Below are 112,224 nucleotides of genomic sequence, written 5' to 3' on the forward strand. Positions count from 1 at the left end.
TAGACCACCATGTAGGGAATGCCCACCTGACGGCCCAGAAGGATATGCTCGCGCGTCTGCGGCATCGGGCCGTCGGCCGCGTTCACCACCAGGATTGCGCCGTCCATCTGCGCCGCACCGGTGATCATGTTCTTCACATAGTCGGCGTGGCCCGGGCAGTCGACATGCGCATAGTGCCGCGCCTCGGTCTCATACTCCACATGCGCCGTCGAGATCGTGATCCCGCGGGCCTTCTCCTCGGGCGCGCCGTCGATCTGGTCATAGGCACGGAACTCGCCGAAATACTTCGTGATCGCCGCCGTCAGCGTCGTCTTGCCGTGGTCAACGTGGCCGATCGTGCCGATGTTCACATGCGGCTTGTTACGTGCAAACTTTTCCTTTGCCATCTCTCGGGGCACCTTGTCAGTTGGGGGGCCGCCCGGCCCGGTTCTTGCTTCGCGCGCCGTTTAGGGGGTTACGGCGGGAAAATCAAGCGCGTCTTGGCGCACTCATGTGCCGGGGGTGACCTCGGTTGCCGCCACCTCCGCCGCCACCTCCGCCGCCGCCTCGGGCCGCCCCGAAATCAGCCCGATCTTTTCATTCGCAGGCCGCCCGTCATCCTCGAACCAGCCGAACTCGTCGTTCTGCCGGTTGAGCCAGGTCTCGATCAGCTTGGCCGCGTTGCGGCTGAGGTTCGCCATCTGAACCTCCTTGCTCTGGGTCAGCCCCGAGCCGAAAATCGTGTTGCCGGAAATGGTCTCCATCACCGTGACGAGGTGCGGCTTGTCGTTGAGCTTCTTGCCCGCGGCATCGTCCCAGGCCGTCACGTTGAGAATGAGCGCCGATTTGGGCGAGGCCACCAGCGGCACGCCGGGAATCGCCAGCACATAGCCCTCGACGCTCACCCCCAGATGATAGAGCCTGGTGCCCTCGTGCCGCCCCATCCGGTCGGTGATGGCCTGCGTCATGGCCTCGATCCACTCTTCCTTGGTGGCCGCGCGCGAGGCGGGCCCCTTGGTCAGGTTGGGGGCCACCACGACGTTATGCCCAAGCTGGAAATTGCCCATGTAAGGCACTTCCTTGTCCAGATCGTTCGACCCGGCACAGTTGGCCAGAAACAGCCCCCCCAGAAGGGCGAAGAGACGGATCATGCAGTTCATCCCTGTCACAAACTCGCGCCGCAATATCCCAGCCGCGCCCCGAGCGCAATGATTTGCCCCGCCCACGTCCGAAGCCTATATGCCCCCTATCCGGAAGGGGAACGACATGACCGCGACAGACACAGCCCCGACGCCCGTGCGTGTGCCGCTCGTCACGGAACCGCTCGGCATTCTTGGCTCGCTGCGCGCGGCGCGCGAAAACGTGCTTTCGATCATTCCCGACATCGCCACGCGACAGCCCATGGTCTCTGGCCGCACCGGCAAGCGCTGGCATATGGTGACGGATCCGGGCGCAATCCGGCGGATGCTGCTCGAAGAGCTGGACAATTACCCCAAGTCGCTGGTCACCAAGAACCTCTTGCGCCCCGCGATAGGCGAGTCGCTCTTCATTGCCGAAGGCGCGCATTGGCGTTGGCAGCGGCGCGCGGCGGCGCCGGTGTTTTCGCATCGCAACGTGATGAACCTCGCCCCCGTGATGACGGCGGCGGCCGAGCAAAGCGCCGCGCGCATCACAGGCGCGGGGCCGCGCGCGGTGGACATGGCCGCCGAGATGGTGCGCACCACCTTCGACGTGATCGCCGATGTGACCTTTTCGGGGGATGGCAGCTTTGACGCCGAGGGCGTGCATCGCGGCATCGACGCTTATATCGCGGAGGCCGGGCGCATCTCGCTGTTCGACATTCTGGGCCTGCCCGACTGGGTGCCGCGTCCGGGGCGGATCATGGCGGGCGGCTCGGTGGCCGAGATGAAGCGCGTGGCCGATGCGGCGGTCGAGGCGCGCCGCGCGCGGGGGGCGCAGCCCGGCGTGCCCGACCTGCTCGACCTCTTGCTCGACGGCGAGGACCCCGAGACCAAACGCCGGATGAGCACGCCCGAATTGCGCGACAACCTCTTGACCTTCATCGTTGCGGGCCACGAGACGACCGCGCTCGCGCTTGGCTGGTCGCTTTATCTCTGCGCCTTTGATCAGGGTGTCCAGGACCGCGCGCGCGCCGAGGCGCAGGACCTCTTGCAGGGCCGTGCCGCCACCGGCGAGGATGTGGCACGTCTGCCCTATATTCGCCAGATCATCGACGAAGCGCTGCGCCTCTACCCGCCTGCGGGCATCGTCTCGCGCACGGCACTGAAATGCGATACACTCTGCGGGCGCGAGATCCGGCCCAATGACACCGTGATCATACCGATCTATGCGCTGCACCGGCATCACAGGCTGTGGCAGGATCCCGACGCCTTTCGCCCCGACCGTTTCGCGGATCGCAAGGCCATCGAGCGCTACAGCTACCTGCCGTTCGGAGACGGGCCGCGCATCTGCATCGGGGCCAGCTTTGCGCTGCAAGAGGCGGTGATCATCCTCGCCACGCTTTTGTCGCGCTTCCGCTTCACGCCCGTGCCGGGACGCGACCCCGACCCGGTGATGATCCTCACGCTGCGCCCTCAGGGTGGCGTGTGGCTGATGGCCGAGGCGGTGTGAGGCGGGAGTGCAACGGTCGCTCGACACCGCGACCTTGAAGCCCCTTGTCCGGGATCAGCGCCAAGGAAGTTGAAAACTTTCTTGATCGGAATTTTTTCAAAATTCCGCGTCGCCACTTCGGCGCCGGGGGCCTGCCGTCGTCAGCGCGTCGGCACCGGCTCCTCGCCGCGATAGTCGTAGAAACCCCGCCCGCTCTTGCGCCCGAGCCAGCCCGCCTCGACATATTTCGTGAGCAGCGGACAGGGCCGGTATTTGGTATCCGCCAACCCGTCATGCAGCACGTTCATGATCGCAAGGCAGGTATCGAGCCCGATGAAATCCGCCAGTTCCAGCGGCCCCATCGGGTGATTGGCCCCAAGTTTCAGCGATTGGTCGATGGAGCGCACATTCCCCACCCCCTCATAAAGCGTATAGACCGCCTCGTTGATCATCGGCATGAGGATGCGGTTGACGATGAAGGCCGGGAAATCCTCGGAAGAGGCCGACGTCTTGCCCAGCTTCTCGACCACGCCAAGGCAGGTGTCAAAAGTCGGCTTGTCGGTGGCGATGCCCCGGATCAGTTCGACCAGCTGCATCACCGGCACCGGGTTCATGAAATGAAACCCCATGAATTTCTCGGGCCGGTCGGTGCGGCTTGCCAGACGGGTGATCGAAATCGACGAGGTGTTCGAGGTCAGGATCGTGTGCGGCGCGAGATGCGGCAGCAGCGCGTCGAAAATCTTCTGCTTGATGTCCTCGCGCTCGGTCGCGCTCTCGATGATCAGGTCGGTCTGGCCGAGTGCGGGAAGATCCACCGTCGTGGTGATCCGCGCAAGCGTGGCCTCCATCTCGTCGGCGGTGATCCTCTCGCGGCTCACCTGCCGCTCGAGGTTCTTGCGGATGATCGCCACGGCCTTCTCCAGCGCCTCCGCGCTGATATCGTTGAGCAGCACGTCATAGCCCGCAAGCGCCATCACATGCGCGATGCCGTTGCCCATCTGCCCCGCGCCCACAACGCCCACCGTCCGGATATCCATGGCCCGCCCCTTCCTCGACTGTCCCGCGCAGCATAGGCCCCGGCGGGGATGCGCCGCAAGGGCCGGGTTCCGCGAAAATACGCCTCAAATACGCGCTTTAGCGGATTGGTAAGACGAATCGGCGAGGCTTGTTTCCGGGTGACAGAAAAAGGGTGGGAACCATGGCGTTTGAACGCTTGGGGCGGCGGCCCCTTGACTATCGGCCTGTGCGCTATCGCGGCGTGCGGCTGTCCTTTCGCGGCCCGGCACGCGATCTGCGACGGGGCTATGTGGCCTGCCTGGGCGGGACCGAAACATACGGCACCTTTGTCGAGCGGCCCTGGCCTGCGCTGCTGGACTCAATCGACGGTCCGGCCTGCCTCAATCTCGGGGTGCCCAATGCCGGACCGGATCTCTGGCTTGCGTCCGGCGGGCCGCTGCCGCTTGTGCAAAGCGCCCGCGCCGTCGTGCTGCAAATCCCCTGCGGGATGAACCTCAGCAATCCGTTCTATGCCGTGCATCCACGCCGCAACGACCGTTTCCTGCGTGCGACACCACCGCTTGAGCGGCTCTACCCCGAGGTGGATTTCACCGAATTCCACTTCACGCGCCACATGATGCGCCGCCTCCATGCGCTCTCGCCCCAGCGTTTCGCGCAGATGCGCGCGGCCGTTCAGGCGGCGTGGGTCAGGCGCATGGCGCAGCTTCTGGACCGGATCGGGCCGCCCGTGATCCTGCTGTGGCTCTCGAACCATGCGCCGGGTTCAGGCGCGGATTGCGGCGGCATCGACACCGACCCGGCCTTTGTCAGCCGCGCCATGCTCGACACGATCGCACCACGCGCGCAGCGCGTCGTGACCTCGGTCATTTCCCACACGGCCCGCGCACAGGGCACGCGCGGGATGTATTTCGACCTGATGGAGGAAAGCGTCGCCACAGCCCTGCCCGGACCGCTCGCCCATCGGGAGGTGGCCGAGGCGCTGCGCCCGACGCTTACGGCGATGCTCAACGAAAAAGGGCCCGCGCCGCGCGCAGGCCCTTCGTGAAATTCCTGATAAATCAGAGCTTTTCGACCAGCTCCGGCACAGCGGTGAAGAGGTCCGCCACAAGGCCGAAATCGGCCACCTGGAAAATCGGGGCCTCCTCGTCCTTGTTGATGGCAACGATGATCTTGCTGTCCTTCATCCCCGCAAGGTGCTGGATCGCGCCCGAGATACCCACCGCGACATAGAGATCGGGTGCCACCACCTTGCCGGTCTGCCCCACCTGCCAATCATTCGGCGCATAGCCCGAATCGACCGCCGCGCGGCTGGCACCAACAGCGGCCCCAAGCTTGTCGGCAAGGCTCTCGATCAGGGCGAAATCGTCCTTCGACCCCACGCCGCGCCCGCCCGAGACCACGACGCCCGCCGAGGTGAGTTCGGGCCGGTCAGACGCCGCAACCTTGTCCTCGACCCACTCGCTGAGGCCCGGATTGGACGCCGCGCCGATGCTTTCAATGGCGCAGGCCGCCTGCTCGCCCGCCGCGTCAAAGGTCGAGGTGCGAAAGCTCACGACCTTCTTGGCATCGCGCGATTTCACCGTCTGGATCGCGTTGCCCGCGTAGATCGGCCGCTCGAACGTGTCCGCGTCAACCACGCCCGACACATCCGAAATCACCATCGCATCCAGCAGCGCCGCCACCCGCGGCAGAACGTTCTTGGCATCCGTGGTGGCCGGGGCGACGATATGCGAATAATCGCCCGCGAGGCTTACGATCAGCGCCGCCGTGGGTTCCGCCAGACGGTGCCCGAGCGTGGCATCCTCGGCCACCAGCACCTTTGTCACGCCCGCGATCTTCGCGGCCGCAGCCCCCGCCGCCGCCGCAGAGGCCCCGGCACAAAGCGCCGTCACGTCGCCCAGTTTTGCCGCCGCCGTCACCGCCTTGGCGGTCGCGTCCACATTGAGCTGACCATCGGTCACCTCGGCCAGAAGAAGAACCGCCATCACACCACCCCCGCTTCTTTCAGTTTCGCCACCAGCTCATCGACCGAACCGACGATGACACCGGCCTTGCGCGTCTCGGGCTCGGTGGTTTTCACGATCTCGAGGCGCGGGCTCACATCGACGCCGTAATCGGCCGCCGTCTTTTCATCGAGCGGCTTTTTCTTGGCCTTCATGATGTTGGGCAGGCTCGCATAGCGCGGCTCGTTGAGCCGCAGATCGACCGTCACGATGGCGGGCATCGCCACCTTGATGGTCTGCAACCCGCCATCGACCTCACGTGTCACCAAGGCGCTGTCGCCCTCGACCTCGAGCTTGGAGGCAAAGGTCGCCTGGCTCCAGCCCAGGAGCGCCGACAGCATCTGCCCGGTGGCGTTCATGTCGTTGTCGATCGCCTGCTTGCCGCAGAGCACGAGGCCGGGGGCCTCTTCCTCGACGATTTTCGCAAGGATCTTGGCCACGCTGAGAGGTTCGATGTCCTGATGCACGTCATCGGCGGCAACGACCAGAATCGCCCGGTCCGCCCCCATCGCCAGCGCCGTGCGCAGCGTCTCCTGCGCCTGCTTCACGCCGATGGAGACCGCGATCACCTCGCTGGCCTTGCCCGCCTCCTTCAGACGGATCGCCTCTTCCACGGCAATCTCGTCGAACGGGTTCATCGACATCTTCACATTCGCAAGATCGACCCCGCTGCCATCCGCCTTGACACGGACTTTCACGTTATAATCGATCACGCGCTTGACAGGCACGAGCACCTTCATCGGCACGGTCTCCCTTACAGTGATGGGGGACGGCGACGCCCCCCGGCTTGGCTCTTCCGCGCGTTGATACCGGCTTGGGCGCGGGGAAAACAGGGCAAAATCGTCACGTCATGATCCGGGGACGCCACGTTTTCGCGGTTTCTGCCCCCGCACCGTTACAGAAATGTGTCAGCGGTTCGCGCCGGGTATCCAGAGCACATCTGCCTTGCCGCCGTCATTGGCCATTCTTGCGGCCACGAACATCCAGTCGCTGAGCCGGTTGAGATAGCGGATTGCCGCCTCGTTGACCTGCTCGAGCGCGGCCAGCTCCACCACCAGACGCTCGGCGCGCCGCGACACGGTCCGGCAGAGATGAAGATGCGCGGCAAGCGGGCTGCCGCCCGGCAGGACGAAGCTGCGCAGCGGCTCCAGATGCGCGTTCATCGCGTCGATCTCGGCCTCGAGCCGGTCCACCTGCGCCGCCACCATGCGCAAGGGCGTGTATTCGGCCTCGGCGTCCTTTTCCATGTCCGGCAGGCACAGATCGGCCCCCAGATCGAACAGGTCGTTCTGGATCCGCGCCAGCGCCGCGTCGGTCTCGCCCGTCGCATGAAGCCGCGCCAGCCCAAGCGTCGCGTTGACCTCGTCCACCGTGCCATAGGCGGTGACGCGCGCGGAGTGTTTCGCCACCCGCGCACCGTTGCCAAGCGCGGTCTCGCCCGCATCGCCCGTGCGCGTGTAAATCTTGTTGAGCACCACCATGGTCTTAGCCTCCCTGCCTGCGGACATAGACGAACAGCAGGATCAGCAGCACGGCCACGAATTGTGCGATGATCCGCCACCACATGTATTTGTTGGCGCGCTTGGCGTTTTCGACCCCCTCCTTGCCGAAGGTCGAGATGCCCCGGATAAGGATCAGCGCCGTCACCACACAGGCCGCAGCCACGAGAAGAAAGAATGGATCGCTGAGCATGTCGTCTCCCGTCCTCATCGCGCCCGAGGCCGATATCTAGGCCAGCGCGCGGCAAAAGCGAACCGTAAAATCCGCGACCGTCCCGCTCACCCTTTGGAGATCACCCAATCCAGCGCCCGCGTCGGCAAAATCCGCCTCAGAACCCCCATGAGATAGGTCGGCGTCGTGACATAATAGCGCGCCTTCGGGCGCGCCGACTCGAGCGCATGGATCAGCTTCGTCGTCACCGCCGAAGGCGGCAGTTCGAACCGGTCGCGGCTGTAGTCGCCATAAAGCCGGGGCCGCAGTTTCGTGCGATACTCCTCGGCCCGCGCCGCGCCCTCCCAGTCGATCCACCGCTCGAAGGGCGCGCGCGCATTCTCGCGGATTCTCGTCGTGACCGGTCCCGGCTCGATCAGGCTGACCTCGATGCCGGTGCCGCGCATCTCGATGCGCAGCGCGTCCGAAAGCCCCTCAAGCGCGAATTTCGTGCTCACATAGGCGCCGCGCCAGCCGATCGCGACCAGACCCAGCACCGACGAGCATTGCACGATCCGCCCCTGCCCCTGCGCCCGCATTGCGGGGATCACCTGCCGCGTGAGGTCGTGCCAGCCAAAGACATTGGCCTCGAATATCTCGCGCAGCGCGCCGCGCGGCAGATCCTCGACCAGCGCCGGACAGGCATAGGCCCCATTGTTGAAAAGCGCGTCGATCCGCCCGCCCGTGGCGTCCAGCATCTCCGCCACCGTCGCGTTGATGCTGACCTCGTCGGCATAATCAAGGCGTGGGCTTTCGAACCCCTCGGCGCGCAGCCGGTCGCAATCGGCCTGCTTGCGGCAGGTCGCAAAAACCCGCCAGCCGCGCGCGCGCAAGGTCCGCGCCGCGTCAAGGCCGATTCCCGACGAACAGCCGGTGATGAGGATTGATTTGTGATCCATGCCCGCCTTCTTGGCGCGGGCGGGCGCGGGTTGCAAGGCTCAGTTCGCCGCGACCAGAAGCTGCGCCGCCATCCAGCCGATGCGCCCTGTCTCGATCACCCGCAGCTTGACCCAGCCCGCGCCATCGTCGCGCAGCACGATCACCTCTGTGTCGCGCGCAAGGCTCCCGACACGTCCGAAATTCTTGCCCGGCCCGCTGCGCAGATTGACCGAACGGCCCACGACGCGCCGCCGATCCTCGGCCCGCTCAGGCTCGTCGGCGACGGCGGGGGCGACGGCAGGGGTGGGCGTCGCCACCTCGACCGGCACGCCCCGGCGCGCAACCGTTGTCGGCACGACGATGCGCGGATCGACTGCGGGCACCTCCGCCGAGGCAAGCACAACCCGCGCGCGCCCCGTGCCAACCTCTTCGAGCGATGTGGCCGCGCGGCTCACCCCTGCCGGGGCCTGTGCGATCTGGATCACGTTCTCGCGCAGCGGCCGCGCCTTGGGGCGGTGCTCCGCCAACAGCGCCCGCGCCTGAATGGAGTTCGGCGCGGGCACATACTCGGCCCCGCCGCTAATCTCGTAAAACGCCCATCCCATGAATACGAAAGAAATCAACACAAAGCGCCACATCGCGCATCCCCCACATCACCACACGGTAAATAATCAGCTTGGCAGCTATCCCGACAATACCCGATTCGTCCGTCCCCGTGAGGGGAAATACGCATGCCGGACAGCATCCCCGCGCCTCTGTGCTTTACGCGCCCGCCCCCCGGCGGTATCACAACATCCATGAGTGATTTGCTGAACGACCCCAACATGCGGCCCGAAGCGGTGGCCGAACCGCTCCGCCGTGCCATCGGCGAGCGGTATCTGACATATGCGCTCTCGACCATCATGCACCGCGCCCTGCCCGATGCGCGCGACGGGCTCAAACCGGTGCATCGCCGCATCCTCTATGCCATGCGCGAACTCCGGCTCTCCTCCACCGGGGGGTTTCGCAAATCGGCCAAGATCTCGGGCGATGTCATGGGCAACTACCACCCCCATGGCGATGCCGCGATCTATGACGCCATGGCGCGCCTCGCGCAGGATTTTGCGGTGCGCTATCCGCTGGTCGACGGGCAGGGCAATTTCGGCAATATCGACGGCGACAACCCCGCCGCCGCGCGCTATACCGAGGCCCGCCTCACGGTCTTCGCCGAGGCGCTGCTTGACGGGCTGGCCGAGGATGCCGTCGATTACCGCGACAATTACGACGGCACCCTGCGCGAACCGGTCGTGCTGCCCGCGTCCTTTCCCAACCTTCTGGCCAACGGATCGTCGGGGATCGCGGTCGGCATGGCCACCAACATCCCGCCGCACAATATCGCCGAGCTGATCGACGCCTGCCTGCACCTGATCAAATCCCCCGAGGCCCGCGACGAGACTTTGCTGGGCCATATCCCCGGCCCCGATTTTCCCACCGGCGGCGTCATCGTCGAGCCGCGCGAGAGCATCGCGCAGGCCTACCTGACCGGGCGCGGCAGTTTCCGGCTCCGCGCGCGCTGGCATATCGAGGATCTGGGGCGCGGCGGATGGCAGATCGTCATCACCGAGATCCCCTATCAGGTCCAGAAATCGCGCCTGATCGAGCGCATCGCCGAACTCATTCAGACCCGCAAGGTGCCGATCCTCGCCGATGTCCGCGACGAGAGCGCCGAGGATATCCGCCTTGTTCTCGAACCGCGTTCGCGCAATGTCGATGCGGACATGCTCATGGGGATGATGTTCCGCAATTCCGATCTCGAGGTGCGGTTCTCGCTCAACATGAACGTGCTGATCGACGGGGTGACGCCGCGCGTCTGCTCGCTGCGCGAGGTGCTGCGCGCCTTCCTCGATTTCCGGCAAGAGGTGCTCTTGCGCCGGTCGCGGCACCGGATGGACAAGATCGACCACCGGCTCGAGGTGCTCGAAGGGCTGATCGTGGCCTTTCTCAACCTCGACCGCGTGATCGACATCATCCGCTATGACGACGAACCCAAAGCCGCGCTGATGCGCGAGGACTGGGGCCGCAGCTTCGTGCGCGCCACCTCCGAGGCCGATTACGTGCCCCCCGCCCCCGAGGGCGAGGACGGGCTTTCGGAGGTGCAGGCCGAGGCCATCCTCAACATGCGCCTGCGCAGCCTGCGCCGTCTCGAGGAAATGGAGCTGCGCGCCGAGCGCGACGCGCTGATGGCCGAGCGCGCCGGGCTCGAGGATCTGCTCGACGATGCCGGCCTGCAATGGGCCGCCATCGCCGATCAACTGCGCGAGGTGAAAAAGACCTTCGGCAAGAGCCACGCCATCGGCGCCCGCCGCACCACCTTCGCCGAGGCGGGCAGCAATGAGGAGGTGCCGCTCGAAGCGATGATCGAACGCGAGCCGATCACGGTGGTCTGTTCCCGCATGGGCTGGATCCGCGCCATGACCGGCCATATCGACCTCAATCGCGAGTTGAAATTCAAGGATGGCGACGGCCCGCGCTTCCTTTTCCATGCCGAGACCACCGACCGGCTGCTTGTCTTCGGCTCGAACGGGCGCTTCTATACCCTCTCGGCCGCGAACCTGCCCGGCGGGCGCGGCATGGGCGAGCCCTTGCGCCTGATGGTCGATCTGCCCAACGAGGCCGAGATCGTGACGCTTTTCATCCACCGTCCGGGCGGCAGGCTTCTGGTGGCGTCCTCCACCGGCGATGGCTTTGTCGTCCCCGAAGAGGAGGTGCTGGCCCAGACCCGCGCGGGCAAGCAGGTTCTCAACCTTCGCGCGCCCTCCCGCGCGCAGGTCTGTCGCCCCGTCACCGGCGATCACGTCGCCTGCGTCGGCGAAAACCGCAAGGTGCTGGTTTTCCCGCTTGCCGACCTGCCCGAACTGGGCCGGGGCAAGGGCGTGCGGCTCCAGAAATTCAAGGATGGCGGCCTGTCGGACGCCACCACCTTCGCGCTTGCCGAGGGCCTGAGCTGGCGCGATCCGGCAGGGCGCACCCGCACCGAGACGGACCTCACCGAATGGCTGGCGAAGCGCGCAAGTTCGGGCCGCATGGCCCCGCGCGGCTTTCCCCGTGACAACCGGTTCAACTGACACCACGGGCGATCATGGCCCGGATCAGCTGATTCACGCCGGAATTTTCAAAAAATTCCGGCCAGGAAAGTTGTGAACTTTCCTGGCGCGTGGCCCGGCATGAGAGATCAGGGCACGCGGCGTCCGACCACTGCGTCAGCGCAACCCGTCAGCCCCGCCGCTCTCCCAGCGAGAGCGTATGCGCGCGCAGCCATTGCATGAAGCCGCGCGGATCGCTTTCGAGCATCGCCATGCGCTCGGGCGGGATCGGCGCGCCGACCACCGGCTTTTGCGGGTGGTTGCAGCTCTTGACCACCTCGTGCAGCAAAAGCCCCTGACGCATCGTCGCCGAAATCCGGTTGGCCATCTGATACAGGCGCGAATTCGATCCCGGAAAATAGATCGGCACCACCTGCGCACCCGAGCGCCGGATCATCTGCGCGGTGAACACGTTCCACTCGCGCTCGATCACCGGACCGAACAGCGTGTCCGACGACGCCACGACACCGGAGGGAAACACGCTGATGACACCCCCATCCTTGAGATGCGCCATCGCTTGCGCGCGCATATCGACCGATTTGCGCTGCGCGTCGGGCTCATGCGGAAACGGCACCGAAATCATGTAGGAGGCCGCCACCTCGTCGATGCCGGTCAGCAGCGCGCGCGTCAGGATCTTGTAATCGGTGCGCCGCCGCCCGATCAGATCGGCCAGGATCATCCCGTCCACAAGCCCGTGCGGATGGTTCGCCACCACCACGACCGGCCCGTCGAGCGGAATATTGGCCACCTCGTCATCAGGCGTGAGCAGCGGAATCCCCATCGTGTCGAGCGCCGCGCGCCAGAACGCCTGCCCCGTGGGCGCGCCGCGTTTCTCGAAGGCGCGGATCATGCGGATGATGGTCAGCTTGCCGGTAAACCACTCCATCGTGCGGATGATCGTCGCGGTGACCGGGCTGTCGAAACTGTTGGCATAGGTCAGGCTGCGGCGGTCATACTTGGTGAAGAGGATCTCACCGCCCGCCTCCTCGCCGGCCTGTGGCTGCGCCTTGATGCTCACTCGGTCCGTCCCGTTCCGTTCTGTCAGGGGCCGCGTGGCCTACATTTCCTCGCCGAAACGGTCGGCGATCAGCACCGCCAAAGCCTCGGCCAGCGGTTCTGCATCGGCCCCCGCGATTTCGACGTCAATAGTGCTTCCCCGCGCCGCTGCCAACATCAAAAGCCCCATGATGCTGTCGCCCGAGGCCGATAGGCCGCCATGACGCACCTCGACCGTTGCGTCAAAGCCCTCGACCACCTCGACAAACTTGGCGGCCGCGCGCGCGTGAAGCCCCTTTTCATTGACGATCTCGAGGGCCCGCCGCGTGCTCTCACCCATGTTGCATTCCTTCATTCGACCGAGACATTGTGGCTGTCGATATACTTGCGCCCCGCCTCGAGCGCAGCCCTGACCGCATCGGGCACCGGCATGTGGCGGCTTTTGGCCAGTTTGATCAACATCGGCAGATTCGCCCCGTAAAGGATCCGCCGGTTGTCAGGGCGGCAGGCGCGCAGCGACAGGTTCGAGGGCGAGCCGCCGAACATATCCGTGACGATCACCACCCCGCCCCCTGTATCGACCGCATCGGCGGCGGCGCAAATCTCGTCCTGCTTGCCCGCGCGGTCATGATCGCCCTCGACGCTCACGGCCACAACACTCCCCTGCGCGCCGACCACATGTTCGACCGCCCTCAGGTATTCGCGGGCCAGCCCGCCATGTGCCACGATCACGATTCCGATCATGACCGCCCGCTCCCCGGCTCACGCCGCTCTATTTCCCTGTGTCTTATTGACACCGGCCAGCCTTGCTCTGCAAGCCTTGCCGTCAGCATTTCGGCCACGGCAACACTGCGGTGTTGTCCCCCGGTGCAGCCGAACCCGATGGCCAGATAGGCCTTGCCCTCGGCCTCATGCGCCGGCAGCACCAGATCGAGAAGCGCGCAAAGGCGCTCGAAGAACTCCGCGAAACGCGGATCGCCCGTCACATGGGCGCGGACATCGGCGCTGCGTCCGTCAAGGGCGCGCAAGGCCTCGTGCCAGTGCGGGTTTCTGAGAAACCGGCAGTCGAACACAAGATCGAGGCCGCGCGGCATCCCGCGCTTGTAGGAAAACGACTGCACCGAGATCGCCAGCCGTCCGGCACCTTGGGGTGCGAACCAGCGGGCAAGCTCCGCGCGCAGATCATGCGGCGACATCTCGGAGGTGTCCACGACGATATCGGCGCGCGCGCGGACCGGACCAAGCAGGTCCATCTCCTGCGCAATGCCCACTTCGGGGCTATCGTCGGGGGCAAGCGGATGGCGCCGTCTTGTCTCGGAAAATCGCCGCAGCAGGATTTCGGGCCGGCAATCGAGATAGAGCACCTGCATCACGCCGGGCGGCACGAATGCGCCGCTGTCGATCACCTCGATGAGCGCCTGCGTCGAGAAATCCCGATTGCGCACGTCGATGCCAAGCGCCAGCGGCTTGTCGGGTTCGTGCCCGTCAAGAAGGCGTGGCAAGAGCGAGAGCGGCAGATTGTCGATCGCCTCGAAGCCCAGATCCTCGAGCACATGAATGGCCGTGCTGCGCCCCGCACCCGAGGGGCCGGTCACCAGAACGAGCGGATGGGGTTGCTCCGCAGATGAAACGGGGGACACCATGGCTTTTGTTCGTTTCCTCAGATTGGACCATTTCCCTTGAGATAGAGCAGAATCGAGGCCGGAAAATGAGCAGAGGGCGCGTTTTCGACGAGCGGCACGCGAAGTCCGGCCAAAACCGTCGTTTTTTGCACCGGCAACCGTCCCTCGGCCCTTGCGTCGAGATCGACCACCAGCGCCAGCGGCGCAGGCCCCGTGGCGTCGAGGTGCAGGATGCCGACCCCCCGCGCCTCGATCAGGCCCCGGATCGTGTCGGGCGCGTCCGCCATCACCTGCGCGCCCGCGCGCCAGATCCGCGTGCGGTCATCCGCCACCAGCCCCGCGCCCAGCGCGATCAGCCGCAGCGCCAGCGCGGACTTGCCCGCCCCCGACGCCCCCCGGATAAGCACGGCCCGGCCCGCCAGCGCCACGCAACTGCCGTGGATCACCTCGCCGGGCAGCGGACCTTGTGTCATCGGTCAGACCGGCAGGCCCACCACAAACCGCGCGCCAAGCGGTTCCGAGGTGGCATCGGCCTGCGTCGGGTGGATGTTCTCGGCCCAGATCACACCCTCATGGGCGTCCACGATCTGCTTCGAGATCGCCAGTCCAAGACCGGAATTGTTGCCGAAGTCGCCCTCGGGCCGTTCCGAATAAAACCGCAGGAACACCTTTTCCAGCGCCTCGGGCGGGATACCCGGCCCGGTATCCTCGACCACCACCAGCACGCGATTGGCGCGGCGGCGTGCCCAGACGCGGATCGCATCGCCCTCGTCGCAGAAACTGATGGCGTTGGTGATCAGGTTGACAAAGACCTGTGCCAGACGCGCCTCCAGTCCGGTGATCACCACCGGTTCCTTGGGGAAATCGGTGATGAACTCGATCCCCTTCTTCTCGGCCTCCTCGCCCAGATAGGTGCCGAGATTGCGCAAGAGGCCAAGAAGGTCAAAGGCTTCCTGCGTTTCGCGGACAAGCTCGCTGTCAAGCCGCGAGGCGTTGGAAATATCGCTCACCAGCCGGTCGAGCCTTCGCACATCGTGCTCGATCACCTCGAGCAGGCGCTCGCGCTGATCTTCACGCTTGGCGATGCGCATGGTGCCCACGGCCGAGCGCAGGCTCGCGAGCGGGTTCTTGATCTCATGGGCCACATCGGCGGCGAATTGCTCGTTGCTCTCGATCCGGCTGTAGAGGGCACCGACCATGCCGCGCAACGCCCCAGAGAGACGCCCGATCTCGTCGGGGCGCGCCGTAAGGTCGGGGATGCGGATGCGTCCGCTCGCCCCCTTGCCCCGGTTGCGCTCGCGCCCGATCTCGGCCGCCGCCGCCAGATCGGCCAGCGGATTCGAGATGGTCGAGGCCAGAACGAGGCTCAGCCCCACCGAAATCAGCGTGGCGATGAGAAACATCTGCAACACGCGCTCTCGCTCGCCCGCCGCCAGACGCTCGATCTCGCCCGAGGTGTCGGCCAGCGCGATCACGGCCACGGGCCCGCCCGCGCGCATGACCGGGGCGCTGGCCGCAAGGATCACGCTGCCCGCGCCCTCTTCGATGCGGACCTGTCCGCCCTGGCGCAACGAGATATCGGCCATGGCGCGCAACGTGTTGGCAAGCGCCTCCTCCGGATCGCGGTCGGCACCTGTGGCAAAGTGGCGTGAAACCGACCCCCAGACCCACGAAATCAGATCGGTGAGCGGCGTGTCGGGCAGGGTTTCGAGGCCGCGGGCACCCGGAAGATCGCCGGTTTTCCGACCGATCAGGTTGCCCTCGGTGTCAAACAGGAACAACTCCGTTCCCTCGCGCACAGCGAGCCGCTCGAGCGTATCGGCGACATCCACGCCGTCGCCTGTGGCAAGGTTCACGGGCGCGCTTTGAGGCAGACGCGCGGCCACGACATCGGCAGTGAGCGCCGCGCGCTCGCGCAAGCCCTCGATCGTCTGATCGACAAGGGATGCCTGCGATCCGTTGAGATAAAGAATGCCGATCACGAGTATGTTGAGCGCGATCAGATTGAAGGTGACGATCTTGCGCGTCAGCGGCGAGGCGCGCAGCGACAGCCAGCCGCGCTTCGCACGCCGCGCCGTGATCTCGCTGTCCTCTACCCGGTCGGGGGCGACAAAGTCATCCCCGAGGACAAGGTCCCCGTCCCTTCGCGGCGGCATGTCGCGCACATCAATTCCCTCGGCAAGGGCCATCATTCCTCGTTGTAACGATACCCGATCCCGTAGAGCGTTTCGATAGCCGAGAATTCGGGATCGACCATCCGCAGTTTCTTGCGCAGGCGCTTGATGTGGCTGTCGATGGTGCGATCGTCCACATAAACCTGATCGTCATAGGCCACATCCATGAGCTGATCGCGGCTTTTGACGAAGCCGGGCCGCTGCGCAAGAGCCTGCAACAGCAGGAATTCGGTCACGGTGAGCGACACGTCCTGCCCCTTCCAGGTCACCGAGTGGCGCAGCGGGTCCATCCGCAGCTCGCCCCGCTCGATCACCTTGTGCTCATCCCCTTCGGGCACGATCCCGCCCACCGCGGCATCCTGCCTGCGCAGCAGCGCGCGGATGCGCTCCACCAGAAGCCGTTGGGAAAACGGCTTTTTCACGTAGTCGTCGGCCCCCATCCGCAGGCCGAGCACCTCGTCGATTTCGTCATCCTTGGAGGTGAGGAAAATCACCGGCATCTGCGATTTCTGCCGCAACCGCTGCAACAGGTCCATCCCGTCCATGCGCGGCATCTTGATGTCAAGCACCGCCATATCCGGCAACTTCTTTGAAAACGCTTCAAACGCCTGTTGACCGTCGTTATAGGTTTCCACCTCGAAGCCCTCGGCCTCGAGCGTCATGGAGACGGATGTCAGAATATTCCTGTCATCGTCCACAAGGGCGATCCTGGACATTGATTGATCCTTATGCTGCTCGTGTTGCCTGTTTTTTTCTTCACTATGCTACTTTTCTCCCTCACTTCGCAATCCAAAACTGCGAATCAGCCCGCAGTAGCGACCTCCATTGAGACAGAAATATCTTTCCAATGGCTAAATTGACTCAGTTTTCCCGTTTCGCGCGGTCACGGCGCGCCCCTGCCCCCCGGTGGTTGCGCTAACTTGCCACTGGTTGCGCTAACTGCGTGAAACCGCGCTGTTATTTCTTGAAACCGTCATGTTATGACCGCCCCAGCCGGGACATTGCGCCCGACCGGGACCGGAACCGGCCCCTCTTTCATGACAAACGCGCACGGGCGCGCTTTGACAGCAAGGAGCATGACAGAATGACAATCGAACGGGTCAATCCGGGTTTCCGGCTTGAGGATCAGGGCATCACCGGGCTCGGCCGCGTGCATTACAACCTGCTCGAACCGGCGCTCATCGAGGCCGCGATCCGGCGGGGCGAGGGCACCCTGGGCCTTGGCGGTGCGTTGCTCGTCTCGACCGGCACGTTCACCGGGCGCTCGCCCAAGGACAAGCATGTCGTGCGCACGCCGTCGGTTGAACACACGATCTGGTGGGAGAACAACGCCGCCATGTCGCCCGAGGGGTTCGACGCGCTTTATGCCGACATGCTGGCCTACATGAAGGACGGTGAATATTTCGTTCAGGACCTCGTCGGCGGCGCTGATCCCAAATACGCGATCAACGTGCGGATGATCTCGGAACTTGCCTGGCACAGCGTGTTCAACCGCACCATGCTGCGCCGTCCCGACCGCGAGTCCCTCGCCAGCTTCACCGCCGATTTCACGGTGATCAACTGCCCCGGCTTCAAGGCCGACCCGGCGAAACACGACTGCCGCTCCGACACCGTGATCGCGATGAATTTCGACCGCAAGCTGATCCTCGTCGGCAATACCGAATACGCTGGCGAAAACAAGAAATCCATCTTCACCCTGCTCAATTACCTTCTGCCCGAAAAAGGCGTCATGCCGATGCACTGCTCGGCCAACCACGCCGACGGCAATCCGGTGGATGCGGCCATTTTCTTCGGCCTTTCGGGCACCGGCAAGACCACGCTCTCGGCCGATCCGGCGCGCACGCTCATCGGCGACGATGAACATGGCTGGTCGGATCGCGGCACCTTCAATTTCGAGGGCGGCTGCTATGCCAAGACGATCAACCTCGACCCCGAGGCAGAGCCCGAGATTTACGCCACAACCTCGAAGTTCGGCACCGTGGTGGAAAACATGGTGTTCGATCCGGACACGCTGGAGCTTGATTTCGAGGATGACAGCCTGACGGCGAACATGCGCTGCGCCTATCCTCTGCATTATATCTCGAACGCCTCCGAGACAGCGCTTGGCGGGCACCCCAAGAACATCATCATGCTGACCTGCGACGCCTTCGGCGTGCTGCCGCCGATCTCGCGGCTGACGCCCGCGCAGGCGATGTATCACTTCCTGTCGGGCTTCACCTCCAAGATGGCCGGGACCGAGCGTGGCGTGACCGAGCCGCAACCGGTGTTCTCCACCTGCTTCGGCGCGCCCTTCATGCCGCGCCGTCCCGAGGTCTATGGCAACCTGCTCAAGGCCAAGATCGCCAAGCACGGCGCGACCTGCTGGCTCGTGAATACCGGCTGGACGGGCGGGGCTTATGGCACCGGGTCGCGGATGCCGATCAAGGCCACCCGCGCGCTTCTGACCGCAGCTCTCGACGGCTCGCTCGGCGAGGTGGATTTCCGCAAGGACCCGAATTTCGGCTTCGAGGTGCCGGTCTCGGTGCCGGGTGTGGCCGAGGTCCTGCTCGACCCGCGCCGCACCTGGGACGACGCGCAAGCCTATGACGCACAGGCGGCCAAACTGGTGCGGATGTTCGCCGACAACTTCGCCCAATACGTCCCCTTCATCGACGAGGACGTGAAGGCGGCGGCCATAGGCTGACCGGTTCGGGTCAAAACGCTTTCGGTTTTGCGGCAGGTCGAGCGCCTCGACCTGCCGTTTCTCATTGCCCCGAACGCAAAGCTCAGTCCCGTCCCTTTGGCCGCACCTCATAGCCCGGCTCTTCGGGTTCATCATCGACCATGTCCGCCGGGAATCCGGGCGCGGTGATGTCGAGGCCGGTGGCCTCTTCCAGCCGTCTTATGATGTCGTCGGACTGCGCCCGCGCGCCATATCGCGCCGCGCCGTCCCTGAAGATCTCGATCATCAGCGGAGAGATTTCCAGCGGCACGCCATGGCGCTCGGCGATCGACTGGAAGAGACCGATATCCTTCTGCACGAGATCCATGGTGAAATTGATATCGCGCGAGCCGTTGAGGATCACCTGGCTCTCGGTCTCGTGGACAAAGGACGTGCCCGAACTGATGCGGATGGCCTCATAGGTGGTGGCCAGATCCATGCCCGCCGCCTTCATCGTCACCATCGCCTCGCAGAGCGTGAGCAGGTTCGCCGTGGCAAGGTAGTTGGTCATCACCTTGAGCACCGAGGCACTGCCCAATTCGCCGGTGTGCAGGATGCGCCGCCCCATGGTCCGCAGGAGCGGCAGGATGCGCTCGAACGTTGCCCGGTCACAGCCCGTGAAGATCGAGATATTGCCGGTATCGGCGCGGTGACAGCCGCCCGAGACGGGGCAATCCACCGCCGCACCGCCGCGCGCGATCACCTCCGCCCCGAGCCTGCGGATCTCGGCCTCGTCGGTGGTCGACATCTCCAGCCAGATCTTGCCGGGGGCCACCTCGGGGAGCATCCGGTCCATCACCGCCGCACTTGCCGCCGGAGAAGGCAGGCAGGTGATGACCACGTCACAGGCGCGCATCAATTCGGCGGGGCCATCCGCCACCCCGGCCCCGCGCGCGGCAAAGCGGTCGCACGCCCCGGCATCGAGGTCGTGAACCACAAGGTCATGGCCGTTGCGCAAGAGGCTCCCCGCCAGCTTGCCGCCGACATTTCCAAGCCCGATAAACCCGATTTTCATGCACATCCTCCCTGCGCCAAGCCTGCGGCAGCCTTTGGCGATTCGCGGATGAAAATCAAAGGCTATTTTTCACGAGGCCCGATAAATCGCCGGTTTTCAGGGCTTTCTCAGCGTATCGCCCAAGGACAGGCGCGGCTCCAGCGCGATGCGCACCGGCGCGCGCGGGGCTTCGGGATGGGCGGCATGGGCGGCGATGATTTCGGCCGCTTTGCGCCCGATCTCCAACCGACAGGCATCCATCGTGGCCAGCCTGCGCGGCAGGCCATCGAGCAATTCCACCCCGTTGAACCCGGCAAGCCCGATGCTGCCGGGAATATCCGCGCCCTGCTCGAGCAGGTAAAGAAGCCCCCCCGCCCCGATCATATCATTGGAATAATAGAGGAAATCCAGATCGGACGTGCGCGCCAGCATCTCGGCGGTCATCTCGCGGCCCTTGGCAAGCGCCGATCCCCCGGAATAAAACGCCTGGTCCGCCACCTCGATCCCGGCCTTGGCGAGCGCCTCGGTGAACCCCTCGAAGCGTTTGCGCGCGCGGTGATCGAGCGGCATTTTCGTGCCCATGAAACCGATCCGTCGATAGCCCGCGCGGATGATCGCCTGCGCCATCTGCTGACCGGCGCGCCGATGCGAGATGCCCACCACCGAATCGACCGGCGTGCCGTCCACATCCATGATCTCGACCACCGGAATCCCCGACGCGGCCAGCATCGCCCGGCTTGCCTCGGAATGTTCCAGCCCCGCGATGATCACCCCGGTGGGCCGCCAGGACAGCATCTCGTAGAGGACCTTTTCCTCTTTCTCCGGGCGATATCCGGTCAGCCCCACCACCGGCTGAAGCCCTGTCTCGTCAAGCACCTGGCTGATCCCGGTCATCACCTCGGGGAACACCATGTTGGACATGGACGGGATGATCACGGCCACCAGATTGACCCGCTGGCTGGCCAGCGCACCGGCGATCTTGTTGGGCACGTAGCCCAGCCGCCGCGCCGCCTCGAGCACCCGCACGCGCGTCGCCTCCGAAACGTCGCGCTTGTTGCGCAGCACCCGGCTCACCGTCATTTCCGACACGCCCGCCGCCTCGGAGACGTCGCGCAGGGTCAGCGGGTGGTGATCGTTGGGTGACAAGAGAGGCGATCCAGATTGGAAACCGTACCGAAGTGGTAGCCAAACCCGCCACGACGATCAAGCGCGCGTATCACGGCGCGGGCGCCGCCAGCACGAGTCGCATGATCTGCGCACCAAGTGCGAGGTCGGAGATCTGTCCGAAATGCCGCGCGCGCATCCGCCCCGACCGGTCAAACAGCACCAGCGTCGGCGTCCCTTGCAGCCCCCATGCCGTCATCGTGCGCGGCAGCGCCCCATCGCCGGGCGCGTCCACCGCCACCGGAAACCGGATGCGATATTCGTGCAGGAACGCCTCAAGCGCCACCGGCGGCATGGCGGCGTGATGCTCGAAAACCGTGTGCAGGCCGATCACCGCAACGTCACCGGGGTCGAGTCCCGCAGCGATGCGCATGGCCTGGGGCAGGCCATGGCTCACGCAACCCGGGCACAGCATCTGGAACGCCTCCACCGCGACCACCTTGCCCCCGAAATCACTGAGGGTCAGGGGCCGGTCCGTGTTGAACCATTGACTTGCGTGCAACGCGGGCGTGTCGGTCATCCGTGCCTCCGGGGATGGGGCGGCGGGGTTGTCCCCCGCCACCGGTCTGTCATTTGCGCACGCGACCGGGCAGGCTCAGGTCGCCCGAGGCCACGTCAAACACGTCGGTGACGCATAAAAGCGGCGCGTGCAGGTTGGCATTCACGCGCAGCGCCGCAGTCACCCCGTCAAACCGCGCCGCCTCGAGCGCGCCGATATCGGCGAAGGGCACGCGCACGCTGACCGTTGCGTCATCGAATACCGGCGACCAGCCGGGGCTGTCGATCAGCAAGGGCAGCCCCGGCCAGGTGAGCGGCAGCGCAGGCGCGGCCCCGTCGGGAATGTCGATCACCTTGAGCGCACCCGCCCCGCAGGCGTCATCGGGGCCAAGCACGACCCAATGGCTGTGCCAGAGCCCGCCATCGTCATCGGTCGCGCCGGTATTGCCCTCATCAAAGAGCGGTGTGTCGTCGAAATCGGGATGGATGGTGACGACAAGGGCAAGGATGCCCGCACCGGCCTCAAACCCCACCGTGGCAGGATCGACGGTCGTGGGCCAGGCGTAGGAAAACACCGGCGCGCCCGCGAGGCCGCCCGCCGCTTCGGGATGGTCGGCCCCCGGCGTGCCCTTGGTCGACATGGTGAAGGTGGCGATGCGCCCCTCGGTGGCAATGTCCGCCCCGACAATGTCGAGGGCGGGCGCGGCATTGCCCGCCTCGGCGGTGATGCCATGCGCGCTGAGCGGCGCGGCAGGCAAGAGGACAAGCGCCCCGGCAAGAGCGGCTTTGCGGATTGGTTCGGGATATGTCATGGTATCGTGCTTCCTTTGGTTCCCATCAGGGGTTGCAACAGGGTCTTCGGACGGTGGCCGCCGCCCGAAGACCCGCCTCATCCCACGGTCGCCAGACGGGCGGCGATGATGGCGCGTCTCGCTTCCGTGGTCTCTTCGTGGTCAACGCAGTCGATGCGCAGCGCCGCATCGCCAAACGCCGCATCCACGAAATCGCAATGATGCGGGGCCGCTGCCTCCGCGTGCCGGTGCGGCTGGAAATAGGCGCAGGTCACGCACATGCGCTGCACCGGGATTGCGCGTGCCTCCTGTAACGCCCGAATGAGCGTGGACAGGGTGCGCAGCGCAGCGCCCGCCTCTGCCTCCGCAAGCTCTTCGAGCGCGCCCAGAAGCGGCGCGGGCGCCTCCGGCAGCGCTGCGTGAACCTTCGTGCCCGCCTCGGTCAGCGCCACCAGCACCGCCCGCCCGTCCCTCGGGTCAGGGTGGCGCGCAACCAGACCCTTGGCCATCAGGCTTGCCACCGAATCGCTCAGGCTGGCCGCGCTCACCCCAAGCGCGGCGGCCAGGCTCACCTGCCGCGACGGGCCCCGCCGCGCCAGATAGCCGAGGATCTCTGCCTGAGCCGGGTTCAGGCCGCGCTCCGCCACCGCCTGCCAAAGCGCCCCGCGCCAGAAGAGGGCAAGACGTCCAAGGGCGACGGCAATCTGTTGCGAGGGACCGGACATCGGACGGGGACTCCATTCAAATAGGAATCCTAACTAATATGGCAAACCCTGTCAAGATCCACCGCGCACCCGCGCCGCACGTTCATCGCTCCGGCTGATATGCTCAGGGCATCGCGGCGGGTGCTGCATCCTCGAGGCGCAGCTGCACCACCTGCCGCCCGCCCCACTGGTTGATCTCCACCCGCCCCGCGAGATGGAACCGCGCGCCGCCATGGTTCAGCAGCGCCACCCCGAGCGGCCCCTCGGCGGCCCCGAAGGCGATGGCGTCAAGCGTGGCCCCCATCCCGTCATCGAGACGAAGCTTGAGATGCGCAGCCCCCAGAACCTTGGCAAAGCCGATCCGGCAATCGGGCAACACATGGCGCGGCCCCGGCGCGCCCGCCCCGAACGGCCCCGCGGCCTCGATCCGCTCGATCAGTTCCACCGTCGCGGCCCCCGGCATGAGCACCCCGTCAAGCCGCAGCCCGGCCGGGCCGCCCGTGCCCGCACCCTGCCGCGCCAGCAGGCCCGAGAGCTGCGCCATCGCCTCCTCCAGCCGGTCGCGCGCCACGGTCAGCCCGGCCGCCATCCGGTGCCCGCCCCCCTTCAGCAGCACCCCCTCACGCGCCAGACGTTGCACCGCATGACCAAGATCGACCCCCGAAATGGAACGACCCGAGCCCTTGCCTTCGGCCCCCTCCAGCCCGATCACCACGGCGGGGCGGTTCGCCGCCTCCTTGAGACGGCTCGCCACGATCCCCACCACGCCCGGATGCCAGCCCTCGCCCGCGGCCCAGACCAGCGGCGCGTCAAACCCCCGCGCCTCGGCCTGCGCCAATGCGGCGGCGCGCACCTCGGCCTCGACCGCGCGCCGCTCCTCGTTGAGCGCCTCGAGCCGAAGGGCAAGCGCGCGCGCCTCGTCCGGGTCGTCGGTGGCCAAGAGGCGGGCACCCAGATCGGCCTGCCCGATCCGCCCGCCCGCATTGATGCGCGGCCCGAGCACGAAACCCAGATGGTAGGCGGCGGGCGCGCTGTCGAGCCGTGCCACGTCCGAGAGCGCCACCAGCCCGGGTCGCGCCCGCCGCGCCATCACCCGCAGCCCCTGCCGCACGAAGGCGCGGTTGACCCCCACCAGCGGGGCCACATCCGCCACCGTCGCCAGCGCCACCAGATCAAGGAGCGCCATCAGGTCCGGCCCCGTCCGTCCTGTCGCGCGCCATTGCCGCCCCGCCTCGACCAGCATCAGAAAGACCACGCCGGCGGCGCACAGATGCCCCAGATCGCCCGATTCGTCCTGCCGGTTCGGGTTGACGACGGCGAGCGCGGGCGGCAGTGTCTCGCCCCCCAGATGGTGATCGAGCACCACCACATCCGCGCCCTTTGCCGCCGCCAGGGCATCAAAGCTCAGCGTGCCGCAATCAACGCAGATAATCAGGTCATGACCCGACGCCAGATCGCGCATCGCGGGCGGGTTCGGACCATAGCCCTCGTCGATCCGGTCCGGGATATAAAGCGTGGGCCGCGCCGCGCCCATCCGCCGCAGCCAGTCGATCAGAAGCGCCGCCGAGGCCCCGCCATCGACGTCGTAATCGGCAAAGACCGCGATCCGCTCGGCACCCGCCACCGCGCGCAGGACCCGCGCCGCCGCCGCCTCCATGTCGCGCAAGGATCGCGGATCGGGCAAGAGGTCGCGCAGGGTGGGGCTGAGATAGGCCTCGGCCCCGTCCACCGGCACGCCCAGCCGCGCCAGCGTCTGACATAGCGCGCGCGGCAGCCCGGTCGCCTGCGCCATCGCTTCGGCCTGCCGCTCGACCTCTATCCCCGGCCCGATCCAGCGCCGCCCGGTCAGCGAGGTCTCGACGCCGAGATAGGCCGTCATGTCCGCGCCCGGGTTTCTTCTGGCCCGAAATATCCCGGGGGAGTCGCCGCTTGCGGCGACGGGGGCAGCGCCCCCTGCCTTGTCGCGGGGTCAGTCACGCGCGCTGCGATAGATCATGCGCCGCACCGATCCCGTGCGCGAGCGCATCAGCAGCGTTTCGGTCTCGACAAATCCGGGACGGCGATGCACGCCCTTGAGGATCGAGCCATCGGTGACGCCGGTGGCGGCAAAGATCACGTCGCCTGTCACCATCTCGTCGCGGGCATAGACCCGGTCGAAATCGGTGATCCCGGCCTTCGCCGCGCGCGCGCGCTCGTCCTCGTTGCGAAAGACCAGCCGCCCCCACATCTGCCCGCCCATGCATTTGAGAGCCGAGGCCGCCAGCACCCCCTCGGGGGCGCCGCCCGTGCCCATATACATGTCGATGCCGGTGCGCTCGGATTCCGCGCAATGGATCACGCCCGCCACATCGCCGTCGGTGATGAGATAAACCGCCGCCCCCGTCTCGCGCAATTCGGCGATCATCGCCTCGTGGCGCGGGCGCTCCAGCACGCAGACGGTGATTTCGGACGCACGGCAGCCACGCGCGGCGGCCAGTGCCTCCACCCGTTCGCGCGGCCCCATCTCCAGCGACACGACGCCCTCGGGGTATCCCGGCCCGATGGCCAGCTTGTCCATATAGGTGTCGGGCGCGTGCAGAAGCGTGCCGCGCGGGGCCATGGCGATCACGGTCAGCGCGTTCGGCATGGCCTTGGCGGTCAGCGTCGTGCCCTCGAGCGGGTCGAGCGCGATATCGACGCCGGGTCCGTCGCCGGTGCCCACCTCCTCGCCGATGAAGAGCATCGGCGCCTCGTCACGCTCGCCCTCGCCGATCACCACCACGCCCTTGATATTGAGCATGTTGAGCTGTTCGCGCATGGCGTTGACGGCGGCCTGATCGGCGGCCTTCTCGTCGCCGCGCCCGATCAGATCGGCGCAGGCAAGCGCCGCCTGTTCGGCCACGCGGGCAAGGCCCAGCGAAAGCATGCGGTCGTTGAAAGCGATGTCGGAACTCATGGGGCGATCCTTGCTGAATGGGCTGTGAAAAAACTAGAGAGCGGCGGGCGGGCGCACAAGCCGCGCCTCAGACATGCTCGATCCGGAGCGCGACAGGGGCCGCGGCCAGCACGTCGAGACGGCGAATGGCGGTGAGCGCGGTGTCGAGCGCCTCGCGGTTGGTCTTGTGGGTGACGATAAGCACCGGGGCGGCGGCATCGTCGTGGCGGTATTGCCGCATCCGGTCGATGGACACACCGGCCTCGCCAAGGCAGGTTGCCACCTTGGCCAGCGCGCCCGGCTTGTCCACCAGCGCCATGCGCAGGTAATAAGGCGCGGGCGTGGCGCAGCTTGCCGGCGTGCAGCGGGCAAGCGTCGCGGCGGGCTGCCCGAAGGTCGAGAGGCGCGTGCCGCGCGCGATGTCGATCACGTCGGCCATGACCGCGCTTGCGGTCGGCCCCATGCCGGCACCCGGACCGCGCAGCACGATCTGCTCCACCGCGTCGCCCTCGAGCACGACCATGTTGGTGCCGCCTTCCAACTGTCCCAGCGGGCTGGCGGCCGGGACAAGACAGGGGGACATGCGCTGTTCCAGCCCGCGCCCCGTCATCTGCGCCACGCCCAGAAGCTTGATCCGGTAGCCCATATCGGCGGCGCGGCGGATATCGTCGAGCGTGATCGACTGGATCCCCTCCAGCGCCACCGCGTCGAAATCCACCTGACAGCCAAAGGCGATGGCCGACAACAAGGCGAGTTTATGCCCCGCGTCGATGCCGCCCACGTCGAGATTGGGATCGGCCTCGAGATAGCCCAGCCGGTCGGCCTCCTCGAAGAGCGCGTTATAGCCCTGACCGGTGGCCTGCATCCGCGTCAGGATATAGTTGCAGGTGCCGTTCATCACGCCCATCACGCGGGTGATCTCGTTGCCCGCCAGCCCTTCGGTCAGGGCCTTCACCACCGGGATGCCGCCCGCCACGGCGGCCTCGAAGCGGATCACGCGGCCAGCCTCTTCGGCGGCCATCGCCAGCGCCTGCCCGTGATGCGCGAGCATCGCCTTGTTGGCGGTGACCACGTCCTTGCCGGTTGCAATGGCGGCTTCGGTCGCGGCCTTGGCGGGTCCGTCAGAGCCGCCCATCAGTTCCACGAACACGTCCACATCCTCGCGCCGCGCCAACGCCACGGGGTCATCCTCCCAGGCGTAGCCCGCAAGGCTCACGCCGCGATCCTTGTCGCGGGTGCGCGCCGAGACCGCGCTGATGGTGATCGGGCGACCCGTGCGCGCCTGCAACAGCTCTGCCTTCTGCCGCACGATGCGCACCACGCCGGTGCCGACAGTGCCAAGCCCGGCAATGCCAAGGCGCAGGGGGGTGGTCATGGGGGCGCTCCGATCCTCGTTCATGCGTTACTTGCGGCGCGATGTAACGGGTTCGCGGCGGCCATGCAACGCGGCTTGGGCACCCGAGGCCAAGGTTTCAGCCGCCGACACCGGCCTGCATGCGCGTGCGCGTCTCGCCGTCTATGGCGGGGCGGCGCAAGGCGGCGGCGCGCGCGCGCAACCGCTCGGCGCGGGCGTCAAGATCGGCCTGCGCCTCGGGTGCGGTGCGCGCCTCGGGCACGCGGGCGCGGATGGTCTCGGCGGGCACGAGGTCGGGATAGGGCGCGGATTTGTCCATCGTGGCCGGATCGGCGTGCGGATAGGGGTCGGCGCAGGCGGCAAGCAGGCTCAGGAACAGAACGGCAGGGGCAAGGCGCATGAACGGACCCTTCGCGGCGCGGCAACGCCCTTTCTTGCCACCCTGCGCGGCCGGGGGCAAGCTTGGGCTTTGATCTGAACGCGCGTTCAGTTAAACCGGAGGCATGGCACGCACCCAAGGCTCACATTCCGACATCACCGGCCCGCGTGTGCGCGAGGCGGCGTTGCAGCTTTTCGCGCGCCACGGCTATGCGGCGGTGTCGATGCGCCAGATCGCGGGCGCGGTCGGCGTGCAGGCGGGCGCGCTCTACAATTACACGCCCGACAAGCAGACGCTGCTTTTCGACCTGATGCGCGCGCATATGGAGGATCTGCTGGCGGCCTGGGATGACTGCGCGCCGAATGGCACGGCGCGCGATGCGTTGGAAACCTTCACCCGCTTCCACATCCGCTTCAACACAAGCCGCGCCGATGCGGTCTTTGTCTCCTACATGGAGTTGCGCAATCTGGAGCCCGACAATTTCGCGGTGATCGAAGGGCTGCGCCGCGACTATGAGACCCGGCTGGAGACGATCCTGCGGCGGGGCGTGGCCGAGGGTGTCTTTGCCACGGCCGAGCCGCGCATCGCGGCGATGGCGCTCATTGCCATGTTGACAGGTGTCAACACCTGGTTCCGCGCGCGCGGGCGGCTGAGCCTCGCCGAAGTCGAGGCGCTTTATTGGGACATGGTGCGCAAGGCGGTGGCGGTGTGAGGCCCGCCGCTATTGCGGCTCGGGAACCAGCACCTCGCGCTTGCCCACGTGGTTGGCGGAACTGACCACGCCCTCATCCTCCATCTGCTCCACCAGACGCGCGGCCTTGTTGTAGCCGATGGCCAGCTTGCGCTGGATATAGGAGGTCGAGCATTTGCGGTCCTTCGCCACGATCGCCACCGCCTGATCGTAGAGCGCGTCATCGCCCTCGGCCCCGCCACCGGAGCCGAGGCCAAGCACGGCGTCGATGCTCTCGGCGCGGTCCTCGTCCGGGCCTTGCAGCACGGTGCCCACGTATTCCGGCGGCCCGAAAGCCTTGAGATGGGTGACGACCTCCTCCACCTCCTCATCCGACACGAAAGGCGCGTGGCAGCGGGTGATCTTGCCGCCCCCGGCCATATAGAGCATGTCGCCCATCCCCAGAAGCTGCTCGGCCCCCTGCTCTCCCAGAATGGTGCGGCTGTCGATCTTGGAGGTGACCTGAAAGCTGATCCGCGTCGGAAAGTTGGCCTTGATCGTGCCGGTGATGACATCGACCGAGGGGCGCTGCGTGGCCATGATGAGGTGAATGCCAGACGCCCGCGCCATCTGCGCCAGACGCTGGATGCAGGCCTCGATCTCCTTGCCCGCGACCATCATGAGGTCCGCCATCTCATCGACGATGACCACGATATAGGGCATCTTCTCGGGGGCGAATTCATCGGTCTCGAACACCGGCTCGCCGGTCTCGTCGTCAAAGCCGGTCTGCACCGTGCGCGAGAACATCTCGCCTTTCTTCAGCGCATCCGCGACGCGCCCGTTATAGCCGTCGATATTGCGCACGCCCATCTTGGACATCTTGCGATAGCGGTCCTCCATCTCGGCCACCACCCATTTGAGCGCCACGACCGCCTTCTTGGGGTCGGTCACAACAGGCGACAGCAGATGCGGGATACCGTCATAGACGCTGAGTTCCAGCATCTTGGGGTCGATCATGATCAGCCGGCAATCCTCGGGGCTGAGCTTGTAGAGCAGGCTCAGGATCATGGTGTTGATCGCCACGGATTTCCCCGAACCGGTGGTCCCGGCGATCAGCAGGTGGGGCATCTTGGCGAGGTTGGCGACCATCGGATCGCCGCCGATATCCTTGCCCAGGGCAAGCGGCAGCTTCTGATTGCCGTCGCCATAGGCGCGGCTCGACAGGATCTCGCGGAAACTTACCATCTCGCGGTTGTCATTGGGCAGTTCGATCCCGATCACCGACCGCCCCGGCACCGTCGAGACCCGCGCCGAAAGCGCCGACATCGACCGCGCGATATCGTCCGAGAGGCCGATCACCCGGCTCGCCTTGAGGCCCGGCGCCGGTTCCAGCTCATACATGGTCACGACGGGGCCGGGGCGGACGCTCACGATCTCGCCCTTGACGCCGTAATCGTCGAGCACGTTTTCCAGCATCCGCGCGTTTTCCTCCAGCGCCTCGTCGCTGAGGTGATGGCGCGTGACGTTGGAGGGGTCAGACAGAAGCGAGAGCGGCGGCAGTTCATAATCCGGCGTTTCGGGTGCAAAGGGCAGCGCGGGCTGTGCCTCGGCCATGGCGCGCGCCGAGGGGGCCATCGGTTTCGGCGGTGTGTGCTGCACCACCTTGCGCGTCTCCGGGACGGGGATGCGCAGCGGCGGGGCAGTCTCGGGCGCGAAATCATATTCCTCGTCGAAATCGTCCTCGATCAACGGCTCGTCATGGACCTCGGGCGCGGGCGGCACGGCAAGCGGGACCTGCCGCGCGGTCAGCGGCGGCTCGGGCGGCAAGGGCGCGCGCGGCACGGGCTTGAAGATCAGCGGATCGGGACCGCGCCCGCGCCCCTTGGTCAGGGGGGCCACGCTCTCGACCTGCACAGCGGGGTTCTGCCGCACGCGGGTGCGGATCGCGTCGGTGATACGCGCGCGGATACGGTCATCGGTGGGGGCTTCGGCATCATGCGCCTCGCGTTCCACCAGTTCCGGTGCGGGCATCGCCTCGGGCTTGCGCAGAAGCGACGGCATCCGCGCGAGCAGCCCGCCTTGCTTCTCGGCCACCGGGGCGGCTACGGGCAGGGCGTCAGCGCGGCGCACGCGCGCCCCGCTCAGCATGGGCTCGGGCCGCGCGTCGGGCCGGTCGGTTGCCACACGAACGGACGGTGCCACCGCCGCCATTGCGCGCCGCTCGGCCAGCCGCGCCTGCATCCCCTGCCCCGCCCGCGCCAGACCACCCGCACCCCGGCCAAGCCCCGCGCGCAACGCGGCATAGCTCATCACGACCCCGATCAGCAGGAACCGCCCCGTCCGGCGCAGTTCCGCGCCGCTGAAGCCCAGCACGAAGACCCCGACCACCAGAACCACCGCCCCCAGCACCAGCGACGAGAGCCGCAGGCCAAGACCAGCCTCGAACGGCAAAAGCCCGAGAAGCGCGCCGAGGATGGTATCGCCAAAGAGCCCCCCCAGTCCGAAACTGTGATGCGTGGCCCATTCCGCACCGGGGATCAGCGTCGCGGCATAAATCGACAAAAGCGCCAGCCAGACCGGCGCGAAGATCAGCCGCCCGGTCGCCCGCTCCTCGCCGCGATGCAGCACCAGCCGCAGGCCCCACGCCCCCGGCACCAGCGCAAAGCCCCAGGCTCCCCAGCCGATGATCATGAAAAGCGGCGCGGCGACCCCGGCCCCGGCGGCCCCCAGCCAGTTCCTGACCGGCCCATCGGTCGCGGCCATCCAGCTTGGGTCGGTCGGGCTGTAGGACCAGACCACAGCGGCCACCACGAGCGCCAGCGCCAGAAGCGCCAGACCCAGCAATTCCTTGCCGCGCTTTCCAAGCGCCTCGGCGGTGGTGCTGTCAAAGAGCGGCTCGCGCCCGCGTGTCTGATATGCCATTTTCCTGCTCACCCTCGCTCAACCGTAAAGACAGTCGCGCAGGCGGATCAGCCCTTGCGCCATCTCGTCTTCGGGGGCCACCAGAGCCACCCGGATATATCCGTGACCGGGGTTCGCGCCCCCGGCCTCCTGTCCCAGATAGGCCCCCGGCAGGACCCGCACGCCGGTCTCCTGCCAGAGCCTGAGCGCCGCCGCCTCGCCATCCGTGACCGGCAGCCAGAGGAAAAATCCCGCCTCGGGGCTGCGGTAACCGGGCAGGTTGCCCATGATCTCGTCGGCGCGGGCGTATTTGCGCCCGTAAAGCGCGCGGTTCTCCACCACATGCGCCTCGTCCGCCCAGAGCCGTGCTGCGGCGTGCTGCAAGGGCATCGGCAGGGGGCTTCCTGCATAATTGCGCAACTGCTTCATCTGCGCGATGCTCTGCGACCCTGCGACCACGAAGCCCGAACGCAGCCCCGGCAGGTTCGAGCGTTTCGAGAGGCTGTGAAAGGCCACGATCCGCTCGGGGTCCGCGCCCATTTCGTGAGCCACCTGCAACACGCCCACGGGCGGGCTGTCGCGGTATATCTCGGCATAGCATTCATCGGCGAAGATGCGGAAATCGTGCTTTTCCGCCAGCGCGATGAGACCCGCCCAATAGTCCCGCGACGCGACCGCCCCTTGCGGGTTGGACGGCGAGCAGAGATACGCCACCGTGACCCGGTCGAGCACCTCCGCTGAAAGCGCTGCAAAATCCGGCAGATAGCCCGTTTGCCGCGTGGCGTTGAGAAACAGGGGCTCCGCCCCCACGCTGAGCGCGGCCACCATGTAAACCTGATAGAACGGGTTCGGAAGCAGCACCACAGGCCGCTTGCCACGCTTTTCTTCGGGGCAAAGCGCCATCATCGCGTTGTAAAGCCCCTCGCGCGTGCCATTGAGGGCCATCACGCGGGTGCCGGGATCGAGCGTCAGGCCGTAGCGGCGCCCCACCCAACCGGTGATCGCCGACAAGAGCGCCGGCATCCCCTCATTGACCGGGTATTGGCCAAAGCCGCTGGCGTTTTCGGCAATGATATCGACGATCCACTCGGGAAAGGCGTGTTTCGGCTCGCCGATGGTCATATGCACGACCTCGCCCCCCGGCGCGTGCGCGTCGAGAAGCGCGCGAAGGCGCGGAAAGGCATAGGCCGGTAGGTTCGAAAACCGCTCGGGGAACATGGTATCTCTGCTTTACTGCCTCAGGGTCGGGGTCGTTGTCGCCCCGTTTGATTGGAATCTACCCCAAGCCCGGCCTTCAGGTCCAGCAAAACCAAGGGATTGACAGCGCAATTGTGGCATTTTGGCGAAACCGGACCGTTGAAGGGTTGTTTGCAGCCGTGCGGGCGCGCCCTATACTGCCCCAAAGCCTGCCTTTTGCCCGAGGAGACACCATGACGACCGGATTTCGACAGGTGATCGCCGCGCTTGTCCTCTTCTTGGCGGGGCTCGCGCTCGCGCCCGGTGCCGCGCGGGCCGAAGCTGCGGCGCGCGCCGTGCATGTCTTTGGCAACAGCCTCTTTCACCATGTCACCGACAGCCCCCAAACGGCGGTGCACTGGTGGCTGGCAGAGCTGGCCCGCGCGGGCGGCAAGGATTTCGCGCTGTCGGGGCAATGGGGCTTTCTGCGCGACTTCGCCCGCGACGGCGTGGCCGATCAATGGGCGCTCGACGGCGTGGAGCGCGCGCGCGGCCCGGTGGATGCGGTGATCCTGACGCCCACGAATTTCATCCAGTATCAGGCCCCCGACCGGCCCTTTGACGGTGACAACCCCGACCGCGCCACGCCGCTCGGCACCACGCTCGCCGCCATCGACGCCGCGCGCGCGACATGGCCCGACGCGCCCATCCTGATCTACGAGGGCTGGCCCGACATGGGCAGCTTTACCCGCCGCTTTCCTCCGTCGCCGCGCAATCTGCGGCGCTGGCACGGCTTTGCGCTTTCGGACTATCACGACTGGTATCGCGATTTCATCACCACATTGCAGGCCGAACGCCCGGGCGCAGAGATCGCCCTCTTGCCGGTTTCCTCGGTGCTTTCCGGCCTGCAAACGGGCCTTCTGGAGGATGTGCCGGTCGAGGCGCTCTATTCCGACGATTCCCCCCATGGCACGGCGACGCAATATTTCCTCGCCGCGCTTGTGACCTACACCGCCCTCTACCAGACCCCGGCCCCCGCCGATTTTGCCCTGCCCGACAGCCTGCACCCGCTGGTGCGCGCGCGCTACGCGCAGATCACAGACGAGATCGCGCAGGCGCTTGGCCTGCGCGACGAGGCGCGCGCGCCCGCCTCACAGACACGGCAGGCGGGGATCGGGCTCGACAATCCAAGCCTTGGCATGGGGCTCAACGGGCTTTCGGACTGGTCCACGCAACATCCGTTCATCGACGTGATGAAGACCGCGCGGCCCTGGATCGGCCACAGCGCCGCCGAATGGGGGGCCTTCTCCACCGAGGCGCTGCGCGCGGGCGGCTATCTTGACGCGCATGGCTGGCCGCTTGCCCTGCCCGACGGCGCGCGCGCACTGGAGGCCATGATCCTCACCGATCAACCCGAAGAGGCGGTGCATCTGCGCGGTCGCTACCTGCTGCGCTACGAGGGCGAGGGCGTGCTGCGCGTGACGGGGCGCGCCGACAATCTGCGCTACAACTACGACACCCGCGAAATCCGCTTCGACACGCGCCCCGGTGACGGGCCGGTGGTGCTGCAACTGACCCGGACCGATCGGGACAATCCGCTGCGCGACATCACCATCGTGCGTGAAGAGCATGAGACGCTCCATGCCGCAGGCGCGGTCTTCAACCCGCTCTGGCTGGCGCGGGTGGCTGATCTGCGGCTCGTGCGCTTCATGGACTGGCAATTCACCAACGGGTCAGACCAGACCGCATGGGAGGACCGCCCCCTGCCGCAGGATGCCACCTGGGTCTGGCGCGGCGCGCCGGTGGAAATCATGGTGCGGCTTGCCAACCGGATCGGGGCCGACCCGTGGGTCAACATGCCCCACGCCGCCGACGACGCCTATATGCGGGCCTTTGCCACCTATGTGCGCGACCATCTCGATCCGGGCCTCAAGGTGCATGTGGAATATTCCAACGAGGTGTGGAATTTCATCTTCCCGCAGGCCGTCTTTGCCCGCGACGCGGCGCTGGCGCTCTGGAATACCGAGGATGACGGCGCCTGGATGCAGTTCGCAGGGCTGCGCGCGGCGCAGATGGCCACGATCTGGCGCGAGGTCTTTGCTGATGCGCCCGAGCGGCTTGTGGTGGTCGCGGGCACGCATACCGGCTGGCCGGGCCTGGAAGAGGCGATGCTTCTGGCCCCGCTGGCGCTTGAGCACGGTCAACTTGAAGCGCCGCCGGTGGAGCAGTTCGACGCCTATGCCGTCACCGGCTATTTCGGGCACGAATTCGGCGAGGAGGCGATGATCCCCAAAATCGAGGGCTGGATGAACGCCAGCCGCGCCGTGGCCCGCGCCCGCGCCGCCGAGGCCGGGACCGACGAGACGGCCTATCTCGCCGCCCATGGCGACGACCTGGCCTTCGATCTCGCCGCCGAGGCGTTGCGGCAAGGTTCGCTTGGCGAGTTCCTCCGCGACACCCTGCCCTATCACGCGCAGGTCGCCGCGCGTCACGGCCTGAGCCTTGTGATGTATGAGGGCGGCACGCATGTGGTGGGCCACGGCCCGACCGTCGAGAATGACGCGATCACCCGCTTTTTCACCGCATTCAACTACTCCCCCCAAATGGGCACGCTCTACGAGGAATTGCTGAGCGGGTGGCGCGCGGCGGGTGGCACGCTCTTCAATGGCTTTGTCGATGTGGCCAAGCCCTCGAAATGGGGAAGCTGGGGCGCGCTGCGGCATCTTGACGATGCCACGCCGCGCTGGCAGGCCCTGATGCAGGCCAATGCCGAGGCCCCGTCATGGGACGATCCGCGCCCGCCCGGCACCTTTTTGCACGGGGCCTATCTGCGCGCGGGCGACAATGGCGAGAGGATCGAGGGCACGGCGAAATCCGACATCATGATCGGGGGCGCGGGCGACGATGTGTTCGTCAGCCCCGGCGGCGACGATCTGATCCATGGCGGCGGCGGGCGCGATCTGGTGATCCTGCCGGGGGTGCGCGCCGAATACGGCTTCGGGCGCGAGGGGGCGCGCGTTATCCTTCAGGGGCTGGCGGGCACCGTCACGCTGACCGATATCGAGGCCGTGGAATTTGCCGACACGGCGGGCACCCCTGTCGCGCTCCGTGACCTGATGTGACGCTCAGCGCCGCATCTGCCGCCGGATCTCTGCCATGCTGAACGCACCCAGACCCTGCCCGACAATGCCATAGCTCGCCGCGCCCGCACCAATGAGCGCCAAGAGCGCCAGCCACCGCCAGCCCCCCAGCGCCAGCAACGGCCCGAGCGCCACGCCGGCACCCCACAGAACCGCGCCCATGATGGCCGAGGCCAGCACGATCCGCCACAGCCGCCGGTGAAACTGTGCGTCAAAGCGCACCACATCGCCATAGCCGCGCGCGCCCCAGACCAGTTGCGCCACCATCACCCAGGCCGCCACCGTCGTGGCCAGCGCCGCCGCGATCCAGCCCACGGCCCCGGCCAGACCAAAGGCCAGCACCGCGTTCACCACCATCGCCACCACCGCGTAGCGGAACGGGCTTTTCGTGTCCTCGCGCGCGAAATAGACGGGTTGCAGGATCTTCTGCATGACAAAGGCCGGCAGGCCGAGACCATAGACCGCCACCGCGAGCGCCGTTGCCACCGTGTCATCGGCACCGAAATTGCCGCGCTCGAAGAGCACCGACACCAGCGGCAGCGGAATGACCATCAACGCCACCGCACAGGGCACCGTCAGCGCCAGCGCCACCTCGCCTCCGCGCGACAGCGCCATGCGCGCGCCCGTGTCGTCCCCGGTCTTGAGCCGCCGCGAGAGATCGGGCAAAAGCACGATCCCCACCGCGATGCCCACCACGCCCAGAGGCAATTGATAGAGCCGGTCGGCGGAATAAAGCCAGCTCACCGCCTTGTCGTATTGCGAGGCCACCAACTGCCCCACGACAAGGTTGACCTGCACCACGCCCCCCGCCAGCGCCGCCGGCACCGCGATGCGCACCAGATGCCGCATCTCGGGCGTCCAGCGCGGACGCACCAGCCCCAGCCCCAGCCCCGCCCGCCGCGCGGCAAACCAGACAAGCACCAGTTGCGCCGCCCCCGCCAGAGGCACCGACCAGACCAGTGCCTCGACCACCGGCCCGCCCTTCCACGCCGCCAGCGCCATCGCGCCCATCATGACCGTGTTGAGGATGACCGGTGCCGCCGCCGCCGCCGCAAACCGCCCCGACGCGTTGAGCACGCCCGAAAACAGCGCCACCAGCGAGATGAAGAAGATGTAGGGAAAGGCGATGCGCCCGTAATCGACCGTCAGGGCAAACCGCGCGTCGCCCGCGAACCCCTCCGCCGTCAGCCATACGAGCCCCGGCATGAACACCATGCCCAGCCCGGTCAGGACCAGAAGGACAAAGCCCAGCCCCGACAGCGCCCGGCTGGCAAAGCCGATCGCGTCGCCCTCCCCCTCCAGACGCTTGGAGAACATCGGCACGAAAGCGGCGTTGAACGCGCCCTCGGCAAAGAAACGACGAAACATGTTGGGCAGGCGGAACGCCGCGACAAAGGCATCCATCAGCACGCCGGGGCCGACAAGGCTCGCCAGCATGACGTCGCGGCCAAAACCGAGGATGCGGCTCAGAAGCGTCCAGCCGCTGACGGTCAGGATGCCGGAAAGCAGGCGGACGGGTCTCATGGCGGGCCTTCTCGCTTGGGTCAGGCCCCTCTAGCCCATCCCCCCCGACGCTGGAAGAGGGCACGCGCCTGCCCGCCTCTCGCGGGGCGGATCGCGGCACCTTCCCCCGGCTCCGCCCCCATGCCCGACCGCGGGGCCGCATCCTTCGAAAGATTCTTCAGAATCCCTCTTGCGTCCCCATGCGGATTTTCATAATCACCCTCCACACCACGCGTGGCCCGTTCGTCTATCGGTTAGGACGCCAGGTTTTCAACCTGGAAAGAGGGGTTCGACTCCCCTACGGGCTGCCACATCCATATGTAAGCTGTTTGTAAGCTGTTTATTTTGTTGCGAAATTTCCAAGCGCCAAAATCCTACTACAGAACTACTACAGCGAAAAATCAGCCCCTTTTGACCTGCCGCCGCGCCGGAACCGATCACGTATTCGTGAACCCCACCCTTGCCGGAAGACGAAGTGCAACCACAACTTCGCGTTAAAATGTTCGCTACATTCGAACGAAGTAATTGACTGTTAAGAAGTTGACGTCATATACAGCCTTATAACGATTCCTCGGGGAACCGCCCGCGTCGTCGGTAACGGTGAACCGAACCTAATGACCCCGGGGGCGCGAAAGCGTCCCCGTATTTTTTTGGACCCTACATGACAGCTATAGTGCCGCAGCCTACGCCATCCTTGAGAGTTCGTATCTTCGTAGACTTCTGGAATTTCAGTCTTTCCCTTCGTCGGGCAGACAATGCTTTCATGGTAGACTGGAAACCTGTAGGTCCGCTTTTTGCCGCAGAAGCAGGAAAGCTGGTTGATCCAAAAGCGCAAGTGGTCTTCGAAGCGTTGCATGTTTACGGCTCGTTTGATCCGGCGAAACCACAAGACAACAAGTTGAAAAACTGGTTCACGAACACATTGGACAAAATGCCGGGCACTCATGTCGTTCTTGTCGAACGGCAACAGAAAATGGGCTATCCGAAATGCCCACAATGCCAGACAGAGGCTACACACTGTGCCTCATGCCAAACCGACATGCGAGGCACCGAAGAAAAGGGCGTGGATACCCGCATCGTAGCCGACATGATAAGTTTGGCGTGGGCAAATGCCTATGATGTTGCTGTACTGGTTTCGTCGGACCGTGATTTTGTTCCCGTCGCTGACTTCCTTCAAACAAAGGGGATAAAGGTCGTTCACGGGGCTTTCCCTCCGAAGGGTAGCCATTTGACGCAAAAGTGCTGGGCGAATTTCAGTATTATTGGGCTTATGCCACAGATAAAGCGTGCATAATTAAAAAAAAGCCGCCCCTGAAGGGACGGCAGTTGGTTCCGATCTTCAGTTCGGGAACGAAGCGGCGAACGCGGCTACTGAAATGCCCACAAGGGGCGCGTCGGGGTCGATAGCCGCAGTGGTGCAGGCTTGGCGCGTGGTGGCCCCTGTGGCGAGTCGCAGCACGGCACCAGCGGGGGAATCGGGCCGTTCGGCCCCTGCCGGCCAGGCGACGTGCTGCGCTCTGTCTGCAAGCCGGATTTGCCCCTCTGGCGCGGCCCATGAGGGCACATGTCCCGGTGCGAGCGTGAGCAGGGGCTGTCAGCCCCCCGGGCCGACAGTCGGCGCGTCGTCATCCCCCCCCCGCACACTGGTGCCCCCGGCCCCCGGACGCCGCATCCTGCCTCTCCCCTGTCGCTAATCCACGCGAGCATGGCCGGGCGCGCGCCTAGCATCGACGCAATCCATGCCGCGCCGCGCGCGCCAACCCTCTTCGAAAGGCATCCCCATGCGCACCCATGCCCAGGCCGTCGTGATCGGTGGCGGCCTTGTCGGCTGTTCGATCCTGTATCACCTCACGCGGGCGGGCTGGTCGGATGTGGTGCTGCTGGAACGCTCGGAACTGACCTCCGGCTCCACCTGGCACGCGGCGGCCAATATCCACGGGCTGCATGACAGCACCAATATCAGCCGGATGCAGCATTACACGATGCAGCTCTACCGCCAGCTCGAGGCCGAAACCGGGCAGGGTTGCGGCGTGTTCCAGCCCGGCTCCCTCTACCTTGCCCAAACGACGGAGCGCGTGCAGCAACTGCGCCTGCAGGAGGCCAAGGCGCGGCGCTATGGCATGGCCTTCCACGAGGTGTCCCGCGACGAGGCCGAGCGGCTTCATCCGCTGGTGGATTTCACCGGCATCCGCTGCATCATGTTCGAGCCCGATGGCGGCAATGTCGATCCCTCGGGCGTGACCATGGCCTATGCGGCGGGTGCCCGCGCGGGCGGGGCCGAGATCCACCGCAACACGCCGGTCATCGCCACCGAGCCGCAGCCCGACGGAAGCTGGATCGTGCGCACCGGGTCGGGCGAGATCCGCACGCCATGGGTGGTCAATGCCGCCGGTCTCTGGGCGCGCGAAGTGGCCGCGATGGCGGGCATCACGCTGCCGCTCATCCCGACCGAGCACCAGTATTTCGTGACCGAGGCCATTCCCGAGATCGCTGCCATGGGCCGCCGCCTGCCCTCGGTCGCCGACCGCGACGGCGAATATTACCTGCGCCAGGAGGGTCAGGGCCTGCTTGTCGGCGCCTATGAGCGCGACATGCGCTTCTGGGCCGAGGACGGCACGCCGCAGGGCTTTGGCCACGAACTTTTCCCCGACGACCTGGAGCGGATCGAGGAGAACATGCTGCGCGCCATCGACCGTGTCCCGGCGGTGGGGCGCGCGGGTATCAAGCGGGTGATCAACGGGCCGATGATCTGGTCGCCCGACGCGGCGGCGCTCTTTGGCCCGGTGCCGGAACTGCGGGGCTATTTCTGCTGCTGCGGCATCATTCCGGGGTTTTCGCAATCGGGCGGTCTGGGCAAGCTTTCCGCCGAATGGATGGTCGAGGGCGAGCCGTCGCTTGACATGTTCGCCTGGGATCTGGCGCGGTTCGGCGACTGGGCCGGGCGCGATTTCACCCGCGCGCGCGTGGCCGACCAATATGCGCACCGCTTCAAGATCCATTTCCCCGGCGAGGAGCGCGCCGCGGGCCGCCCCGTGCGCACCCGCCCAATCCATGCCATGCAGGCCGGGATGGGCGCGCGCTTCGGCCTCAACTTCGGCTGGGAGCATCCGCTCTATTTCGACGCCGCCATTCCCGACAGCGCCGGGTTCACCCGACAGCCCTGGTGGGAGGCCGTGGGCCGCGAGGCGCGCGGCTTGCGTGATCGTGCCGGGATCATCGACATCTCCAATTTTGCCAAATACCGCGTCACCGGGCCGGGGGCGGAGGACTGGCTCAACGCGCTCTTCGCCAACCGGATGCCGCGGGAGGTGGGCCGCGCCTGCCTCACGCCGCTCATCGGCAAGCGGGGCGGGATCGCGGGGGATTTCACCGTGACGCGGCTCGGGGAGGAAGAATTCTGGGTGCTCGGTGGCGGCGCGGCGGAACGCTATCACCGGCGCTTCTTCGCGCAGGTGCCGCTGCCCGAGGGCACCCGTTTCGAAAGCCTGACCGGGGCCGTCTGCGGGGTCAGTGTCGCGGGGCCACAATCGCGCGCCCTGCTGCAAGGCCTCACCGACGCGGACCTCTCCAACGCCGCCTTTCCGTTCTTCCGCTCGCAGCGCATGACCGTGGCGGGCGTCGAGGCCGTCGCGCTGCGCGTCAGCTTCACCGGCGATCTGGGTTGGGAACTGCACATCGCCGAGGCCGATCAGACACGGCTTTATTCGGCCCTGATCGAGGCGGGCAAAGCCATCGGCGCGGGCCCCGTGGGCAGCCGCGCGCTCATGTCGCTGCGGCTCGAGAAAGGGTATGGCAGTTGGGGGCGCGACTATTCGCCCGAATACTGGCCGCAGGAATGCGGGTTGGCGGGCCTCATCCGCCCCGACAAGCCCTTCCTCAACCACGAGAGCTGGCGCGCCATTTCCGATAACGCGCCGCGCGACCGCATGGTCCTGCTCGAGATCGACGCGACCGAGGCCGATGCCTCGGGCGGCGAGCCGATCTTTCTGCCGGGTGGCACGGCCGCGGGTCAGGTGAGTTCGGGCGGCTATGGCCACGCGGTCGGCAAATCCCTCGCTCTGGCCTATCTCAAGGCCGAACACGCCACCCCCGGCACCGCGCTTCACGTTTCGCTTCTGGGCCGCGCGGATGATGCGCGGGTGCTGGAGCATCCGCCGTTCGATCCCGAGGGGCTGCGTCTGCGCGGCTGACCCTTGAAGGTGCCGGTTCGCGGTGTTACGTCTCCATTATTCCGTTGGGGTGCCCCGCAAGGGGCTGAGAGGTGCCAAGCCAACCCATCGAACCTGATCCGGGTGATGCCGGCGTAGGGAACGGACCTCCGCCCCGATGGTGCCCGAAGGCCGTTCCGCGAACATGAGGAGGCGGGCATGGTGGCGTGCGCACTGACAATCGCGGGTTCTGACAGCGGCGGCGGCGCGGGCATTCAGGCCGACCTCAAGACGTTTTCCGCGCTTGGCGTCTATGGCGCAAGCGTGCTGACCGCCGTCACGGCACAGAATACCGTCGCGGTGACAGCGGTTCACGCGGTCCCGCCCGAGGTGGTGGCAGCACAGATCGCCACCGTTCTGGATGATATCCGCGTCGATGCCATCAAGATCGGGATGCTGGGCGATGCCGCGCTGATCGAGACGGTGGCGGAGGCCCTGGCCGGGTATCGCGGCCCGGTCGTGCTCGATCCGGTCATGATCGCCAAATCCGGCGCGCGGCTTTTGCCCGAGACGGCGCGCGCGGCGCTGATCGTGCATCTGCTGCCGCGCGCCGATCTGCTCACGCCCAACCTGCCCGAGGCGGCGGCGCTGTTGGGTCTGCCGGAGGCCGTGAGCGACGCCGGGATGCGGGACCAGGGCGCGCGGCTGCGCGATCTGGGGGCAAAGGCGGTTCTGATGAAGGGCGGTCACGCGGCGGGCGAGACCTGCACCGACTGGCTGATGGCCGTCGAACCCCACCGCCTTGACGCCCCCCGCATTGCCACGCGCAACACCCATGGCACCGGGTGCAGCTATTCCTCGGCCATCGCGGCGGGGCTGGCGCAGGGGCTTGGCCTGTCCGAGGCCGTCACCCGCGCCCATGGCTGGCTCCACGCCGCGATCCGCGCCGCTGACCGTCTCGATATCGGCCGCGGGCACGGGCCGGTGCATCATTTCCACGAGGTCTGGCCATGACCCGCGCCGTCACGATCCGTGGCGCGGGCGTCGTCGGGCTTTGCGTGGCCACCGAGTTGAGGGCGCGCGGCGTGGCCGTCACTCTGATCGACCCGGCCCCCTTCCCCGGTGAAGCGGCCTGTTCGTGGTGGGCGGGCGGGATGCTCGCGCCCTTCTGCGAAGGGTTCACCGCCGAGGAACCGGTGGTGCGGTTGGGGCAAGAGGCCGCCGACTGGTGGGAAGCGCAGGGCGTGACGGTCACACGGCGCGGCTCGCTCGTGATCACGCTGGAGCGCGACCGGCGCGAGCTTGATGTGTTCGCCCGACGCACCAACGGGCACCGGCTGGTCAAGGCTGAGGACCTCGCCGCGCTCGAGCCGGACCTGGCCGAGCGCCATGACCGCGCCCTGTTCTTCGAGGCTGAGGCGCATATCGACCCGCGCGCGGCGCTGCTCCATCTGCACCGCCGTTTGCAGGAGGGTGGCGCGCGCTTTGTGCAAGGCACGGACGCGCCCCAAGGGCCGGTGGTGATCGACTGTCGCGGCCTTGCAGCGCAAGACAGCCTGCCCGACTTGCGCGGCGTCAAGGGTGAGATGGTGGTGTTGCGCACAACCGATGTGACGCTGCGCCGCCCCGTCCGCCTGCTGCACCCGCGCTTTCCGCTCTATATCGTGCCGCGCGGCGATGGAATTTACATGCTGGGCGCGACGCAGATCGAAAGCGAGGAACGCCACCGCGCCACGACCCGTTCGGTGATGGAACTGCTCTCCGCCGCCTACGCGCTCCACCCTGCCTTCGCCGATGCGCAACTGCTGGAGATCGGCGTGGACGCGCGCCCCGCCTTTCCCGACAACCTGCCGCGCCTCACGGCCAAGGGCGACGTGCTCCATGTCAACGGCCTCTTTCGCCACGGCTTTCTGCTGTCGCCCGCGCTTGCGCGAATGACCGCCGAGATGCTGGCGGGCGGCGAAACAACCCCGGAGTTTGCCCATGAAGATCACGGTTAACGGCACCGCACAGGATACAGCCGCGTCGACCGTCGACGCGCTGTTGATCGAGCTGGGCCACGGCGGGGCCAAGGTGGCTACGGCGGTGAACGAGACTTTCGTGCCCGCCGCTCTCAGGCCGGAACAGAGATTGAATGAAGGGGATCGTGTGGAAATCGTCGCCCCTCGGCAAGGGGGTTGAGATGCCGATCTACTACGACACCGAAGTGACATCGCGCCTGATGCTGGGCACCGCGCAATATCCCTCGCCCGCGATCCTGGCGCAGGCCTTCCGCCGCTCGGGTGCGGGCATCGCCACGGTATCCGTGCGCCGCGAAGCGGGGGGCGCACGCGCTGGACAGGCGTTCTGGGACATGATCCGCGCGCTTGGCGTTCATGTCCTGCCCAATACGGCGGGCTGCCATTCGGTGCGCGAGGCGGTGACCACGGCGCAGATGGCGCGCGAGCTTTTTGACACCAACTGGATCAAGCTGGAAGTGATCGGCCATGCCGACACGCTCCAGCCCGATCCGTTCGGCCTTGTCGAGGCCGCACGCATCCTCACCGATGACGGATTTCAGGTGTTTCCCTATTGCACCGAGGATCTGGTCCTTTGCGAGCGGCTGGTGGAGGCCGGATGCCGGGTGCTGATGCCCTGGGGCGCGCCGATCGGCACCGGGCTGGGGCTCAACAATATCTATGGGCTGCGCAGCTTGCGCGCGCATTTCCCCGACCTGCCGCTGGTGATCGACGCCGGATTGGGCCTGCCGTCGCAGGCCGCGCACGCGATGGAACTGGGCTATGACGCGGTGCTGTTGAACACGGCGGTGGCCAAGGCGGGCGATCCGGCGGCGATGGCCGAGGGCTTCGCCCGCGCGGTCGAGGCCGGACGGCTGGCCTATGAGGCCGACCCGATGGAGCCGCGCGACATGGCCGCGCCCTCGACCCCCGTGTTCGGAAAGGCGCTGCTATGAGCCTGCCCCGCTTCTACCCGATTTTCGAGCGCGCCGACTGGCTGCGCCGGATGCTGCCCTTGGGCGTGAAACTGGCGCAACTGCGCATCAAGGACATGGAAGGGGAGGCCCTGCGCACAGAGATCGCGGCGGCGCGCGACCTTGCCCGCACCCATGGCGCGGCGCTGGTGGTCAATGATCACTGGCAGGTGGCGATGGATCTGGGCTGCGACTGGGTGCATCTGGGGCAAGAGGATCTGGAGAGCGCCGATATTGCCGCGATCCGCCGCGCCGGGATCAGGCTGGGCCTCAGCACGCATGATCATGCCGAACTTGACCGCGCGCTGTCGCACGATCCCGATTACGTGGCGCTTGGCCCGGTCTACCCGACCATTCTGAAAAAGATGAAATGGCGTGAACAGGGGCTTGACCGGCTCAGCGAATGGAAGCGGCTGATCGGCGATATCCCCCTTGTCGCCATTGGCGGCATGTCGGTCGAGCGCGCGCAGGGTGCCTTTGACGCAGGCGCCGATGTAGTCTCGGCGGTCACGGATATCACGCTCAACCCCGATCCCGAAGCGCGGGTGCGGGACTGGATCGAGGTGACGGCATGACCCGCTACGCGCGTCAGATCGCCCTTCTCGGCACCGAAGGGCAGGCGCGCCTCGGCGCGGGGCATGTGCTGGTGGTGGGCGCGGGCGGGCTGGCGGCCCCGGTGCTGGCATATCTGGTCGGTGCCGGCGTGGGGCGCATCACGCTGATGGATGGCGACCGGGTTTCGCTCAGCAACCTGCATAGGCAGACGCTCTTTCGGATGGACGATCTGGGCCGTCCCAAGGCAGAGGTTGCCGCCGCGCATATGGCCGCGCTCAACCGCGACTGTCGCATCGCGCCCGTGACCGCACCGCTTACACCGCTCAATGCCCCGGCACAGGTCGCCGCCGCCGATCTGGTGCTCGACTGCGCCGACAGCTTCGCAGCGAGCTATATCCTCTCGGACACCTGCCTTGCGGCGAACACGCCGCTCATCAGCGCCTCGGTGGTCGGGCTGTCGGGCTATGTCGGCGGGTTCTGCGGCGGGGCACCAAGCTTGCGCGCGGTCTTCCCCGACCTGCCCGAGAGATTGGGCAGTTGCGAGGCCGATGGCGTCTTGGGGCCGTCGGTGGGCATTCTCGGCGCGCTTCAGGCACAGATGGCGATGGCCGTTCTGGTGGGGCTGGCACCGTCGCCGCTGGGTCAACTGGTCACCTTCGACGCCGAGGGCCACCGTTTCGGCGGTTTCCGTTTTGAAGGCGCGCCGGAGCCGGGGGGCGGTTTTCGCTTCATCGCACCCGAAGAGGTCGCGCCGACCGACTGGCTGGCCGATCTGCGCGGGGTTGACGAGCCCGGCCCCGCCCTGCCCCGCGCCACGCGCCACGGCGTGCCGGATTTCGACACGCTCCACCCACAGGGCACGCGCGCCGTGCTCGCCTGCCGGTCCGGCCTTCGGTCATGGCAGGCGGCGGCGCGATTGCGCGCGCATTGGGACGGAGAGATTGCATTGATCGCCCTCGGCACCGACCAAAAGGAGACAACTGAATGAAATACCTTGCCTTTATCCTCGCCCTCTCGACCGGCCCGGCCATGGCACAGGACAAGATGACCCTGCTGCTCGACTGGTTCGTGAACCCCGATCATGGCCCCGTCATCCTTGCCGAGGAACTGGGCTACTTCAGGGAGGCCGGGCTTGAGGTGGAGGTGATCGCCCCAGCCGATCCCTCGGACCCGCCCAAGATGGTGGCCGCCGGACGCGCGGATCTCGCTATCGCCTATCAACCGCAGCTTCATTTGCAGATCGAGGAGGGCCTGCCCCTGATCCGCGTCGGCACGCTCATCGCCACGCCGCTCAATTGCCTGCTCGTGCTCGAGGACGGCCCCATCAAATCCACCGCCGATCTGCGCGGGCGCAAGATCGGGTTCTCCGTGGCCGGTGTCGAGGAGGCGCTGCTTGCGGCCATCCTCGGGCAGCATGGCATCGCGCTCTCGGAGGTGGATCTGGTCAATGTCAACTGGTCGCTCTCACCCGCTCTCATGGCCGGACAGGTGGATGCAGTGATCGGGGCCTACCGCAATTTCGAACTCAATCAGATGGAGATCGAGGGCGTGCCGGGCCGCTGCTTTTTTGTCGAGGACGAGGGTGTGCCCGCTTATGACGAGCTGATTTACGTGGCCAACCCTGCGCGAATGGACACGGACGTGATCCGCCGCTTCCTGCACGCCACCGAACGCGCGACGCAATACATCATGAACTATCCCGAAAAAGCCTGGGAAATCTTTTCCGGCACCTCGAAGGAATTGCAGGACCGCCTGAACAGCATGGCCTGGGCCGATACATATCCGCGCTTTGCCACAAGGCCGGCCGCGCTCGACCATGGGCGCTATGCGCGCTTCGAGGCGTTCCTGCTCGACAGCGGCCTCATTGCCGAGCCAACGCCCGTTTCGGGCCTGGCGCTCGATGTGAACGCACAATGAGCGGCGATTACGGCGTGACCTTCCCTGCCCTGCGCGATGCGGCGGGGGCCGTCTGGCGGGACTATACCCATCACGCCTTTGTCGAGGGGCTGCGCGACGGCAGCCTGCCGCGCGCGGCCTTCCTTGGCTATCTGGTGCAGGATTACATCTTTCTGATCCACTTCTCGCGCGCCTGGGCGCTTGCCGTGACCAAGGCCGATACGGTCGAGGAGATGCGCGCCTGCGCGGCCACGGTGCATGCGCTGGTGAATGGCGAGATCGCGCTGCATGTCCGCACCTGCGCCGAAGCCGGTCTGTCGGAGGCGGACCTTTTCGCCGCCGAGGAGCACCCCGCCAACCTCGCCTATACCCGCTACGTGCTGGATTCGGGCCATTCGGGCGATTTCCTCGACCTGCTGGCCGCCCTTGCGCCCTGCGTCATGGGCTATGGCGAGATCGGCGCGCGGCTCTTGCCCGAGGCGGGCGCGGGCCATCCCTATGCCGACTGGATCACCACCTATGGCGCGGCAGACTACCAACAGGTGTGCCGCGACACGGGCGCACTGCTTGATGGGGCCATGACCCGCCGCCTTGGCCCAGATCCGCGCGCCACCCCCGGATGGGCGCGGCTGGTCCATCGCTTCACCACCGCGACCCGGCTTGAAGTGGGGTTCTGGGAGATGGGGATGGGTGCGCGCCCTCTTGCCCCCGCAGACCCCGCCGCGTAGAACGCGCTCCGAGCCAATGAACGGAGCCGCGCCATGCTGGACCTCACCTATGACGCCCCCAAACCCAAGGTAATCGCCGGGGCGACGCATGATTGGGAACTGGTGATCGGGATGGAGGTGCATGCGCAGGTGGCCTCCAACGCCAAGCTGTTCTCCGGCGCGTCAACGCAGGTCGGGGCCGAGCCGAATTCCAACGTCGCCTTCGTCGATGCGGCGATGCCGGGGATGCTGCCGGTCATCAACGAATACTGCGTCGAGCAGGCGGTGCGCACCGGTCTTGGCCTCAACGCGAAAATCAACCTCTGGTCGGCCTTTGATCGCAAGAACTATTTTTATCCCGACCTGCCGCAGGGCTACCAGATCAGCCAGCTTTATCACCCGCTGGTGGGCGAGGGGGAAATCCTTGTGGACATGGCCCCCGGCGTGGCCCGCCTTGTGCGCATCGAACGCATCCACATGGAGCAGGACGCCGGCAAGAGCATTCATGACATGGACCCGGCGATGTCCTTCGTGGACCTGAACCGCACCGGCGTCTGCCTGATGGAAATCGTCAGCCGCCCCGACATTCGCGGCCCTGAAGAGGCCGCCGCCTATATCGCCAAGCTGCGCCAGATCCTGCGCTATCTTGGCACCTGCGACGGTAACATGCAGAACGGCAACCTGCGCGCCGATGTGAACGTCTCGATCTGCCGTCCGGGGCAGTATGAGAAATACATGGAGACGCAGGATTTCGCGCATCTCGGCACCCGCTGCGAGATCAAGAACATGAACTCCATGCGGTTTATCCAGGCAGCCATCGACTATGAGGCCCGCCGCCAGATTGCCATTGTCGAGGGGGGCGGCGCGGTGGTGCAGGAAACCCGCCTTTACGATCCCGACAAGGGCGAAACCCGCTCCATGCGCTCCAAGGAGGAGGCGCATGATTACCGCTATTTCCCCGATCCCGACCTTTTGCCGCTCGAGATCGAGCAGGCATGGGTGGACAGCATCAAGGCCGGCCTGCCGGAACTGCCCGACGCCAAGAAGGCGCGCTTCGTGCTGGAATTCGGCCTCTCGGAATATGACGCCTCGGTGCTGACCGCAGAGGTCGCGAATGCCGATTATTTCGAGGCGGTGGCGGCGGATGCGGGCGACGGCAAGCTGGCCGCGAACTGGGTCATCAACGAGCTTTTCGGGCGGTTGAAGAAAGAGGATCACAGCATCGAAGAAAGCCCGGTCAGCCCGGCGCAACTCGGGGCCATCGTGCGGCTCATCAAGTCCGACGCAATATCCGGCAAGATCGCCAAGGACCTCTTCGAAATCGTCTATACGGAAGGGGGCGACCCGGAGGCCATCGTCGAAGAGCGCGGCATGAAACAGGTCACCGACACCGGCGCCATCGAGCGGGCAGTGGACGAGATCATCGCCGCCAACCCCGCACAGGTGGAAAAGGCGCAAGCCAATCCCAAGCTTGCGGGCTGGTTCGTGGGGCAGGTGATGAAGGCCACCGGCGGCAAGGCCAACCCCAAGGCCGTCAACGATATCGTGGCGGCGAGGCTCGGTCTCTGAGCGGTCGCTTCTGTCGCGCAGGCGGCGCATGGGGGCTGTCACGGCGGGGGGCAGCGGTTAAAAAGGGGCTGTCCCCTTTCGTAACGGAGCCGCCATGCCCCGCCAGACCCGCCTTATCCTCTGCCCCGTCAACCTGCGCCATGTGAAAATCGAGCATCTCGCCTATACCGAGGCCGTCGAGATGGCGCAAAGGCGCGGCGCGAAACTCATCGTCGCCACTGTCGCGCCAGAGATGGAGCGCAATCTCAACATCCGCGATTCTGCGGCTTATTGGTCCGGGGAATTGAGCAAATTCGTTGCCGCCAACCCCGCCGAGGGGGTCGAGGTCGAGCAGATCGTCCGCAAGGGCGCGGTGCATCGCCAGATCGTCAAGCTCGCACACGAGCGCAAGGTGGACCTGATCGTGATGGAGGCCGCCAACCCCAAGGTGCAGGATTACCTGCTTGGCACCACGGCCAGCCACGTCGTCACCCACGCGGAATGTTCGGTCTACGTGGTGCGGGGGTCAGGCGGGTAGCCTGCCCTCGAGAACGTAGCGCAGGATCGCCACCACCTCTTCGGGCGTGCGCGCCACGGCAAGGGCGGCTGCGTCCACTTCCTTCAGGGCGTGGTCATGCTCGGGCGGTTGCAGGATGATCAGCGACTTGCCAAGTGCTGCGGCATAGCCCGCATCAAAGGCGGCATTCCACTGCTTGTATTTGTCGCCAAAGCGGACCACCACGATATCGGCATCGGCAATCCCCTTGCGCGTGCGGATCGCATTGAGCATCGCACCCTTGTGGTCGTGCCAATACTTGTCGGGCTCTGCGCCCAGGATCGCCACCCCGCAATCATCGCTGGCCGCGTGATCGGTCACGGGACCAAAGAAGGCCACGTCGAGCCCCGCCGCCCCCTCGGTGATCCGCTCGCGCCAGTCGGTGTGAATCTCGCCCGAAAGATAAACGTTGAGCATGGATGCCTCCTGATCCCTAGCCGCGCAGCGTGCCGCCGGTGGCCTTGGTGACTTTCTCGATGATCTTCGCGGACACCGCCTCGATATCGGCTTCGGTGAGTGTCTTGTCGCGCGGCTGGAGCCGCACCGTCACAGCCAGCGATTTCTTGCCCGCACCAAGGTTGCCGCCGATGAACTGGTCAAAGACGCGCACCTCTTCGATGAGCGTCTTGTCGGCCCCGGCCGCGGCGTTGACAAGGCTGAGCGCCTCGGTGCCCGCATCGACGACAAAGGCGAAATCGCGCTCGACCGCTTGCAGGTCGCTGATGTCGAGCGCGCCGCGCGTGGCGCCCGCCTTGCGCGGCAAGGGCACTTCCTCTGGATAAAGCGTGAAGGCCACGGCAGGCCCTTTCACGTCGAGCGCGGCAAGGATGCGCGGGTGCACCTCTCCGAAAATGCCCAAAACCTTCTTCGGCCCGAGACAGATCCGCCCGTGCCGCCCCGGATGGAACCAGCCCGGCCCGTCGCGCAGGATCTGCACCTTCGAGGGCGCACCGATGGCACCCAGCACCGCCTCGGCATCGGCCTTGGCGTCGAAGAGATCGACCGCGCGCGTGCTGCCATGGGCCTCTCGCGGGCCGGTCCGCCCGATGAGCAGGCCCGCAACCTGCATGTGTTGCTCACCCGGCTCGCCGCCGTGAAAGGCGTGGCCCACCTCGAAGAGCGCCAGATCCATGATCCCGCGCGCCTGGTTGCGCGCAGCCGCGCGCAACAGGCCCGGCAGAAGATCGGGGCGCATGTGGCTCAGGTCGCTGCTGATCGGGTTGGCCAGCATGGTGGCGTCATCGCCGCCGCCGAAAAGCGTGGCGGCCGCGTGGTCGATGAAGCTGTAGGTGACGCATTCGTTGTAGCCAAGGCTCGCCATGGTGCGGCGCGCGATCTGCTCGCGCTTTTGCGCGGGGCTGAGAATGGGCTTGGGCACACCCGGCAAGGCGCGCGCCATCGGGCGGCCCATGAGCCTCGTGAGCGAGGCAATGCGCGCCACCTCTTCAACCAGATCGGCCTCGCCCAGAATATCGGGTCGCCAGCTTGGCACATGGGCCATGTTGCCCTCGAGCCGGAAACCGAGCGCGGTCAGCGTCTGGCGCTGCTCGCTTTCGGGAATGTCCATACCCACCAGCGACTGCACCCGCGCCGGATCGAGCCGGTAGGCGCGCGCCACATCCGGCACGCGGCCCGCCACGACGCGGTTGGACGGCTCGCCACCGCAGAGATCGAGGATCATTTGCGTCGCCAGGTCGAGCGCCTCCATGTTGAAGGCCGGGTCGATCCCGCGCTCGTTGCGATAGCGCGCATCCGAATTGATCCGCAGCGCGCGCCCCGTCGTGGCAATCTGCACCCGGTCCCAGACGGCGGCCTCCAGAAACACGTTGACGGTCTCATGGGTGCAGCCGGTGGCCAGCCCCCCCATGATGCCGCCGATGCTCTCGATGCCATTATCATCGGAAATCACCACCTGGCCGGGGCCGAAGGTGTAGTCTTTCTCATCCAGACCGGTCAGCACCTCGCCGCCCGCCGTGCGATGCACCCGCAGGTTCCCAGTCACCTTGTCGGCGTCAAAGACATGCAGCGGGCGGTTGCGGTCATAGGTGAAGAAATTGGTGATATCGACCAGCGCCGATATGGGCCGCAGCCCGATGGCGCGCAGGCGCGTTTGCAGCCACTCGGGCGAGGGGCCGTTCTGCACGCCCCGGATGAGCCGTCCGGCAAAGACCTCACAACCGCCGGTCGCCGCATCCTCGTCGATGCTCACGGTGATCGGGCAGGTGAATTGCCCCTCCATGTGCGCGGGGCTTTCGGGGCGCAGCGTGCCCAGGCCACGCGCGGCAAGGTCACGCGCAATGCCGCGCACGCCAAGCGCGTCGGGCCGGTTCGGCGTGATCGCGATCTCTATCACCGGATCTACCCTGGAGGGGTGATGCACCGCCAGCCAGTCGGTAAACCGTTCGCCCACCTCGCCCGAGGGCAGTTCGATGATGCCGTCATGCTCTTCGCTGAGTTCCATCTCGCGCTCCGAGCACATCATGCCCGCGCTCTCGATGCCGCGTATCTTGCCCACGCCGATGGTGGTGTCGATGCCGGGGACATAAACGCCCGGCTTGGCGATCACCACGGTGATGCCCTCCCGCGCATTGGGCGCGCCGCAGACGATCTGCACCTCGCCCTCATCGGTGGCCACCCGGCAGACGCGTAGCCGGTCGGCATCGGGGTGTTGCTCGGCGCTGAGCACCTTGCCGATGGTAAACGCCGCAAGCCGCGCCGCCGGATCGGCAACGCCTTCGACCTCGAGGCCCAGATCGGTCAGCGCCTCGGCGATCTCATCGACCGTGGCCTTCGTGTCGAGATGGTCTTTCAGCCAGGAGAGGGTGAATTTCATGGGGTGTTTTCCGCCTGCAAGCCCGCGTTTCCCTGCGCTTTAGCGGATATGGGCGCAAGGGAAAACCCCGCTTCGCGGCGGGGCTTTCATCGCAGTCATATCGCCCGGTTTGTCAGCCCTTCCAGCGGCCCGAGAAATCGAACGCGGCATCATAGCCAAAAAGCGCCACGGCCCCGCCGGTATGCAGGAACACCACCCGCTCGCCCTTCTTGAAATGGCCCTTGCGGATCAGGTCGATGAACCCCGCCGCCCCCTTGGCCGAATAGACCGGATCGAGCAGGATCGCCTCCAACTCGGCGAACATCCTGATCGCCTCCAAGCCGCTTTGGGTGGGGATGCCGTAACCCTCGCCCACGTAATCGGTATTGGCGACTACATCCTCGCGCGCCACCACGCCCGCACAGCCCAGCTTTTCGGCGGTCGCACAGGCGAGGTTGTAGACGTTTTCCTCCTGCTTGACCTTCGGCGCGCGCACGCCGATGCCCAGAAGCGGGATCTGCGCATTCATCGCCTTCAGGCCCGTGATGAGGCCCGCCTGCGTGCCGGCACTTCCGGTGGCGTGGACGATGTGATCCACCTTGAGGCCCCGGTCGTTGAACTGGCCCAGCATCTCGAAGGCGCAATTGACATAACCGAGCGCGCCCGTGGGGTTCGAGCCGCCACCGGGGATGGTGTAAACCTTGCGGCCCTCGGCGCGGAAACGCTCGGCCACCTGCTCCATCTCGGCGTTCATGTCACCGCCGCCGGGGCGCTTTTCGGTCGTGGCCCCGTGCAGATGATCGAGCAGCACGTTGCCGTTATTGTTGTAATTCGCGTTGTTCGAGCCGGTCCGGTCCTCGAGCAGGATATGGCAGTCCATCCCCAGCTTGGCGGCGAAGGCCGCAGTCTGGCGGGCATGGTTCGACTGCGTGGCGCCTTGGGTCATCACCATGTCGGCGCCCTCTGCCTCGGCCTCGGCCATCAGGAATTCGAGCTTGCGGGTCTTGTTGCCGCCGGTGCTGAGCCCGGTGCAATCATCGCGCTTGATCCAGATTTCGGGGCCACCAAGCTCCTTGGTCAGCCGGTCGAGCCGTTCCAGCGGGGTCGGCAGATGGGCAAGAAAAGTGCGGGGGAAGCGGGCGAGATGCATGGGGGTCACTCCGAAAATATGCGATTTCAGCACGCTAAGGCGCGACAAACGCCCTGTCCAATGCTAATCTGGCTGAAAATAATGCAAGGTCTGCATGATGCGCCTTGAATGGCTCGACGATATCCTTGCCGTGGCCGATGCCGGATCGTTGGCGCGTGCCGCCACCCTGCGTCATGTCAGCCAATCGGCCTTTACCCGGCGGCTGCGGGCGATCGAGGCAGCACTCGGGCAGCCGCTCTTCGAGCGGCGGCGCAAGCCGCTCACGCTCTTGCCCGAGGTGACACAGCACCTGCCCGCCATGCGCAGCCTTGCCGCGCAGTTGCGGCAATTGCGCGAGGGGCTGGTGCAAAGCGGCGGTGCGCGCGGCCTGACGCTGGCCTGTCAGCACGCGATCACCACCACCCATTCGCCCGCCATCGTCGCGGTGCTGACACAGGGCCAGAGCCGCCCGGTGCGGGTGCGCTCGGAAAACCGCGAGGAATGCCTCCTGCGCCTGCTCGCGCGCGAGGCCGATCTGGCGGTGGTCTATGACGTGCCCGAGGTCGCGCCGCTGGCCATGGGGGCTGCGTTCGAGCGCGCCCCACTTGGCCTCGAGCGGCTCTTGCCGGTGGCCGCGCCCGCGCTCATGACCGCAGATGACATGCCCTATGTCGGCTATCCCGGCGACGTCTTTCTGGGCCAGGTGATGGATCGCGCACTCCTGCCCCGGATTGCCCCGGGGCTGCGGTTGCGGCGCTGTGCCGAGACCGCGCTCACACTGGCCGCGCATGAATATGCGCGCCGTGGCATCGGTCTTGCCTGGCTGCCCGAGGCAATGGCGCAGCCCGATCTGGAAGCGGGCCGTCTGGTCAGCCTTGCCCCCCGCCTTCCCGCGCTCGACATGGCGCTCTGGATGCTGCGTCTGGCCGGTCAGGGCGCGGGCTGGGAAGAGGACTGGCAGCGCCTTGCCGGCCTGGGCGGCCTTGCGCGCGCCGCGCCGCTTTGATTTAACCGCGCCATTGCCCTGCCCGGAGGCCGCGCCATGGTCGATATCGCCACCCGCGTCTACAATCACCGCTGGAAGATGGATCCGATCGTGCGGTCGCTGATCGACACGGATTTCTACAAACTGCTGATGTGCCAGTCGGTGCGGCGCAACCACCCCGACACGCAAGTGACGTTTTCACTGATCAACCGGAGCACGGCGGTGCGGCTGGCCGATCTCGTGGACGAGGGCGAGTTGCGCGAGCAGCTTGACCATATCCGCACGCTGTCGCTGTCGCGCGGCGAGAGCACCTGGATGCGCGGCAACACCTTCTACGGCAAGCGGCAGATGTTCACGCCCGAATTCATGGACTGGTTCGAGGGCTTGCGCCTGCCGCCCTATCATCTCGAGCGGCGCGACGGGCAATACGAGCTGACCTTCGAGGGCTCCTGGCCCGAGGTGATGCTCTGGGAGATCCCCGCGCTCGCCGTGCTGATGGAATTGCGCGCGCGCGCCGTGCTGGGGGGCATGAAGAAATTCGAGCTTCAGGTGCTCTATGCGCGCGCCATGACCAAGCTTTGGGAAAAGGTCGAGCGGCTGCGCCCTCTCGAGGGCCTGCGCATTGCCGATTTCGGCACAAGGCGGCGGCATTCCTTTCTCTGGCAGGACTGGTGCGTGCAAGCCATGCGCGAGGGTCTGGGCGAGCGCTTCGTGGGTACCTCCAATTGTCTCATTGCCAAGAACCGCGATCTCGAGGCGATCGGCACCAACGCGCACGAGTTGCCCATGGTCTATGCCGCGCTGGCCGAGACCGATGAGGATCTCGCGCAGGCACCCTACCGGGTGCTTGCCGACTGGCACGAGGAACATGACGGCAATCTGCGGATCATCCTGCCCGACACGTTCGGCACAGACGGATTTCTCGAACACGCGCCCGACTGGCTTGCGGGATGGACCGGGATCCGCATCGATTCGGGCGCGCCTGAGGCCGGGGCGGAAACCGCGATCCGCTGGTGGCAGGCGCGCGGCGAGGACCCGCGCGAGAAGATGGTGATCTTTTCCGACGGGCTCGATGTGGATCGCATCGCAGAGTTGCATGCACGCTTTTCGGGGCGGGTGCGCACCTCGTTTGGCTGGGGCACGCTGCTCACCAACGATTTTCGCGGGCTGACAACGGGCGATGTGCTCGCGCCCTTCTCGCTGGTCTGCAAGGCGGTTTCGGCCAACGGGCGGCCCACGGTCAAGCTCTCGGACAATCCACGCAAGGCGATGGGCCCGGCCGATGAAATCGCCCGTTATCGTCGCGTCTTCGGCGTGGGGGCACAGCCCGAGATCGACGTGGTGGTCTGACACAGACCTTGCAGGAAGAAACCCGGGCGCGCCCAATGCACGGTGACTTGCGGGCGCGACCGCACGGTGTGTCACGCGCCCTCAACGCACGACGAATTCGGCGTGAAGCGCGCCCGCCGCCTTGATGCTCTTGAGAATGTCGATCATGTCGCGCGGGGCCACGCCAAGCGCGTTCAGCCCCGCGATCACCTCGGCGAGCGAGGTGCCTTCGGGCACCTCGGCCAGGCCGATGCCCGGCTCCTCCTCGATCTCGGCCTCGGTGCGCGGCACCACCACCGTCTCGCCCCGCGCGAAGGGGTTGGGCTGCACGGCAAGCGGCGTTTCCTGGATGCGCAGCGTGAGATTGCCTTGCGAGACGGCAACGCGAGAGATGCGCACATCCTGCCCCATGACGATGGTGCCCGAGCGCTGATCGACCACGACGCGCGCGCGGCGCTGCGGCTCGACCATGAGGTTCTCGACACGGCCGATGGCATGGGCAGGGGAACGTGCGCGCATCCGCGCCAGGTCGAGCCGCACCGTGCCCGGATCGAGCATCAGCGCCACCGGTTGCCCGACGGCACCGTTGATCGCCTGCTCGATCCGGCCCGCAGTGGTGAAATCCGGCTCGCGCAACGCCAGCCGGACGGTCTCCAGCCCGGCGAAATCGAAATCCACCTCGCGCTCGATCCGCGCGCCGGAGGGGATCGTGCCCGAGGTCGGCACGCCCTGGACGACGCCGCCTGCCTCACCCTCCGCCGCCACGCCCCCGGCGATGATCGTGCCCTGCGCCACCGCATAGATCTGTCCGTCGGCGGCGTTGAGCGGCGTCATGATCAGCGTGCCGCCCAGAAGGCTCTTGGCGTCGCCGATGGCCGATACGGTCACGTCGATCTGGCTGCCTGCGCGCGCAAAGGCCGGCAATTCCGCCGTCACCAGCACCGCAGCGACGTTCTTGGGTCGAAACTGCTCGCCCGTGACATTGATGCCGAGACGCTCGAGGATGTTGGACATCAACTCCTCGGTGAAGGGGGAATTGCGCAACCCGTCACCCGTGCCGTTCAGCCCGACCACAAGGCCGTAGCCCAGCAGGTCATTGCCGCGCACCCCGTCGAATTCGACAAGGTCCTTGATGCGGATCGGACCGGCGACTGCGGGGGCAAGGGTCAGGCCCGCCAGCACCAGAACGGTCGCAAGCAGCCTTGCGAGGCGGTTCATGACAGGAAGGCCGCGAGGTTGAGCCGCGCCGTCCGGGCGGTGATCGTATAAAGCGCCTCGAGCTGGAACTGCACCCCCTCGAGCGCCGTGGCAGAGGCGAAGACATCCACGGAGACAAGATCGTTGCGGGCGATGGCAAGACCGGTTTTCTCCGCCCCGATGCGGCTTGCAGCCGCGTCGATGCGGGCCTCGGCGGTGCCCAGCCGCGCGCGCAGCCCGATCACGCCCTCCTGCCCCGCCAGCAGCCGTTCGCCGAGCGCCCCGGCCATGGCCCGGCGGTCTGCGCTGCTCAGGGAAAGACTTTCGTCGTCGACGAGCGCTGCCATGGCCGTGCTCTTGAGTTGGCTCCGGAGCGCCGCATCATCGGCCCGGATGCTCAGCGCAACGGTCTCTCCGGCGCCAAGCGACACGCCCGCGGCAGAGCCCCTGCCACCGCGATAGACCGCCGCCTCGAAGCCCCCCCCCGGCGCGTCGAAGAACGCATCAAGCGCCGTCTCGATCCCGGCACGGTCCGGTGCCCCCGCAAGCGCCGCGCGCAATCCGGTCAGAAGCGTCTCGGCCGAGGCCATCGGCGCGACATCCGAGCGGTCGCCCGAGAACAGCGCACGACCTGCCGCATCGACATTGAGCGCGCCGATCATCGCCGAGAGCGCGCCGCGTGCCTCTGCGACGAGAAGCGAAGTCGACCCGCCCCCGGCAGGCACGGCAAGGGCCACCTCGGCAAGGCGCTGTGCCTCGGTCTGAACGCGCTCGAGCGCGGTTTGCATGAGCGCGGCGTCCGTGGCCGCAAGCCGCGCCGCGCCGCTCTGCGCCTCGGCCAGGACAAGCGCGCGGTCGATATCGGCAAGCGGCGCGAGATGACCCGACAGGTGCCTTGCAAGATCGGCCGCCTGCCCGGTCGAGACCTCCTGCGTGAGCCGGTTCATCTCGCGTGTGAGCGAAACCGCCTGTCTGCGCAGAACGAACTCTTGTGCCAGATCGCCGATGGATTGCAGGGTCATGGTCAGATCCTCAAAAGGGTTTGCATCATGTCGTCAATTGTCTGGATCATGCGGGCATTGGCCGCGAAGGCCTGCTCGACCAGCAAGAGCCGTTGCATCTCGGCATCGCTGTCGACACCGCCTTCAAGCTCGATCAGGCGCAGCGACCCGGTCCGACCGGAGGTGAAGCTCAACTCCTCTTCGGTGGCGAGGCGGGTCTGCGCCATCCCGCTTTCGAGCTGAGCCATGTCGCCGGCAAGCGGGGGCGGCCCGGCCAGCGCCACGATCAGGGCCGTCAGATAAGGCGCCTCCGCAGGGGCGGCGGGCGTTGCGGCGTCGGGACCATCGCGCAGACGGAAGAGCGCGCCGCCTTGCTCGGGGTCGACCAGCGGAGTGACCGCGATGCGCCCCGCGAGGCCGGTGATCATGCCCGGATCGAGGCGCGCGCCGCCATCGGTGAAGAGGCCCAAAGCGGGTCGCGGGGTCAGCGCCTCGACCCGCTCGATGAGATCGCGCGCCACAGCATCGAGCGCGGCCCGGGCCTCTGGGCCAAGCCGGTCGCGATTGTCGAAAAGCGCGCTCAGGCGCCCACCAGCCAAGGGACCCTTGTCCGATGCCGCGATGTCGCGCCCATCAAGGCGCAACCCGGAGAGCTGACCGCCCTCCAGGCTCATCTCCGGGGTCACCCGTCGTGATGCGTCGAATTCGACAAGCGCCGCGCGCCCGTCAAGCAAAAGCGCGCCGCCCGTGGTCACAAGCGCCACCGACCCGTTGGCGCGGTCCAGTTGCCGGAGCGGCACAAGCGTGGCCAGCGCGTCGATCTCGCTTTGGCGGAGGTCCTCAAGCGTGGCGGTCTCCTGTCCCGTGACCTGCGCGGCGACGATGCGGGCATTGATCTGCTCGACCCGCAGCAGACCGGTGTTGAGACTGTCGACAGCCTGCGCGATCTCGGTATCGGCGCGGCTGCGCAGGCTGTCGATCCCGGCAGACGCGGTATTGAGGGCCACGGCCAGACCGTCCGCCTCGCGCAGGACAGCGGCAAGGCGCAGATCGTCCTCGGGGCGGGCCGTGGCCGTCACGAGAGCGGCCTCGAACCGGCCCAACCGGTCCGAAAGGCTGCCGGGCGTGTCTGCCGCCGGAATCGCACGTTCGAGGGCCGCCGCGAAGACCGCGCGCGCCTCGGCCCCGGCGGCGGCGCTGTCGGCCAGCCGCCGGTCACCCAGAAGCACCGGATCGAGACGGCGCGTGATCCCGGTGACGCGCACCCCGCCATCAAGCCGCGCCTCGACGCCAAGCTCGCGCGGGGCGTGGCCCGGCGTCAGCATGTTGGCGAGATTGCCCGCGATGACATCGGTCCTGCGGGCATTCGCCACGAGCCCGGTCAGGGCGCTTCCAAGGGCGGATGAAAGGCTCATGGTCCGGCTCCTTCAGGCGATCCGCGATCAACGGATGATATTGGTGGTTTCCTGCAACATCTCGTCGACGGTCTGCACCACGCGCGCATTCGAGGAATAGGCCCGCTGCGTCTGGATCATGTCGGTCAGTTCACGCGCCACGTCGGTGGCCGATTCCTGTCGGGCAAAGGCGACCATGTCACCGGTCGGCCCGTCGCCCGCATCCCACAGGAAGAAGCTGCCGCTGTCGATGGAGGGGCGGTATGTCTGCCGGTCGAGGGAAATCATGCCGTTGGGATTGGGCAGATCGACCAGCGGCACCTGGAAGATGGTCCGCGTCGCGCCGGTGTCGAAGGTGGCATGGACGAACCCGTTGGCATCGACTTCGACCGAAACCATGTTGCCCACGGGCGAGCCATCCTTGGAGATCGACAGGGGGGCAAAGCTGTCGGAGAGTTGCGTCAACCCGTCAGAGGTGCCGGGGCGACCGATCGTGATCTCCATCGGCCCCCCCTCGACCGAGACGAGCACGCGTCCGGTCGCGGGGTCATAGGGCCCGCCGCTCAGCGTCGTGACATCGAGCAAGGTGCCGCCGGCCGTCCGCGAATCGTCGAATTCGATCGTGTATTCGCCGATCACGGCCCCGTCCTGGGCGGAGTCGCGCAGCGTCATGGTCCAGAGATTGGATGTGCCCGTGGCGGGCACGGTCGGGGTGAAGGTGACGAGGACGGTTTCGGATCGTCCAAGGTTGTCGAAATACTCGATCGGGAGATCACGCGGCGCGGCGGCAGCCCCGGCTTCTGTCTCGGTCGCGGGCAGGTTGACGCCCAGGTTGATGCTTGTCGTCGGTTCGCCGACAAGCTGGTTGACGTTGATCTGCACCGGGACGAGGCCATCGCTGGTATCGCGTGGGAAAGCGGGCACCGTGCCGTTGGCATCGGCCGGCCAACCCAGAAGCGTCAGCCCCGACGCCGTGACAAGCCGCCCCTGCGCATCGGTTCGAAACGAGCCGGTCGTGGTCAGGAGCATTTGCGGACTGCCATTCGCCAACTCCAGTTCGCTCGAGAGCGCGACCGGCAGGAAGCCCCGTCCGCGCACGGCGAGATCCGTGGGGTTCGAGGTGGTGACGAGCGAGCCGCCCTGATCGACAAGCCGTTCGGTTGTGGCGCGCACACCGCCCGCCGTATAGGTGCCACCGTTGCCCGCAAGAACCAGCGAATCAAAGCTTGTCTCGACCCGGCGATAGCCGGCGGTCGAGGAATTGGCGATATTGTCGGAAATCGCCGCAAGACGCGAGGCATTGGCATTGAGCCCCGCGACACTTGCGTTCAGGGAAGAAGAAATCGTCATGGACACGCCTTTCAACTGGATCGTTCACCGTCTCCAGCCCAGTCATACGCGCTCCGGATTAACAGGCACCTAATGCCAGAACGCGTCAGGACACGGTCCTTCAGCCTGACCGCAGCACGATCACCTCCACCCGATTGTTCCGAGAATCCATCGGGTTGGCGATTATGGGCGCGCGGTCGGCATGGCCTGTAACCCGGCGCATCCGGGCAGGGCGCGTGCCCGCCTCCTCCAGCAGGAGGCGCATCCGGTTGGCGCGTGCGGCAGAAAGATCCCAAACCGGGTTATCGATCAGAATCACCGGGCGGGCACGGGTATGGGCGGCAATGGCCAGATCGTTGCGCACAAGCTCCAGAACCTCGGCGACAAGAGCGGCAATGTCACGCAAGAGGGCGGTGGGGTCCGGCCCTTCGCCCTGAAAGAGCGGCGCGCCATCGAGATCGGAAATCTCGATGATAAGCCCCTCATCGGTCACGCGCGTCACGATGTGGCGCAGGATATCCTCAGAGGCGAGGCTCTCGCCGCTGCGGCCACGAAACGCCTCCTGCACTTCGGCGAATGTCACCTCGTCGGCCTCTGCGCCTTCGCTGCTCACGCCCAGATCGCCCCGCGCCTGCCGGCTTTCGGTGCCGTGAAGGCTCGATGCCCCGGTGCCGCTCTGTGCAAGGTTCTGCTCTGAAAAGATCGAATCGCCGCCAAAGGCACCGCTGCCGCCGCCCGACACCCGGTTCACCGGCACGGTCGGGTTGAAATAGTCGGCAATGCCCTTGCGTTGTTTTTCGGTCGTCGCGCCCAACAGCCACATCAGCAGGAAAAACGCCATCATCGCGGTGACAAAATCGGCATAGGCCACTTTCCAGGCCCCGCCGTGATGTCCGCCGCCCGCGACGATCTTTTTCCGTTTGATGATGACCGGCGCGGCATTGCTGCGCGCATCCATTCTCACCACCTCTCTCACCCGTCGCAAGGCATAGCACGCGGGCGATTAAGGGGCCGTTAACACCTCAAGTTTTCACGATTTCACGCCAGGCTCGGCAGCCAGAGAACGATCATCGGAAAGGCCACCAGAAGCGCGATTGTCACCGCGTCGGCAATGAAGAAGGGCATGACGCCGCGGAACACGTCCTGCACGCTGATATCGGGCCGCACGCCCGCCACGACGAAACAGTTGAGGCCGATGGGCGGCGTGATCAGGCAAAACTCGGCCATCTTGACCACGAGGATGCCGAACCAGATCGCGCACATGGGTCCCGACATGCCGAATGTGCTGTCCGCCGCGGCCACGTTCACGCCGCCATTGAGCGCCATGACCGCCGGATAGACCACCGGCAGCGTCAAGAGCAGCATCCCGATCGCATCCATGAACATGCCCAGCACCGCATAGGCCAGCAGGATGCAGATCAGGATCAGCATCGGCGACATCGTCAGCGAGGTGATCCAGTCGGAAAAGGCATGGGGCAGATCAGCGAAGCCAAGAAAGCGCACATAGATGAGCACCCCCCAGATGATCGTGAAGATCATCACCGAGAGCTTCGCGGTTTCCAGCAGCGCATCCTTCAACTCGGGCCAGCGCATGCCACGGTAAAGCGCCATGAGAAACACCACGAACGCGCCGATTGCCCCGCCTTCGGTGGGCGTGCCCCAGGCATCGCCGCCGAACGGGTTGTAGACGAAGAAGATGATCGTCACGACGACGAACACGATGGGCAGGGCCGGGGGCAGCGACACGAACCGCTCGCGCCACGTAAAGCCGCCCACAGGCGGGCCGAAGCCCTTGATCGTCATGGCCATCCCGACGATGAGAAAGGCATAGACAAAGGCCGAGAACACGCCCGGAATGAAGCCCGCCAGCAAGAGCTTGCCCACGTCCTGCTCGACGATGATGGCATAGATCACCAGAAGCGCCGAGGGCGGGATGAGCGAGGCCAGCGTCCCCGCCGCCGCCACCACGCCCGCAGCAAAGCGCTTGTCATAGCCGATCTTGAGCATCTCGGGGATGGCGATGCGCGCGAAGACCGCCGCCGTCGCCACGCTCGCCCCCGACACGGCGGCAAACCCGGCGGTGGCGAAGACGGTCGAGACCGCAAGCCCCCCCGGCACCCAGGCGATCCAGCGTTTCGCCGCCTCGAAGAGCGCGCGCGTGAGCCCCGCGTAATAGGCCAGATAGCCGATCAGGATGAAGGTGGGAATGAGGCTCAGCGCCTGCGAACTCACCTTGGAATGGGGCACCTGCCCGGCGGTCTTGACCGCGACGGTCAGCGCCCAGAGGAATTCGTCGCCCGCATAGCCCTTCTTCGACCAGAAGATCCAGACAAGCCCGAGCATGCCCGCCAGCGCGGCCGCATAGGCCACGCGCATCCCCAGCACCACGACAATCAGCATGATGCCGGTGACCACCAGCCCGATATCAATGGGATCCATGCGGCCCGCCTCTCATTGCTCTCGCGCGCTGACATGCGCGGCCTCGCGGGCCGCCTGCGTCGCGGCGTCCTCGATCAACGGCACCGCCACAGGGCGCTCCGCCCCGGTGGCAAACGCACGCCCGAACCCCCAGACCTGTAATGCGAGCCGCAGCGACAGCACGGCAAAGGCGATCGGCGCGAGGATCTTCGCAGGCCAGATCGGCAGGCCGATATCTATGCTGCTGTCGCGGCTCCAGAGGGGCGCGTTCCAGTCGAAACTCCGGTCGAAATGCGCCCAGCTTCCCCAGACCATCAACACCATCAGCACCAGCACCGCCAGGGTCGTGATCAGCTCCACCAGCCACAGCACCCGCCCGCGCAACATCCCCACCACGATATCCATGCGGATATGGCCGCCGTCGCGCTGCGTATAGGCCACGCCCATGAAGGCGATGAGCGGCATGATCTGTTCGATCCAGTCCACGTAACCGCGCAGCGGCTGACCGAAGAAATTGCGCCCGCCGACCGAGACCACGGCCAGCACCATGAGCGAAAACACCGCGATCCCGCTCAGCAGGGCAAGAAACCGCTCGGCGCGGTAGAGCGCGCGGTCGGCACGGCTGAGCAGGCTGTCATCGGAAAAGACGGTTGCGGCACCGGCCATGCGCTGCCTCCTTCATCTGCACAGAAGAGAACGGCCCGCCGCCTTTGCGGCGACGGGCCGGACGGGTCAGGAGCCGCTCTTGAGATCCGCGAGCGTCTTGGTCGCGAAATCGTAAATCTCCTGCGCGGGCAGGCCGCGCGCGGCATTGTCCTTGATCCACGCATCGGCGGCAGGACCGGCGACCGTGCCGGAGAAGGTGTCGAGCGTCGCCTGATCGTAGGTGATCACCTCGATCCCCCGCTCCGACAGCGCCGGGCCCCAGGCGGCCATCGTCTCGTTCAGATAGTAGTCGACATAGTGATCGAGCGCCTCGACGATCGAGCCCAGAAGCGCCTCGCGATGCGCGTCAGACAGCGCATCGAGCGCATCGGTATTGGCCACCACCGGGCAGTTCACCGTGCCGGGATTGAGGTTCCCGGTCCACCATTTCGCGTTCTCGATGGTCGAGAAGGACATATGCGCGTGGGGCGCGAAGCTGACGGCCTTGACCACGCCGCTATCCATCGCCTGACGCACCTCGGTCGCCGACATCGAGGTGGGCACCGCGCCCACAGCCTCCATGGCCTTGCCGATGCCGCCAAGCGCACGCACGGTCAGGCCCTTGTAATCGTCGAGCGTGCGCGGCGCGTCGCCGGTGCCGACGAAATTGTATTGCGGCATGGGCGATGGCATCAGCGGCACCGCGTTCCAGCGCGCCAGATCGGCCTTCACGGCCGGATGCGCATAGAGCGCCTCGGAAAGCGCGCGTTCCTGTTCCAGCGTCTCGACCCCGAGGAACGGCAGTTCCAGCACGGTCAGCGAGGGGTTCTTGTCGGGGTGATAGCCCGCGCAGAACTGCGCCATCTCGAAGGCTCCGATGGAAATCCCGTCAAGGTTCTCGCGCTCGTTCGACAGGCCGCCATAGCTGATGTTCATGGTGAATTCGCCATTGGTCTTTTCGCTCACCAGCTCGGCCAGTTTCTCGACATGCTCGGTAAAGGCGCGGCGCTTGCCCCAGACCGAGACGTTCCATTCGGTCGCCATCGCCTCGCCGGCAAAGGCAAGGCTGATCGCCGCAACAGCGGTATAGCTGAGATATTTCTTCATGGTGTCTCCTCCCAGATGTCATCCATTCTTATGGGTGCCACCTTGGGGCATGTCGGCCATCCTGACTAGGAAGAAAACCGCACACCCCCCGGCAAACGCCCTGCGGATATCCGCAAGGTGACTACAGCAGCGCCCCCTTGTCCAGCCCCAGCTTGACGATCTTCTCGTTGAGCGTGCGCCGCCCGATGCCCAGCGCCTCGGCCACGGCCTCCATCCGGCCCTCATGCGCGGTGATCGCCTTGGCGATGAGGTCGCGCTCGAAGGCCGCCACGGCGGCGCGCAGCGTGTCGGGCACATCATCGGCCAGCGCATCGCGGCGCAGCGCCTGCACCATCGACCCGCCCCCGCGCCGCGCGCTCAGCACGCGGCGTTCGCAGACGCTGCGCAATTCGCGCACATTGCCGGGCCAGCCATGCGACAGAAGCGCGGCGCTGTCCTCGGGCGCGAGGTCCGGCGCGCGGGTCTCGTAGACGCGCGCGAACTCGTCCAGAAACCGCGCCACGAGAAGCATCACGTCATCGCGGCGCTGCCGGAGCGTCGGCAGAGCGATCACCGTGGTATTGAGCCGGTAGAGCAGATCGGCCCGCAACCGCCCCTCGCGCACCGCCTGCGCGGGCTCCTCGTTGGTCGCCGAAATCACCCGAAAGCGCAGCGGCACCGGTGCCTCGGCCCCGATGGGCAGCACCTGCTTGTCCTCGATCACCCGCAACAGCTTGGCTTGCACCGGCATCGGGCAGGAGCAGATTTCGTCAAGAAAGAGCGTGCCGCCATCCGCCCCCGCAAGGCGCCCCCGCGCCCCGCCCTCGGTGCCGAACATCTCGGCCTCGAACCCCTCGGGCGCAAGCGCGGCGCAATTGAGCGCGACAAACGGCCCCGCAGCATCCGCCCCCAGATCGTGCAGCGCCCGCGCCACAACCTCCTTGCCGGTGCCGGTCTCGCCCTGCACCATCACCGCCGCCCCGCTCTGCGACAGGTCGAGCACCTCGGCGCGCAGGGCAACGGTCTCGGGGGTCTGGCCCAACAGCACCCGGTCCAGCCCCGAAAGCTGCATCAGCCGCGATTTCAACCGCTCGGTCGTGCGCCGCATCGCGTGCTGATCGGCGGCATGATGCAGAATATTCAGCAAGCGGCGCGGCTCATAGGGTTTCTCGACAAAGCTGTAGGCCCCGCGCTGCATCGCATCCACCGCCATGGCAATGTCGCCATGTGCGGAAATCAGCACCAGCGGCGGCGAGAGGTCCCGGTCGAGAGTGTCCAGCAACTCCAGCCCCGACATGCCGGGCATCCGCACATCCGACAGGATCACGTCCGGCTGAAACGCCTCCAGCCGTCCGGCCAGCCGATCCGCGCGCGGCAGCGCCTCGACGCACCAGCCCGACGCCTCCAGCAGGTCGATCAGCGACAGGCGCATCGCGCGGTCATCCTCGACGATCAGGATGCGAGGGGGGTGGGGGATGCTCATGCCGCGCTCAGATCCTCATCCATCCCCTCTTGCGGGATCTCGATCCTGAACACGGCACCGCCTTCGGCAAGGTTATGGGCGCTCAACCTGCCGTGATGTGCCTTGACGATATTGGCGGAAATCGCAAGACCCAGCCCCATGCCGCGCCCGCTCTCGCGCGTCGTCACAAACGGCTCCTGCAACTCGTCAAGGCGCGCCTGCCCCAGACCGTGCCCGGTGTCGCGCACCTCGATCCAGCCCGTGCCATCGCGTTGCCCCAGCGTGATGTCGATCCGCCGCGCGGCCCGATCCTCCACCGCGTCGACGGCATTGCGCAGCACATTGGTCAGCACCTGTTCCAGCCGCAACTGATTGCCGCGCACCAAAACTTCCGTATCGGGCACGTCGAGCACGACCTCGGCCCCGACCCGCGCGATATTCGGCTCGACCAGCGCCAAGGCCGCCTGCACCGCCGTGCGCAGATCGACCGCCCCGAACTCGTCCCGGTCATTGCGGGCAAAGAACTTCAATTGCCGCGTGATCGCCTCCATCCGGTCGACGATGCCGGTGATCCTGGGGATGATCCGCGCCGCCGGTTGCCCGCCGATCTCGGCCGCCGTCAGGTGGTTGCGCATCGCCGCGATGGGCTGTCCCAATTCATGCGTGACCGACGCCGCCAATTGCCCGAGGGCGGCCAGTCGGCTCGCCCGCTCCAGCTCATCCTGTGTGCGCGCAAGCCGGCGCTCGGCGGTGCGGCGCTCCTCGATCTCGACCGCCAGCCGCTCGTTGGCCTCGCGCAGTTGCGCCTCTTCGGCCTCGGAGCGGCGCAGCGCCGCGCCCATGCGCCGCGTCCGGCGGATCTGTGCCACGAGAAACCCGGCACCGGTCAGGATCATGACCAGACCGGTCGAGAGCAGACTTCGGGTCAGTGCCGCGCTGTCATCGGCGAAATAGTGGAGCACCCAGCCATGCGGCGCGATCGGGGCAGTGAGATGGATACGCTCGGTCCCGTCTATCACCGCGCGCGCGCCGTCGCGCGGCTGCCAGTCGAGCGCCGCAAGCGGCTGGCCCGGAAACTGCCGGTCCTGCGCGATGCGGGCGCGCTGTTCGGGGCCAAGCGCGCGCAGACTGCGATAGCGCCAGCGCGGCTCTGACGACAGCATCACGACACCATCCCGATTGGCCAGCAACACCTGTTCGCCCGCCGCGCGCCACGTCTCTTCCAGCCCGGTGAGATCAAGCTTGATCGCGATCACCCCCAGAAGCCCGCCATCGGGCGCGCGCACCGGATCGGCAATGAAATAGCCCGGCAATCCGGTCGTCGCGCCGATGCCGTAGAAACGGCCCTGAGCGCCCGCGATTGCCGCCTGAAAATAGGGCCGAAAGCCGTAATCCTGCCCGACAAAGCTCTCGGGCGTGCCCACGTTGGAGGCGGCGATGGTCAGGCCGTCAGGCCGCATGAGATAAATCGCGTCGAGGCCTGCACGCGCGGCAAAGGCGGCCAGCCGCGCATCGAGCGCCGCCGCCGGCCCGCCCGTCGCCGTCTCGATCACCCGTGTGTCACGGGCCAGAACATAGCTGAGATGCGAGAACCGTTCGACCTCGGAAACAACCATGCTGCGGTAAAGCGACACCCGGCCCGCCGCCTTGGCCTCTTCCTCCGATCGAAAGAAGCCGAGTGAGACAAGAAACACGCCCAAGGCGACGCCAAGCGCCGCCATCAGCGCCAGCGTCCGCAGCGTCAGGCCCATCCAGCCCGGATCACCCGAACGCGCCCGGTCACGGACGCGCCGCCGCTTCGGTGCGCGCCTCGTCCGTGTCCTCGCCGGTCACGGGGGCACCCTCGATCACCTCCGCGTCGGGGATGTCCTCGCCCGCCTCGGTCTCGTCGTCCTCCGGCTCATCGACCGGCCCGATCAGAAGCGGCAGCATTTCCAGACCCGTGGGCGTGCTCACCACCCCGTCGGCAGGGGCGCGCCAGCTCAGCGTGTCGAAGGAATGACAGCTTTCGCAGACCGGCCGCCACGCGGCATGGACATGCTGGCAATTGTCGCAGCACCACTGCGGGCCGCGCGGCGCGCCAAGCGCGCGCGCCAGCCACCCCTTGACCACCGCATCGGACGATCCCTCGCCGCGCTCGATCGCGGCCATGATCGTCAACGACCGCGCATCCGGCCCCACCTCGGCCAGATTTCCAAGCGCGCGCCGCGCGGCGGGGAAATCCTCGGCGGCAAGGTTCAGTTCGGCCTCCAGAAGCCGCGTCTCGCGGTTGTCGGGATGCACCTTGAGCAGCTTGGCAAACCGCTTGAGCCGCGCGTGCGGTGTCTCGTCGGGCTCGATGGCGGCAAAGGCCGCCGCCAGATCGGGATGCGGCCGCATCAGCCAGGCCTTGTTGATCACCCGCACCGCCTTGGCCGGTTTGCCCGCCTCGATGTAGCTGCGTGCCGCCAGCACCGCCGCCGGGATGAGATCGGGCGAGAGGCGGTTGGCCTCGATTGCCGCCTCGCGCGCCTCGATGCTCTTGCCCTCGTCGAGCACGTCGCGCGCCTCCGAGAGCGCCAGCACCGCGTCGCGCCGCTTGTGCACATCGCGCGGCAGCGCGCCGTATTTCAGCTTGGCGCCAAGCGTGGCGCGCGCGCCTTTCCAGTCGCCCTTGTCGGCCTGAAGCTGCAACAGCGTATCCTGCACCTCGGAATGCCGGGGCTTGAGCGCAAAAGCGGTCTTGGCCAGCTTGAGCGCGGTGTCGGTGTCGCCCGCCTCGAGCTTTTGGCGAAGCAGGCCGCGCACCCCGACAAACCGGGTTTTCTGATTGGTGAGCAGCCGCTTGAACGCCGCTTCGGCGCGGGTCTTGTCGCCCGCCATCTCGGCCGCCTGCGCGGTGATCAGATCGGTGAGCGCGGGCTTGCGCAGGTATTTCTCGGCTTTCGACGCCTCGGCCATGGCGCGCGCGCCCTCACCCGAGGCCAGCGCCAGCATCCCCTCGCCCAGCGCGCGATAGCCCTTGTCCTGCCGGTTGCGGTCGAAATAGCGCGAAAGCGCCGTCTCGTCCCCGTTGATGAAGCGCAGCACCGCCACCAGCATCCCCGCGAGCTTCAGCAGAAGCCAGATCACCAGAATGAGGACCGTCAGCGCCATCACCGCCTTGATCGGCGTGAGGTTGATCTCCACCCCCGCCATGACGATGCGCACCCCGCCCTCCAGTTCCAGCAGGAAAGACGCACCGAACGTCACGGCCCCCACGAGGGCGATGAAAACGGCTACCTTAATGATCAACCAAAGCATGGCATACGCCCTTTCAACCTCAATTCATCGCTGCCGAGAGCGCCTCGGCGGCGGCGAGCGCATCGGCCCGGCTTTTGGCCTCGGCGGCCCAGTCGGCCATGGCCGCGCGCGCGCCCTGCGGCAGCGCCTCTATCTCGGCCAGTGCGTCGGAAATCCGGCCCTGCGACAGTGCGGATTCAGCGCGCGACAGCACCGCATCCGCGTCATCGCCCTCGCGCGGGGTGAGCGAGCGCACCCCCAGTTGCGAGCGCAAGAAGCCCGTGACCGAAGCGCCCTCACCCGCCTCGGCGCGGGCAGCGGCCAATGCGGCGCGGGCCGCTTCGGGAAAGCCCTCGACGAGCCTCGCGCGCGTCGGCGCACCGGTCTCGGCCAGGACCGTCAGCGGTTCGGGAACATCGGCACCGGTCTCACGCAGATCGGTCAGCGCGGGCGCGAATGCCTCGCCGGTGTCGAGCGCGGTCCTGATCCGGATGAGCGCGGCACGGCGCAGCGCAAACACGGCACTGTCGCGCGCGGCGGCCTCCTGTGCCTCGGCCTCGCCGCGCAGGGCGGCAATCTCGGCGCGCAGGGCTTCGATGGCATCCTGTTGCGACGCATCCTCGGCGCGCTGCGCGGCAAGCCGATCTTCAAACGCCGCGATTGCCTCATCCGAGGCACCGCCGGAGGGGGCCGCTGTCGCAGCAGGCCGTTGGGCCAGATCGGTGACCCGGTTCTCCAGATCGGCGATCTGTCCGGTCAGGCCGGTCAGCGTCTGGCTCAGCCCCTCCAACTCGCCACTCAGGTCGGGCGGGATGGCAAGGCCGGACATCTGCTTTTCAAGGTCCGCGATCCGCCCGGCCTGTGCGTCGATCCGTGCCGGATCCACGGTCGCCCCGCCCGGCACGCCCCAACCGGGCGGCAGAAGAGGCTGGAGATAGGGCGCGGCGAAGACGCCGATCCCGGCGGCGGCGATCCCGCCAAGAAGCATCGACCAGAACCCGCCTTGCCGCACCGTCACCTGTTCGGTGCGCACCACGGGGGCGGGGCGTTCGGGCGTGCCGGCCCCGGTCTCTTCCGCCGTCCCGGTGTCCTGTGCGATCATCTCCTCGTCGCGGGTCTCGACGGCCTCGGCCTCCGGTGCCGCCTCCGGCTGCAAAGTGGGCGTGTCAGGCGGCGCGCCCATCCCGGTGGTCTCCGTGTCGGGGGTGTCCGTCTCGGGGGCGGCGGTTTCCTCTGTCGTCCCCTCTTCGGTGTCCGGGGCAGGACCGTCCTGCACCCCCTCCGTCTCCGCCTTTGGCGGCTCCTCGCTGGACGCAACTGCGAGTGGCGCGTCGTCTTCGCGCGGGGCGTCACCGGTCACTGGTGCCTGAGACAGGTCCGTGTCCCCACTGGAAGCGGCTGTAAGGCCGTCCTCGGCGGCTATGGGCGCGTCGGTATTTTTCGAGCGGGTCGTCTTTTTTCTCGCCACGGCACGCCAACCTTTCGAATCTTGTTCGTCCAACCTGTCAAGCTGACCTTACTGTGCGCCACCTCTCCCCTCAACCCGCTTGGCGTGGCTCACCAGATCGTGCAGCGCGGCGCAGAGCGCGGCCATATCAGGGGTTTTCGCCACAATGAGCCGGGTTGCGGCCCCCTCGGGCACGGTATCGGCCACATTGCGGCTCATTGCCGCGACAAGAAGCGGCGCGCGGATCGTCCCGGCATCCGCAAAAAACAACAGCCCGTTGCGCGGCGACATCAGCGGCAGAATCACCGGTGCGTCGCCGTCAAGCACGCTGCGCGCCTCGGGCGAGAGCGGCCGCGCCTCCTGTGCGTAGACAACCACGTCTGCCGCGTCAGACCCCTGCGCGCGCAACGCCCCGGCGATATCAGCGGCGACGTGTTCCCCGCGCGGATGCAGGAACGGGCCGCGCGCGCCCTCACGCGCGATCAGGGCCAGAAGCGAGGCCGCGTCGCCCTCGGCCGCAATGGCCTCGAACCCGCGCGCGCGCGCCGTCTCTGCCGTCGCCTCGCCGACCGCATAGGCGCGCAGGTTGCGACCGGGGGTCAGGCGGCAGAAGCCTTCAACCCCGTTGCGCGAGGTAAAGATCAGCGTCTCGCGGCCCGTCATCGCGGGTAACTCTCCGCGATACGCGATCCGCATCAATGGCGAGACGACCATCCCCACCCCTGGCCACCTCGCGCGCAGGCGTTCGGCCATGCGGCTCGCCTCTGGCTCGGGCCGGGTGATGAGAAGCGTGGGCATCGGCGCTCGGCAGTTGTTGGACGGCTCACAAGGTGTTACCTGCCTCGCACCCATGAGGCAATGCCGGGCCATGATGCACCAGACACTGACCATCCTCGGGATCGAGAGCAGTTGCGACGATACCGCCGCTGCCGTGCTGCGCATGGGGGAGGATGGCCCCGCAATCCTGTCTTCGGTGGTGATGGGGCAAAACGCGCTTCACGCGGCCTTTGGCGGGGTGGTGCCCGAGATCGCCGCACGCGCCCATGCCGAGAAGGTGGACCTTGCCGTGCGCGCGGCCCTGACGCAGGCGGGCACAGCCCTTGCAGAGGTGGATGCGGTGGCGGTGACCGCCGGTCCGGGGCTGATCGGGGGCGTGCTCGCGGGGGTGATGTGCGCCAAGGGCATCGCGGCGGGCGCGGGCCTGCCGCTGATCGGGGTCAACCATCTGGCCGGTCACGCGCTCACGCCGCGCCTGACCGACGGCGTGGCCTATCCCTATCTCATGCTGCTGGTCTCGGGCGGGCATTGCCAGTTTCTGACCGTCGCGGGACCCGAGGATTTCACCCGCCTTGGCGGCACCATCGACGACGCCCCCGGCGAGGCCTTCGACAAGGTGGCGCGGCTTCTGGGCCTGCCGCAGCCGGGCGGGCCGGAAGTGGAGCGCGCGGCGCAGAGCGGTGACGCGGACCGGTTTCGCCTGCCGCGCCCGCTTCTGGACCGGGAAGGGTGCGATCTGTCGTTCTCGGGGCTGAAAACGGCGGTGCTGCGGGCGCGCGATGCGCTGGTGAGCGCGCAGGGCGGGATAACCCGGCAGGACCGGGCCGACCTCTGCGCCGGATTTCAGGCCGCGGTCTGCGATGTGCTGGCGGAAAAGACCCGCCGTGCGCTGGCCGCAACCGGCGCGCCGGTGCTGGCGGTCGCGGGCGGCGTGGCGGCCAATGGCGCGATCCGCGCGGCCCTGATGGCGGTGGCCGAGGCCGGGGGCGCGCGCTTTGTCGCGCCGCCTCTGGCGCTCTGCACCGATAACGCCGCGATGATCGCCTATGCGGGGGCCGAACTCTATCGCGCGGGCCGTCGCGACGACATGACCCTCGCCGCGCGCCCGCGCTGGCCGCTCGATGCGGCAAGCCCGGCGATGCTGGGCCACGGCAAGCGGGGGGCCAAGGCATGACGCTGATCTGTGGCGCGGGGGCGTTCGGCACGGCGCTGGCGATCACGCTGGCGCATAACGGGCCGGTGACGCTCTGGGCGCGGGATGGGGGTCACGCGGCCACCATGCAGGCGGCGCGGGAGAACGCGCGGCGACTGCCCGGCATCGCCCTGCCCGAGGGCGTGACGGTCATCTCGGGCGCTCTACCCGAGGGGGATGGCCCCTGCCTTCTGGCGATGCCGATGCAGACCCTCGCAGGGTTCCTGACCGCGCATCGCACGGCGCTCGCGCGCCCGCTGGTGGCCTGTTGCAAGGGCATGGATCTGACAACCGGCCTTGGCCCCACAGCCCTTGTTTCCCGCGCGGTGCCTGCGGCGATGCCCGCGATCCTGACCGGCCCGAGTTTCGCCGCCGACATCGCGCGCGGCCTGCCGACGGCGCTGACGCTTGCCTGCGCCGACGCGCAGACGGGCCGCGCGCTGCAAAGCGCCCTTACCACGCCGACGCTGCGGCTCTATCGCAGCACCGACACCATTGGCGCGGAACTGGGCGGCGCGCTGAAAAACGTCATCGCCATCGCCTGCGGCGCGGTCATGGGCGCAGGTCTGGGGGAGAGCGCGCGCGCGGCGCTGATGACGCGCGGCTTTGCCGAGATGAACCGGCTGGCGCAGGCGCTTGGCGCGCGGCCCGAGACGCTGGCGGGGCTGTCGGGCTTGGGCGATCTGGCGCTCACCTGCACCTCGGCGCTCTCGCGCAATTACCGCTACGGCGAGAGCCTTGGGCGGGGTGCCGCGTTCGATCCCGCGATTACCGTCGAGGGGGCCGCAACCGCGCGCGCCGCCCTTGCCCGCGCCCGCGCGCTTGGCCTCGACCTGCCGGTGACGACGGCGGTGGCGTCCCTGGTCGCAGGCGAATTGCGCGTGGCGCAGGCGATGGATATGCTGCTTTCCAGACCACTCAAGGAGGAATGATGCTGATTGCCCTGATCGCCCGCGACAAGCCCGGCGCGCTGCAAACCCGTCTCGACAACCGCGAGGCGCATCTGGCCTATCTGAAGGAGACCGGCGTGGTCTCTCAGGCCGGCCCCCTGCTGGATGAGGAGGGCGGCATGACCGGCTCGCTCATCGTGCTCGATGTGGCCGACATGGCCGCGGCGCGCGACTGGGCCGCAAATGACCCCTATGCCAGGGCGGGGCTCTTCGCGTCGGTCGATCTCATCGCGTGGAAAAAGGTCATCTGATGCGCTACTGGCTGTTCAAGTCAGAGCCCGCCACGTGGTCCTGGGCCGATCAGTTGGCCAAGGGGGCTGCTGGCGAGGAATGGGACGGCGTGCGCAACTATCAGGCGCGAAACTTCATGCGCGAGATGGCGGCGGGGGATCGCGGGTTTTTCTACCATTCCCAGAGCGAAAAGGCCGTGGTCGGCACGGTCGAGGTGATCGCCCCCGCCCATCCCGACAGCAAGGCGGGCGATCCGCGTTGGGAATGTGTGGACATCCGCGCGCTGGAGGCGGCGCAACGCCCGGTGACGCTGGACGAGATCAAGGCCGATCCTCGTCTGGCCGAGATGGTTCTGGTCAGGAATTCGCGCCTGTCGGTGCAACCGGTCACGCCCGAGGAATGGCGGATCGTCTGCGATCTGGCGGGGCTGACGCCATAGCAGAAACGGGGGGTATCCGCGCCATCGCCGACACCCCCCGCCACCCCACGTGCTCCCTACGCACCACACGTGTTCTCTCTGGAAGGCCCCGGCCATCCTGGCCCGAACACAGACACCATACCCCGGCCCGACCCGCGCGCCAAGCACGCACTGTGCTTGATTCGTCTCAAATCTTTCCGATCGCACCCGAGAGTCCGATGCACCATCATCCATGCGGATAACGCGGCTCAAGCGTTGTGGAGCAATGGTCCCTATCTTGTTCCGACAATTGAACCCGGCTCGCTGGACTTTTCCGTGTCACATGCCTAGCCATGCATCATGACAACCGACCGCCCGGTCCGCTTTCTCGACCGAACCTCACCGCCGCATATCGCAACGCTGATCCTGATGGCAGGGCTTTCGGCGCTGGCGATGAACATCTTTTTGCCCTCGCTGCCGGGGATGGTGGCGCATTTCGACACCGAATACCGGCTCATCCAGCTTTCGGTCGCGCTCTATCTGGCGGTCAATGCCGGGTTGCAACTGCTGATGGGTCCGATTTCGGACCGCTGGGGGCGGCGGCCGGTGGTGCTCTGGGGGGTGGGGCTGTTTCTTGTCGCCACGCTCGGTTGCATTTTCGCGCCCACTGTCACGGTCTTTCTGAGCTTTCGCATGATCCAGGCAAGCGTGGTGGTGGCGATGGTCCTTTCGCGCGCGATCGTGCGCGACATGGTGCCCCAGGACCGCGCCGCCTCGATGATCGGCTATGTGACCATGGGCATGGCGGTGGTGCCGATGATCGGCCCGGCCTTTGGCGGGCTGCTCGACGAGGCGTTTGGCTGGCAGGCGAATTTCTGGGCGCTCTTCGTGCTGGGTGGCGCGCTCTTCTGGCTGTGCTGGCGCGATCTGGGGGAGACGGCACCGCTCTCGGGACGCAGCCTTGTGCAACAGTTCCGCGAATACCCGGCGCTGCTCAGGTCGTGGCGCTTCTGGGGGTATGCGCTTGCGGCGGGGCTCAGTTCGGGGTCGTTCTTTGCCTATCTCGGCGGCGCGCCCTTCGTGGGTGATCAGGTTTTCGGGATGCCCCCTGCCCTTCTTGGCCTCTTCTTCGGTGCGCCCGCCATCGGCTACTTTCTGGGAAATTTTGCCTCGGGGCGGTTTTCCACACGGATCGGCGTCAACCGGATGGTGCTCTGGGGGGCGCTCTTCAACGCAGGCGGCATCGGCCTCAACCTGACGCTCTTTTACCTCGGATACGGCACCCCGCTCAGCTTCTTCGGGCTGATGACCTTCATGGGGCTTGGCAATGGCATGGTCATTCCCAATGCGACCGCCGGCGCGCTGTCGATCCGGCCGGATCTCGCGGGCACGGCTAGCGGCCTTTCGGGGGCGCTGATGATCGGGATCGGCGCGGCGCTCTCGGCATTGGCCGGACTGCTGCTGACCCCCGGCAGCGGCGCATTCCCGCTTTTGTGGCTGATGTTTCTCACCGGGCTGGCGGCGGTAGGGACGATCCTTCTGGTGATCCGGCGCGAACGGCGGTTGCGGATGGCGTGACCGGGCGCTCACGCGCGCTCACGTTCACAGCATCCGCTCTGGCCACGGACCCGGGCACACCCCACGTCCTGTGAACGGACCCCGCAACAGGAGCAAGACCATGTCCCGCCGCAAGACCGACCCGCGCTTTCCCCGCCCGCCCTGGCATCGCCGCCCGCTGCCCTTCCGCTTTACCGATTGGGCCGCGATCTGAACGCAAAGACCACAGCCCGCGCATTTCAGGCGTCCTCACGGCGTTTTGACTTTTGCACCCGCGCCGCGCACCCCTTATAAGGAAAAGGACTATCGGAGGGTAACACCATGATTGATCGCCGTTCCTTGATTGCCACCGGACTTGCGGCACTGGCCGCGCCCGCGCTGATCCCGGCCCGCGCCCACGCATTCACACTCGACCCCAAATTCGCGCCGCAGGATGTGCGCTTTGCCGGGGCCTACGGGCCCGGTCATCTGGTCGTCGTGCCGCGCGCGCATTTCCTCTATTTCGTCACCGCCCCCGGAGTGGCCCGCCGTTATGGCGTCGGTGTCGGGCGTGCGGGGTTGGAATTCACCGGCAACGCCACCATCGACGTCAAGAAAAAATGGCCCACCTGGCGGCCCACCAACGAGATGATCGAACGCGACCCGCGCGCCTATTCCAAGTTCATCGACAACGATTATGTGCAGCCCGGCGGCCCCGGCAACCCGCTCGGCTCGCGCGCGCTCTATCTCTTCCAGAACGGGCGCGACACCTATTACCGGATCCACGGCACGACCGAACCGCAATCCGTCGGGCGATCGGTCTCCAACGGCTGTATCCGGATGATCAACGAGCATGTGCAGGATCTCTATGAGCGTGTGCCCATCGGCACCGTTGTCACGGTTCTCTGACCTGTCACCGCTGCGCGCAATGCCCTCTTGCGTTTTGCGCGCGGTGGCCCCATATTGCCATCGCTAACGTTAAAGCTATCGACTCTCTGTCCTCCTACGGCTCAGTCACTCGATCTAACTTGACGGGCCGGGCTGCCGCACTGACGCGGGCAGCACATCTAGAGGAGTTCAGAGCAATGGCATCTGGCACTGTAAAATGGTTCAACACCACCAAAGGCTTCGGCTTTATCGCACCTGATGGCGGCGGCAAGGACGTTTTCGTCCACATCTCCGCAGTCGAGCGCGCTGGCCTCACCGGCCTCGCCGACAACCAGAAGGTGAACTTCGACATCGAAGCCGGTCGTGATGGCCGCCAGTCGGCAAGCAATCTCTCGCTCGCCTGAGCTTCGCCCCGACACGCCGGATGCGGGCCCCTTTCGGGGCCCGTTTCATTTGGCCGTCTCGATCAGCGCCGCCACATAGGGCCCCAGCCCCTCGACGATTCGGACCACGCCCTCCGCGTTGGGGTGGATACGGTCGGGCTGAAAATAGGCCTGCAACTCCGCCGGATCGCCCTCGCCCAGACCTTCGAAAAAATCCGGCGCATAAAGCGCGCCATGCGCCTCGGCCAGGTCAGGATAGATCGCATCGAACGCGGCCTTGTAATCCGCCCCGTAATTTCCCGGCGCCCGCAGTCCGACCAGCAGAACCCGCACATCCCGCGCCTCGGCCTCTTGCAGGATGGCCGCGAGATTACGGCGGCTTTCCGCCGGGTCGATCCCGCGCAAGAGGTCATTGCCGCCAAGCGCCACGATCATCGCGTCAACCTCCTCGCTCAGGCTCCAGGCGACCCGCGCCGCCCCGCCTGCCGTGGTGTCGCCCGACACGCCGCCATTGATCACCTCCGCCGCGATGCCGCGCGCCGCAAGCCAGCCGCGCAGTTGTGGCACAAACCCATCCTCCTGCGGCAGCCCGTAGCCCTGCGTGAGGCTGTCGCCAAGCGCCAGCACCGTCACCGGATCTTCGGCCAGCGCGGGGCTGACAAGGGTCAGAAAACATGCCACCACCTTGCCCAGCATCCGCGCGGCCCCATATGTCCGAAAACCATTGCAAAACAGGCGCAAACCCATGACCTCTCCCCTTTTGTCCCTCGACGGCGCGTGCCTTGCGCTCGAGGGCAATGCCGGTCTCATCGAGATACTTCACTCGATCACGCTCGATGTCCACAGCGGTGAGACGGTGGGCCTTGTCGGCCCCTCCGGTTCCGGCAAATCCTCGCTCTTGATGCTGATGGGCGGGCTGGAGCGCGCCACGGGGGGCACGGTGCGCGCCATGGGCCAGGACCTGGGCACCATGAACGAGGATGCGCTGGCGCGGCTCAGGCGCGCGCATGTGGGGGTGGTGTTCCAGTCCTTTCACCTTATCCCCACCATGACCGCGCTCGAGAACGTGGCCACGCCGCTGGAATTGGCCGGTCGCCCTGACGCCCGCACACGCGCGCTCGAAGAGCTTGACGCCGTGGGTCTCGCGGCGCGCGCGGGCCACTACCCCTCGCAGCTTTCGGGCGGTGAACAGCAACGCGTGGCGCTTGCCCGCGCGGCCGCCCCACGCCCCGCGCTCATCCTTGCCGACGAACCCACGGGCAATCTCGACAGCACCACCGGCGCGGCGATCATCGACCTGCTCTTTGGCTTGCGTGACCGGCACGGCGCGACGCTCGTGCTGGTCACGCATGATCCCGATCTTGCCGCGCGCTGCGACCGGGTGATCGCCCTGCGCGACGGGCGGCTCGAGACGGCGGCGGCGGCATGAGTCTGCGCATCGCGGCACGGCTCGCGCGGCGCGAATTGCGCGGCGGCCTCAAGGGCTTTCGCATCTTTCTGGGCTGCGTGATCCTGGGCGTCGCCGCCATCGCCGCCGTCGGCACGCTGCGCGAAAGCGTGCGCGCGGGGCTGGCCACCCAGGGGGCCGAACTTTTGGGCGGCGATGCCGAGCTTGAGATCACCTACCGCTTCGCCAACGAGACCGAGCGCGTCTGGATGGCGGAAAACGCCAGCCGCGTCTCGGAAATCGCCGACTTCCGGTCCATGGCGGTGACTGGTGAGGGGCAGCGCGAACTCACCCAGGTGAAGGCGGTGGATGCGGCCTATCCTCTCGTGGGCGCGGTCGGCCTGTCGCCCGACATGCCGCTGGCCACGGCGCTGGCGGGGGCGGGCGGCCTGCCCGGCGCGGTGATGGAGCCTGTGCTCGCCAACCGCCTCGGCATCGCCCCCGGTGACAGCTTCCGCCTTGGCGAGCAAGGCTTTCGCCTGATGGCGCTGATCACCCGTGAGCCTGACCCCTCGCGCGCGGGCTTTGGCCTCGGGCCGCGCACGATCGTGGCGCGCACGGCGCTTGACAGTTCGGGCCTCTTGGCCCCCGGCTCGCTTTTCACCTCGCGCTACCGGCTCGACCTGCCCGCTGCCGCCGATCTCGACGCGCTCGCCGCCCGCGCCGAGGCCGCGCTTGACGGCACCGGCGCGCGCTGGAACGACGCCCGCAACGCCAGCCCGCGCGTGGCCGAGTTCGTCACCCGGCTCGGGGCCTTCCTCGTGCTCGTGGGTCTTTCGGGGCTTGCGGTCGGCGGCGTCGGCATCTCGGCCGCCTTGCGCGCCTATCTGGCCACCAAGGTGCAGGTCATCGCCACGTTGCGCACGCTCGGCGCGGATCAGCGCACGATCTTTCTGACCTATTTCCTTCAGGTGGGCCTGCTTGCGCTTCTTGGCATCCTCGGCGGGCTCCTTCTCGGTGTGGGCCTGCCGGTGGCACTCGGGCCGCTCATCTCGGCGCGCCTGCCGGTGCCTGCGGTCTTTGCACCCTACCCCGCGCCGATGATCGAGGCCGCGCTCTACTCGGTGCTCTCGGTGCTGATCTTCACGCTCTGGCCGCTCGCCCGCGCGCGCGAGGTCCGCGCCGCCGCCCTGTACCGAGAGGCCGCAGGCGCGCGCCATGGCTGGCCGGGCTGGCCATGGGTCGGCGTGACGCTGGCGCTGCTTGCCCTGCTCATCGGCACGGCGGCGGCGTTTTCCGGCAATCTGCGGCTCACCCTTTGGACAGCGGGCGGCATCCTCGGCGCGCTCGCGGCCCTGAGCCTCGCCGCGCTCCTTGTGACCCGCGCCGCGCGCGCGTGGCGGCCGCGCCTCACCGGGCGGCCCGCGCTCGGCTGGGCGCTCGGTGCCATCGGCGGTCCCGGCAGCACGGCCGCGCCGGTCATGCTCTCGCTCGGCCTCGGCCTTTCGGTGCTGGCCGCCGTGGGACAGATCGACGGCAACCTGCGCCGCGCCATCGCGGGCGACCTGCCCGACCGCGCACCGTCCTTCTTCTTCGTCGATCTGCAACAGGACCAGATACCATGGTTTCTGGACCGCCTCGCCACCGACCCGGCGGTCAGCCGCGTCGACCACGCGCCGATGCTGCGCGGCTTCATCACCCGCATCAACGACCGCCCCGCCCGCGAGGTCGCCCCCGGCCATTGGGTGGTCGAGGGCGACCGCGCGGTAAGCTATGCAGGCGCGCTCCCCGCCCGCACCGAGATCACCGAAGGCACATGGTGGGGTGAGGGCTATGACGGCCCGCCGCAGATCAGCTTTGCCGCAGAGGAAGCGGCGGAAATGGGCCTGCGGCTTGGCGACGAGATCACCGTCAACATCCTCGGGCGCGATTTCACCGCGCCGATCACCTCGTTGCGCGAGGTGGATTTTTCCAGCGTCGGCATGGGGTTCGTCATGCTGATGAACCCCTCGGCACTGGCCGGCGCGCCGCATACCTTCATCGCCACCGTCTACGCCGACAGTGCCGAGGCCGAAGAGGCGATCCTGCGCGACGTGACCGACCGCCACCCCAACGTGACCGCCATCAGCGTGCGCGATGCGCTCCTGCGCGTGACCGACCTTCTGGCCAGCCTCGCCTCGGCCACCTCCTGGGGGGCGTCGGTCACGCTTCTGACCGGGTTTCTGGTGCTGATCGGGGCCGCCGCCGCCGATCAACGCGCCCGCAGCTACGAGGCCGCGATCCTCAAGGTCCTGGGGGCCACGCGCGCCCGCATCCTCTGGGGCCTCGCGCTGCGCGCGCTCATCCTGGGCGCGGCGGCGGGGCTTGTGGCGCTCGGTGCCGGAATCGGCGGGGGCTGGGCCGTCAGCCATTTCGTGATGGAGACACCCTTCACCGTGATCTGGCCCTCGGCGCTGGCCATCGTCGCGGGCGGCATCGCGGTGACGCTCCTTGCAGGGCTCGCCTATACCATCGGCCCGCTCGCCACCCGCCCCGCCCGCGTGCTGCGGGGCCGCGAATAGCCCATTCACTGTTCGCCAAATACTCCGGGGGTCCGGGGGTGGAACCCCCGGCCGTCCGGTCGGCACGCCGCGTTGAAATCGTCACGCCACGGTGGCACTGAGACCCCGACCCCGAAAGGAGAGGCCATGACCGATTCGCTACCCATCCCGCTTTCCCCGCCGCTCAGCCCCGCACAGCAGGTGGCCCTGGTCAATCTCGTGCGCCGCGCCGCGCGTGCCGAGATCCTGCCGCGCTTCCGCTCGATCACCCGCGCCGACGCCGCGATCAAATCCGGGCCGCATGACCTGGTGACCGAGGCCGACCACGCCGCCGAGGCGATGATCGCACGCGGGTTGCAACGGCTCTTCCCCCATGCGCTCATCATCGGCGAAGAGGCGGTGGCCGCGAAACCGGAGCTGCGCGACAAGGTTTCCGAGGCCGAGTTGGCGATCATCATCGACCCGGTGGACGGGACGTGGAATTTCGTCCATGGGCTACCGCTCTTCGGTGTGATCATCGCGGTGACGCGCTTTGGCCGCCCGGTGCTCGGCCTGCTCTACGATCCCATCGCCGATGACTGGATTCTCGCCGACGAGACGACACCCGCCCGTCTCGCCCCCGCCATCGGGGCCGAACGCCCCATCGCCACGGCCAGCACCGAAACCCTGGCCGAGATGCAAGGCTATGCCCATGTCTCGCTCATGCCCAAGGCGCAGCAGGAACGGCTTGTGCCCCTCATCCCCGCGCTTGCCCGGCTGACCGCGTTGCGCTGTTCGTGCCACGAATACCGGCTTCTGGCGCAAGGAGCGGTGGATTTCGTCATGTCGGGCCAGCTCAATCCGTGGGACCACGCGGCGGGGGTGCTGATCTGCCGTCAGGCGGGGGGCGTGGCGCGGATGCTCGACGGGCGCGACTACAGCACCGCGATCACCGACGGCATCCTGCTTGCCGCCGCAAATGACACCGCCTGGCAGCGCCTCGCCGCGCATTTCGCACCGATCACCGAAGGTCAGCCGACCCGGTAGGGCAGCACTCCGCGCTCATCCGGCGTGACCTGCAAACGGCGCTCCAGCGGCGGGACCGAGCGTTGATGACACTCGGCCCGCTCGCAGATGCGGCAGGAAATCCCGATGGGTTCAAACGCGCGGGCATTGCTCACGTCGAGATCGTCAGCATAGACCAGATCGCCCGCATGGCGCACCTCGCAGCCAAGCGCGATGGCAAAGCGCCGCACCGGTGCTCCGAAACTGCCCCCCGGTTTGCTGACATCGCGCGCCAGGCTGATATAGCGCACCCCGTCCGGCGTCTCGGCCAGTTGCCGCAGGAACCGCCCCGGCGTCTCGAACGCGCGGTGCACGTTCCACAGCGGGCACGCGCCGCCGAACCGCGCGAATTGCAGCCGTGTGGCGGAATGGCGCTTGGTGATCGTGCCCGCCTGATCGACCCGCACGAAAAAGAACGGAATACCCTTGGCACCGGGCCGTTGCAGCGTCGAGAGCCGGTGACAGACCTGCTCGATCGAGGCGCCGAAGCGCAGCGCCAGCACTTCCAGATCGTGCCGCACCTCCTGCGCCGTGGCCAGAAACGCGCCGTAAGGCATGAGGGCGGCCCCGGCGAAGTAGTTTGCCAGCCCGATCTTGGCGATGGCGCGCGCGGCCTCGGACTGGAACCGCGCAAGATCGAGCGTCGCCTCCAGAAGCGGGTCCTGCGTGAGAAGCGCCAGTTGCAACAGAAGCTGGAAACGCCGCGTCTCGGGGGCCGCGCGCACCGAGAGCGTGAGCGTGCCGCCGGCCCGGTCGAACTGGCGCAACACGGCCGTATCGGCCTCGGCCACACTGATGCCCATCTCGGAGAGCCGCCGGATCGCCAGCCCCTCCACCCCGCCGCGCGCAGCGCCCGCGGCAAAGCGTTCGGCGGCGTGATCCACCGCGTCGATATAGTTGTCGCAATAGTGAAAGAAGTCGCGCACCTCGTCCCAGGGGCTCGACTGGCTGCGCGCATCCTCGCGCCCCAGGGCCTCATCAAGGCTCGCCAGCCGTTCATGCGTCTGGCGATAGGCGCTGTGAAGATCAAGAAAGGCGCGCGCCAGTGCAGGCGCATTCGACGCCGCCAGCCGCAGATCGGCCAGAGGCGGTGGATCGTCGCCAAAGACCGGATCGGCCAGCGCCTCGCGCATGTCCGAGACAAGCCGCTCGGCATCGCCGGTGGAAAGTTCGGTCACGTCGAAGCCGAATTCCTGCGCCAGCGCCAGCACCACGGTGGTGCTGACGGGCCGGTTGTTGTTCTCCATCTGGTTGAGATAGGGCAGAGACACGCCCAGCTTGGCCGCGAAATCCTTTTGCGTGAGCCCAAGCCGCTGCCGCGTCTCGCGCAGCTTGGCCCCGGCATAGAGTTTGCGCGTGGCCATGCGGGGCCTCCTGTTTGCAAATTCTTCTTCTGGAAGGATACATTTGCAAACCCTTGCGGGCAAGAGATTTGCCAAGGCCGCGAAGAAACCCGACCGGATTGCAAAATGAAAATCATGTCGGGATAATCTGTGTGCCCATTGAGATTATGGACGAAATTTCACAATCAAACCCCGATCCGTGGCCCCAAGCACCACAGCGGTTCGCGCGAGCGGCGCAGCTCATAGAGGTCTGTCGTCGACGTTTCGCCGTCAAACCGCGCCACCAGCCGCCCGTCCAGCCGTTCGAACAGCCAGCATTGCGGCTCGGGGCGATTTTCGTAGACGAAACAGATGCGCCCTGCCTCCTCGTACCAGGAGCCCTCGATGCACTCGCCATCCAGAAAGGACCAGCGCACCCGGCGATTGTCGAGATATTCCTCCGCCCCGTATGGCTCCGCCCCGTCCGCGCCGTAATAAAAGGTCTGCCCCTGTGTCAGCGCGTCAAACGCCTCGGCCCCCATCTCTGCAAGGGCGGGCGCGGCAAGGCCAGACGCGGCCAGAAGGGCAAGGGATATCAGGCGCATGGCCTTACCCTGCCAGATCGTGCAGCCCCTCGCCAGAGGATTCGCGCCAGCGCGCCGCGCGCCGGTCCATCACCCGCCGCCAGACGGGCGGCACCAGCGCCAGCACCGCCATCACCGGCAGGGAATGGGGCAGCACAGGCATGATCTCGGGCCGCAGTTGCAGCGCCGGATAGGGACGCTGCGGCGTCACATGATGATCCGAGTGGCGCGACGCGTTGAGCGTCATCGCAGAGGAATACCACTGCCGCGCGTTCCACGAATGCGCGGGCCCCACCGGCTCATACCGCCCGTCATCGCGCGCCGCGCGGCTGAGGCCGTAATGCTGCACATAATCCGACAGCAGGATCTGCACCTGCGCATATCCGGCGATAAATCCAAGCGCGCCAAGCCCTTGCCACCCCCAAAGCGCCGCCGCCCCCGCCACCATCGCCGCTGCCCCGCCGAGATAGAGCGCATAGGGATGCCGCAGCCCCGTGCCGCCATGCCGCCGCGTCTCGGCCCGGAGCCCGGCGCGGAACGCCCCCGGCCAGGCGCGCAAGGCATAGCGGTAAAACCCCTCGCCGCGCCGCGCGCTGCTTGGATCGGCGGGCGTGGCGACATGGGTGTGATGGACATGAAGATGCGCGCTCGCGTGGTGACCGAAAAGCAGCGAGGTATAGATCAGCCGCCCCAACCGCCGCTTGCCCCGGGCACCGCGATGAATGAGCTCATGCGCCACGGGATGCGCGATCTGCCCCGCCACCAGCCCCGCCGCGATGCCCAGCATGAGCCGTTCGACCGGGCTCAGCCCCGTCGCCCCTGCCACCCCGGCCAACGCCAGCCCCAACACGATGAAATGCCCCAGCCCGAGGGCCACCAGAAGCGGGTCGGCGGCGGGAAACTCCGCCTCGGGATCGGGGTTGCCCGCCGCCCGCGCAACCAGCCGGTCAAGCCAGAACACCAGCACCGTCATATAACCGACCGCCAGCGCCCCCCAGAGCCCACCGAAAAGCGCGGCAAGCACGGTCAGCACCAGCGGCAGACTTGTGGCAAAGGCAAACAGGCGCATACGTAAGGCTCACTTGTCAGGGCGGTCTGGCCTGCTATGGTATACCAGAAGCCATGGCGGTTCCATGACGCAATCGGTCAGTCCTCGCGGCATCCGTCGCCGCGAAACGCATCCAGCGCGGCAAATGTCGCTTTTGATCCGCCTGACCGGCGCGCCTCGTTCTATGACTTCGGACAACACAGGCAGGGAGACACCGCATGGCACTCGACGAACGCAAGGGCGTGTGGAAATCGGGCAAGGGCAAGGGGCGGCATACGCCCAAGGGGCGCCAGCTTGACGACAGGGCCTGGGACGAGGTGCGTGCGCTTCTGGGCGACGGCCCTCATCGGCGTGATCTGCTGATCGAATATCTCCATCTTGTCCAGGACCGGTTCGGCCATATTTCGGCGGCGCATCTGCGCGCGCTGGCCGAGGAATTGCGCCTCAGTCAGGCCGAAGTCTACGAGGTGGCGACGTTCTACGCCCATTTCGATGTGGTCAAGGAAGGCGAGACGCCGCCCCCCGCGCTGACCATCCGGGTCTGCGATTCGCTCTCGTGCGAGTTGGCGGGCGCGCAGGCGCTCAAGGCGGCGCTGGAAGACGGGATGGACCCGGCCAAGGTGCGCGTGCTGCGCGCGCCCTGCATGGGCCGCTGCGATACCGCACCGGTGCTGGAACTGGGCCACAACCATATCGACCATGCCACGCCGGCAAAGGTGCGCGCCGCCATCGAGGCGGGCGAGACCCACGCACATATTCCAGAATATCAAATGCTTGTGGACTATACCTCAAGCGGTGGCTACGACACGCTGCGCGCCCTGCGGCAGGGCGGCGATTTCGAGACGGTGCAACAGACCCTGCTTGATGCGGGGCTGCGCGGGCTTGGCGGCGCGGGCTTTCCCTCGGGGCGCAAATGGGGCTTCGTGCGGGCCGAGCCGGGGCCGCGCTATCTGGCCGTCAATGGCGACGAAGGCGAGCCGGGCACGTTCAAGGATCGCTTTTACCTTGAGCGGCAACCCCATGTTTTCCTTGAGGGAATGCTCATCGCCGCCTGGGCCGTCGAAGCCGAACGCTGCTTTATCTACATGCGCGACGAATACCCTGCCGTTCTGGAGATTTTGCGACGTGAAATCAAGTCTCTGGAAGACGAAGCTATTGTAGCCGAGGGATATATCGAGCTTCGCCGCGGGGCCGGTGCCTATATCTGCGGCGAGGAATCGGCGATGATCGAATCGATCGAGGGCAAGCGCGGATTGCCGCGCCACCGTCCGCCCTTCGTCGCTCAGGTCGGCATCTTCAACCGCCCCACGCTCGTCAACAATGTGGAAACGCTCTACTGGGTCACGCGCGTTCTGCGCGAGGGGCCGGAAATCCTGAACACGGTCGAGAAGAACGGGCGCAAGGGTCTGCGCTCCTATTCCGTCTCGGGGCGGGTGAAGACTCCCGGCGTGCACCTGCTGCCTGCCGGCTCGACAATAACCGACATCATCGACGCGGCGGGCGGAATGCCCGATGGCCACACGTTCAAAGCCTATCAGCCGGGCGGCCCCTCTTCGGGCCTTCTGCCCGCCTCGATGGCCGACATTCCGCTCGATTTCGACACGTTGCAGCCGCATGGCTCTTTCATCGGTTCGGCGGCGGTCGTGGTGCTCTCGGATCACGACAGCGCCCGCGATGCGGCGCTCAACATGCTGCGGTTTTTCGAGGATGAAAGCTGCGGACAATGCACGCCCTGCCGTGTCGGCTGCGAGAAGGCGGTGAAACTCATGCAGGCCGAGCACTGGGACCAGCCGCTTCTGGAGGAGCTGTGCCAGGCCATGGCCGACGCCTCGATCTGCGGGCTGGGACAGGCCGCCCCCAACCCGATCCGCCTGACCATGCGCCATTTCGCGGGGGAGATCTGAACCGCGCGCATCTTCCATCCGCCGCCGATCCACAGTAGGGATCGAACCATCGGCAGGGAGGTCGCATGGCGTTTTTCTCGAAGCTCAAGGAACGGCTGTTCAAATCCTCATCCAAAATCGACGAAGGACTTGAGGCGATCGTCGAAGAGGCGGCGGACCCCGCCCCCGGGGATGATACCCCGACCGCGCCGGAACCCCCCGCCCCCGCGCGCCCCGGCCTTCTGGGGCGTCTGGTCGGACGCGACCGGCCCGAGGCCCCGCGCCGCGTGCTCGACGATGCCATGCTCGAGAGCCTCGAAGACCTGCTGATCGGGGCCGATATGGGCGTGGAAACCGCGCAGCGCGTGATCGCCAACCTCGCCGAGGGGCGCATGGGCAAACGGCTTTCGACGCGCGAGATCAAGGAATTGCTGGCGGCCGAGATCGCCCGCATCATGGCCCCCGTGGCGCGGCCCATGCCGCTTTACCCCTCACGCCCGCAGGTCGTGCTGGTGGTGGGCGTCAACGGCTCGGGCAAGACCACGACCATCGGCAAGCTCGCCAGCCAGTTCAAGGCCGCCGGCAAATCGGTGGTGATCGCGGCCGGTGACACGTTCCGCGCCGCCGCCGTCGAACAGTTGCAGGTCTGGGGAGAGCGTGCCGGTGTCCCCGTGCTGACCGCGCCCGAGGGATCGGACCCGGCGAGCCTTGCCTTTGACGCGATGACCAAAGCAGAGGCCGAGGGCGCGGACCTTCTGATGATCGACACGGCGGGGCGCTTGCAGAACCGTGCCGACCTGATGGAGGAACTGGCCAAGATCGTCCGCGTGATCCGCAAGAAGGACCCGCAGGCACCGCACAACACGCTGCTGGTGCTCGACGCCACCACCGGTCAAAACGCGCTGTCCCAAGTCGAGATCTTCCAGAAACTCGCCGACGTCACGGGCCTTGTCATGACCAAGCTCGACGGCACCGCGCGCGGCGGCGTGCTCGTGGCGCTCGCGGACCGGTTCGGCCTGCCCATCCATGCCATCGGCGTGGGCGAGCAGATCGACGATCTGGCCCCCTTCGACCCGCAAGAATTCGCCGCCGCCCTGACCGGCCTTGACAAAGAATGACATCCGCCCCCGTTTCTTCTGGCCAGAAATATCCCGGGGGGTTTGGGGGGCTGGCCCCCCATCTTACCCAGCGGTTTGGGGGGCTGGCCCCCCATTTCGACATACGCTCCGGGGGCCTCGCCATCCAATGAGCGCCTGGCTGATCTCGCTCGAAGGCACCGAAGCGGGGCGCACGCTCGCCACAGCGCTGGCGCTTCTCGCGGCCCTGCTCCACGCCATCTTCGGCGCGCTGCAAAAGGGGCGGCACGATCCGTGGCTCAGCCGCGGCGCGATCGATGCCAGCTATTGCCTCATGGCCGCGCCTTTCGCGCTCTTTGTCGTGCCCTGGCCCGAGCCGCATATGTGGCCGATCTTCGCGGGTGCCGTGCTGATCCATATCGGCTACAAGGTGCTTCAGGCCATGGCCTATTCGCGCGGGGCCTATACGGTGGTCTATCCGGTGGTGCGCGGCACCGGGCCGCTCTTTACCGTGATCGGGGCATGGCTCATCTTCGGCGAGCGGTTCACACCCGTGCAATGGGGCGGCGTCGCGGTGCTGCTCTGCGGCATCTATGGCCTCGCCCTCTACAACCTGCGCCATTACGTGCTGCAACGCGAGACCATGCCGCTTGCGCTTGGCCTTGCCGTGGCCACCGGCATCTTTGTCGCGCTCTATACCACCTATGACGCCTATGGCATCCGTGCGAGCGCCGATCCGTTCACGTTTCTGGCATGGTTCTTCATGCTCGACGGGCTGTCGATCCTGCCCATCGCCTATGCCCGCTGGCGCGCCATGGCGGCGCGCCCCGCGCTCGGGCCGCTGATGGCGCGCGGCGTGACGGGGGGTGTGGTGGCGTTCTTCTCGTTTGGCTCGATCATGCTGGCCACGCGGCTCGACAAGGTGGGACAAGCCGCCGTGCTGCGCGAGACCTCGACCGTCTTTGCCGCGCTCATCGGCTGGCTGGTGCTGAAGGAAACCGTGGGGCCGCGCCGCATCGCCCTTATGGGCTTGATCGCGGCGGGCGCGGTGATAGTTGAGTTTGGTGGCTGAGAAAGGACATCGCATGACCGAGACCCCTGCCCCGAAATGGGCGAAACCGGCGCTGGAATTCGGCCCGATCCTCGGCTTTTTCGCGGCCTACCTCTGGCTCAAGGATCGCACGTTCGAAATCGCGGGGACCGAATATGCCGGGTTCATCGTCGTCACCGCGGGGTTCATCCCGGTGTTTCTGCTGGCAATGGGGCTGCTGTGGCGGTTGACCGGACATCTGAGCCGGATGCAGGTGGTCACGGCGGTTCTGATCGTGGTCTTTGGCGGGCTGTCGGTGTGGTTCAACGATCCACGCTTCTTCAAGATGAAACCGACGCTGATTTACCTCTTGTTCGGCGGGGTGCTGGGAATCGGCCTTTTGCGCGGGCAATCCTGGCTTCAGGTGGTGATGGAGGGTGTGATGCCCCTCACCGACCGGGGCTGGATGATCCTCACGCGGCGATTGATGCTGTTCTTCTTCGCGCTCGCGGTGCTCAACGAGGCGATCTGGCGCACGCAGACCGAGGAAATCTGGGTTTATTTCAAGACCTTCGGCCTGACGGCGGCGATTTTTGTCTTCTTCATGACCCAAGGCCGTCTGTTCCGGGACCACGCCCCGCCCGAGGATGCAGCCAAGGACTAGAAATAGCCCTTGCGCGCGCCTGCTAGTCCCGCACTGCCCCGTCGCCCGTCACCAGATATTTGAAGCTGGTCAGTTGCTCGGCCCCCACGGGCCCGCGCGCGTGCATCTTGCCGGTGGCAATGCCGATTTCCGCGCCCATCCCGAACTCGCCGCCATCGGCGAATTGCGTCGAGGCATTGTGCATCAGGATCGCGCTGTCGAGTCGGGCAAAGAAGCCCGCCACCGCCGCCGCGTCTTCGGTCACGATGCAATCGGTGTGGTTCGAGCCATAGCGCCGGATATGGGCAATGGCGGCGTCAAGATCATCGACCACCCGCGCCGCGATGATGCTGTCGAGATATTCGCGCCCCCAATCCTCGTCGCTGGCGGGCGTCACGCCGGGGACGGATTGCAGCACCGCATCGCCGCGCACCTCCACGCCCGCGTCGATCAGCGCGCGGATGACGCCCTGCCCGATGGTATCTGCAATGTCGCGGTGGATGAGCAGGCACTCGGCGGCCCCGCAAATCCCCGTACGCCGGGTCTTGGCGTTGAGCACCACCTTCAGCGCCTTTTCCGGGTCCGCCTCGGCGTCGAGATAGATATGCACGATGCCCTCGAGATGGGCAAAGACCGGCACCCGCGCCTCGCGCTGCACGAGGCCCACAAGGCCCTTGCCGCCGCGCGGCACGATCACGTCGATATGGTCGGTCATGCCCAGCATGAGCCCGACCGCCGCGCGGTCGGTCACCGGCACGCGCTGAATGGCATCCTCGGGCAGGCCGGCGGCGCTCAGCCCCTCGACAAGGCAGGCATGGATCGCGGCGGAGGAGTGAAAGCTCTCTGACCCGCCGCGCAGGATCACCGCGTTGCCCGCCTTGAGACAGAGCGCGCCCGCATCGGCGGTGACATTGGGACGGCTTTCATAGATCACGCCGATCACGCCCAAAGGCGTGCGCACCCGGCGGATATGCAGGCCATTGGGCCGGTCCCATTCGGCGATGACCTGCCCCACGGGATCGTCCTGCGCCGCCACCGCGCGCAGCCCCTCGACCACGCCCCAGAGCCGCTTTTCGTCAAGCGCCAGCCGGTCGAGCATGGCGGGCGTCAGCCCCTTGTCGCGCCCCGCCGCCATGTCCTGCGCATTGGCCGCAAGGATGTCGTCACGCCGCATCCAGACGCAATCGGCGGCGGCCTCGAGCGCGGCCTGCTTGGCCTCGGGCGTCGCTGTCGCCAGTTCCGTCGCTGCAACGCGGGCGCGCGCGCCGATTTCGGCCATGACGGCGGGAATGTCGGTAAGATCCTTCATCGGCTTGGCCTTCCGCTGCTGAGGTCCCCTTATACCGCAGCCCCGCACCCGCCCGCAACGCCCCGCTTGCGTTCGGGATCGGGACTTGGCCTTCCGGCTGCACAGGGGCGTGCCGGGTCGGGAGAGCGCGGGGGTAATGATTGCCTTGAGCGGATATTGGGGGAGCCGCGCGAGGGCCCGACCGCAGGTGGGCGCTGCAACGGTTTTGGTGAGCGCTTTATGGTGCCAAATACTTGAACAATTGCGCGGGTGTGCCTCGTTGCAAAAGCGCCCGCCCGGGGGTCGGGCGCTCGCGCGGCGGCGTGCAAGCACGCCTTGATTCCGCGCGGGGGACAGGAGGCGACCGTCCCCTCAAGGCCAAAAACCGCCCCTCAACCCACCGCCGATTGCAGATCGAAGATCGGCAAGAGGATCGCCAGCACGATCACCAGCACCATCGCCCCCACCACCAGCATCAGGAGCGGGTCGATGAGCGCCGAGACGCGCTTGCGCTCGTTGGTGAGCCACGACTCCACCAGCACCGCCGCGCGTTCGGTCATCCGTCCCAGCCGCGCCGATTGTTCGCCCGCGGCAATGAGTTGGCGGCAAACGGGCGGCACAAGGCTCATCCGCGCAAGGCCCTGGCTCAGGCTTTCGCCGCGCCGCACCGCCTCGGCCAGGTCCTCGGCCTCGGCGCGAAAGCGGCGGATCACCAGAACCTCGCCCGCCGAGGCGGCGGCATCCACCACCGCCTGACGGCTGGAAATGACCAACGCCAGCGTGCGCAGGTATTGCGCCGCCGCCGACAGCCGCATGAGCCGCCCCACCACCGGCAGGCGCAGCGCCACCCCGTGCCAGCGGTCGCGGATCGCAGGCACGCGCAGCGCGAAAACGATGCCAAGGACCAGCCCCGCCGTCCCAAAGCCAAGCGCAAGCGCATTGGCCTGGACGAAATCGCTGATCCCCATGACGAATTGCGTGAGCGGCGGCAGCGGGCGCCCCGTGACGGCGAACATGGCGGCAATCTCGGGCGCGACATTCACCATCAGGACCCCCGCCACCAGAAGCGAGACCGCCGCGACAAAGGCCGGGTAAATCAGCGCCGTGGCCAGTTGCGCGCGGTCCGCGCCCACCGATTCGAGATAATCGGCCAGCCCCTCGAACACGGCGGCCACATCGCCCGATCCTTCGCCCGCGCGCACCGCCGCGATGTAGAAGCGCGGAAACCCCGCCCCGGCGATCTCGAGCGCGGTCGAGAGCGGCTGGCCGTCCATCAACGCGGCCTTGGCCTCGGCCGCCGCCGCCTCGATCACGGGGGCGGTGCCCGAGGCGCGGATCGTCTCGAGCGCGGTTTCGGCGGTCAGGTCCGACGACAAAAGCACCGCCATCTGGCGGGTAAAGACCGCGCGCATATCAGCATTGAGCCGGGTGCGGCGTCCAAACGCTGGACGGCGGGCGCGCGCCCCCTTGGCGGTGATCGCCTCGGCGAAAAGGCCCTGACCGCGCAGGAGATCGGCGGCCTGCGCCTCGCTCTCGGCCACCAGCGTGCCACGTTTGCGCGCGCCCGTCGCGGTGAAGGCGGTATAGGCAAAGGCCCTCACAGGGCGTCACCCACCACCCGGAGCGCCTCGGCCAGACTGGTCCTGCCCGCCGCGACCTGATGCAGCGCCTGCCCGAAAAGCGTCTGCTCGGGCGGCAGCGCCACGCGTTTCATCTCGGTCTCGGATTGACCGGCGTCGATGGCCGCGCGCAACTCCTCGGACACTTCGAGGATCTCGAACACGCCGACGCGGCCCGCATAGCCGGTGCCGTTGCAGGTGTCGCAGCCCCGCGCGGTATAATGCCGCTCGGGCACGGGCAGACCGGCGGCGGTGAAGTGGCGGGCGGCCTCGGGGTCGGGTGCCGCGCTCTGGCGGCACTCCAGACAGAGCTTGCGCAAGAGGCGCTGCGCGATCACCCCGCGCAACGTCGCGGCAATCAGGAAATCGTCCAGTCCCAGATCGCGCAGCCGCACCACCGCGCCGACCGAACCATTGGCGTGGAGCGAGGAAAACACCAGATGCCCGGTGAGCGAGGCCTGCGCGGCGATGCTCGCCGTCTCCTTGTCGCGGATCTCGCCCACGAGGATGATGTCGGGGTCCTGCCGCAGCGCCGCGCGCAAACCGGCGGCGAAGGTCATGCCGATCTCGGAATTGATCTGGGTCTGGCTGATCCCCGGCAGATCATATTCGATCGGGTCCTCGGCGGTGAGGATGTTGCGCACCTCGTCATTGGCCAGTTGCAAGAGCGAATAGAGCGTCGTCGTCTTGCCCGAGCCGGTCGGCCCGGTGGCAAGAATGATGCCGTTGGGTCGCTCGGCCATGCGTGTCAGGATCGCCTCCTGATCGGGGCGCAGGCCAAGCTGCTCCAGCGGCATGAGGCCAGCGGAGCGATCCAGCAGCCGCATCACCACCCGCTCGCCATAGTTTCCCGGCAGGGTAGAGATGCGCACATCAATGGCCCGCCCGCCAAGGCGCAGCGCGATATGCCCGTCCTGCGGCAGGCGGGTTTCGGAAATATCCAGCCCCGCCATGACCTTGAGCCGCGACACCACGCGCCGCACCGGCACGTCGCGCCGGTCGAGCACGGTCTGGAGCATCCCGTCCACCCGCATCCGAGCGCGCAGGCCCGCCTCGTGCGGCTCGACATGCAGATCGGACGCACTGGCGCGCACCGCGCGGCGCAAAAGCTGGTTCACAAGCTGGATGACCGGGGCCTCCTCGTCGGCCTCCAGAAGGTCGCGCGGCCCCTGTCCGCCCGTGCCCTCCTCCAGATCGAAGGCCAGCCCGTCCTCGCCCGCCTCGGTGCCGTCGTCGCGGTAGAGCGCGGCAAGGCGCGTCTCGAACGCCTCGGCACCGAGCCTTTCCAGGCCGAGCGCGCCCCCGGCGCGACGCCGCGCCTCGCGGAGCCCGAGCGCGCCCGCCTCCGGTCCGGCCACGAGCCGCCCGCCCTCGATCAGCACCTGCATGTCTCGGGCCAGCGCAAAGGGCAAGGGCGGCGCGGTCATGCCTAGCGATCCGCGAAGGTGAGCCGCGAGGGCAAGGGCGGCAGCCGCCGCGCCCGCGCCGCCGGGTCGATGAAATTTGCATCGAACGGCTGGTTGAGGTTGACCCCGTCGAACGGCAAGAGCTGGTCGGGCTGTTGCGGCCAGGTGCCGTCATCGGGCGGCGCGATGAGCGCGGAGGCGCGGCGCGCCTCCTGTGCAAGGCGGCGTGTCTCGCGGGCGGCCTCGGCGTCGCTCGACAGAATGCGCGGACGCAGCATCACCAGCAGGATGCGCTGGTTTTGCGAGGTCGAGCGCCCCTTGAAGAGCCGCCCCAGCAGCGGCAGTTCGCTCAGCCCCGGCACCCGCTGGTTGATCGATCCCGAGCCGTTTTCCAGAAGGCCGCCCAGCATGATCACATGCCCGTCACGCACCAGAACGTTGGTTGAAAGTTCGCGCTTGGAGGTAATCTCGCCCCCGGCGGCAGAGGCGGAATTGGTCAGGTTCGACACTTCCTGTCGCAACTCCATGCGCACGGTCTTGTCGCGGGTGATCTGCGGCGTCACGCGCAGGGTCAGGCCGACATCCTGCCGCTGGATGGTCTGGAACGGCTGGTTCGGCACGGCGCTGTCGCCCACGGTGGAAAAGCTGCCGGTCACGAAGGGCACGTTCTGCGCCACGATGATCTCGGCCTCGCGGTTGTTCAGCGTCAGGATCGACGGGGTCGAGAGCAAGCGGGTGGAGCTCTTGGAGGCCAGCGCCGCGATGAAGCCGCCGATGCCGTTGGAGCGGTCGAAGGCCGCGATGCTGCCGCCGGTGCCGCCGCCGGTGGGCTGGCCGCCCGCAAGCACGGTCGTCACAAGGCTGGTCAGCGTCGGGCGGCCCGGAATGGCGAATTCGACGCCGCCCACAGTCGCATCCTGAATGACGCCGCCGAACTGGAACGACAGATCCGAGAAACTCTCCACCGAAAGCTCGAAGATCACCGCCTCTATCAGCACCTGATCGGGCCGCTGATCCAGCCCGCGCACCGCCGAAACGATGTCGGAAAGCCGGTCGGTGGGCGCGGTGACGATCAGCGCATTCTGCGACGTCTCGGCCACCACCGTAATCCCCTCGGACGAGGTCACGGCCCCCTCTGCCGTGCCGCCGCCACCGCCAAAACTCTGGCGGATCACCTCGGCCATGTCGGAGGCATCGGCATAGTTGAGGCGCACCACTTCGGTGGCGATGCTGCGCTGTGGCTTGTCCAGCTCGGCCACCACACTGCGCACACGATCACGGAATTCGGGCGTGCCCGACACGATCAGCGCGTTGGAGCGCGGATCGGCCGAGAGGCTCGCGCCCGGCGGCGCGATGGAGAGCGCATTGATCACGCCAAGCATTTCCGACGCCTTGCCGCTGCGCAACGGGATGGTCTCGATGGCATTGCGCGACGGCGTGTCGAGCCGGTCCACAAGCTGCACGATGCGCTGGAAATTCTCGCGCCGGTCCGACAGGATCATCAGCCCCGCCTCGGGCACGGTCGAGAGCACCGCCTCGCCGGGCAGAAGCGGGCGGATGACCTCGGCCACCTCCTCGACGGGGCTGTTGCGCAGGGTGATGACGCGGGTCTCGAAATCGCCGCCGCGCCGCGCGCGCGCATCACCGGGGGCAAGCTCGCGCGCCACGTCGAGCGGCACGATGCGGTCGGTCTCGGTCCCCTCGACGATGGTGAGGCGGTTCAACTCCAGCACGTTGAGGAAAATCTCGTAAATCGCCGCCGGGGTCACGGCATTGGGCGCGACCACCGTGACCGAGCCCTGCACCCGATCATCAAGGATAAAGTTGCGCCCGGTCGATTGCGCCACGATCTGCACGAAGTCGCGCAGGCTCGCGTCCCGCAGATCGAGCGAGACCTGCGCCGCGCCGGGCATGGGCAAAAGAAGCCAGAGAGCGACGAGCACGGATAAAAGGCGGTGGAGCGTCATGGGGGCCTTTCGGAAATCGGTTGCCGCAAATAGGATGATCACAAGGACTTCACATATGTGTGAGGATAGCCGATCCTCCCCGTCCATGCCACGGGAAACCGAAGGGATGGCGGGGGTGATTTTTCCATGGGCAGCCCTCACGACGGCGTGATAGGTTGCGCCGGTAAGATCGGACAGGCGAATTTGATGGATGGATTGAAAAGAGGTATCGCACTTGGGCTGAGCCTGTTGGCTCTTGCCGCTTGTGAGCCGGGGGCGATCAGTCAGGGCGCTGACTTTCAAAGAAAATATGAGGGTGCCCGCAAGGCGCTGGAGGACGGGAATTACGATCTTGCCGCGCGCAACTACGCGGCACTTCTGCCGTCGGCGGGGCCATTGGAGCCGCGGCTGCGGCTTGAATATGCCCATGCGCTCTTGCGCGCCGATCGCCATGACGAGGCGGCAGCGATGGCCGGGGCCGTGGCGCGCGGGCAATCGGGCAGCAACCGAGCGGCGGCGCTCGCGGTGGAGGGCACGGCGCTGCACGAGAGTGCGCTCGCCGATATGCGCGCAGGCCGCGCCGCGCCCGACAAACTGCGCCGCGCCGAGGCGGCGCTCGCCGAGATGCTGCGACTCGACCCGTCGCTTGACCCGTTGGGCGCGATGCAGAGCCGCCGCGACGAGATCGCGGGCAGCCTGCGGCGGGGGTGATACAAGGCAATTTCAGAGGAAGGTGATGAACTTGTTCGGTTCGACAGTGCGACAAGGTTCTACCGCGCGGGCACCAGCCGCAGGTCGGCGGCCACCACATCCTCACGCGCGCCGCGCTCGAAGGCGAAGCCGGCCATATCGTAGCCCCAGACGCCGCTCTGCCCCGAGAGCCATTCGGCCAGCGCGGTAAAGCGGACGGCGTCAAAGCGCAGCGTTATGCCGCCATCAGCGGTATTGGCCAGCTCGCTCACCACCTCACGCAAACCCGCCGCCCGCAGCCCCGCCTCGATCCCGCTGATGCCGATGGCGGTCGTCGCCCGCGCGCGCGACGTGCCCGCGTCGCGGGCAAGACGCGCATGGGCGAGGGCCTGTTCGGCGACCCAAAGTTCGGTCATACGCGCCTCGGCCAGCGCCGCGCGCGCCGCCGATTGGCGCTCCAGCATCGGCAGGGCCACGCTTTGCAGCAACAAAAGCGGCAGACCGATGACAAGAAGCGCCAGCAGCGCCAGACGCTCGCGGCGGCTCCGTTCCAGCATCAGACCGGCGAGACGGTCGAAAAGCGCGCTCATGGTGCCGCCCCCGGCACGGTCGCGGCGAGCGCCAGCACCGCCTCGACCCCTGCCCCCTCGCGCGCGACCGATTGCGTTACACGCGCCTCGGTCCCGGCGGCGGCAAGCGCGGCCATGAGCGCATCAAGCGCTGCGAAATCGCCGATTTCAAGGTCGATCACCAGCCCTGCGCCGGGCTGATAGCCCGCGCGGGTGACGCGAAGCTCATGCCCGGCCAGCACCGCCCCCGCAAGGCGCAGCGCCTCGAGAGGGCGCGGCTCGGCGGTGATCTGCGTCGCGCGCGCGGCGGCACGCTCGAGCGCCAGACCGACCTGCGCGCGGATATCGAGGATCGGCCCCGACGGGATCAGCCCGGCGCGCGCCAGCCGTTCGGCATTGAGCCGGTAGGCAAGGCCCTGCGCCGCAAGCCGCTCGGTTTCGATCTGCACCGAAGCCGTCCAGAGGCCAAAGCCCGTCAGCGCCAGCGCCAGCGCGGCGGCAATGTGCCCAAGGCCGCGCCGCATCGCCGCTCGCTCGGCCTCGGGGTCGCGGGCAAGATCGAGCGTCAGTTCGCCATGGGCAAAGCGCGCGGGCGCAAGATCCGGCGCAAGCGCCTCGGGTGTCGCCGCCACCGGCCAGCCTTGCCCCGCGAGCCATGCATCAAGCGCGGCAAGGGCCGGACCAAGCCGCAGCACCGCGCGCGGCGGCGCGGCCTTCCCCGCCTCTTCCAGAAGTGCCAGTGCCAGATCCGGCTCGGCGGCAAACCCGTCCTCGGGACCAAGGCGCGCGCGCACGCCCTCGCCCTCGCCCTCGGTCTCGATCACCCACAGCCCCGCTGCTGCAGGCAGGCAGAGATAATCGGGCAGCACCGCGCGGCAGGCGGTTCCGGCCACGCGCGCAGCCCAGGTCCCGCGCGCCTTCGTCTCCACCACCAGCATGCGCCGCCAGCCCTCTGGCGCGGGACCAAGCCGGGCGGGGCGCATCTCGGGCCCGGCCCCGATCGCATCGCGCACCTGACGCCGCGCCACACGCTCGCGCGCCACCCCCTTGAGGCCCGGCGGCAGATCGAGCGGCAAGAGCGGCACCTCGGCCCCCGGCACCCGCAACACGAAAGCCCGCTCCGGCAGCGGCGCATCCCTGCTCAGATCGTGCAGGACAAGGGCCGTCTCGGGGCGGGCCTTGCGGCGGAATGGCAGGGTCATGGCAGGATCATCCGGCGGTGAGCTATTGTGACCGCCCCATCGAGGGGCGCGCGTTCCAGCGTCAGGATGCGGCTTTGCACGCGCCCGTCAAGCGCCAGATCGAAGCGCGCCTCGAACCAGCGGGTGCGGGTGGCGAAACCGCCCGCCGCGGCCTCTGCCTGCGCGATCACGCGCGGGTGAATGAGGCGCTCTGCGCGGGCCGCGAAATCGGCGGGGCTGGTGAAGGGCGCACGGGCCCGCTCGTCCAGCAGCCGCGCGATATTGGCGGGGTTGGCGGCGGGCAGCACGGCAGCCAGCACCTCGGCCGGGGCGGTGTTGACATTGAGCGGCGTGCCCGGCGGAAGCGCCGCCACGTAAGGCGCAAGGCCTAGGTAATGCGCCTCTGTCATACCGCGCACAAGGCGCAGCGCCTCGACCCGGTCCACCGCCCCGGTGCCCACCTTCACCGGCACCGGGCGGTTGACGTAATCGGCGGCGCGCACCGGCCCGCGCGGCTGCACGAAACCCGCGATCTCGGAGCCGAGCACCACCGGCAGGCCAAGCCGCCGCAACAGCCGCTCAAAGGCGCGCGCGGCGGCGCCATCAGTGGCATTGGCAAGGCTGTTGACGTTGAAGCGCCCTTGAAGATCAGAAAGTTGGCCGGTGAGCGTGCCCCGGTCGATCTGCGCTTCGATGGGCTGGCGCGCCCATGGCTCGTTCAGGTGGTCGATTTCGGGCGCGCGCAGCCAGTCGGCGCGCAAGACCGGGTCCAGAAGCAGAACCGCCGCATCAAGATGAAGCGCGGCCTGCTGGCTGGTCTGAAGGTGCGCCGCGCGATCAAGGCTCGCGCTGGCGCGCAGCATGAGGCCAGCCGCCAGCGCCGCAATCGCCGCCACCATGATCAGCGCGTTGAGCAACGCGATGCCGCGATCCCCCCTCATGGCAGGGCCACCAGGATCGCGATCGGTCCGTAAAGCTCTGATTCGAGGGTGACTTCAATAGCACGCGGCAGGCGCTGGCGGGCCTCCTCGCCCGGCTGGCCCCACCCCGCGATCCACCCGTCCTCTGGCCCTGCATAGGCGCGCAGGCGCAGCCCGGACACATGGTCAAGGACACCCGTTTCGGGCGACAGGGCCAGGTCGGAGGCCGGGCGCATCACCGGCCAGACCGCCCGCAAGAGCCGCTCCTCTGCCCGGTCATGCCGCCAGATGACGCGTTCGGTCCCGGCGGTCTGCGCCTCGGGCAGCACCGCACGGGCCTCGGTCGAAAGGGCGAACCAGCCCTCTTCGGCGCTGCGATCCAAGAGCGGTGGCTCGGGCTCGAACCCTTCGGGCGGCCAGAACCGGAGATCGGCGGCGGATTTCAGATCGGCGCGCAGAAGCACCAGCGCGCGGGCGAGTGCGGCCGCGTTCTCGGCGGCGGCGCCGGTGCTGTCGCGGGCGCGCAACATGCCGCTGAGGGTTTGCAGCCCCATCACCGCGACCAGCGCGAAAATCGCCATGGCCGCGACCAGTTCCAGCAGGGTCAGGCCACGCTCGCCCCTCATGGCGTCACGTCAAGGCGCGCGATGACGATGACCTGCGCGCCCGGCCCGCTTGCCCCGCGGGCGCGGATCGTGGCCTGAACAAAGCCCGCGCGCGTCGGCTCTTCGTCGATCTCAAGCCGCCAGCCGCCGACCATGTCGCGCGGCAGCGCGCCCGCGACGCGCGCGCCGTACAGGCGGTATTCCTCGGCCCGGTTGAGCGCGACCTGAAGCGCAAGCGCGCGCGCGCTTTCACCGCCAAGCGCGCGCGTCGCGCTTTCGGTGCTGCGCAGCGCGGCCATGGTCGCCATGGCCAGCACGAGCACGGCCACAACAACCTCCAAAAGCGTGATGCCGCGTGTGGACGCGCCGCTCATTGCGCCCCGCAGTCAAGACCCGCGAGCGGCACCGCACGGCAGAGCGTGACCACGCCCCCGGTGGTGAAACGCACGGTGACAGGGGTCAGTTTGCCATCCGGCAGAAACACCAGATCGGGCACGGGCGGATCAGGACGTTCGCGCGCAAGGATCGGCCCATCCGTTCCCTCAAACACCACCGCATCACGGAATTTCTGAACCGGGCCAGAGGATTGCCAGCCCTGCCCCGGCGCCACCGGTCGCAGGACCTGCCAGCCCCCGGACATCACGCGCAGCCCCCGCGCCTCCTGCCCGAGCAGGGCGGCATCCATCAACGCGCCGTAAGCCTCCGCGAAATGCGCCGCGTCCGAAGGCCCGGACCGCCGCCCGACCGAGAGCGTCGCGGCCAGCGTCAGCGTCGCCATGACCGCGACCACCACGACCATTTCAAGAAGCGAAAACCCTGCCGCGCCGCCGTGCCTCACCCGTCCCATGACCCGATATCCGCATCAAGCCCGGTGCCGCCCGCGACACCATCCGCACCAAGCGTGAAAATGTCGAACTCGTCATGCACGCCGGGAGAGAGGTATTGGTAATCGTTGCCCCAGGGGTCCTTGGGAAGGCGGTCGATATAGCCGTTTTGCGCATAGTTGGTCGGCACCGGCTCGGTCGCGGGGCGGGTGACGAGGGCAGCAAGCCCCTGTTCGGTGGTCGGATAGCGGAAATTGTCCAGCTTGTAGAGCTTGGCCGCGCTGGAAAGTGAGGAAATATCGGCCTGCGCGCGCGCCACGCGCGCCTGATCTGGCCGGTCGATGATACGCGGCATCACGACAAGCGCAAGGATCGACATGATCACCACGACAACCATCAGTTCGAGCAGCGAAAAGCCCGCATCGCGCGCGGCGGGGCGGTTTGCACACGGGATGGAGGAGTTATTGATTTGCATGGTAATTCTGCCTTTGAAATGCGCTAGGCTCTTGCGGGAATCATACGTCACGGGCGCGTCACTGGCAATCGCCGCGCCGGTCATTTTTCGGGAGGGCCGTGATGCCCGAGACCTTTCCGCTCGCGGTTTTCCTCTGTCTGAGCGGGGCGGCGCTGGGGTCGTTCTTCGCCGCGTGGGCGGATCGGCTGGCGCGCGGCCAAAGCATCGTGGCGCAGCCCTCGGCCTGCGGCACCTGCGGGGCGCGGATCGGCTGGCGCGATCTGGTGCCGGTGCTCTCGTGGCTCCGGCTGGGCGGGCGCTGCCGTGCCTGCGGGGCGGCGATCCCGAAACGGCTGTTTTACGCCGAACTCGGCGGGGTTGCGCTGGCGTCCGTGGCCATATGGCTCGCGGCCACCCCGTGGGAGATGGTGTTGGGGGCGGTCTTTCTGTGGCTGCTCATGGGGCTGGCGCTGTGCGATCTGGCGGCGTTTCGCCTGCCCGATCCGCTCAACGCGGCGCTGCTGGCGGTCGGGCTGGCGATGGCCTGGCAGGGTGGCGCGCTGGCCGACGGGCTGATCGGGGCAGGTGTCGGCGCGGGCGCATTTCTGGCGATCCGGCTTGGATATGCCGCATTGCGCGGACGTGAGGGGCTGGGTCTTGGCGATGTCAAGCTCATGGCCGGGCTCGGCGCGGCGCTCGGATGGGTGGCACTGCCGCTTGTCGCCCTCATTGCCGCGCTCGCGGCAATGACGGTGACGGTGCTGCGGCGGCGCGCCGTGGCCAAAGACGTGACCGGTGTCGAAGAAATTCCCTTCGGGGCGTATCTCGCGGCGGCGGCGGGCGCGGTCTGGCTGCTCGCGGCGAGGGGCAGCGTTTACTGAGACAAGGGCCCCGAAAGGCACGGGCGGCAGGTTGCCCCACCGCCCGCTACGTCCCCTGTGGCCCATTACTCAAAACCTCAGGGAACGATCCAGTCACTGACCACGCGGTAGCCCAGCCGCGTCTCGGGGGCCAGTTCGGCGATGAAGGCGCCCTTGGAGGCGATCCTCTGTCCCGGCCCGAGACCAAGCTCGGGATGGGTGCCGACATTCAACTCGCTTTCGGCGAGGTGCTCGACGATTTCCATCACGTAATCGCGGTAGAAATCGGTGATGACATGCATGAGGCCAAACTCCAGCATCGTCATCGCGTAATAGGTCTGCATCTGCGTATGCGAATGGGTGATCGGCAGACGGCGCGAATTCATCCAGGCGCGCACGCGGAACTTGCGCGGGTGATAGGCACCGGGCTGCTCGTAAGGCCAGACCACGCGGGTGCGCGGGATCATCGTCTCGGGCAGGCCCGACGCGGCCTCCATCTGCACTGCCGAGGGCAGGAACAGCCGTGCGGGTGGCCGGGTATCGGCGAGCACTGCCACGGCCTCGGCCGCAGTCTCGGGCCAGATCACCAGCGTATCATCCGCGCCAAGCCCCGCGAGCGCAGCCCTCAGGCCTGCGGCATCCGCAAAGCCGCGCGTCTCGACCGGCACATCGGGCAGCATCCGCGCCATCGTCGCGGAAAACGCCTCGGCGGGGCGAGTGCCTTTCGGCGCGTCGGCATGAAGCTGGACCACGCGGGCGGGCGGTTGCTCCTCATCGCTGAGATGGATGGCGAGCGCCTCGGCCTCCAGCGCGACACCACGGTTGAAGAACACCGAATAGCCGTAGCGCCCTTCACCCGGTGTCGGCAATTCGGTGTTGGGAAAGAGGCACGGCATCCGCATGTCATCGCAAAACGCCCCGATCTCGTCCCACGGCCCCTCGACCAGACCGCTCACCGTCGCGAACACGGACCGCTCGGCATAGAGCGCGTCAAGCTGTGCGCGCCATGTTTCGGGCGGACCGCTCAGACGCCAGACATGCAGTTTCCAGTAGCGATAGGCCGGGATGAAGTTCGACCGGTAATTGGGTGAAAAGGTCGGGTTTTGCGTGTCGACCGCCGTATCCTTGTTCATCCAGTCGACATAGGCCTCCATCGTGCGCAGCATCGCCGCGGCCTCGTCCGGGTCGGCATCGGGGCCGATGACGGTGGCGAGGTGGATATCCTGCGCCTCTACCCCCGGCGAAATCTCGGCCGAGAGCGTGCGCAGAAAGGCGACGAGATTGGCCACGTCCTGCGCCGAAAGCTCGTAGCGCGGCATGATCGGGTCAAGGTCGTGCCCGCCCGGATCGACACCCTCGCGCAGCGCGCGCGCGAGCAGAGCCTCGTCATAGGCGGACCGCATCCGGGGCTGTCGCACCCGCGCCCAGAAACCGGGCGGCTGCACCTCCTGGTAAAGCTCCTTGAAATTGCGGTTGCGGTCGAGCGCCTTCTTCTCGAACAGCACGCTGCCGATGATGGGCGGCATGTAATTGCCCCCCTCCGAGGTGCCGAACCCGCTTGGACGGTGGCAGGAGACGCAGGAGAATTGAGCACCGGACACGGCCACGTCGCCCTGGGTCACCCCGCGAACGGGCGCGCCATCGGCACCGATCCCCTCCCAGTAGAGCCGCTTGCCCGCCGCAGCATCGCCCGCCTGCCCCGCGCCCGCGCCAAGCGGGGCAAGTGCAAGCGTCAGCGCAAGAGCCGCAACCCGCATGAACCCTGCTTGCATCAGTTCACCTCGGGGCGCACAAGCCGGGCATATTCCCCGGCAAGTTCCTCGGATCCGAGAAGCCCCTCGATCCGAAGCCAGGGCGCATCGCCATTGGCGCGCAGGAAGGTCAGCGGGCGGTGATACATCTTGTTCTCGCCCTTGTAGACGGCGTCAAAGGCGCGCACGACCTGGAAGATATCGTCGAACCCTCCGGTCAGCATCACCCAGTTGTCCTTGGCCGCGTGCAACTCCGCATAGTCGCGCAGCCTGGTGGGGGTATCGTATTCCGGGTCGATCGAGATCGACACCATCAGATAATCGGGGTCGATGGCGGCAAGGTCTTCCTGCGTCTGGCCGAAGGTGGCGCTCTGCACCGGGCAGATGGTGGAGCAGCTTGTGAAGATGAAATTCAAGAGCACCGGGCCGTCGAATGCGAGAAGCTCGTCAAAGGCGACCTTTTGGCCATTCTGGTTGCGCAGGGTGATGGCGGGGGCGCTATAGGCGTGGCTGCCGCGCTTGTATTGAAAGCCGTCAGGGCGCATCGCACGCTCGGAATTGCCCTCGTCCATGCCAAGATGGCCGGGCATCCGGTGGTCGGCGGCGGCATGGCCATGATGGGCCGAATGATCCTGATGGCCGGAATGATCCTGCTGCGCGGAATGGCCACTGTGATCCTGGCCAGAATGAGCGCTGGTCTTGGGCGCGCCGTGATTGTGGCCGTCATGGGCCTGCGCGCTCAACGGCGCGAAAAAACCCGTCCCGACAAGCGCCAGGGCGGCGATGCGGACTGTGGCTGAAATCGGTTTCAGAATGGTCATGGATACCTCCATGGTGGCGATGAGTAATTTGTCGGCGGTTGGCACCGGCGGCAGGACCGCCGGTGCCGGGATCAAAGATCAGTGGACCGACCATACGGCCTGATCGTGGTGCAGCGCGTCGAACTGGTAGATCCGCAGGCGGCGCGACGGCTCGTAGGTGAAGTTGACGATCACGTCATGCTCGCCCACGCCGTCGGTATTGACGTAATCCGCCGTCGGGATCATCAGCCCGCCCCAGGCACCGAACTGGTGCGGGCCGGGACCTTGCGGGTTGCCTGCCTGGCCCCGGAAGAGCGAGGCGGCGCCTTTGGCTTGGGCGTTGCCTTTGGCTTGTCCGGCGTTGCCCTTCGCAAGCACGGCATTGGCCTTGGCATTTACAACCGCGCTGTTGCCCGTGGCACGGGACGCGAGCGGCCCGACACTTGCCGATGGACGCTGCGCCGGGGGCACGGCGACCGGGCCACTTCCCGCAGTATGCACCCACCAGTGCACCCGACCGAAGGTAAAGAGCGGCCCCGCCCCGCCGACAGGCAGCGTGTTGTGGAAGGTATTTTCCCACCCGCGCAGCCCGCCGAAATCCACCAGAACATAGGTGTGCAGGAAGTAATCACCGTTGAGCAGCTTGATCTTGAGCTGATCGCCGCGCTTGCTCCACTGCTCATCCTTCATGCGCACCTCGGCCCGGCCGTCATGGTCCTTGAGCTGGCCATACATCCGGTTGTTGAGGTAGACCACGGTCAGATCGTAATCGGGGTCCATCTCGTAGCCGGTGGGCAGGCGGTTGCGGTTCTGCCAGTCCTCGAAGGCCTGACGGATCAACTCAGCACGCGCACGCACCGAAGAGCCGTTGATCAGGCCAAAGCTCGGGCGTTGGCCGTTCACGCCACCCAACTCGCTGAACATCCGCCACATGCGCTTGGCAGGAGCCGTGTCACCGATCTGGTCGATGGCATTAAGCTTGGTCTTCTGGTTCTGACGCGGGTTTTCACCGAAGACACGGATTTCCTCGGCGTTGCGCGGACGACCATCGGCCAGAGGTGCAAGGACGTTCTCGGTCACCTGAACCCTGGGCGGGTGGATCCGCCAGCCCCAGTGATAGCTGAGGTTCCAGAACCGCGCCGGCGGCATCTTCATGTTGAGCGTGTATTGCTGACCCTCTTCCATCGGAAAGAAGGTCTGGTCCATGCCCACATTGGCGACGCGCGGTACAACGGTGCCGCCCATGGTCAGGTCAGGGCCGCCGATATCCGAAAGGTTGAGCTCGGACGGATCTTCATAGAACATTGTGAACGGTGCGAAATCCTCGTGGCCACGGTTGAGGATCTTTACGTTGTATTTGATCGTCCATTCCTCGTCGTTGACCACGGTCGGATCGACATAGGCCGTGTCCGACAGGACATGCGTGTCGAACCAGAGCTGGTTGATCTCGACCGTCTTGGTGACCGGATCAACCGATTTGGTCTTGAGCCCGCCCAGATAGTTCAGCAGCGGAAAGCCCTCATATTCCCGGCCCCGAAGCTCTCCGCGCAGCGTGTTGCCCTCGATGATATCGACCGCGTGCCGGGCAAGCTGACGAAGCTGGCCTGTGTTCACGCGCGCGGGGATCTCGTAGCAGAAACTGAACCGCGGCGTGCTGCGGCAGATGCGGCGCGGCTCTGACATGGCCTCGATCTGGTCGAGGATCCAGTCGAGATCGTCCGTGGGCGAGGTCTTGTCGATCGTGCGGATCACCGGATCGTCGTGCAGGTTGTAGGGATTGTCCGGCGTCGAGGGCAGCGTGTTGGGGATCTCGTTGCCCCGGCAGCTCCTCGAGTTCTCATACACCGTCGGGAGCAGGTTGGACGGGTTCGGCGAAAAGCTGTCCCCGTTCGGATAATCCGGATTTTCGGGAAACACGTGCCCCCCGCTTGCCGTCGTGATCTCGGTCACCGTGGCCGCGCGCACAGGCGTGTCGTCCGGGTTTCTCAGCAACTCATACGTAACCGGATCGCGGGCCGCGTTGTCGCGGCGCGATTCAAGTTGCAACCGGGGCTGTTGACCGGAATTGAACATGTCGATGCAGGCCGCATTGAGCATCGACGGGTTCAGCGCCGGAGCGGGCACCGGTCCGAGGTCCTGCGACCAGGCGGGAAGGCCCCCGATCGTGGCCACGGCGGGCAGAGCCATCACCGCGGTCCATCTCATGGATTTGCGAAACATTTGGTTTGTCTCCGTTTCAAATGGCTTTCAGGCCCCGAAAATCCGGGGCCCGCAATCACACATCGCGGTTGTGGCTGCGCGGATCGCTGGCATTCAGCACGCGAGGCCCGGCCCGGCGCGGCTTTGCGCCCGGTTCCGGCAATGCCCCCGGCATCACCCAGGTCACGCGCTCGGCGGCATCGTCGGGGCGGATGTCATGAGGCATGGTGCCCCAAAGACCCACGCCGCCATTGCCGTAGAACACCACATCGACCTTGCGCTTGCCCGGCAGCGTCGCATGGCTCATGCGATACATCCGGAAGGCGAGATCGGCGCAATGCTGCGGCGTGCCGGTGAGAAAATGCCAGCCCTCGGGCGCGTTCAACTCGCGCGCATAGGCCGCCATGCGGGCAGGCGTGTCGTGCTTGGGATCGCGGGTGATCGAATACACGAACACATCGCGGCCCACCTTGTCGCCAAGTGCCTCGACCATCTTGCCCACATTGCGCGTGATCGGCAGATGGCCCTCATCGCGCAGGCTCATGAAGTGGAGCATCACCACCTTGTTCTCGATGAAGCCCTCGTAGAAGGCCATGCCGAGACCGTCCTGGTTGACCATCATCACATTCGGAAACGCGTGGCGCATATCCGGGTTGATGACGCCGCCACTGTCGACGGGGTTGCACAGGATTGGGGTGTCGTTGGGGCCGATATTGGCCGCGACCGCCCGAAGGCGCGCACGGGCCTCTTCGGCGGCTGCTGCCGCGCGTTCCTGCGACGATCCGGGCGTGGTGTAGAACCCCGCCGTCATCCCCGCAGCCGCCGCGACCGGCAGGCTCGCCATGAATTGACGTCTGTTGGTCATGTCTTGTCCTCTCTCAATCAGAGAAATCCCTAAGGCCTGCTCAGTCGCCCTGACCCGGCTCGACGATGTCCCAGCGGATCATCATCGCGTGGTCTTCATGAACGACGTTGTGGCAATGCATCACGTATTTACCCAGGAAGTCGCGCCAGCGGCCGAAGAAGGTCACCTCGTCGCCCGGTGCGAGCGAAACGACATCCTTGCGCGACCGCTCGATGGCCGAGGGCGGACGCCCGTTGACCTCGAGGATCTGGAACTCTTCGAAATGGGTATGCACGGGATGCGCCCAGGCGTTGCCCTCGTTGCGGAAGGTCCAGATCTCGGCGCTTCCCTGCTCGATCTTGGCATCCACGCGGTTGGGATCCATCAGCCGCCCGTTCACCGTCCAGAGCCCGTTGTCGTAGTCGAAGACAAAGAGCCGCTTGCGGCGCACTTCGGACATGCGGATTTCCGGCAGCTTGCGCATCGTCGACGGGATACGCGAAGGATCGACCACGTCGCCCGGTTGCGGCCGGAACTCGACCACCCCCATGGCCTCGTCTTCCGAGAGGGTGAAGCCGGTCGGCCCCGCCCCATCGTCACGAATGCCCATCCGGTTCATGAACCGGACCTTGTCGTCCGGCTGGTAGCGCGAGAAGTCGACGATGATGTCGAACCGGTTGGCCACGTAGATCAGCACCTCGTCCATGACGAGCGGCTTTTCCAGGTGGTTGCCGTCATTGGTCAGCACGGTGAAGGTGTCGTTATAGGGCGCGCTGCCATCGCCGGGAATGACCCGCAGATAGATGCGATAGAGCCGCGACGGCCCGCCGTTGAGAACGCGGAAACGATACTTGCGCCGGTCCACGTCAAGATAGGGCTGGATGATGCGGTTCACGGTGATCCGGTCGCCGATCATGCCTTGCGTGGTGTATTGCAGCCGGTTCGAGTCGTAGCTGTCGGGCGTGTCCTGAGAGTTGCCCACATCCACGGGTGCGGGCCGTGCCGCGACCGTCGGCGGCGTGCCGTCCGGCAGGAAGAAATCCCACCGTGCCTGACCCTCGGACGTGAACATCACGTCATGGATGATCAGCGGCACATCGTATTTGCCCGAGGGCAGACGGAAGGCGCGCGGGTTGGGATCGGTCTCGTCGCCCGAGTCCCGCTCGTCGAACAGCAGGTAGAACCCCGAAAGCCCGGCATAAACGTTGGTTGCCGTGAAATCGAGCCGGTGATCGTGATACCAGAGGGTATTCATGATCTCGGTATTGTCATAGCTCCAGCCACCCGGAGAGCCTGCCGGGAAGTTGGCGTAATGGTGATCCCAGAATTCGCCGGGGTTGAAGAAATCCTGCGGAATCCCGTCGGATTCGGACGCGGTATGCGCATTGTGCAGGTGGATCGTCGGCGAGGGCACGGCAAACTTGATCTGGCCGCTACCGACCGGCGGCAGCATGTTGTTACGGCGCAGGAAAACCGGCTCTCCATAGCGGGCATGATAGGTCTCACCCGGCGTGATGCCATTGAAACCCCAGTGCCACGACCCTACCTCGGGATCACCGCCACGACCGACCACACCGGGCGTGCCGTCGCCGTAAGGGGGCTGCCAGTGATATTTCCAGCGGAATTCGCTGATCGTCTCCTGGTAATGCTTTTGCGGGGTAAATTCGTCAAAGCGCTGGTGGCGCTCCGGATCGATCGGCGGATCATACGTCGCCGGATCGATCGGTTGAGCCACGGGCATGATGTTGAGCGGTGCCGTGAACGGCTCCACATAGGGGCTCGGCTCCACCACGATGCTCGGTTGGAACGTGTCGGGGAACACAAGGCCCGTTTGCGGCAGCCCTTCTTCGGCACTGTCCGGCCATTGTTCGATCTCGACCGCGCCAGCTTGCGTTGCCGCAACGGTCGCGCCAGCCGCACCGAAGCCCAGCTTCAATGCATCTCTTCGTTTCATGCTTTGTCCTCCAGCAGAAAAAGCGTTTGAAATATGAACCAAGAGCAACGGCAAACCGCCACCCGCCCCGCGCCAGACATGCCGCGAGAGAGAAGGGCCGAAGCCCCATTTAGACCACAACCCCCTGCTCCAGCGCCGGGGCTTGTTATTTACAGATCGAGCAAGCGCTCGAGAGGTGGGGACAGGCCGGTAGGGTGAGTAATGTGTGGCCCGCGCACGCCCATGGGCGCACTGATTTTTGATCAATCTTCTGTGAGCTCGCGCTCCTTTTATGTCCGCAAGGCGGCCTTCATGATCGGCGAAAGAACACTCGAACAACCCGCCTTACGCCAATAATGCACCACATATTGTCGCACCTTTCAACGGTAACTTTTTCGTGATCGCATGTGATCATCTTTTTTCAGACCAATCACGGCGGCGTTACCGCACAAAATACCTATTATGAAAGTGATTTTTTAATTTGGAAGATTGTAGGAAACTCACTGATCGCGCGGTTTGACACGTTATGTTTCAGGTCATCCGCCATTGGCGCAAGTCAAGTGACATGGTCACTCAGCCGCGGCCGGTGATCCGCACCGTGATCGTTCGCCGCTCACCGGCGCGCAGGATCTGGATTGTCAGCTCCTCGGCCTCGGCCAGCATGTCCTGCGCGCGCGCCAGCATCTCGGCATCGAGCACGGCATGGCCGTTTACCTCCAGGATCTTGTCGCCGCGACGCAGCCCGACGAGGTCATAGACCTGCCCCTCGCGCACCCAGAGGATTTCGGGCACCAGCTCTCCCTGGCCGCCATTGGGGGCCACCATCCGCACGCTGCCCGCGCGTCCCAGCACCCGGCGCATGTCGCGCCCGGCAAAGAGGCTGAACGGCACATCCGCACTCAACGGCGCGCCGTCGTCATTGCTGAGCACCCCCGCCAGAAGGCTCTGCGCGGTCTTGTCAAAGCCAATGAGGATCACCTCGCCGTCGCGCGACAGGCGCACGCCGTCCCCCTCGATGGCCAGCACCTCCTCGCCCGGTGCCAGACGGTCGCCCGCCCGCACGATCCGGTCTCCGCCGCTGCCCGCGAGGATCGCCCAGCCATCCGCCCCGCCCGCGACCAACCCGACAAGGCGATATGTGACCGGCGTGCGCTTGGGAGCCGCAGCTTGCGGTGGATCGGGCACATAGGCGTCAAAGAGCGGTGGCCAGTCCGGCGCAGTCTCGGGCAGGGCGGCGCGCGCCACCTCCTCAAGCTCGGCACCGATTTCGACCGGGGGGGGCGGCGCGGCCCGCGCGGCAAAAAGCGTCTGCCCGAGATGCCAGCCGCCATAGCCCAGCCCCCCCGCAGCCAGCAGGATCACGAGGCTGCTAGCGCGCATGGGGCCGCTCCTGCGCGCCCGGGAGGGCGGTGTATGACATCGCGAATGTAAAAGCCCGGATCATGCGAAACAGCCTGAAGGAACGGGCACATCCTATCGTGACGCCGCACCGCCCCGCAAGCACTCGATCACCCCGCTCGGCGATGGCCCGGCGGCGGCAAGCGCCCCTCAGCGCGCATCCGGCGCACGGTGGCGGGCTCAAGGATGCGCTCCGGCAGGCGCGCCTCGGCCAGGCGGGCGCGGACGGCATCGAGGGATGGCCCAAAGATCCCGTTCGGGGCCACGCGCGTCGTTTTGCTGCGATAGGCCGGGGTGACGCGCGCGCATCCGTTACGCCCGCCCGGACCGCGCGCTCGATATCCATCTTGCTTTCCGACATGGCCCCGCCTCCGCGCAAGAGCAGAACCGCGGCCCCCCCCCGCCTCACGGCAGCGGTGCCACGCTCAGGGGCATCTCCCAGTCGCGCGGATCGCCGCCCTCGCCCTCGGGGCGGGCGAGCAGCACCTGCGCGTGAAAATGTCCGGTGGTCTCGACGCCGTCGGTTTCATGCCCCGCCGCGCGGGCGTTCAGGATGGCGCGGGCCTGCTCCTCGGGCCCCTCGAAACGGCGATGGACAAAGGGCGCGACGGGGAGCACCTCCTGCACCAGCCCGTGCCGCGCCAGCACCTCGGCCGCCGCCGCGCGCTCGTTGCCGCGAATGGGAGAGGTCATGACCCAGGGCTTGCGCGGCCCGCAAGCGCCCAGCACCCGGTCGAGCGCGCGCGGCATGAGCTGCGCCACCGAGCCGCATTCCACGATCATGTCCACCTGCCCGAGCGCGGCCGCAAGGCCGGGAGAGGGCGCGCCCGCCTCCAGATCCTCGGCATAGCCTTCGTCAAAGAGCCCGACCGCGCGCCCGTAAGCCACCGCATTGGGCATGATGTCGAGCCCGGTCACATGCAGGGGCGGCGCATGGCGGGGCAATTCTGCCAGCCAGGTCCGATCCCGCGCGATGACCTCGTCGGGCAGAGCGCCGTCGAAAGCGGGCGCGCGGTAGCGGGCCAGCACCTGCGCCAGCGTGACGTCGTGGCGCATCAGCAGCGTCACGATGCCGTAGCTCGACGCGAAATCGAGCAGGCGCGGCGTGCTCAGGCCCCGCGCACGGGCAAGCGCCACCAGCCCCGCCCT

The 112,224-nt window shown here is 66.9% G+C and carries 102 protein-coding genes, 1 tRNA gene and 1 riboswitch (1 of these 104 only partly in view); of the genes, 37 read left to right on the forward strand and 66 right to left on the reverse strand.

Features of this window, described 5'->3' with window-relative positions; genetic code table 11:
* On the reverse strand, nt 1-386 hold a 386-nt coding region (locus ACSSV8_RS08615; protein ID WP_454282152.1), incomplete at its 3' end, for a GTP-binding protein.
* 102 nt (nt 387-488) lie between these two features.
* On the reverse strand, nt 489-1,130 hold the full coding sequence (locus tag ACSSV8_RS08620) for a hypothetical protein (protein WP_454282153.1): 642 nt from the start codon (nt 1,128-1,130) through the stop codon (nt 489-491).
* Nucleotides 1,131-1,245: 115 nt separating this feature from the next.
* Here ACSSV8_RS08620 and ACSSV8_RS08625 point away from each other — a divergent pair, with 115 nt between their 5' ends.
* Complete coding sequence (locus ACSSV8_RS08625) at nt 1,246-2,610, forward strand: cytochrome P450 (protein WP_454282154.1); 1,365 nt, start codon at nt 1,246-1,248, stop codon at nt 2,608-2,610.
* A gap of 140 nt (nt 2,611-2,750) precedes the next feature.
* Here ACSSV8_RS08625 and ACSSV8_RS08630 read toward each other — a convergent pair whose 3' ends face one another.
* Nucleotides 2,751-3,626, reverse strand: coding sequence for a 3-hydroxybutyryl-CoA dehydrogenase (locus ACSSV8_RS08630; protein ID WP_454282155.1), 876 nt, complete (start codon nt 3,624-3,626; stop codon nt 2,751-2,753).
* A 161-nt stretch (nt 3,627-3,787) separates the two neighbouring features.
* Here ACSSV8_RS08630 and ACSSV8_RS08635 point away from each other — a divergent pair, with 161 nt between their 5' ends.
* A complete protein-coding gene (locus tag ACSSV8_RS08635) occupies nt 3,788-4,651 on the forward strand; it encodes a DUF6473 family protein (RefSeq protein ID WP_454282156.1) in 864 nt (287 codons plus the stop codon).
* Between the two features lie 13 nt (nt 4,652-4,664).
* On the opposite strand, the gene ACSSV8_RS08640 is transcribed toward ACSSV8_RS08635, so the two are convergent.
* From ACSSV8_RS08640 to ACSSV8_RS08665, 6 genes are all read right to left on the reverse strand, one after another.
* The gene (locus tag ACSSV8_RS08640) at nt 4,665-5,591 is read right to left on the reverse strand and encodes an electron transfer flavoprotein subunit alpha/FixB family protein (RefSeq protein WP_354537835.1); all 927 of its coding nucleotides are present in this window, start codon (nt 5,589-5,591) and stop codon (nt 4,665-4,667) included.
* A complete protein-coding gene (locus tag ACSSV8_RS08645) occupies nt 5,591-6,349 on the reverse strand; it encodes an electron transfer flavoprotein subunit beta/FixA family protein (RefSeq protein WP_354537836.1) in 759 nt (252 codons plus the stop codon). The genes ACSSV8_RS08640 and ACSSV8_RS08645 overlap by 1 nt, the downstream gene beginning before the upstream one ends.
* Nucleotides 6,350-6,517: 168 nt before the next feature.
* On the reverse strand, nt 6,518-7,090 hold the full coding sequence (locus tag ACSSV8_RS08650; protein ID WP_454282157.1) for a cob(I)yrinic acid a,c-diamide adenosyltransferase: 573 nt from the start codon (nt 7,088-7,090) through the stop codon (nt 6,518-6,520).
* A 4-nt stretch (nt 7,091-7,094) separates the two neighbouring features.
* Nucleotides 7,095-7,301 (reverse strand): twin transmembrane helix small protein, encoded by a 207-nt coding sequence (locus ACSSV8_RS08655; RefSeq protein ID WP_354537838.1) that lies wholly within the window; start codon nt 7,299-7,301, stop codon nt 7,095-7,097.
* Nucleotides 7,302-7,387: 86 nt separating this feature from the next.
* The gene (locus ACSSV8_RS08660; protein WP_454282158.1) at nt 7,388-8,218 is read right to left on the reverse strand and encodes an SDR family NAD(P)-dependent oxidoreductase; all 831 of its coding nucleotides are present in this window, start codon (nt 8,216-8,218) and stop codon (nt 7,388-7,390) included.
* A gap of 39 nt (nt 8,219-8,257) precedes the next feature.
* Entirely contained in the window at nt 8,258-8,836 is a 579-nt protein-coding gene (locus tag ACSSV8_RS08665) for an SH3 domain-containing protein (RefSeq protein ID WP_454282159.1), read from the reverse strand.
* 159 nt (nt 8,837-8,995) lie between these two features.
* On the opposite strand from ACSSV8_RS08665, the gene ACSSV8_RS08670 reads away from it, so the two are divergent.
* Nucleotides 8,996-11,302, forward strand: coding sequence for a DNA topoisomerase IV subunit A (locus ACSSV8_RS08670; protein ID WP_454282160.1), 2,307 nt, complete (start codon nt 8,996-8,998; stop codon nt 11,300-11,302).
* 148 nt (nt 11,303-11,450) lie between these two features.
* Here ACSSV8_RS08670 and ACSSV8_RS08675 read toward each other — a convergent pair whose 3' ends face one another.
* Genes ACSSV8_RS08675 through ACSSV8_RS08705 form a run of 7 tightly spaced genes read right to left on the reverse strand, consistent with a single transcriptional unit; the run spans nt 11,451 to nt 16,828 of the window.
* Nucleotides 11,451-12,338, reverse strand: coding sequence for a lysophospholipid acyltransferase family protein (locus ACSSV8_RS08675; protein WP_354537842.1), 888 nt, complete (start codon nt 12,336-12,338; stop codon nt 11,451-11,453).
* A gap of 39 nt (nt 12,339-12,377) precedes the next feature.
* On the reverse strand, nt 12,378-12,656 hold the full coding sequence (locus ACSSV8_RS08680) for an HPr family phosphocarrier protein (RefSeq protein ID WP_354537843.1): 279 nt from the start codon (nt 12,654-12,656) through the stop codon (nt 12,378-12,380).
* A gap of 11 nt (nt 12,657-12,667) precedes the next feature.
* On the reverse strand, nt 12,668-13,060 hold the full coding sequence (locus ACSSV8_RS08685) for a PTS sugar transporter subunit IIA (protein ID WP_354537844.1): 393 nt from the start codon (nt 13,058-13,060) through the stop codon (nt 12,668-12,670).
* On the reverse strand, nt 13,057-13,959 hold the full coding sequence (gene rapZ, locus ACSSV8_RS08690; protein ID WP_354537845.1) for an RNase adapter RapZ: 903 nt from the start codon (nt 13,957-13,959) through the stop codon (nt 13,057-13,059). Before rapZ ends, ACSSV8_RS08685 begins: the two co-directional genes overlap by 4 nt.
* 17 nt (nt 13,960-13,976) lie before the next feature.
* Nucleotides 13,977-14,411: an HPr kinase/phosphorylase gene (locus tag ACSSV8_RS08695; RefSeq protein ID WP_454282161.1), complete on the reverse strand. Its 435-nt coding sequence runs from the start codon at nt 14,409-14,411 to the stop codon at nt 13,977-13,979.
* A 3-nt stretch (nt 14,412-14,414) separates the two neighbouring features.
* Nucleotides 14,415-16,127: an ATP-binding protein gene (locus tag ACSSV8_RS08700; RefSeq protein WP_454282162.1), complete on the reverse strand. Its 1,713-nt coding sequence runs from the start codon at nt 16,125-16,127 to the stop codon at nt 14,415-14,417.
* Nucleotides 16,127-16,828 carry a response regulator transcription factor gene (locus ACSSV8_RS08705; RefSeq protein ID WP_354537848.1) on the reverse strand — a complete coding sequence of 234 codons (702 nt, stop codon included), beginning with the start codon at nt 16,826-16,828 and terminating at the stop codon, nt 16,127-16,129. The genes ACSSV8_RS08700 and ACSSV8_RS08705 overlap by 1 nt, the downstream gene beginning before the upstream one ends.
* Before the next feature lie 368 nt (nt 16,829-17,196).
* Here ACSSV8_RS08705 and ACSSV8_RS08710 point away from each other — a divergent pair, with 368 nt between their 5' ends.
* Nucleotides 17,197-18,795 (forward strand): phosphoenolpyruvate carboxykinase, encoded by a 1,599-nt coding sequence (locus ACSSV8_RS08710; protein WP_354537849.1) that lies wholly within the window; start codon nt 17,197-17,199, stop codon nt 18,793-18,795.
* Between the two features lie 82 nt (nt 18,796-18,877).
* Here the strand turns inward: ACSSV8_RS08710 and ACSSV8_RS08715 are convergent, their stop codons facing one another.
* The 9 genes from ACSSV8_RS08715 to ACSSV8_RS08755 form a co-directional block, all read right to left on the reverse strand.
* Nucleotides 18,878-19,828: an NAD(P)-dependent oxidoreductase gene (locus tag ACSSV8_RS08715; protein WP_454282163.1), complete on the reverse strand. Its 951-nt coding sequence runs from the start codon at nt 19,826-19,828 to the stop codon at nt 18,878-18,880.
* Between the two features lie 96 nt (nt 19,829-19,924).
* Nucleotides 19,925-20,953 carry a LacI family DNA-binding transcriptional regulator gene (locus tag ACSSV8_RS08720; RefSeq protein WP_454282164.1) on the reverse strand — a complete coding sequence of 343 codons (1,029 nt, stop codon included), beginning with the start codon at nt 20,951-20,953 and terminating at the stop codon, nt 19,925-19,927.
* A 70-nt stretch (nt 20,954-21,023) separates the two neighbouring features.
* The gene (locus ACSSV8_RS08725) at nt 21,024-21,491 is read right to left on the reverse strand and encodes a TlpA disulfide reductase family protein (protein WP_454282165.1); all 468 of its coding nucleotides are present in this window, start codon (nt 21,489-21,491) and stop codon (nt 21,024-21,026) included.
* A gap of 49 nt (nt 21,492-21,540) precedes the next feature.
* A complete protein-coding gene (locus tag ACSSV8_RS08730; protein ID WP_454282166.1) occupies nt 21,541-22,281 on the reverse strand; it encodes a hypothetical protein in 741 nt (246 codons plus the stop codon).
* 77 nt (nt 22,282-22,358) lie between these two features.
* Complete coding sequence (locus ACSSV8_RS08735) at nt 22,359-22,985, reverse strand: MarR family winged helix-turn-helix transcriptional regulator (RefSeq protein WP_454282167.1); 627 nt, start codon at nt 22,983-22,985, stop codon at nt 22,359-22,361.
* A gap of 103 nt (nt 22,986-23,088) precedes the next feature.
* Entirely contained in the window at nt 23,089-24,843 is a 1,755-nt protein-coding gene (gene recJ / locus ACSSV8_RS08740; protein ID WP_454282168.1) for a single-stranded-DNA-specific exonuclease RecJ, read from the reverse strand.
* Between the two features lie 90 nt (nt 24,844-24,933).
* Entirely contained in the window at nt 24,934-25,899 is a 966-nt protein-coding gene (gene glpX / locus ACSSV8_RS08745) for a class II fructose-bisphosphatase (protein WP_454282169.1), read from the reverse strand.
* A gap of 67 nt (nt 25,900-25,966) precedes the next feature.
* Nucleotides 25,967-27,253 carry a homoserine dehydrogenase gene (locus ACSSV8_RS08750; RefSeq protein WP_454282170.1) on the reverse strand — a complete coding sequence of 429 codons (1,287 nt, stop codon included), beginning with the start codon at nt 27,251-27,253 and terminating at the stop codon, nt 25,967-25,969.
* 97 nt (nt 27,254-27,350) lie between these two features.
* The gene (locus tag ACSSV8_RS08755) at nt 27,351-27,632 is read right to left on the reverse strand and encodes a hypothetical protein (protein ID WP_454282171.1); all 282 of its coding nucleotides are present in this window, start codon (nt 27,630-27,632) and stop codon (nt 27,351-27,353) included.
* Between the two features lie 103 nt (nt 27,633-27,735).
* Between ACSSV8_RS08755 and ACSSV8_RS08760 the strand changes: the two genes are divergently transcribed.
* Entirely contained in the window at nt 27,736-28,323 is a 588-nt protein-coding gene (locus ACSSV8_RS08760) for a TetR/AcrR family transcriptional regulator (RefSeq protein ID WP_454282172.1), read from the forward strand.
* A gap of 9 nt (nt 28,324-28,332) precedes the next feature.
* Here ACSSV8_RS08760 and ACSSV8_RS08765 read toward each other — a convergent pair whose 3' ends face one another.
* Both ACSSV8_RS08765 and ACSSV8_RS08770 read right to left on the reverse strand, forming a co-directional pair.
* Nucleotides 28,333-31,203: a DNA translocase FtsK gene (locus ACSSV8_RS08765; RefSeq protein WP_354537858.1), complete on the reverse strand. Its 2,871-nt coding sequence runs from the start codon at nt 31,201-31,203 to the stop codon at nt 28,333-28,335.
* Between the two features lie 18 nt (nt 31,204-31,221).
* Entirely contained in the window at nt 31,222-32,400 is a 1,179-nt protein-coding gene (locus tag ACSSV8_RS08770; protein ID WP_454282173.1) for an aminotransferase class I/II-fold pyridoxal phosphate-dependent enzyme, read from the reverse strand.
* Between the two features lie 212 nt (nt 32,401-32,612).
* Between ACSSV8_RS08770 and ACSSV8_RS08775 the strand changes: the two genes are divergently transcribed.
* Complete coding sequence (locus tag ACSSV8_RS08775; protein WP_454282174.1) at nt 32,613-35,480, forward strand: calcium-binding protein; 2,868 nt, start codon at nt 32,613-32,615, stop codon at nt 35,478-35,480.
* Nucleotides 35,481-35,483: 3 nt separating this feature from the next.
* On the opposite strand, the gene murJ is transcribed toward ACSSV8_RS08775, so the two are convergent.
* Nucleotides 35,484-37,022 (reverse strand): murein biosynthesis integral membrane protein MurJ, encoded by a 1,539-nt coding sequence (murJ, locus tag ACSSV8_RS08780; protein ID WP_454282175.1) that lies wholly within the window; start codon nt 37,020-37,022, stop codon nt 35,484-35,486.
* 215 nt (nt 37,023-37,237) lie between these two features.
* Here murJ and ACSSV8_RS08785 point away from each other — a divergent pair.
* From ACSSV8_RS08785 to ACSSV8_RS08845, 13 genes are all read left to right on the forward strand, one after another.
* Nucleotides 37,238-37,312: transfer RNA gene (locus ACSSV8_RS08785), tRNA-Glu, on the forward strand.
* A 350-nt stretch (nt 37,313-37,662) separates the two neighbouring features.
* Complete coding sequence (locus tag ACSSV8_RS08790; RefSeq protein ID WP_454282176.1) at nt 37,663-38,295, forward strand: NYN domain-containing protein; 633 nt, start codon at nt 37,663-37,665, stop codon at nt 38,293-38,295.
* A gap of 487 nt (nt 38,296-38,782) precedes the next feature.
* Complete coding sequence (locus tag ACSSV8_RS08795) at nt 38,783-41,191, forward strand: GcvT family protein (protein ID WP_454282177.1); 2,409 nt, start codon at nt 38,783-38,785, stop codon at nt 41,189-41,191.
* Between the two features lie 35 nt (nt 41,192-41,226).
* Nucleotides 41,227-41,328: riboswitch (TPP riboswitch) on the forward strand.
* 40 nt (nt 41,329-41,368) lie between these two features.
* The gene (thiD, locus tag ACSSV8_RS08800; protein WP_454282178.1) at nt 41,369-42,163 is read left to right on the forward strand and encodes a bifunctional hydroxymethylpyrimidine kinase/phosphomethylpyrimidine kinase; all 795 of its coding nucleotides are present in this window, start codon (nt 41,369-41,371) and stop codon (nt 42,161-42,163) included.
* Nucleotides 42,160-43,149 (forward strand): FAD-dependent oxidoreductase, encoded by a 990-nt coding sequence (locus ACSSV8_RS08805; RefSeq protein WP_454282179.1) that lies wholly within the window; start codon nt 42,160-42,162, stop codon nt 43,147-43,149. Before thiD ends, ACSSV8_RS08805 begins: the two co-directional genes overlap by 4 nt.
* Nucleotides 43,133-43,330, forward strand: coding sequence for a sulfur carrier protein ThiS (thiS, locus tag ACSSV8_RS08810; protein ID WP_454282180.1), 198 nt, complete (start codon nt 43,133-43,135; stop codon nt 43,328-43,330). The genes ACSSV8_RS08805 and thiS overlap by 17 nt, the downstream gene beginning before the upstream one ends.
* Nucleotide 43,331: 1 nt before the next feature.
* Nucleotides 43,332-44,102: a thiazole synthase gene (locus tag ACSSV8_RS08815; RefSeq protein WP_454282181.1), complete on the forward strand. Its 771-nt coding sequence runs from the start codon at nt 43,332-43,334 to the stop codon at nt 44,100-44,102.
* Nucleotides 44,099-44,695 (forward strand): thiamine phosphate synthase, encoded by a 597-nt coding sequence (locus tag ACSSV8_RS08820; protein ID WP_454282182.1) that lies wholly within the window; start codon nt 44,099-44,101, stop codon nt 44,693-44,695. The genes ACSSV8_RS08815 and ACSSV8_RS08820 overlap by 4 nt, the downstream gene beginning before the upstream one ends.
* Nucleotides 44,692-45,663, forward strand: a complete 972-nt coding sequence (locus ACSSV8_RS08825) for a ThiF family adenylyltransferase (RefSeq protein WP_454282183.1) — start codon at nt 44,692-44,694, stop codon at nt 45,661-45,663. The genes ACSSV8_RS08820 and ACSSV8_RS08825 overlap by 4 nt, the downstream gene beginning before the upstream one ends.
* A complete protein-coding gene (locus ACSSV8_RS08830) occupies nt 45,660-46,592 on the forward strand; it encodes an ABC transporter substrate-binding protein (protein ID WP_454282184.1) in 933 nt (310 codons plus the stop codon). The genes ACSSV8_RS08825 and ACSSV8_RS08830 overlap by 4 nt, the downstream gene beginning before the upstream one ends.
* The gene (gene tenA / locus ACSSV8_RS08835) at nt 46,589-47,299 is read left to right on the forward strand and encodes a thiaminase II (RefSeq protein WP_454282185.1); all 711 of its coding nucleotides are present in this window, start codon (nt 46,589-46,591) and stop codon (nt 47,297-47,299) included. The genes ACSSV8_RS08830 and tenA overlap by 4 nt, the downstream gene beginning before the upstream one ends.
* Before the next feature lie 33 nt (nt 47,300-47,332).
* Nucleotides 47,333-48,847 carry an Asp-tRNA(Asn)/Glu-tRNA(Gln) amidotransferase subunit GatB gene (gene gatB / locus ACSSV8_RS08840; protein WP_454282186.1) on the forward strand — a complete coding sequence of 505 codons (1,515 nt, stop codon included), beginning with the start codon at nt 47,333-47,335 and terminating at the stop codon, nt 48,845-48,847.
* A gap of 94 nt (nt 48,848-48,941) precedes the next feature.
* Nucleotides 48,942-49,364, forward strand: a complete 423-nt coding sequence (locus ACSSV8_RS08845; protein ID WP_354537873.1) for a universal stress protein — start codon at nt 48,942-48,944, stop codon at nt 49,362-49,364.
* On the opposite strand, the gene ACSSV8_RS08850 is transcribed toward ACSSV8_RS08845, so the two are convergent.
* The 3 genes from ACSSV8_RS08850 to ACSSV8_RS08860 all read right to left on the reverse strand — a co-directional run bounded on the left by ACSSV8_RS08850 (nt 49,353) and on the right by ACSSV8_RS08860 (nt 53,344).
* A complete protein-coding gene (locus ACSSV8_RS08850; protein WP_454282187.1) occupies nt 49,353-49,799 on the reverse strand; it encodes a YtoQ family protein in 447 nt (148 codons plus the stop codon). The genes ACSSV8_RS08845 and ACSSV8_RS08850 overlap by 12 nt on opposite strands.
* Nucleotides 49,800-49,815: 16 nt before the next feature.
* On the reverse strand, nt 49,816-52,215 hold the full coding sequence (pheT, locus tag ACSSV8_RS08855) for a phenylalanine--tRNA ligase subunit beta (protein WP_454282188.1): 2,400 nt from the start codon (nt 52,213-52,215) through the stop codon (nt 49,816-49,818).
* 112 nt (nt 52,216-52,327) lie between these two features.
* On the reverse strand, nt 52,328-53,344 hold the full coding sequence (locus ACSSV8_RS08860) for a D-cysteate sulfo-lyase (RefSeq protein WP_354537876.1): 1,017 nt from the start codon (nt 53,342-53,344) through the stop codon (nt 52,328-52,330).
* Between the two features lie 97 nt (nt 53,345-53,441).
* On the opposite strand from ACSSV8_RS08860, the gene ACSSV8_RS08865 reads away from it, so the two are divergent.
* Together ACSSV8_RS08865 and pncB are read left to right on the forward strand one after the other, a co-directional pair.
* The gene (locus ACSSV8_RS08865) at nt 53,442-54,329 is read left to right on the forward strand and encodes a LysR family transcriptional regulator (protein WP_454282189.1); all 888 of its coding nucleotides are present in this window, start codon (nt 53,442-53,444) and stop codon (nt 54,327-54,329) included.
* 36 nt (nt 54,330-54,365) lie between these two features.
* Complete coding sequence (gene pncB / locus ACSSV8_RS08870; RefSeq protein ID WP_454282190.1) at nt 54,366-55,658, forward strand: nicotinate phosphoribosyltransferase; 1,293 nt, start codon at nt 54,366-54,368, stop codon at nt 55,656-55,658.
* A gap of 81 nt (nt 55,659-55,739) precedes the next feature.
* Here the strand turns inward: pncB and ACSSV8_RS08875 are convergent, their stop codons facing one another.
* From ACSSV8_RS08875 to ACSSV8_RS08935, 13 genes are all read right to left on the reverse strand, one after another.
* Nucleotides 55,740-56,855 carry a flagellar basal body P-ring protein FlgI gene (locus ACSSV8_RS08875; protein WP_454282191.1) on the reverse strand — a complete coding sequence of 372 codons (1,116 nt, stop codon included), beginning with the start codon at nt 56,853-56,855 and terminating at the stop codon, nt 55,740-55,742.
* Nucleotides 56,852-57,856, reverse strand: a complete 1,005-nt coding sequence (locus tag ACSSV8_RS08880) for a flagellin (RefSeq protein WP_454282192.1) — start codon at nt 57,854-57,856, stop codon at nt 56,852-56,854. The genes ACSSV8_RS08875 and ACSSV8_RS08880 overlap by 4 nt, the downstream gene beginning before the upstream one ends.
* A 2-nt stretch (nt 57,857-57,858) precedes the next feature.
* The gene (locus tag ACSSV8_RS08885; protein WP_454282193.1) at nt 57,859-59,250 is read right to left on the reverse strand and encodes a FlgK family flagellar hook-associated protein; all 1,392 of its coding nucleotides are present in this window, start codon (nt 59,248-59,250) and stop codon (nt 57,859-57,861) included.
* A 27-nt stretch (nt 59,251-59,277) separates the two neighbouring features.
* Nucleotides 59,278-60,579 carry a flagellar hook protein FlgE gene (locus ACSSV8_RS08890; protein WP_454282194.1) on the reverse strand — a complete coding sequence of 434 codons (1,302 nt, stop codon included), beginning with the start codon at nt 60,577-60,579 and terminating at the stop codon, nt 59,278-59,280.
* A 100-nt stretch (nt 60,580-60,679) separates the two neighbouring features.
* On the reverse strand, nt 60,680-61,516 hold the full coding sequence (locus ACSSV8_RS08895; protein ID WP_354537883.1) for a flagellar motor protein MotB: 837 nt from the start codon (nt 61,514-61,516) through the stop codon (nt 60,680-60,682).
* Between the two features lie 80 nt (nt 61,517-61,596).
* Nucleotides 61,597-62,997, reverse strand: coding sequence for a TRAP transporter large permease (locus ACSSV8_RS08900; RefSeq protein ID WP_454282195.1), 1,401 nt, complete (start codon nt 62,995-62,997; stop codon nt 61,597-61,599).
* 12 nt (nt 62,998-63,009) lie between these two features.
* The gene (locus tag ACSSV8_RS08905; RefSeq protein WP_354537885.1) at nt 63,010-63,642 is read right to left on the reverse strand and encodes a TRAP transporter small permease subunit; all 633 of its coding nucleotides are present in this window, start codon (nt 63,640-63,642) and stop codon (nt 63,010-63,012) included.
* Between the two features lie 66 nt (nt 63,643-63,708).
* The gene (locus ACSSV8_RS08910) at nt 63,709-64,728 is read right to left on the reverse strand and encodes a C4-dicarboxylate TRAP transporter substrate-binding protein (protein ID WP_454282196.1); all 1,020 of its coding nucleotides are present in this window, start codon (nt 64,726-64,728) and stop codon (nt 63,709-63,711) included.
* Between the two features lie 121 nt (nt 64,729-64,849).
* A complete protein-coding gene (locus ACSSV8_RS08915) occupies nt 64,850-66,190 on the reverse strand; it encodes a sigma-54-dependent transcriptional regulator (RefSeq protein WP_454282197.1) in 1,341 nt (446 codons plus the stop codon).
* A complete protein-coding gene (locus tag ACSSV8_RS08920) occupies nt 66,187-67,920 on the reverse strand; it encodes a sensor histidine kinase (RefSeq protein WP_454282198.1) in 1,734 nt (577 codons plus the stop codon). The genes ACSSV8_RS08915 and ACSSV8_RS08920 overlap by 4 nt, the downstream gene beginning before the upstream one ends.
* A 28-nt stretch (nt 67,921-67,948) precedes the next feature.
* A complete protein-coding gene (locus ACSSV8_RS08925; RefSeq protein WP_454282199.1) occupies nt 67,949-69,451 on the reverse strand; it encodes a heme biosynthesis HemY N-terminal domain-containing protein in 1,503 nt (500 codons plus the stop codon).
* Between the two features lie 19 nt (nt 69,452-69,470).
* The gene (locus ACSSV8_RS08930; protein WP_454282200.1) at nt 69,471-70,898 is read right to left on the reverse strand and encodes a COG4223 family protein; all 1,428 of its coding nucleotides are present in this window, start codon (nt 70,896-70,898) and stop codon (nt 69,471-69,473) included.
* Between the two features lie 48 nt (nt 70,899-70,946).
* Nucleotides 70,947-71,675, reverse strand: a complete 729-nt coding sequence (locus tag ACSSV8_RS08935; protein ID WP_454282201.1) for a uroporphyrinogen-III synthase — start codon at nt 71,673-71,675, stop codon at nt 70,947-70,949.
* 73 nt (nt 71,676-71,748) lie between these two features.
* Here ACSSV8_RS08935 and tsaD point away from each other — a divergent pair, with 73 nt between their 5' ends.
* The 7 genes from tsaD (at nt 71,749) to ACSSV8_RS08970 (ending at nt 77,252) form a co-directional block, all read left to right on the forward strand.
* A complete protein-coding gene (gene tsaD / locus ACSSV8_RS08940; protein ID WP_454282281.1) occupies nt 71,749-72,828 on the forward strand; it encodes a tRNA (adenosine(37)-N6)-threonylcarbamoyltransferase complex transferase subunit TsaD in 1,080 nt (359 codons plus the stop codon).
* Nucleotides 72,825-73,778 carry an NAD(P)H-dependent glycerol-3-phosphate dehydrogenase gene (locus ACSSV8_RS08945; RefSeq protein WP_354537893.1) on the forward strand — a complete coding sequence of 318 codons (954 nt, stop codon included), beginning with the start codon at nt 72,825-72,827 and terminating at the stop codon, nt 73,776-73,778. Before tsaD ends, ACSSV8_RS08945 begins: the two co-directional genes overlap by 4 nt.
* Nucleotides 73,778-74,047 (forward strand): YciI family protein, encoded by a 270-nt coding sequence (locus ACSSV8_RS08950; protein ID WP_454282202.1) that lies wholly within the window; start codon nt 73,778-73,780, stop codon nt 74,045-74,047. Before ACSSV8_RS08945 ends, ACSSV8_RS08950 begins: the two co-directional genes overlap by 1 nt.
* Nucleotides 74,047-74,466, forward strand: a complete 420-nt coding sequence (locus ACSSV8_RS08955) for an EVE domain-containing protein (protein WP_454282203.1) — start codon at nt 74,047-74,049, stop codon at nt 74,464-74,466. The genes ACSSV8_RS08950 and ACSSV8_RS08955 overlap by 1 nt, the downstream gene beginning before the upstream one ends.
* Before the next feature lie 318 nt (nt 74,467-74,784).
* On the forward strand, nt 74,785-76,002 hold the full coding sequence (locus ACSSV8_RS08960) for a multidrug effflux MFS transporter (RefSeq protein WP_454282204.1): 1,218 nt from the start codon (nt 74,785-74,787) through the stop codon (nt 76,000-76,002).
* A 300-nt stretch (nt 76,003-76,302) separates the two neighbouring features.
* Nucleotides 76,303-76,869 (forward strand): L,D-transpeptidase, encoded by a 567-nt coding sequence (locus ACSSV8_RS08965; RefSeq protein ID WP_454282205.1) that lies wholly within the window; start codon nt 76,303-76,305, stop codon nt 76,867-76,869.
* 176 nt (nt 76,870-77,045) lie between these two features.
* Entirely contained in the window at nt 77,046-77,252 is a 207-nt protein-coding gene (locus ACSSV8_RS08970) for a cold-shock protein (protein WP_210879028.1), read from the forward strand.
* A 45-nt stretch (nt 77,253-77,297) separates the two neighbouring features.
* On the opposite strand, the gene ACSSV8_RS08975 is transcribed toward ACSSV8_RS08970, so the two are convergent.
* Complete coding sequence (locus ACSSV8_RS08975; protein WP_454282206.1) at nt 77,298-77,978, reverse strand: arylesterase; 681 nt, start codon at nt 77,976-77,978, stop codon at nt 77,298-77,300.
* Between ACSSV8_RS08975 and ACSSV8_RS08980 the strand changes: the two genes are divergently transcribed.
* From ACSSV8_RS08980 to ACSSV8_RS08990, 3 genes are all read left to right on the forward strand, one after another.
* The gene (locus ACSSV8_RS08980; RefSeq protein ID WP_354537899.1) at nt 77,977-78,660 is read left to right on the forward strand and encodes an ABC transporter ATP-binding protein; all 684 of its coding nucleotides are present in this window, start codon (nt 77,977-77,979) and stop codon (nt 78,658-78,660) included. The genes ACSSV8_RS08975 and ACSSV8_RS08980 overlap by 2 nt on opposite strands.
* The gene (locus ACSSV8_RS08985) at nt 78,657-81,179 is read left to right on the forward strand and encodes an ABC transporter permease (protein ID WP_454282207.1); all 2,523 of its coding nucleotides are present in this window, start codon (nt 78,657-78,659) and stop codon (nt 81,177-81,179) included. The genes ACSSV8_RS08980 and ACSSV8_RS08985 overlap by 4 nt, the downstream gene beginning before the upstream one ends.
* Before the next feature lie 126 nt (nt 81,180-81,305).
* Nucleotides 81,306-82,184: an inositol monophosphatase family protein gene (locus ACSSV8_RS08990; protein ID WP_354537901.1), complete on the forward strand. Its 879-nt coding sequence runs from the start codon at nt 81,306-81,308 to the stop codon at nt 82,182-82,184.
* Here the strand turns inward: ACSSV8_RS08990 and ACSSV8_RS08995 are convergent.
* The 3 genes from ACSSV8_RS08995 to ACSSV8_RS09005 form a co-directional block, all read right to left on the reverse strand.
* Nucleotides 82,169-83,566 (reverse strand): helix-turn-helix domain-containing protein, encoded by a 1,398-nt coding sequence (locus ACSSV8_RS08995; RefSeq protein WP_354537902.1) that lies wholly within the window; start codon nt 83,564-83,566, stop codon nt 82,169-82,171. The two genes, ACSSV8_RS08990 and ACSSV8_RS08995, sit on opposite strands and share 16 nt — an antisense overlap.
* Nucleotides 83,567-83,730: 164 nt before the next feature.
* A complete protein-coding gene (locus ACSSV8_RS09000) occupies nt 83,731-84,129 on the reverse strand; it encodes a hypothetical protein (RefSeq protein ID WP_454282208.1) in 399 nt (132 codons plus the stop codon).
* A gap of 4 nt (nt 84,130-84,133) precedes the next feature.
* Nucleotides 84,134-85,177 (reverse strand): alkane 1-monooxygenase, encoded by a 1,044-nt coding sequence (locus tag ACSSV8_RS09005; protein WP_454282209.1) that lies wholly within the window; start codon nt 85,175-85,177, stop codon nt 84,134-84,136.
* Between the two features lie 197 nt (nt 85,178-85,374).
* Between ACSSV8_RS09005 and ACSSV8_RS09010 the strand changes: the two genes are divergently transcribed.
* The 4 genes from ACSSV8_RS09010 (at nt 85,375) to ACSSV8_RS09025 (ending at nt 89,809) form a co-directional block, all read left to right on the forward strand.
* Nucleotides 85,375-87,060 (forward strand): NAD(P)H-dependent oxidoreductase subunit E, encoded by a 1,686-nt coding sequence (locus ACSSV8_RS09010; protein ID WP_454282210.1) that lies wholly within the window; start codon nt 85,375-85,377, stop codon nt 87,058-87,060.
* A 65-nt stretch (nt 87,061-87,125) separates the two neighbouring features.
* The gene (ftsY, locus tag ACSSV8_RS09015; protein WP_454282211.1) at nt 87,126-88,157 is read left to right on the forward strand and encodes a signal recognition particle-docking protein FtsY; all 1,032 of its coding nucleotides are present in this window, start codon (nt 87,126-87,128) and stop codon (nt 88,155-88,157) included.
* Nucleotides 88,158-88,284: 127 nt separating this feature from the next.
* The gene (locus tag ACSSV8_RS09020; protein ID WP_354537907.1) at nt 88,285-89,187 is read left to right on the forward strand and encodes an EamA family transporter; all 903 of its coding nucleotides are present in this window, start codon (nt 88,285-88,287) and stop codon (nt 89,185-89,187) included.
* Nucleotides 89,188-89,200: 13 nt separating this feature from the next.
* Nucleotides 89,201-89,809, forward strand: coding sequence for an inner membrane-spanning protein YciB (locus ACSSV8_RS09025; RefSeq protein WP_454282212.1), 609 nt, complete (start codon nt 89,201-89,203; stop codon nt 89,807-89,809).
* Between the two features lie 22 nt (nt 89,810-89,831).
* Here ACSSV8_RS09025 and ACSSV8_RS09030 read toward each other — a convergent pair whose 3' ends face one another.
* The 4 genes from ACSSV8_RS09030 to gspD form a co-directional block, all read right to left on the reverse strand.
* Nucleotides 89,832-91,097, reverse strand: a complete 1,266-nt coding sequence (locus ACSSV8_RS09030; protein WP_454282213.1) for a glutamate-5-semialdehyde dehydrogenase — start codon at nt 91,095-91,097, stop codon at nt 89,832-89,834.
* A 371-nt stretch (nt 91,098-91,468) separates the two neighbouring features.
* The gene (locus tag ACSSV8_RS09035) at nt 91,469-92,677 is read right to left on the reverse strand and encodes a type II secretion system F family protein (protein WP_354537910.1); all 1,209 of its coding nucleotides are present in this window, start codon (nt 92,675-92,677) and stop codon (nt 91,469-91,471) included.
* Nucleotides 92,674-94,122: a GspE/PulE family protein gene (locus tag ACSSV8_RS09040; protein ID WP_454282214.1), complete on the reverse strand. Its 1,449-nt coding sequence runs from the start codon at nt 94,120-94,122 to the stop codon at nt 92,674-92,676. Before ACSSV8_RS09040 ends, ACSSV8_RS09035 begins: the two co-directional genes overlap by 4 nt.
* Before the next feature lie 2 nt (nt 94,123-94,124).
* Complete coding sequence (gene gspD / locus ACSSV8_RS09045) at nt 94,125-96,068, reverse strand: type II secretion system secretin GspD (protein WP_454282215.1); 1,944 nt, start codon at nt 96,066-96,068, stop codon at nt 94,125-94,127.
* A 186-nt stretch (nt 96,069-96,254) separates the two neighbouring features.
* On the opposite strand from gspD, the gene ACSSV8_RS09050 reads away from it, so the two are divergent.
* A complete protein-coding gene (locus ACSSV8_RS09050) occupies nt 96,255-96,758 on the forward strand; it encodes a hypothetical protein (RefSeq protein ID WP_454282216.1) in 504 nt (167 codons plus the stop codon).
* Nucleotides 96,759-96,817: 59 nt separating this feature from the next.
* Here the strand turns inward: ACSSV8_RS09050 and gspM are convergent, their stop codons facing one another.
* Genes gspM through gspG form a run of 7 tightly spaced genes read right to left on the reverse strand, consistent with a single transcriptional unit; the run spans nt 96,818 to nt 101,311 of the window.
* Complete coding sequence (gspM, locus tag ACSSV8_RS09055; RefSeq protein WP_454282217.1) at nt 96,818-97,327, reverse strand: type II secretion system protein GspM; 510 nt, start codon at nt 97,325-97,327, stop codon at nt 96,818-96,820.
* Entirely contained in the window at nt 97,324-98,508 is a 1,185-nt protein-coding gene (locus ACSSV8_RS09060; protein ID WP_454282218.1) for a hypothetical protein, read from the reverse strand. The genes gspM and ACSSV8_RS09060 overlap by 4 nt, the downstream gene beginning before the upstream one ends.
* Nucleotides 98,505-99,428 (reverse strand): type II secretion system minor pseudopilin GspK, encoded by a 924-nt coding sequence (gene gspK, locus ACSSV8_RS09065; RefSeq protein ID WP_354537916.1) that lies wholly within the window; start codon nt 99,426-99,428, stop codon nt 98,505-98,507. Before gspK ends, ACSSV8_RS09060 begins: the two co-directional genes overlap by 4 nt.
* Complete coding sequence (locus ACSSV8_RS09070; protein WP_354537917.1) at nt 99,425-100,033, reverse strand: type II secretion system protein GspJ; 609 nt, start codon at nt 100,031-100,033, stop codon at nt 99,425-99,427. The genes gspK and ACSSV8_RS09070 overlap by 4 nt, the downstream gene beginning before the upstream one ends.
* Entirely contained in the window at nt 100,030-100,386 is a 357-nt protein-coding gene (locus tag ACSSV8_RS09075) for a hypothetical protein (RefSeq protein WP_454282219.1), read from the reverse strand. The genes ACSSV8_RS09070 and ACSSV8_RS09075 overlap by 4 nt, the downstream gene beginning before the upstream one ends.
* Nucleotides 100,383-100,859: a prepilin-type N-terminal cleavage/methylation domain-containing protein gene (locus ACSSV8_RS09080; RefSeq protein ID WP_454282220.1), complete on the reverse strand. Its 477-nt coding sequence runs from the start codon at nt 100,857-100,859 to the stop codon at nt 100,383-100,385. The genes ACSSV8_RS09075 and ACSSV8_RS09080 overlap by 4 nt, the downstream gene beginning before the upstream one ends.
* Nucleotides 100,847-101,311, reverse strand: coding sequence for a type II secretion system major pseudopilin GspG (gene gspG / locus ACSSV8_RS09085; RefSeq protein ID WP_354537920.1), 465 nt, complete (start codon nt 101,309-101,311; stop codon nt 100,847-100,849). The genes ACSSV8_RS09080 and gspG overlap by 13 nt, the downstream gene beginning before the upstream one ends.
* Before the next feature lie 101 nt (nt 101,312-101,412).
* On the opposite strand from gspG, the gene ACSSV8_RS09090 reads away from it, so the two are divergent.
* Entirely contained in the window at nt 101,413-102,171 is a 759-nt protein-coding gene (locus ACSSV8_RS09090) for a prepilin peptidase (protein WP_454282221.1), read from the forward strand.
* Between the two features lie 77 nt (nt 102,172-102,248).
* Here the strand turns inward: ACSSV8_RS09090 and ACSSV8_RS09095 are convergent, their stop codons facing one another.
* The 7 genes from ACSSV8_RS09095 to ACSSV8_RS09125 form a co-directional block, all read right to left on the reverse strand.
* Complete coding sequence (locus ACSSV8_RS09095) at nt 102,249-103,907, reverse strand: c-type cytochrome (protein ID WP_454282222.1); 1,659 nt, start codon at nt 103,905-103,907, stop codon at nt 102,249-102,251.
* A gap of 14 nt (nt 103,908-103,921) precedes the next feature.
* Nucleotides 103,922-104,722 carry an SCO family protein gene (locus ACSSV8_RS09100; RefSeq protein ID WP_454282223.1) on the reverse strand — a complete coding sequence of 267 codons (801 nt, stop codon included), beginning with the start codon at nt 104,720-104,722 and terminating at the stop codon, nt 103,922-103,924.
* A gap of 78 nt (nt 104,723-104,800) precedes the next feature.
* Nucleotides 104,801-106,888: a hypothetical protein gene (locus ACSSV8_RS09105; RefSeq protein ID WP_454282224.1), complete on the reverse strand. Its 2,088-nt coding sequence runs from the start codon at nt 106,886-106,888 to the stop codon at nt 104,801-104,803.
* 88 nt (nt 106,889-106,976) lie between these two features.
* On the reverse strand, nt 106,977-107,765 hold the full coding sequence (locus ACSSV8_RS09110) for an SCO family protein (RefSeq protein WP_354537925.1): 789 nt from the start codon (nt 107,763-107,765) through the stop codon (nt 106,977-106,979).
* A 40-nt stretch (nt 107,766-107,805) separates the two neighbouring features.
* Nucleotides 107,806-109,698, reverse strand: a complete 1,893-nt coding sequence (locus tag ACSSV8_RS09115) for a multicopper oxidase family protein (protein WP_454282225.1) — start codon at nt 109,696-109,698, stop codon at nt 107,806-107,808.
* Nucleotides 109,699-110,250: 552 nt separating this feature from the next.
* Nucleotides 110,251-111,057, reverse strand: coding sequence for a PDZ domain-containing protein (locus tag ACSSV8_RS09120; protein ID WP_454282226.1), 807 nt, complete (start codon nt 111,055-111,057; stop codon nt 110,251-110,253).
* Between the two features lie 423 nt (nt 111,058-111,480).
* Nucleotides 111,481-112,224 carry the 3' portion of a hypothetical protein gene (locus ACSSV8_RS09125; RefSeq protein ID WP_354537928.1) on the reverse strand. Its footprint extends 135 nt past the window's final position, so 744 of the gene's 879 nt are visible here — the last part of the coding sequence; its start codon lies beyond the right edge, outside the window; its stop codon occupies nt 111,481-111,483.

This window comes from Roseovarius sp. MBR-79, from assembly GCF_053628555.1.

Excerpts from the sequence above, each read along its gene's own strand:
- ACSSV8_RS09060 (WP_454282218.1), bottom strand. The coding sequence starts at position 98,508 with ATGACCCTGCCATTCCGCCGCAAGGCCCGCCCCGAGACGGCCCTTGTC.
- ACSSV8_RS08695 (WP_454282161.1), bottom strand. The coding sequence starts at position 14,411 with ATGACACAAGGTCCGCTGCCCGGCGAGGTGATCCACGGCAGTTGCGTG.
- recJ (WP_454282168.1), bottom strand. The coding sequence starts at position 24,843 with ATGACGGCCTATCTCGGCGTCGAGACCTCGCTGACCGGGCGGCGCTGG.
- gatB (WP_454282186.1), top strand. The coding sequence starts at position 47,333 with ATGCTGGACCTCACCTATGACGCCCCCAAACCCAAGGTAATCGCCGGG.
- ACSSV8_RS09090 (WP_454282221.1), top strand. The coding sequence starts at position 101,413 with ATGCCCGAGACCTTTCCGCTCGCGGTTTTCCTCTGTCTGAGCGGGGCG.
- ACSSV8_RS09050 (WP_454282216.1), top strand. The coding sequence starts at position 96,255 with ATGGATGGATTGAAAAGAGGTATCGCACTTGGGCTGAGCCTGTTGGCT.
- ACSSV8_RS08850 (WP_454282187.1), bottom strand. The coding sequence starts at position 49,799 with ATGCTCAACGTTTATCTTTCGGGCGAGATTCACACCGACTGGCGCGAG.
- ACSSV8_RS08965 (WP_454282205.1), top strand. The coding sequence starts at position 76,303 with ATGATTGATCGCCGTTCCTTGATTGCCACCGGACTTGCGGCACTGGCC.
- ACSSV8_RS08630 (WP_454282155.1), bottom strand. The coding sequence starts at position 3,626 with ATGGATATCCGGACGGTGGGCGTTGTGGGCGCGGGGCAGATGGGCAAC.
- ACSSV8_RS08790 (WP_454282176.1), top strand. The coding sequence starts at position 37,663 with ATGACAGCTATAGTGCCGCAGCCTACGCCATCCTTGAGAGTTCGTATC.
- ACSSV8_RS09095 (WP_454282222.1), bottom strand. The coding sequence starts at position 103,907 with ATGCGGGTTGCGGCTCTTGCGCTGACGCTTGCACTTGCCCCGCTTGGC.
- ACSSV8_RS09030 (WP_454282213.1), bottom strand. The coding sequence starts at position 91,097 with ATGAAGGATCTTACCGACATTCCCGCCGTCATGGCCGAAATCGGCGCG.
- ACSSV8_RS08945 (WP_354537893.1), top strand. The coding sequence starts at position 72,825 with ATGACGCTGATCTGTGGCGCGGGGGCGTTCGGCACGGCGCTGGCGATC.
- ACSSV8_RS08910 (WP_454282196.1), bottom strand. The coding sequence starts at position 64,728 with ATGAAGAAATATCTCAGCTATACCGCTGTTGCGGCGATCAGCCTTGCC.
- tenA (WP_454282185.1), top strand. The coding sequence starts at position 46,589 with ATGAGCGGCGATTACGGCGTGACCTTCCCTGCCCTGCGCGATGCGGCG.
- ACSSV8_RS08875 (WP_454282191.1), bottom strand. The coding sequence starts at position 56,855 with ATGAACCGCCTCGCAAGGCTGCTTGCGACCGTTCTGGTGCTGGCGGGC.
- ACSSV8_RS08935 (WP_454282201.1), bottom strand. The coding sequence starts at position 71,675 with ATGCCCACGCTTCTCATCACCCGGCCCGAGCCAGAGGCGAGCCGCATG.
- ACSSV8_RS09115 (WP_454282225.1), bottom strand. The coding sequence starts at position 109,698 with ATGAAACGAAGAGATGCATTGAAGCTGGGCTTCGGTGCGGCTGGCGCG.
- ACSSV8_RS08955 (WP_454282203.1), top strand. The coding sequence starts at position 74,047 with ATGCGCTACTGGCTGTTCAAGTCAGAGCCCGCCACGTGGTCCTGGGCC.
- ACSSV8_RS08900 (WP_454282195.1), bottom strand. The coding sequence starts at position 62,997 with ATGGATCCCATTGATATCGGGCTGGTGGTCACCGGCATCATGCTGATT.
- tsaD (WP_454282281.1), top strand. The coding sequence starts at position 71,749 with ATGCACCAGACACTGACCATCCTCGGGATCGAGAGCAGTTGCGACGAT.
- ACSSV8_RS08890 (WP_454282194.1), bottom strand. The coding sequence starts at position 60,579 with ATGACGATTTCTTCTTCCCTGAACGCAAGTGTCGCGGGGCTCAATGCC.
- ACSSV8_RS08895 (WP_354537883.1), bottom strand. The coding sequence starts at position 61,516 with ATGGATGCGCGCAGCAATGCCGCGCCGGTCATCATCAAACGGAAAAAG.
- ACSSV8_RS08725 (WP_454282165.1), bottom strand. The coding sequence starts at position 21,491 with ATGACCGACACGCCCGCGTTGCACGCAAGTCAATGGTTCAACACGGAC.
- ACSSV8_RS08845 (WP_354537873.1), top strand. The coding sequence starts at position 48,942 with ATGCCCCGCCAGACCCGCCTTATCCTCTGCCCCGTCAACCTGCGCCAT.
- ACSSV8_RS08665 (WP_454282159.1), bottom strand. The coding sequence starts at position 8,836 with ATGTGGCGCTTTGTGTTGATTTCTTTCGTATTCATGGGATGGGCGTTT.
- ACSSV8_RS08915 (WP_454282197.1), bottom strand. The coding sequence starts at position 66,190 with ATGAGCATCCCCCACCCCCCTCGCATCCTGATCGTCGAGGATGACCGC.
- ACSSV8_RS08680 (WP_354537843.1), bottom strand. The coding sequence starts at position 12,656 with ATGGGTGAGAGCACGCGGCGGGCCCTCGAGATCGTCAATGAAAAGGGG.
- gspD (WP_454282215.1), bottom strand. The coding sequence starts at position 96,068 with ATGACGCTCCACCGCCTTTTATCCGTGCTCGTCGCTCTCTGGCTTCTT.
- ACSSV8_RS09120 (WP_454282226.1), bottom strand. The coding sequence starts at position 111,057 with ATGCGCGCTAGCAGCCTCGTGATCCTGCTGGCTGCGGGGGGGCTGGGC.
- glpX (WP_454282169.1), bottom strand. The coding sequence starts at position 25,899 with ATGAGTTCCGACATCGCTTTCAACGACCGCATGCTTTCGCTGGGCCTT.
- ACSSV8_RS08715 (WP_454282163.1), bottom strand. The coding sequence starts at position 19,828 with ATGAAAATCGGGTTTATCGGGCTTGGAAATGTCGGCGGCAAGCTGGCG.
- ACSSV8_RS08730 (WP_454282166.1), bottom strand. The coding sequence starts at position 22,281 with ATGACATATCCCGAACCAATCCGCAAAGCCGCTCTTGCCGGGGCGCTT.
- ACSSV8_RS08905 (WP_354537885.1), bottom strand. The coding sequence starts at position 63,642 with ATGGCCGGTGCCGCAACCGTCTTTTCCGATGACAGCCTGCTCAGCCGT.
- ACSSV8_RS08685 (WP_354537844.1), bottom strand. The coding sequence starts at position 13,060 with ATGATCGGAATCGTGATCGTGGCACATGGCGGGCTGGCCCGCGAATAC.
- thiD (WP_454282178.1), top strand. The coding sequence starts at position 41,369 with ATGGTGGCGTGCGCACTGACAATCGCGGGTTCTGACAGCGGCGGCGGC.
- pncB (WP_454282190.1), top strand. The coding sequence starts at position 54,366 with ATGGTCGATATCGCCACCCGCGTCTACAATCACCGCTGGAAGATGGAT.
- ACSSV8_RS08830 (WP_454282184.1), top strand. The coding sequence starts at position 45,660 with ATGAAATACCTTGCCTTTATCCTCGCCCTCTCGACCGGCCCGGCCATG.
- ACSSV8_RS09110 (WP_354537925.1), bottom strand. The coding sequence starts at position 107,765 with ATGACCAACAGACGTCAATTCATGGCGAGCCTGCCGGTCGCGGCGGCT.
- rapZ (WP_354537845.1), bottom strand. The coding sequence starts at position 13,959 with ATGGTGTCCCCCGTTTCATCTGCGGAGCAACCCCATCCGCTCGTTCTG.
- ACSSV8_RS08705 (WP_354537848.1), bottom strand. The coding sequence starts at position 16,828 with ATGTCCAGGATCGCCCTTGTGGACGATGACAGGAATATTCTGACATCC.
- thiS (WP_454282180.1), top strand. The coding sequence starts at position 43,133 with ATGAAGATCACGGTTAACGGCACCGCACAGGATACAGCCGCGTCGACC.
- ACSSV8_RS08750 (WP_454282170.1), bottom strand. The coding sequence starts at position 27,253 with ATGACCACCCCCCTGCGCCTTGGCATTGCCGGGCTTGGCACTGTCGGC.
- ACSSV8_RS08635 (WP_454282156.1), top strand. The coding sequence starts at position 3,788 with ATGGCGTTTGAACGCTTGGGGCGGCGGCCCCTTGACTATCGGCCTGTG.
- ACSSV8_RS08805 (WP_454282179.1), top strand. The coding sequence starts at position 42,160 with ATGACCCGCGCCGTCACGATCCGTGGCGCGGGCGTCGTCGGGCTTTGC.
- ACSSV8_RS09010 (WP_454282210.1), top strand. The coding sequence starts at position 85,375 with ATGGCACTCGACGAACGCAAGGGCGTGTGGAAATCGGGCAAGGGCAAG.
- ACSSV8_RS09000 (WP_454282208.1), bottom strand. The coding sequence starts at position 84,129 with ATGCGCCTGATATCCCTTGCCCTTCTGGCCGCGTCTGGCCTTGCCGCG.
- ACSSV8_RS08865 (WP_454282189.1), top strand. The coding sequence starts at position 53,442 with ATGCGCCTTGAATGGCTCGACGATATCCTTGCCGTGGCCGATGCCGGA.
- ACSSV8_RS08990 (WP_354537901.1), top strand. The coding sequence starts at position 81,306 with ATGACCGATTCGCTACCCATCCCGCTTTCCCCGCCGCTCAGCCCCGCA.
- ACSSV8_RS08710 (WP_354537849.1), top strand. The coding sequence starts at position 17,197 with ATGACAATCGAACGGGTCAATCCGGGTTTCCGGCTTGAGGATCAGGGC.
- ACSSV8_RS08670 (WP_454282160.1), top strand. The coding sequence starts at position 8,996 with ATGAGTGATTTGCTGAACGACCCCAACATGCGGCCCGAAGCGGTGGCC.
- ACSSV8_RS08975 (WP_454282206.1), bottom strand. The coding sequence starts at position 77,978 with ATGGGTTTGCGCCTGTTTTGCAATGGTTTTCGGACATATGGGGCCGCG.
- ACSSV8_RS08885 (WP_454282193.1), bottom strand. The coding sequence starts at position 59,250 with ATGAGCCTTTCATCCGCCCTTGGAAGCGCCCTGACCGGGCTCGTGGCG.
- ACSSV8_RS09070 (WP_354537917.1), bottom strand. The coding sequence starts at position 100,033 with ATGAGGGGCGAGCGTGGCCTGACCCTGCTGGAACTGGTCGCGGCCATG.
- ACSSV8_RS08760 (WP_454282172.1), top strand. The coding sequence starts at position 27,736 with ATGGCACGCACCCAAGGCTCACATTCCGACATCACCGGCCCGCGTGTG.
- ACSSV8_RS08775 (WP_454282174.1), top strand. The coding sequence starts at position 32,613 with ATGACGACCGGATTTCGACAGGTGATCGCCGCGCTTGTCCTCTTCTTG.
- ACSSV8_RS08995 (WP_354537902.1), bottom strand. The coding sequence starts at position 83,566 with ATGGCCACGCGCAAACTCTATGCCGGGGCCAAGCTGCGCGAGACGCGG.
- ACSSV8_RS09020 (WP_354537907.1), top strand. The coding sequence starts at position 88,285 with ATGAGCGCCTGGCTGATCTCGCTCGAAGGCACCGAAGCGGGGCGCACG.
- gspM (WP_454282217.1), bottom strand. The coding sequence starts at position 97,327 with ATGAGCGCGCTTTTCGACCGTCTCGCCGGTCTGATGCTGGAACGGAGC.
- ACSSV8_RS08960 (WP_454282204.1), top strand. The coding sequence starts at position 74,785 with ATGACAACCGACCGCCCGGTCCGCTTTCTCGACCGAACCTCACCGCCG.
- ACSSV8_RS08880 (WP_454282192.1), bottom strand. The coding sequence starts at position 57,856 with ATGACCCTGCAATCCATCGGCGATCTGGCACAAGAGTTCGTTCTGCGC.
- ACSSV8_RS08980 (WP_354537899.1), top strand. The coding sequence starts at position 77,977 with ATGACCTCTCCCCTTTTGTCCCTCGACGGCGCGTGCCTTGCGCTCGAG.
- ACSSV8_RS08765 (WP_354537858.1), bottom strand. The coding sequence starts at position 31,203 with ATGGCATATCAGACACGCGGGCGCGAGCCGCTCTTTGACAGCACCACC.
- ACSSV8_RS08640 (WP_354537835.1), bottom strand. The coding sequence starts at position 5,591 with ATGGCGGTTCTTCTTCTGGCCGAGGTGACCGATGGTCAGCTCAATGTG.
- ACSSV8_RS08755 (WP_454282171.1), bottom strand. The coding sequence starts at position 27,632 with ATGCGCCTTGCCCCTGCCGTTCTGTTCCTGAGCCTGCTTGCCGCCTGC.
- ACSSV8_RS08795 (WP_454282177.1), top strand. The coding sequence starts at position 38,783 with ATGCGCACCCATGCCCAGGCCGTCGTGATCGGTGGCGGCCTTGTCGGC.
- ACSSV8_RS09075 (WP_454282219.1), bottom strand. The coding sequence starts at position 100,386 with ATGAGCGGCGCGTCCACACGCGGCATCACGCTTTTGGAGGTTGTTGTG.
- ACSSV8_RS08620 (WP_454282153.1), bottom strand. The coding sequence starts at position 1,130 with ATGATCCGTCTCTTCGCCCTTCTGGGGGGGCTGTTTCTGGCCAACTGT.
- ACSSV8_RS08815 (WP_454282181.1), top strand. The coding sequence starts at position 43,332 with ATGCCGATCTACTACGACACCGAAGTGACATCGCGCCTGATGCTGGGC.
- gspK (WP_354537916.1), bottom strand. The coding sequence starts at position 99,428 with ATGAGGGGGGATCGCGGCATCGCGTTGCTCAACGCGCTGATCATGGTG.
- ACSSV8_RS08825 (WP_454282183.1), top strand. The coding sequence starts at position 44,692 with ATGACCCGCTACGCGCGTCAGATCGCCCTTCTCGGCACCGAAGGGCAG.
- ACSSV8_RS09105 (WP_454282224.1), bottom strand. The coding sequence starts at position 106,888 with ATGGCTCTGCCCGCCGTGGCCACGATCGGGGGCCTTCCCGCCTGGTCG.
- ACSSV8_RS08660 (WP_454282158.1), bottom strand. The coding sequence starts at position 8,218 with ATGGATCACAAATCAATCCTCATCACCGGCTGTTCGTCGGGAATCGGC.
- murJ (WP_454282175.1), bottom strand. The coding sequence starts at position 37,022 with ATGAGACCCGTCCGCCTGCTTTCCGGCATCCTGACCGTCAGCGGCTGG.
- ACSSV8_RS08625 (WP_454282154.1), top strand. The coding sequence starts at position 1,246 with ATGACCGCGACAGACACAGCCCCGACGCCCGTGCGTGTGCCGCTCGTC.
- ACSSV8_RS09080 (WP_454282220.1), bottom strand. The coding sequence starts at position 100,859 with ATGGGACGGGTGAGGCACGGCGGCGCGGCAGGGTTTTCGCTTCTTGAA.
- ACSSV8_RS09040 (WP_454282214.1), bottom strand. The coding sequence starts at position 94,122 with ATGACCGCGCCGCCCTTGCCCTTTGCGCTGGCCCGAGACATGCAGGTG.
- ACSSV8_RS09100 (WP_454282223.1), bottom strand. The coding sequence starts at position 104,722 with ATGACCATTCTGAAACCGATTTCAGCCACAGTCCGCATCGCCGCCCTG.
- ACSSV8_RS08735 (WP_454282167.1), bottom strand. The coding sequence starts at position 22,985 with ATGTCCGGTCCCTCGCAACAGATTGCCGTCGCCCTTGGACGTCTTGCC.
- ftsY (WP_454282211.1), top strand. The coding sequence starts at position 87,126 with ATGGCGTTTTTCTCGAAGCTCAAGGAACGGCTGTTCAAATCCTCATCC.
- ACSSV8_RS08700 (WP_454282162.1), bottom strand. The coding sequence starts at position 16,127 with ATGGCCCTTGCCGAGGGAATTGATGTGCGCGACATGCCGCCGCGAAGG.
- ACSSV8_RS08920 (WP_454282198.1), bottom strand. The coding sequence starts at position 67,920 with ATGGGCCTGACGCTGCGGACGCTGGCGCTGATGGCGGCGCTTGGCGTC.
- ACSSV8_RS08985 (WP_454282207.1), top strand. The coding sequence starts at position 78,657 with ATGAGTCTGCGCATCGCGGCACGGCTCGCGCGGCGCGAATTGCGCGGC.
- ACSSV8_RS08820 (WP_454282182.1), top strand. The coding sequence starts at position 44,099 with ATGAGCCTGCCCCGCTTCTACCCGATTTTCGAGCGCGCCGACTGGCTG.
- ACSSV8_RS08650 (WP_454282157.1), bottom strand. The coding sequence starts at position 7,090 with ATGGTGGTGCTCAACAAGATTTACACGCGCACGGGCGATGCGGGCGAG.
- ACSSV8_RS08950 (WP_454282202.1), top strand. The coding sequence starts at position 73,778 with ATGCTGATTGCCCTGATCGCCCGCGACAAGCCCGGCGCGCTGCAAACC.
- ACSSV8_RS08770 (WP_454282173.1), bottom strand. The coding sequence starts at position 32,400 with ATGTTCCCCGAGCGGTTTTCGAACCTACCGGCCTATGCCTTTCCGCGC.
- ACSSV8_RS08645 (WP_354537836.1), bottom strand. The coding sequence starts at position 6,349 with ATGAAGGTGCTCGTGCCTGTCAAGCGCGTGATCGATTATAACGTGAAA.
- ACSSV8_RS08655 (WP_354537838.1), bottom strand. The coding sequence starts at position 7,301 with ATGCTCAGCGATCCATTCTTTCTTCTCGTGGCTGCGGCCTGTGTGGTG.
- gspG (WP_354537920.1), bottom strand. The coding sequence starts at position 101,311 with ATGCAAATCAATAACTCCTCCATCCCGTGTGCAAACCGCCCCGCCGCG.
- ACSSV8_RS08970 (WP_210879028.1), top strand. The coding sequence starts at position 77,046 with ATGGCATCTGGCACTGTAAAATGGTTCAACACCACCAAAGGCTTCGGC.
- ACSSV8_RS08925 (WP_454282199.1), bottom strand. The coding sequence starts at position 69,451 with ATGCTTTGGTTGATCATTAAGGTAGCCGTTTTCATCGCCCTCGTGGGG.
- pheT (WP_454282188.1), bottom strand. The coding sequence starts at position 52,215 with ATGAAATTCACCCTCTCCTGGCTGAAAGACCATCTCGACACGAAGGCC.
- ACSSV8_RS09025 (WP_454282212.1), top strand. The coding sequence starts at position 89,201 with ATGACCGAGACCCCTGCCCCGAAATGGGCGAAACCGGCGCTGGAATTC.
- ACSSV8_RS09005 (WP_454282209.1), bottom strand. The coding sequence starts at position 85,177 with ATGCGCCTGTTTGCCTTTGCCACAAGTCTGCCGCTGGTGCTGACCGTG.
- ACSSV8_RS08860 (WP_354537876.1), bottom strand. The coding sequence starts at position 53,344 with ATGCATCTCGCCCGCTTCCCCCGCACTTTTCTTGCCCATCTGCCGACC.